Source organism: Gluconobacter sp. P1D12_c (assembly GCF_018812105.1).
GTDB classification, from domain to species: Bacteria; Pseudomonadota; Alphaproteobacteria; order Acetobacterales; family Acetobacteraceae; genus Gluconobacter; species Gluconobacter oxydans_A.
The window spans coordinates 1-113,324 of record NZ_JACSIQ010000007.1; the positions used below are offsets into that span (position 1 = coordinate 1).

Annotated in this window: 110 protein-coding genes, 3 tRNA genes and 1 pseudogene (1 of these 114 running past the window's edge); 70 read left to right on the forward strand and 44 right to left on the reverse strand. The window is 57.1% G+C overall.

The annotated features are described in order from the left end of the window. The 8 genes and pseudogenes from KP705_RS21125 to KP705_RS09300 all read left to right on the forward strand — a co-directional run. Window positions 1-82, forward strand: a pseudogene (locus KP705_RS21125) (glycerol dehydrogenase); the annotation flags it as partial. After that, window positions 82-2,301: a pyrroloquinoline quinone-dependent dehydrogenase gene (locus KP705_RS09270; RefSeq protein ID WP_046900586.1), complete on the forward strand. Its 2,220-nt coding sequence runs from the start codon at window positions 82-84 to the stop codon at window positions 2,299-2,301. The pseudogene KP705_RS21125 and the gene KP705_RS09270, both read left to right, overlap by 1 nt. Window positions 2,302-2,496: 195 nt before the next feature. Beyond that, complete coding sequence (locus tag KP705_RS09275) at window positions 2,497-3,681, forward strand: glycosyltransferase family 4 protein (RefSeq protein WP_215764360.1); 1,185 nt, start codon at window positions 2,497-2,499, stop codon at window positions 3,679-3,681. Continuing rightward, the gene (locus tag KP705_RS09280; RefSeq protein WP_198150547.1) at window positions 3,671-3,847 is read left to right on the forward strand and encodes a hypothetical protein; all 177 of its coding nucleotides are present in this window, start codon (window positions 3,671-3,673) and stop codon (window positions 3,845-3,847) included. The genes KP705_RS09275 and KP705_RS09280 overlap by 11 nt, the downstream gene beginning before the upstream one ends. A gap of 6 nt (window positions 3,848-3,853) precedes the next feature. Beyond that, window positions 3,854-4,756 carry a DMT family transporter gene (locus KP705_RS09285; protein WP_046900587.1) on the forward strand — a complete coding sequence of 301 codons (903 nt, stop codon included), beginning with the start codon at window positions 3,854-3,856 and terminating at the stop codon, window positions 4,754-4,756. A gap of 72 nt (window positions 4,757-4,828) precedes the next feature. Then, the gene (gene dcd, locus KP705_RS09290) at window positions 4,829-5,380 is read left to right on the forward strand and encodes a dCTP deaminase (protein ID WP_046900588.1); all 552 of its coding nucleotides are present in this window, start codon (window positions 4,829-4,831) and stop codon (window positions 5,378-5,380) included. A 14-nt stretch (window positions 5,381-5,394) separates the two neighbouring features. Beyond that, on the forward strand, window positions 5,395-6,651 hold the full coding sequence (gene murA, locus KP705_RS09295; RefSeq protein WP_215764361.1) for a UDP-N-acetylglucosamine 1-carboxyvinyltransferase: 1,257 nt from the start codon (window positions 5,395-5,397) through the stop codon (window positions 6,649-6,651). A gap of 197 nt (window positions 6,652-6,848) precedes the next feature. Beyond that, entirely contained in the window at window positions 6,849-7,685 is an 837-nt protein-coding gene (locus KP705_RS09300; RefSeq protein WP_046900590.1) for an aldo/keto reductase, read from the forward strand. 39 nt (window positions 7,686-7,724) lie between these two features. On the opposite strand, the gene KP705_RS09305 is transcribed toward KP705_RS09300, so the two are convergent. The 3 genes from KP705_RS09305 to KP705_RS09315 form a co-directional block, all read right to left on the reverse strand. After that, on the reverse strand, window positions 7,725-8,471 hold the full coding sequence (locus KP705_RS09305; protein WP_046900591.1) for a dienelactone hydrolase family protein: 747 nt from the start codon (window positions 8,469-8,471) through the stop codon (window positions 7,725-7,727). 137 nt (window positions 8,472-8,608) lie between these two features. Then, entirely contained in the window at window positions 8,609-10,087 is a 1,479-nt protein-coding gene (locus tag KP705_RS09310) for a mannitol dehydrogenase family protein (protein ID WP_203547951.1), read from the reverse strand. A 132-nt stretch (window positions 10,088-10,219) separates the two neighbouring features. Beyond that, window positions 10,220-10,822 carry a glutathione S-transferase family protein gene (locus KP705_RS09315; protein WP_080951436.1) on the reverse strand — a complete coding sequence of 201 codons (603 nt, stop codon included), beginning with the start codon at window positions 10,820-10,822 and terminating at the stop codon, window positions 10,220-10,222. A 105-nt stretch (window positions 10,823-10,927) separates the two neighbouring features. Here KP705_RS09315 and KP705_RS09320 point away from each other — a divergent pair, with 105 nt between their 5' ends. Next, on the forward strand, window positions 10,928-11,398 hold the full coding sequence (locus KP705_RS09320) for a GAF domain-containing protein (protein ID WP_046900594.1): 471 nt from the start codon (window positions 10,928-10,930) through the stop codon (window positions 11,396-11,398). Window positions 11,399-11,401: 3 nt separating this feature from the next. Here KP705_RS09320 and KP705_RS09325 read toward each other — a convergent pair whose 3' ends face one another. The 4 genes from KP705_RS09325 to dinB all read right to left on the reverse strand — a co-directional run bounded on the left by KP705_RS09325 (window position 11,402) and on the right by dinB (window position 15,033). Next, the gene (locus KP705_RS09325; RefSeq protein WP_046900595.1) at window positions 11,402-11,956 is read right to left on the reverse strand and encodes a TIGR00730 family Rossman fold protein; all 555 of its coding nucleotides are present in this window, start codon (window positions 11,954-11,956) and stop codon (window positions 11,402-11,404) included. 35 nt (window positions 11,957-11,991) lie between these two features. Beyond that, a complete protein-coding gene (locus KP705_RS09330; RefSeq protein ID WP_046900596.1) occupies window positions 11,992-13,188 on the reverse strand; it encodes an MFS transporter in 1,197 nt (398 codons plus the stop codon). A gap of 155 nt (window positions 13,189-13,343) precedes the next feature. Beyond that, window positions 13,344-13,829, reverse strand: a complete 486-nt coding sequence (locus KP705_RS09335; protein ID WP_046900597.1) for a DUF2501 domain-containing protein — start codon at window positions 13,827-13,829, stop codon at window positions 13,344-13,346. Between the two features lie 64 nt (window positions 13,830-13,893). After that, the gene (dinB, locus tag KP705_RS09340) at window positions 13,894-15,033 is read right to left on the reverse strand and encodes a DNA polymerase IV (protein WP_046900598.1); all 1,140 of its coding nucleotides are present in this window, start codon (window positions 15,031-15,033) and stop codon (window positions 13,894-13,896) included. Window positions 15,034-15,082: 49 nt separating this feature from the next. Between dinB and KP705_RS09345 the strand changes: the two genes are divergently transcribed. Then, entirely contained in the window at window positions 15,083-15,649 is a 567-nt protein-coding gene (locus KP705_RS09345) for an NUDIX hydrolase (RefSeq protein WP_046900599.1), read from the forward strand. Between the two features lie 7 nt (window positions 15,650-15,656). Here the strand turns inward: KP705_RS09345 and KP705_RS09350 are convergent, their stop codons facing one another. The 3 genes from KP705_RS09350 to KP705_RS09360 form a co-directional block, all read right to left on the reverse strand. Further along, entirely contained in the window at window positions 15,657-15,950 is a 294-nt protein-coding gene (locus KP705_RS09350; RefSeq protein WP_046900600.1) for a putative quinol monooxygenase, read from the reverse strand. Window positions 15,951-16,039: 89 nt separating this feature from the next. After that, window positions 16,040-16,417 (reverse strand): hypothetical protein, encoded by a 378-nt coding sequence (locus KP705_RS09355; protein WP_046900601.1) that lies wholly within the window; start codon window positions 16,415-16,417, stop codon window positions 16,040-16,042. 47 nt (window positions 16,418-16,464) lie between these two features. Then, window positions 16,465-17,289 carry a PadR family transcriptional regulator gene (locus KP705_RS09360; protein WP_046900602.1) on the reverse strand — a complete coding sequence of 275 codons (825 nt, stop codon included), beginning with the start codon at window positions 17,287-17,289 and terminating at the stop codon, window positions 16,465-16,467. A 122-nt stretch (window positions 17,290-17,411) separates the two neighbouring features. Between KP705_RS09360 and KP705_RS09365 the strand changes: the two genes are divergently transcribed. The 6 genes from KP705_RS09365 (at window position 17,412) to hrpB (ending at window position 23,881) form a co-directional block, all read left to right on the forward strand. After that, window positions 17,412-18,104, forward strand: a complete 693-nt coding sequence (locus KP705_RS09365) for a TVP38/TMEM64 family protein (RefSeq protein WP_064275637.1) — start codon at window positions 17,412-17,414, stop codon at window positions 18,102-18,104. A gap of 103 nt (window positions 18,105-18,207) precedes the next feature. After that, window positions 18,208-19,461, forward strand: a complete 1,254-nt coding sequence (locus tag KP705_RS09370) for a multidrug effflux MFS transporter (RefSeq protein WP_046900604.1) — start codon at window positions 18,208-18,210, stop codon at window positions 19,459-19,461. Between the two features lie 14 nt (window positions 19,462-19,475). After that, window positions 19,476-19,826 (forward strand): response regulator, encoded by a 351-nt coding sequence (locus KP705_RS09375; RefSeq protein ID WP_046900605.1) that lies wholly within the window; start codon window positions 19,476-19,478, stop codon window positions 19,824-19,826. Between the two features lie 65 nt (window positions 19,827-19,891). Continuing rightward, window positions 19,892-20,431, forward strand: a complete 540-nt coding sequence (locus tag KP705_RS09380) for an adenine phosphoribosyltransferase (protein WP_046900606.1) — start codon at window positions 19,892-19,894, stop codon at window positions 20,429-20,431. 9 nt (window positions 20,432-20,440) lie between these two features. Beyond that, a complete protein-coding gene (locus tag KP705_RS09385; protein WP_203547946.1) occupies window positions 20,441-21,256 on the forward strand; it encodes an NADPH-dependent oxidoreductase in 816 nt (271 codons plus the stop codon). A 138-nt stretch (window positions 21,257-21,394) separates the two neighbouring features. Further along, window positions 21,395-23,881: an ATP-dependent helicase HrpB gene (hrpB, locus tag KP705_RS09390; protein ID WP_215764407.1), complete on the forward strand. Its 2,487-nt coding sequence runs from the start codon at window positions 21,395-21,397 to the stop codon at window positions 23,879-23,881. A gap of 6 nt (window positions 23,882-23,887) precedes the next feature. Here hrpB and KP705_RS09395 read toward each other — a convergent pair whose 3' ends face one another. Beyond that, the gene (locus KP705_RS09395; RefSeq protein WP_215764362.1) at window positions 23,888-24,931 is read right to left on the reverse strand and encodes a nucleoside hydrolase; all 1,044 of its coding nucleotides are present in this window, start codon (window positions 24,929-24,931) and stop codon (window positions 23,888-23,890) included. A 68-nt stretch (window positions 24,932-24,999) separates the two neighbouring features. Next, window positions 25,000-25,407: a DoxX family protein gene (locus KP705_RS09400; protein WP_215764363.1), complete on the reverse strand. Its 408-nt coding sequence runs from the start codon at window positions 25,405-25,407 to the stop codon at window positions 25,000-25,002. A gap of 221 nt (window positions 25,408-25,628) precedes the next feature. Between KP705_RS09400 and KP705_RS09405 the strand changes: the two genes are divergently transcribed. From KP705_RS09405 to KP705_RS09430, 6 genes are all read left to right on the forward strand, one after another. Continuing rightward, window positions 25,629-26,873: a S1C family serine protease gene (locus KP705_RS09405; RefSeq protein ID WP_203547943.1), complete on the forward strand. Its 1,245-nt coding sequence runs from the start codon at window positions 25,629-25,631 to the stop codon at window positions 26,871-26,873. Between the two features lie 90 nt (window positions 26,874-26,963). Continuing rightward, window positions 26,964-27,644, forward strand: a complete 681-nt coding sequence (locus tag KP705_RS09410) for a response regulator transcription factor (protein ID WP_046900612.1) — start codon at window positions 26,964-26,966, stop codon at window positions 27,642-27,644. 3 nt (window positions 27,645-27,647) lie between these two features. Then, a complete protein-coding gene (locus KP705_RS09415; protein ID WP_046900613.1) occupies window positions 27,648-29,060 on the forward strand; it encodes a HAMP domain-containing sensor histidine kinase in 1,413 nt (470 codons plus the stop codon). A gap of 58 nt (window positions 29,061-29,118) precedes the next feature. Next, window positions 29,119-29,469 (forward strand): hypothetical protein, encoded by a 351-nt coding sequence (locus tag KP705_RS09420; protein ID WP_046900614.1) that lies wholly within the window; start codon window positions 29,119-29,121, stop codon window positions 29,467-29,469. Next, window positions 29,466-30,167 carry an SIMPL domain-containing protein gene (locus tag KP705_RS09425; RefSeq protein ID WP_046900615.1) on the forward strand — a complete coding sequence of 234 codons (702 nt, stop codon included), beginning with the start codon at window positions 29,466-29,468 and terminating at the stop codon, window positions 30,165-30,167. Before KP705_RS09420 ends, KP705_RS09425 begins: the two co-directional genes overlap by 4 nt. Before the next feature lies 1 nt (window position 30,168). Beyond that, window positions 30,169-30,525 (forward strand): thiol-disulfide oxidoreductase DCC family protein, encoded by a 357-nt coding sequence (locus KP705_RS09430; protein WP_046900616.1) that lies wholly within the window; start codon window positions 30,169-30,171, stop codon window positions 30,523-30,525. 969 nt (window positions 30,526-31,494) lie between these two features. Here the strand turns inward: KP705_RS09430 and putA are convergent. Continuing rightward, window positions 31,495-35,151 (reverse strand): bifunctional proline dehydrogenase/L-glutamate gamma-semialdehyde dehydrogenase PutA, encoded by a 3,657-nt coding sequence (gene putA / locus KP705_RS09440; protein WP_215764364.1) that lies wholly within the window; start codon window positions 35,149-35,151, stop codon window positions 31,495-31,497. A gap of 349 nt (window positions 35,152-35,500) precedes the next feature. On the opposite strand from putA, the gene KP705_RS09445 reads away from it, so the two are divergent. Next, window positions 35,501-37,048 (forward strand): tetratricopeptide repeat protein, encoded by a 1,548-nt coding sequence (locus KP705_RS09445; protein WP_046900619.1) that lies wholly within the window; start codon window positions 35,501-35,503, stop codon window positions 37,046-37,048. A gap of 83 nt (window positions 37,049-37,131) precedes the next feature. Here KP705_RS09445 and infC read toward each other — a convergent pair whose 3' ends face one another. The 5 genes from infC to KP705_RS09470 all read right to left on the reverse strand — a co-directional run bounded on the left by infC (window position 37,132) and on the right by KP705_RS09470 (window position 42,566). After that, window positions 37,132-37,653, reverse strand: a complete 522-nt coding sequence (infC, locus tag KP705_RS09450) for a translation initiation factor IF-3 (RefSeq protein WP_046900620.1) — start codon at window positions 37,651-37,653, stop codon at window positions 37,132-37,134. A 161-nt stretch (window positions 37,654-37,814) separates the two neighbouring features. Further along, on the reverse strand, window positions 37,815-39,752 hold the full coding sequence (thrS, locus tag KP705_RS09455; RefSeq protein ID WP_046900621.1) for a threonine--tRNA ligase: 1,938 nt from the start codon (window positions 39,750-39,752) through the stop codon (window positions 37,815-37,817). A gap of 111 nt (window positions 39,753-39,863) precedes the next feature. Beyond that, window positions 39,864-40,949 carry a glycosyltransferase family 2 protein gene (locus tag KP705_RS09460; RefSeq protein ID WP_215764365.1) on the reverse strand — a complete coding sequence of 362 codons (1,086 nt, stop codon included), beginning with the start codon at window positions 40,947-40,949 and terminating at the stop codon, window positions 39,864-39,866. Beyond that, window positions 40,946-41,854, reverse strand: a complete 909-nt coding sequence (locus tag KP705_RS09465; protein ID WP_215764366.1) for a glycosyltransferase family 9 protein — start codon at window positions 41,852-41,854, stop codon at window positions 40,946-40,948. Before KP705_RS09465 ends, KP705_RS09460 begins: the two co-directional genes overlap by 4 nt. A gap of 82 nt (window positions 41,855-41,936) precedes the next feature. After that, window positions 41,937-42,566: a nucleotide exchange factor GrpE gene (locus KP705_RS09470; RefSeq protein WP_046900624.1), complete on the reverse strand. Its 630-nt coding sequence runs from the start codon at window positions 42,564-42,566 to the stop codon at window positions 41,937-41,939. Window positions 42,567-42,750: 184 nt separating this feature from the next. Here KP705_RS09470 and KP705_RS09475 point away from each other — a divergent pair, with 184 nt between their 5' ends. Together KP705_RS09475 and KP705_RS09480 are read left to right on the forward strand one after the other, a co-directional pair. Further along, window positions 42,751-43,521 (forward strand): response regulator transcription factor, encoded by a 771-nt coding sequence (locus tag KP705_RS09475; RefSeq protein WP_046900625.1) that lies wholly within the window; start codon window positions 42,751-42,753, stop codon window positions 43,519-43,521. Window positions 43,522-43,561: 40 nt separating this feature from the next. Beyond that, the gene (locus tag KP705_RS09480) at window positions 43,562-45,385 is read left to right on the forward strand and encodes a stimulus-sensing domain-containing protein (protein ID WP_046900626.1); all 1,824 of its coding nucleotides are present in this window, start codon (window positions 43,562-43,564) and stop codon (window positions 45,383-45,385) included. Window positions 45,386-45,539: 154 nt separating this feature from the next. Here the strand turns inward: KP705_RS09480 and KP705_RS09485 are convergent, their stop codons facing one another. Continuing rightward, window positions 45,540-45,923 carry a UrcA family protein gene (locus KP705_RS09485; protein WP_046900627.1) on the reverse strand — a complete coding sequence of 128 codons (384 nt, stop codon included), beginning with the start codon at window positions 45,921-45,923 and terminating at the stop codon, window positions 45,540-45,542. A 172-nt stretch (window positions 45,924-46,095) separates the two neighbouring features. Further along, complete coding sequence (locus KP705_RS20075; protein ID WP_046900628.1) at window positions 46,096-46,446, reverse strand: endoribonuclease L-PSP; 351 nt, start codon at window positions 46,444-46,446, stop codon at window positions 46,096-46,098. A gap of 126 nt (window positions 46,447-46,572) precedes the next feature. On the opposite strand from KP705_RS20075, the gene KP705_RS20080 reads away from it, so the two are divergent. The 12 genes from KP705_RS20080 (at window position 46,573) to KP705_RS09545 (ending at window position 56,064) form a co-directional block, all read left to right on the forward strand. Continuing rightward, window positions 46,573-47,037 (forward strand): HPr kinase/phosphorylase, encoded by a 465-nt coding sequence (locus KP705_RS20080; RefSeq protein WP_046900629.1) that lies wholly within the window; start codon window positions 46,573-46,575, stop codon window positions 47,035-47,037. 49 nt (window positions 47,038-47,086) lie between these two features. Beyond that, window positions 47,087-48,055 (forward strand): RNase adapter RapZ, encoded by a 969-nt coding sequence (gene rapZ, locus KP705_RS09495; protein WP_046900630.1) that lies wholly within the window; start codon window positions 47,087-47,089, stop codon window positions 48,053-48,055. Next, window positions 48,052-48,492, forward strand: coding sequence for a PTS sugar transporter subunit IIA (locus KP705_RS09500; RefSeq protein ID WP_215764367.1), 441 nt, complete (start codon window positions 48,052-48,054; stop codon window positions 48,490-48,492). The genes rapZ and KP705_RS09500 overlap by 4 nt, the downstream gene beginning before the upstream one ends. Window position 48,493: 1 nt before the next feature. Beyond that, a complete protein-coding gene (locus tag KP705_RS09505; RefSeq protein ID WP_046900632.1) occupies window positions 48,494-48,778 on the forward strand; it encodes an HPr family phosphocarrier protein in 285 nt (94 codons plus the stop codon). Continuing rightward, a complete protein-coding gene (ptsP, locus tag KP705_RS09510; RefSeq protein ID WP_374195561.1) occupies window positions 48,765-50,642 on the forward strand; it encodes a phosphoenolpyruvate--protein phosphotransferase in 1,878 nt (625 codons plus the stop codon). Before KP705_RS09505 ends, ptsP begins: the two co-directional genes overlap by 14 nt. A gap of 63 nt (window positions 50,643-50,705) precedes the next feature. After that, entirely contained in the window at window positions 50,706-51,245 is a 540-nt protein-coding gene (locus KP705_RS09515) for a Fur family transcriptional regulator (RefSeq protein ID WP_215764369.1), read from the forward strand. A 6-nt stretch (window positions 51,246-51,251) separates the two neighbouring features. Then, window positions 51,252-51,713: a hypothetical protein gene (locus KP705_RS09520; protein WP_211508204.1), complete on the forward strand. Its 462-nt coding sequence runs from the start codon at window positions 51,252-51,254 to the stop codon at window positions 51,711-51,713. A gap of 18 nt (window positions 51,714-51,731) precedes the next feature. Beyond that, the gene (locus tag KP705_RS09525) at window positions 51,732-52,757 is read left to right on the forward strand and encodes an asparaginase (RefSeq protein WP_215764370.1); all 1,026 of its coding nucleotides are present in this window, start codon (window positions 51,732-51,734) and stop codon (window positions 52,755-52,757) included. Between the two features lie 84 nt (window positions 52,758-52,841). Further along, a complete protein-coding gene (locus tag KP705_RS09530; protein WP_252348321.1) occupies window positions 52,842-54,266 on the forward strand; it encodes a sugar porter family MFS transporter in 1,425 nt (474 codons plus the stop codon). Between the two features lie 88 nt (window positions 54,267-54,354). Further along, window positions 54,355-54,765: a hypothetical protein gene (locus tag KP705_RS09535; RefSeq protein ID WP_064274596.1), complete on the forward strand. Its 411-nt coding sequence runs from the start codon at window positions 54,355-54,357 to the stop codon at window positions 54,763-54,765. Window positions 54,766-54,895: 130 nt separating this feature from the next. Next, window positions 54,896-55,306 (forward strand): hypothetical protein, encoded by a 411-nt coding sequence (locus KP705_RS09540; protein WP_046900638.1) that lies wholly within the window; start codon window positions 54,896-54,898, stop codon window positions 55,304-55,306. 20 nt (window positions 55,307-55,326) lie between these two features. Then, window positions 55,327-56,064 (forward strand): DUF4097 family beta strand repeat-containing protein, encoded by a 738-nt coding sequence (locus KP705_RS09545; protein WP_046900639.1) that lies wholly within the window; start codon window positions 55,327-55,329, stop codon window positions 56,062-56,064. On the opposite strand, the gene KP705_RS09550 is transcribed toward KP705_RS09545, so the two are convergent. The 5 genes from KP705_RS09550 to KP705_RS09570 form a co-directional block, all read right to left on the reverse strand. Next, entirely contained in the window at window positions 56,055-56,777 is a 723-nt protein-coding gene (locus KP705_RS09550; RefSeq protein ID WP_046900640.1) for an RluA family pseudouridine synthase, read from the reverse strand. The two genes, KP705_RS09545 and KP705_RS09550, sit on opposite strands and share 10 nt — an antisense overlap. Further along, window positions 56,767-59,475: a DNA translocase FtsK gene (locus KP705_RS09555; protein WP_080951440.1), complete on the reverse strand. Its 2,709-nt coding sequence runs from the start codon at window positions 59,473-59,475 to the stop codon at window positions 56,767-56,769. Before KP705_RS09555 ends, KP705_RS09550 begins: the two co-directional genes overlap by 11 nt. A gap of 117 nt (window positions 59,476-59,592) precedes the next feature. After that, window positions 59,593-60,192, reverse strand: a complete 600-nt coding sequence (gene rsmD, locus KP705_RS09560) for a 16S rRNA (guanine(966)-N(2))-methyltransferase RsmD (protein WP_215764371.1) — start codon at window positions 60,190-60,192, stop codon at window positions 59,593-59,595. 3 nt (window positions 60,193-60,195) lie between these two features. After that, window positions 60,196-60,981 (reverse strand): pseudouridine synthase, encoded by a 786-nt coding sequence (locus tag KP705_RS09565; protein ID WP_215764372.1) that lies wholly within the window; start codon window positions 60,979-60,981, stop codon window positions 60,196-60,198. Then, on the reverse strand, window positions 60,978-61,718 hold the full coding sequence (locus KP705_RS09570) for a gamma-glutamyl-gamma-aminobutyrate hydrolase family protein (protein ID WP_215764373.1): 741 nt from the start codon (window positions 61,716-61,718) through the stop codon (window positions 60,978-60,980). Before KP705_RS09570 ends, KP705_RS09565 begins: the two co-directional genes overlap by 4 nt. A 6-nt stretch (window positions 61,719-61,724) precedes the next feature. Here KP705_RS09570 and KP705_RS09575 point away from each other — a divergent pair, with 6 nt between their 5' ends. The 3 genes from KP705_RS09575 (at window position 61,725) to pgm (ending at window position 65,667) form a co-directional block, all read left to right on the forward strand. After that, a complete protein-coding gene (locus KP705_RS09575; protein WP_215764374.1) occupies window positions 61,725-62,189 on the forward strand; it encodes a nucleoside deaminase in 465 nt (154 codons plus the stop codon). 113 nt (window positions 62,190-62,302) lie between these two features. Beyond that, entirely contained in the window at window positions 62,303-63,829 is a 1,527-nt protein-coding gene (locus KP705_RS09580) for a Do family serine endopeptidase (RefSeq protein ID WP_046900645.1), read from the forward strand. 191 nt (window positions 63,830-64,020) lie between these two features. After that, window positions 64,021-65,667: a phosphoglucomutase (alpha-D-glucose-1,6-bisphosphate-dependent) gene (gene pgm / locus KP705_RS09585; RefSeq protein WP_203547921.1), complete on the forward strand. Its 1,647-nt coding sequence runs from the start codon at window positions 64,021-64,023 to the stop codon at window positions 65,665-65,667. 111 nt (window positions 65,668-65,778) lie between these two features. On the opposite strand, the gene hflX is transcribed toward pgm, so the two are convergent. Continuing rightward, window positions 65,779-67,131, reverse strand: a complete 1,353-nt coding sequence (gene hflX, locus KP705_RS09590) for a GTPase HflX (RefSeq protein ID WP_215764375.1) — start codon at window positions 67,129-67,131, stop codon at window positions 65,779-65,781. A 191-nt stretch (window positions 67,132-67,322) separates the two neighbouring features. Here hflX and KP705_RS09595 point away from each other — a divergent pair, with 191 nt between their 5' ends. Beyond that, the gene (locus KP705_RS09595) at window positions 67,323-68,351 is read left to right on the forward strand and encodes an MYG1 family protein (protein ID WP_203547919.1); all 1,029 of its coding nucleotides are present in this window, start codon (window positions 67,323-67,325) and stop codon (window positions 68,349-68,351) included. Between the two features lie 70 nt (window positions 68,352-68,421). Here KP705_RS09595 and KP705_RS09600 read toward each other — a convergent pair whose 3' ends face one another. Continuing rightward, the gene (locus KP705_RS09600) at window positions 68,422-69,486 is read right to left on the reverse strand and encodes a low specificity L-threonine aldolase (RefSeq protein ID WP_215764376.1); all 1,065 of its coding nucleotides are present in this window, start codon (window positions 69,484-69,486) and stop codon (window positions 68,422-68,424) included. Window positions 69,487-69,569: 83 nt separating this feature from the next. Here KP705_RS09600 and folD point away from each other — a divergent pair, with 83 nt between their 5' ends. Genes folD through KP705_RS09615 form a run of 3 tightly spaced genes read left to right on the forward strand, consistent with a single transcriptional unit; the run spans window position 69,570 to window position 73,220 of the window. After that, window positions 69,570-70,478, forward strand: a complete 909-nt coding sequence (gene folD / locus KP705_RS09605) for a bifunctional methylenetetrahydrofolate dehydrogenase/methenyltetrahydrofolate cyclohydrolase FolD (RefSeq protein ID WP_046900649.1) — start codon at window positions 69,570-69,572, stop codon at window positions 70,476-70,478. Beyond that, window positions 70,478-71,227: a methylenetetrahydrofolate reductase gene (locus KP705_RS09610; protein WP_046900650.1), complete on the forward strand. Its 750-nt coding sequence runs from the start codon at window positions 70,478-70,480 to the stop codon at window positions 71,225-71,227. Before folD ends, KP705_RS09610 begins: the two co-directional genes overlap by 1 nt. Before the next feature lie 28 nt (window positions 71,228-71,255). Next, the gene (locus KP705_RS09615) at window positions 71,256-73,220 is read left to right on the forward strand and encodes a M1 family metallopeptidase (RefSeq protein ID WP_215764377.1); all 1,965 of its coding nucleotides are present in this window, start codon (window positions 71,256-71,258) and stop codon (window positions 73,218-73,220) included. Between the two features lie 83 nt (window positions 73,221-73,303). On the opposite strand, the gene KP705_RS09620 is transcribed toward KP705_RS09615, so the two are convergent. Further along, entirely contained in the window at window positions 73,304-73,720 is a 417-nt protein-coding gene (locus tag KP705_RS09620) for a flagellar biosynthesis regulator FlaF (protein ID WP_235271756.1), read from the reverse strand. Between the two features lie 104 nt (window positions 73,721-73,824). Next, window positions 73,825-75,297 carry a flagellin gene (locus KP705_RS09625; RefSeq protein ID WP_252348322.1) on the reverse strand — a complete coding sequence of 491 codons (1,473 nt, stop codon included), beginning with the start codon at window positions 75,295-75,297 and terminating at the stop codon, window positions 73,825-73,827. 183 nt (window positions 75,298-75,480) lie between these two features. Between KP705_RS09625 and KP705_RS09630 the strand changes: the two genes are divergently transcribed. From KP705_RS09630 to KP705_RS09645, 4 genes are all read left to right on the forward strand, one after another. Further along, complete coding sequence (locus tag KP705_RS09630) at window positions 75,481-76,713, forward strand: putative DNA modification/repair radical SAM protein (RefSeq protein ID WP_099211636.1); 1,233 nt, start codon at window positions 75,481-75,483, stop codon at window positions 76,711-76,713. Next, on the forward strand, window positions 76,714-78,156 hold the full coding sequence (locus tag KP705_RS09635; RefSeq protein WP_215764379.1) for a UdgX family uracil-DNA binding protein: 1,443 nt from the start codon (window positions 76,714-76,716) through the stop codon (window positions 78,154-78,156). Between the two features lie 246 nt (window positions 78,157-78,402). After that, window positions 78,403-79,500, forward strand: a complete 1,098-nt coding sequence (locus KP705_RS09640; protein ID WP_215764380.1) for an HlyD family secretion protein — start codon at window positions 78,403-78,405, stop codon at window positions 79,498-79,500. Then, window positions 79,497-81,071: a DHA2 family efflux MFS transporter permease subunit gene (locus tag KP705_RS09645; RefSeq protein ID WP_099211640.1), complete on the forward strand. Its 1,575-nt coding sequence runs from the start codon at window positions 79,497-79,499 to the stop codon at window positions 81,069-81,071. Before KP705_RS09640 ends, KP705_RS09645 begins: the two co-directional genes overlap by 4 nt. Here the strand turns inward: KP705_RS09645 and KP705_RS09650 are convergent. Next, complete coding sequence (locus KP705_RS09650) at window positions 81,065-81,733, reverse strand: TetR/AcrR family transcriptional regulator (protein WP_099211990.1); 669 nt, start codon at window positions 81,731-81,733, stop codon at window positions 81,065-81,067. The two genes, KP705_RS09645 and KP705_RS09650, sit on opposite strands and share 7 nt — an antisense overlap. 98 nt (window positions 81,734-81,831) lie before the next feature. On the opposite strand from KP705_RS09650, the gene KP705_RS09655 reads away from it, so the two are divergent. Further along, window positions 81,832-83,409 carry an efflux transporter outer membrane subunit gene (locus KP705_RS09655; protein WP_215764381.1) on the forward strand — a complete coding sequence of 526 codons (1,578 nt, stop codon included), beginning with the start codon at window positions 81,832-81,834 and terminating at the stop codon, window positions 83,407-83,409. A gap of 27 nt (window positions 83,410-83,436) precedes the next feature. On the opposite strand, the gene fbaA is transcribed toward KP705_RS09655, so the two are convergent. Beyond that, the gene (gene fbaA / locus KP705_RS09660; protein ID WP_099211644.1) at window positions 83,437-84,510 is read right to left on the reverse strand and encodes a class II fructose-bisphosphate aldolase; all 1,074 of its coding nucleotides are present in this window, start codon (window positions 84,508-84,510) and stop codon (window positions 83,437-83,439) included. A gap of 161 nt (window positions 84,511-84,671) precedes the next feature. Here fbaA and KP705_RS09665 point away from each other — a divergent pair, with 161 nt between their 5' ends. The 6 genes from KP705_RS09665 to KP705_RS09690 all read left to right on the forward strand — a co-directional run bounded on the left by KP705_RS09665 (window position 84,672) and on the right by KP705_RS09690 (window position 89,171). Further along, window positions 84,672-85,436: a response regulator gene (locus tag KP705_RS09665; protein ID WP_064274614.1), complete on the forward strand. Its 765-nt coding sequence runs from the start codon at window positions 84,672-84,674 to the stop codon at window positions 85,434-85,436. Between the two features lie 20 nt (window positions 85,437-85,456). After that, window positions 85,457-86,809, forward strand: a complete 1,353-nt coding sequence (locus KP705_RS09670) for an ATP-binding protein (protein ID WP_046900660.1) — start codon at window positions 85,457-85,459, stop codon at window positions 86,807-86,809. A 96-nt stretch (window positions 86,810-86,905) separates the two neighbouring features. Beyond that, window positions 86,906-87,469: a NifU family protein gene (locus KP705_RS09675; protein ID WP_046900986.1), complete on the forward strand. Its 564-nt coding sequence runs from the start codon at window positions 86,906-86,908 to the stop codon at window positions 87,467-87,469. A gap of 3 nt (window positions 87,470-87,472) precedes the next feature. Then, window positions 87,473-88,111 (forward strand): malonic semialdehyde reductase, encoded by a 639-nt coding sequence (locus KP705_RS09680; RefSeq protein WP_046900661.1) that lies wholly within the window; start codon window positions 87,473-87,475, stop codon window positions 88,109-88,111. Then, window positions 88,102-88,728 carry a tRNA (adenosine(37)-N6)-threonylcarbamoyltransferase complex dimerization subunit type 1 TsaB gene (gene tsaB / locus KP705_RS09685; protein ID WP_052750046.1) on the forward strand — a complete coding sequence of 209 codons (627 nt, stop codon included), beginning with the start codon at window positions 88,102-88,104 and terminating at the stop codon, window positions 88,726-88,728. Before KP705_RS09680 ends, tsaB begins: the two co-directional genes overlap by 10 nt. Further along, window positions 88,725-89,171 (forward strand): GNAT family N-acetyltransferase, encoded by a 447-nt coding sequence (locus KP705_RS09690; protein WP_046900662.1) that lies wholly within the window; start codon window positions 88,725-88,727, stop codon window positions 89,169-89,171. Before tsaB ends, KP705_RS09690 begins: the two co-directional genes overlap by 4 nt. Here the strand turns inward: KP705_RS09690 and KP705_RS09695 are convergent. After that, a complete protein-coding gene (locus tag KP705_RS09695; protein WP_046900663.1) occupies window positions 89,155-89,397 on the reverse strand; it encodes a sulfurtransferase TusA family protein in 243 nt (80 codons plus the stop codon). The genes KP705_RS09690 and KP705_RS09695 overlap by 17 nt on opposite strands. A gap of 87 nt (window positions 89,398-89,484) precedes the next feature. Here KP705_RS09695 and KP705_RS09700 point away from each other — a divergent pair, with 87 nt between their 5' ends. From KP705_RS09700 to KP705_RS09720, 5 genes are all read left to right on the forward strand, one after another. After that, window positions 89,485-89,892: a MucR family transcriptional regulator gene (locus tag KP705_RS09700; RefSeq protein ID WP_046900664.1), complete on the forward strand. Its 408-nt coding sequence runs from the start codon at window positions 89,485-89,487 to the stop codon at window positions 89,890-89,892. A gap of 100 nt (window positions 89,893-89,992) precedes the next feature. After that, a complete protein-coding gene (locus KP705_RS09705; RefSeq protein ID WP_215764382.1) occupies window positions 89,993-90,526 on the forward strand; it encodes a Fur family transcriptional regulator in 534 nt (177 codons plus the stop codon). Between the two features lie 74 nt (window positions 90,527-90,600). Next, a complete protein-coding gene (locus KP705_RS09710) occupies window positions 90,601-91,431 on the forward strand; it encodes a GNAT family N-acetyltransferase (RefSeq protein WP_174694812.1) in 831 nt (276 codons plus the stop codon). Window positions 91,432-91,486: 55 nt separating this feature from the next. Next, window positions 91,487-93,013, forward strand: coding sequence for an apolipoprotein N-acyltransferase (lnt, locus tag KP705_RS09715; protein ID WP_046900665.1), 1,527 nt, complete (start codon window positions 91,487-91,489; stop codon window positions 93,011-93,013). 57 nt (window positions 93,014-93,070) lie between these two features. Then, window positions 93,071-93,589 carry a helix-turn-helix domain-containing protein gene (locus tag KP705_RS09720; protein WP_215764383.1) on the forward strand — a complete coding sequence of 173 codons (519 nt, stop codon included), beginning with the start codon at window positions 93,071-93,073 and terminating at the stop codon, window positions 93,587-93,589. Window positions 93,590-93,597: 8 nt separating this feature from the next. Here the strand turns inward: KP705_RS09720 and KP705_RS09725 are convergent, their stop codons facing one another. Further along, complete coding sequence (locus tag KP705_RS09725; RefSeq protein WP_046900667.1) at window positions 93,598-94,260, reverse strand: tyrosine-protein phosphatase; 663 nt, start codon at window positions 94,258-94,260, stop codon at window positions 93,598-93,600. 103 nt (window positions 94,261-94,363) lie between these two features. Here KP705_RS09725 and KP705_RS09730 point away from each other — a divergent pair, with 103 nt between their 5' ends. Then, the gene (locus KP705_RS09730; protein WP_046900668.1) at window positions 94,364-94,726 is read left to right on the forward strand and encodes a hypothetical protein; all 363 of its coding nucleotides are present in this window, start codon (window positions 94,364-94,366) and stop codon (window positions 94,724-94,726) included. Between the two features lie 109 nt (window positions 94,727-94,835). After that, complete coding sequence (locus KP705_RS09735; protein WP_046900669.1) at window positions 94,836-96,347, forward strand: globin-coupled sensor protein; 1,512 nt, start codon at window positions 94,836-94,838, stop codon at window positions 96,345-96,347. A 13-nt stretch (window positions 96,348-96,360) separates the two neighbouring features. On the opposite strand, the gene KP705_RS09740 is transcribed toward KP705_RS09735, so the two are convergent. The 3 genes from KP705_RS09740 to KP705_RS09750 are packed head-to-tail and all read right to left on the reverse strand — an operon-like array spanning window position 96,361 to window position 98,166. Continuing rightward, window positions 96,361-96,540: a Trm112 family protein gene (locus tag KP705_RS09740; RefSeq protein ID WP_046900670.1), complete on the reverse strand. Its 180-nt coding sequence runs from the start codon at window positions 96,538-96,540 to the stop codon at window positions 96,361-96,363. Next, window positions 96,537-97,217, reverse strand: a complete 681-nt coding sequence (locus KP705_RS09745; RefSeq protein WP_046900671.1) for an LON peptidase substrate-binding domain-containing protein — start codon at window positions 97,215-97,217, stop codon at window positions 96,537-96,539. Before KP705_RS09745 ends, KP705_RS09740 begins: the two co-directional genes overlap by 4 nt. A 4-nt stretch (window positions 97,218-97,221) precedes the next feature. Further along, window positions 97,222-98,166, reverse strand: coding sequence for a co-chaperone YbbN (locus KP705_RS09750; RefSeq protein ID WP_215764384.1), 945 nt, complete (start codon window positions 98,164-98,166; stop codon window positions 97,222-97,224). 217 nt (window positions 98,167-98,383) lie between these two features. On the opposite strand from KP705_RS09750, the gene KP705_RS09755 reads away from it, so the two are divergent. The 3 genes from KP705_RS09755 (at window position 98,384) to KP705_RS09765 (ending at window position 100,186) form a co-directional block, all read left to right on the forward strand. Further along, window positions 98,384-98,458 (forward strand) — tRNA-Gly (locus KP705_RS09755). A gap of 134 nt (window positions 98,459-98,592) precedes the next feature. Further along, a tRNA-Gly gene (locus KP705_RS09760) sits at window positions 98,593-98,667 on the forward strand. 151 nt (window positions 98,668-98,818) lie between these two features. Then, window positions 98,819-100,186 (forward strand): FAD/NAD(P)-binding protein, encoded by a 1,368-nt coding sequence (locus KP705_RS09765; protein WP_215764385.1) that lies wholly within the window; start codon window positions 98,819-98,821, stop codon window positions 100,184-100,186. A gap of 47 nt (window positions 100,187-100,233) precedes the next feature. Here KP705_RS09765 and KP705_RS09770 read toward each other — a convergent pair whose 3' ends face one another. The 4 genes from KP705_RS09770 to KP705_RS09785 form a co-directional block, all read right to left on the reverse strand. Next, the gene (locus KP705_RS09770; protein ID WP_086633471.1) at window positions 100,234-101,766 is read right to left on the reverse strand and encodes a carbohydrate porin; all 1,533 of its coding nucleotides are present in this window, start codon (window positions 101,764-101,766) and stop codon (window positions 100,234-100,236) included. A 189-nt stretch (window positions 101,767-101,955) separates the two neighbouring features. After that, entirely contained in the window at window positions 101,956-102,477 is a 522-nt protein-coding gene (gene ppa, locus KP705_RS09775) for an inorganic diphosphatase (RefSeq protein ID WP_046900674.1), read from the reverse strand. Window positions 102,478-102,682: 205 nt separating this feature from the next. Beyond that, window positions 102,683-103,084 (reverse strand): hypothetical protein, encoded by a 402-nt coding sequence (locus KP705_RS09780; protein WP_046900991.1) that lies wholly within the window; start codon window positions 103,082-103,084, stop codon window positions 102,683-102,685. A 115-nt stretch (window positions 103,085-103,199) separates the two neighbouring features. Further along, the gene (locus KP705_RS09785) at window positions 103,200-105,338 is read right to left on the reverse strand and encodes an FUSC family protein (protein WP_215764408.1); all 2,139 of its coding nucleotides are present in this window, start codon (window positions 105,336-105,338) and stop codon (window positions 103,200-103,202) included. A 219-nt stretch (window positions 105,339-105,557) separates the two neighbouring features. Here KP705_RS09785 and KP705_RS09790 point away from each other — a divergent pair. The 4 genes from KP705_RS09790 (at window position 105,558) to KP705_RS09805 (ending at window position 108,402) form a co-directional block, all read left to right on the forward strand. Continuing rightward, window positions 105,558-105,631: transfer RNA gene (locus KP705_RS09790), tRNA-Ile, on the forward strand. Window positions 105,632-105,708: 77 nt separating this feature from the next. Further along, on the forward strand, window positions 105,709-107,388 hold the full coding sequence (ettA, locus tag KP705_RS09795) for an energy-dependent translational throttle protein EttA (protein ID WP_046900675.1): 1,680 nt from the start codon (window positions 105,709-105,711) through the stop codon (window positions 107,386-107,388). Between the two features lie 74 nt (window positions 107,389-107,462). Then, window positions 107,463-107,960 (forward strand): GNAT family N-acetyltransferase, encoded by a 498-nt coding sequence (locus tag KP705_RS09800; protein ID WP_046900676.1) that lies wholly within the window; start codon window positions 107,463-107,465, stop codon window positions 107,958-107,960. Window positions 107,961-108,045: 85 nt separating this feature from the next. After that, window positions 108,046-108,402 (forward strand): pilus assembly protein N-terminal domain-containing protein, encoded by a 357-nt coding sequence (locus KP705_RS09805; RefSeq protein WP_215764386.1) that lies wholly within the window; start codon window positions 108,046-108,048, stop codon window positions 108,400-108,402. Between the two features lie 80 nt (window positions 108,403-108,482). Here KP705_RS09805 and KP705_RS09810 read toward each other — a convergent pair whose 3' ends face one another. Both KP705_RS09810 and KP705_RS09815 read right to left on the reverse strand, forming a co-directional pair. Beyond that, window positions 108,483-109,079, reverse strand: coding sequence for a phospholipid-binding protein MlaC (locus KP705_RS09810; RefSeq protein ID WP_046900678.1), 597 nt, complete (start codon window positions 109,077-109,079; stop codon window positions 108,483-108,485). A 10-nt stretch (window positions 109,080-109,089) separates the two neighbouring features. Then, on the reverse strand, window positions 109,090-109,896 hold the full coding sequence (locus tag KP705_RS09815; protein WP_046900679.1) for a VacJ family lipoprotein: 807 nt from the start codon (window positions 109,894-109,896) through the stop codon (window positions 109,090-109,092). A 317-nt stretch (window positions 109,897-110,213) separates the two neighbouring features. Between KP705_RS09815 and KP705_RS09820 the strand changes: the two genes are divergently transcribed. Next, complete coding sequence (locus KP705_RS09820) at window positions 110,214-111,374, forward strand: aldose epimerase family protein (RefSeq protein ID WP_099211670.1); 1,161 nt, start codon at window positions 110,214-110,216, stop codon at window positions 111,372-111,374. Window positions 111,375-111,449: 75 nt separating this feature from the next. Here KP705_RS09820 and cysE read toward each other — a convergent pair whose 3' ends face one another. Further along, window positions 111,450-112,226, reverse strand: a complete 777-nt coding sequence (cysE, locus tag KP705_RS09825; protein WP_211498635.1) for a serine O-acetyltransferase — start codon at window positions 112,224-112,226, stop codon at window positions 111,450-111,452. Next, window positions 112,223-113,324: the 3' portion of a UbiH/UbiF/VisC/COQ6 family ubiquinone biosynthesis hydroxylase gene (locus tag KP705_RS09830; protein WP_046900682.1), read on the reverse strand. 116 nt of this gene lie beyond the right edge of the window; only the last 1,102 of its 1,218 coding nucleotides appear in the window; the start codon falls outside the window, past its right edge; the stop codon is at window positions 112,223-112,225. The genes cysE and KP705_RS09830 overlap by 4 nt, the downstream gene beginning before the upstream one ends.

Sequence of the window (113,324 nt, forward strand, 5' to 3'; positions counted from 1 at the left end):
CCTTCTCGGCATTCTGGTGGTTCTGACCATTCCGGTCCTTCGCCGCCTGGAATCCCGCCGTACACTCAGAGGAGCCGTCTGATGCGTCGGTCTCACCTTCTCGCAACAGCCGCAGGCCTCGCGCTCGCCTGTTCACCTCTCGCCGCCCACGCTCAGTTCGCTCCCGCAGGTTCCGGGGGAGCCCCGACCGCTGCAGTTCCTGGGCCCGGTAATGCAAACGAACCTACGGAAAGTTCCCCGAAAGAGCAGAGCTATTTTTCTGGTCCGTCTCCGTATGCCCCGCAGGCCCCTGGCGTAAATGCTGCAAACCTGCCGGATATTGATTCGATCGATCCGTCCGAAATTCCAGCAATGGCACCCCAGCAGAGCGCAAACCCTGCTCCTGGAGACTGGGTTGCTTATGGTCGTGATGATCATCAGACGCGTTATTCGCCGCTGTCTGAAATCACGCCTGAGAACGCTGGCAACCTGAAGGTCGCGTTCACCTATCATACGGGCAGCTACCCACGTCCGGGCCAGACCAACAAATGGGCAGCTGAAACCACACCCATCAAGGTGGGTGACGGCCTCTATATGTGTTCGGCCATGAACGACATCATGAAGCTGGACCCGGTCACGGGGAAGCAGATCTGGCGTCGGAATGTGGATGTGAAGTACCACTCCATTCCTTACACGGCAGCCTGCAAGGGTGTGACGTATTTCACGTCGTCCGTCGTGCCAGAAGGCCAGCCCTGCCACAATCGGCTTATCGAAGGTACGCTCGATATGCGCCTGATTGCTGTTGATGCGGCAACGGGTGAGTTCTGTCCGAACTTCGGTCACGGTGGTCAGGTCAACCTGATGCAAGGCCTTGGTGAGTCCGTTCCGGGCTTCGTTTCTATGACCGTACCGCCGCCGGTTGTTGATGGCGTTGTCGTTGTCAATCATGAGGTTCTTGACGGTCAGCGTCGCTGGGCCCCGTCTGGTGTAATCCGTGGCTACGATGCTGAAAGCGGCAAGTTTGTCTGGGCTTGGGACGTCAACAATCCGACCGATCACAGCCAGCCGACAGGCAATCGCCACTATAGCCGCGGTACGCCGAACTCATGGGCCGCGCTGACGGGCGATAATGCTCTTGGCTTGGTGTACGTTCCAACCGGGAACTCCGCTGCTGACTATTACAGCGCCCTGCGTAGCGATGCCGAAAACAAGGTTTCTTCTGCAGTCGTGGCGATTGACGTCAAGACGGGTGAAGAAAAGTGGGTTTTCCAGACCGCCCATAAGGACGTCTGGGATTATGATATTGGCTCTCAGGCAACCCTGATGGATATGCCTGGCCCTGACGGCCAGCCCGTTCCAGCTCTTATCATGCCGACGAAGCGCGGTCAGACGTTCGTTCTGGATCGCCGGACAGGCAAGCCAGTCCTTCCTGTCGTAGAGCGTCCGGCTCCGTCACCAGGCGTCATTCCTGGAGACCCACGGACCCCGACGCAGCCCTGGTCTGTCGGGATGCCTGCTCTGCGCGTGCCTGATCTGAAAGAGACGGATATGTGGGGCATGTCTCCCATTGATCAGCTCTTCTGCCGGATCAAGTTCCGTCGTGCGAACTACGTTGGTGAATTCACGCCGCCGAGCGTTGATAAGCCATGGATTGAATACCCAGGCTACAATGGTGGCAGTGACTGGGGTTCCATGTCCTATGACGAGAAGAGCGGAATCCTGATCGCGAACTGGAACATCACGCCGATGTACGACCAGCTCGTCACCCGCAAGAAGGCCGACAAGCTTGGTCTGATGCCGATCGATGATCCTAACTTCAAGCCAGGTGGCGGTGGCGCCGAAGGTAATGGTGCCATGGACGGAACGCCTTATGGCATCGTCGTGACGCCGTTCTGGGATCAGTACACGGGCATGATGTGCAACCGTCCGCCTTACGGCATGATCACGGCCATCGACATGAAGCACGGTCAGAAGGTGCTCTGGCAGCATCCGCTGGGAACGGCTCGTGCTAATGGTCCATGGGGTCTGCCGACAGGTCTTCCCTGGGAGATTGGAACACCGAACAACGGCGGTTCCGTCGTGACAGGTGGCGGTCTGGTGTTCATCGCCGCGGCTACGGATAACCAGATCCGTGCCATTGACGAACACACCGGCAAGGTCGTGTGGAGCGCAGTGCTCCCGGGTGGTGGTCAGGCCAACCCAATGACCTACGAAGCCAACGGACATCAGTACGTTGCTATCATGGCTGGGGGACATCACTTCATGATGACGCCAGTCAGTGATCAGCTTGTGGTTTACGCTTTGCCTGACGCCGTTAAGTAAAGCCGACGACTGTGGCGGATGTGCTGTGCACATTCGCTACACTCCATCGTCAAAGGGGGACTTCTGTGCTAGCAGGGCGTGGAAGTCTCCCTTTTTCGTTGCTACCTGTTTTTCATTCTGGAAGCCTCAGGCGCAGAACGATCAGGAACGCTTCTCGTTCGGATCAAATTTTCAGAATGGCCCGCCGAAACGCTCATGACTGACCGTTCTCCCGTAATCCTCCAGGTCCTTCCTGCACTCAGTACTGGGGGGCTTGAACGCGGTGCCATCGAAATCGCCGCTGCCATTACTCAGGCAGGCGGGAAAGCCATTGTTGCGTCAAAATCGGGGCCGCTGCTGATCCAGCTGAGGCATGCCGGTGCACTTCATTTGCCGCTCAACCTCAAATCCAAGTCACCCGTTGCTGTACTGCGCCGGGCCCGTGATCTTCAGAAACTGATCCGGCAGCAAGGGGTGGATCTGGTGCACGCCCGCTCTCGTATTCCGGCATGGGCGGCCTGGCTGGCCTGTCGTCGTGAAGGGATCCCGCTGGTCACGACATGGCACGGTGTTCATGGTGCGGGCTGGTGGGGCAAGAAGCTTTATAATTCTGTTCTGGCCCGTGGCACGCGCGTGATTGCCATTTCGAATTTCATCGCTGGCCGTTTATCCGGGCAATATGGTGTTCAGTCAGACCGTCTGCGGACTATTCCCCGTGGCGCCGACCCCTTTCTTTTTGACCCGCAAAAGGTCTCCGGCGAGCGGATCCAGCGGCTTGCCGAAGCTTGGTCGGTGCCTCATGGCGCCCGCGTGATCCTGATGCCTGCACGGCTAACAGCGTGGAAAGGGCAGAGGGTCCTGATCGAAGCGCTGAAGTTTCTCAAACAGGTCTCTGTTGCACCCTGGATCTGTGTTCTGGTTGGCCCGGAAACGGATCATAAATTTGCGCTCTCTCTTGGGCGGAGAATTCAGGAGCTGGGTTTGGAAGACAGGGTTCGCTTCGCAGGGACATGCCAGGACATGCCAGCGGCCTGCGCGTTGTCGGCCGTTGTCGTCGCACCGTCTCTGCGGCCTGAACCATTCGGGCGGACGCTTGTAGAGGCGCAGATGATGGGCAAACCCGTTATCGGAACGGCACAGGGCGCCATGATGGAGACGGTTCTGCCCGGACAGACCGGTCTCGTTATCCCTCCCGATAATCCTCAGGCATTGGCAGAAGCACTTGTCGGCATTCTGTCGGCTGATGATGAAACGCTTGCCTATCTGGCAGAAAATGCCCGTGAGCATGTCTTGCGAAATTATACGATCCGGCAGATGCAGTCGGAGACACTCGGTGTATATGACGAGCTGCTTGGAACGCATCTTCGAGCATCTTTCGACGGACAGACTGATGACAACTGACAAGACGGAAAACGGCAAAGCTACGGCCCACCTGACTGATAAGGCGCAGGCTGCCAAAGAGGCACGCGCAGCTCGCGAAGCCAAGGCGCTCCGGGCCAATCTTCTGCGTCGCAAACAGCAGCAGCGAATCAGGCCCACAGCGCCCACACCGTCTTCCGAAAGCTAAGGCGTCATGAAAATTCGTCTGCCAACGCCATCGCCACAGGAACTGGCGTTGGCGGGCGTTACGGCGCTCTGGGGAGGCACTTTTCTGATCCTGCATCTGGCCATGCAGCATTGCGGACCGATGTTCTTTGTCGGTGTACGATTTCTGATGGCCGCAGCCATGGTGGCATGTCTGGCAGGTCGTCACATGACGGGTCTGACACGGAAAGAAGTGCGATCCGGTATTCTGATCGGAATTGCCCTTTCAATCGGGTATGTTCTGCAAAGTGCAGGGTTGCGTGAGGTGACCAGTAGCCGTTCTGCATTCATCACGGCTCTCTATGTGCCGTTGGTGCCACTGTTCCAGTGGGCCATTCTGCGTAAATCGCCGCACATCATGAGCTGGGTCGGAATCGGTCTTGCGTTTGCCGGATTGATTGCGCTGGCAGGGCCGGCAGCCCTGACCCTGACCTTTAGCCATGGTGATTTGCTGACGGTGCTCTCAGCATGTGCCATTGCTGCCGAAATTGTTTTGATCAGCCTGTTTGCCCAAGGCGTGGACAGTCGTAGAATCACAGTCTGTCAGCTTGTTGGAGGCGGCCTTTTTGCACTTTTGCTTATGCCGGTCGCCGGGGAGCATGCGCCGACATTTTCATGGATCTGGGTTGTTTGTGCGGCGGCTCTCGGAAGTCTGAGTGCTCTGGTACAACTCGTGATGAACTGGGCTCAGAAGTCCGTCCCACCTTCAAAAGCTGCTGTGATTTATGCAGGAGAGCCTGTCTGGGGTGGGCTGGTCGGCTGGCTGGCTGGCGATCAGCTGCAGGCCACCACGCTTCTTGGGGCTGCTTTGATTGTCTGTGGTGTTCTTGCCAGTGAGATGAGACCGCGCTGGCTTGTCAAAAGGCAACAGCACCTCACGGAAAATGGCTAAACCGACACATTGCGTGATCGGGCGGCTATCGCTAGAGCAGATCGATCCCCCCGTGTAGGAGTTAATGCGTCCATGCCAATCATGCCTGATACCTGGATCCGCCAGATGGCCAAAGAACACGGCATGATTGAACCGTTTGTGGAAAACCAGAAGCGGGAAGGCGTTATTTCCTATGGTCTGTCATCATACGGTTATGACGCGCGTGTCGCGGAAGACTTCAAGATCTTTACCGATGTGGACAGTGCCATTGTCGATCCAAAGAACTTCGCCGCGAACAGCTTCGTGACACGGACGGGTGACATCACGATTCCCCCGAACAGCTTCGCACTGGCGCACACGATCGAATATTTCCGTATTCCGCGGGACACATTGGTCGTCTGCCTTGGCAAGTCCACTTATGCGCGCTGCGGCATCATTGTGAATGTGACGCCGCTTGAGCCAGAGTGGGAAGGGCAGGTCACCATCGAAATCAGTAACACGACGCCGCTGCCTGCGCGCATCTATGCGAACGAAGGCATCTGCCAGTTCCTGTTCTTCCAGGGGGCCAGCCCTTGCGAAGTCAGCTACGCGGATCGTGCCGGTAAATACATGCGCCAGTCCGGCGTAACCACGCCTCGGCTGTAAGGAGCGCATCACTCATGGACCGTTTCATTATTCGTGGTGGCCATCGTCTGACGGGCGAAATCGAGATCGGGGGCGCAAAGAACTCCGGTCTCAAGCTCATGGTCGCAGGCCTGCTGACCTCTGACCGTCTGGTGCTGTCCAACGTTCCGCAGATTGCTGACATCAAGACGATGCGCGATCTTCTCAAGGGATTGGGCATCGCCGTCGAGGCTGTGGGGGAGCGTACCCTTTCGATTGGAGGCGAAATCGGATCGGTGGAAGCCTCGTACGACATCGTTTCCAAGATGCGCGCTTCCATTCTCGTTCTTGGCCCGCTTCTGGCGCGTGCCCGTGAAGCCAAGGTTTCGCTGCCGGGTGGCTGCGCTATTGGCACGCGCCCTGTGGACATGCATCTCAAAGGGCTTGAAGCTCTGGGTGCTGAAATCCGCCTTGAGAACGGATACATCAATGCCCGTGCGCCCGAAGGCCTGAAGGGCGACCGGATTATCCTGCCGTTCGCCAGCGTCGGTGCGACTGAAAATCTGCTGATGGCGTCTACGCTCGCCAAAGGCCGTACCGAAATCGTCAACGCAGCGCGTGAGCCCGAAATCAGCGATCTGGTGCACTGTCTCAACGCGATGGGCGCACAGATTACGGGCGAAGGTTCCGGTACACTGATCATTGAAGGCGTAGAGCGCCTGCATGGCGCCAACTATGCGGTCATGCCAGATCGTATCGAGTGCGGCACCTATGCTTGCGCTGCGGGCATCACGGGCGGTGACCTTCTGCTCGTCGGTGGTCGTGCCGATGATCTGGGGGCTGTAATCCGAACCCTGCAGGAAACGGGTGTTGAAGTTGAGGAAGATCCGCGTGGTCTGCGTGTCCGTCGCACGGGCAAGCTGACAGGCGTGGACATCATGACGGAGCCATATCCGGGTTTCCCGACGGACATGCAGGCCCAGTTCATGGCGATGCTCTCTGTTGCGGATGGTGCGTCCATGATTACCGAGACGATTTTTGAAAATCGTTTCATGCACGTTCCCGAGTTGAACCGGATGGGTGCGCGCATCAATCCGCATGGTCGTTCGGCAATTATCCGTGGCGTTCCGAAGCTGTCCGGTGCTCCGGTCATGGCAACCGATCTTCGGGCGTCTTTCTCGCTCATCCTGGCTGGACTTGCTGCTGAAGGCGAGACGCAGCTTAGCCGGATTTACCATCTGGATCGTGGGTATGAGGGCGTAGATCGCAAGCTCGCAGCATGTGGTGCTGATATCGAACGCGTTTCAGACTGAAGACTGTTCAGGCTTCTTTTGATGCAAGCGGTGAGCCCTCTCGGCTCACCGCTTTTTTTATGTCTCGTGCATCTGAAGCCATCCGTTATGAAACGCTTCCTCTCTGTCGGGCGTAATACGTCAAACCCGAAAGTCTTCCTTAGGCATTTGATAAATCCCCAAGGGATTGAATGCGGCAGAGTCAGGAGAAGCAGAGAATGACGATTCCGACAGTCACGCTGAATGACGGCACGACCATTCCGGCGATCACGTTCGGAACCTATAAGCTCAATGGCGCTGCGGGCGTTGAAGCCATGAACAGTGCCCTCAACGTGGGCTATGACGCGCTGGACAGTGCGTTCAATTATGAAAATGAAGGGGCAGTTGGTCGTGCCGTGCGTGAAAGCGGCCGCCCCCGGGAAGAACTGCGCGTCGCCTCGAAGCTACCAGGCCGCCATCATGACTATGATGCTGCGCTGACAACGATCGAGGAGTCCCTCTATCGCACACAGCTTGACTACTTTGACCTGTATTACATTCACTGGCCTAACCCGAAGCAGGGCAAGTACGTTGAAGCTTGGAAAGCCCTGATTGAGGCAAAGAAGCGCGGCTATATCCGATCAATTGCCGTATGCAATTTTCTGCCAGAACATCTTGAGCGGCTGAAAGCCGAAACAGGCGTTCTTCCGTCGATCAACCAGATTGAACTGCATCCCTATTTCCCGCAGGACGAGATGCGGAAGTGGAATCATGATCACGGGATCATTACGCAGGCCTGGAGCCCCTTAGGGCGCGCAAGTGACCTTCTGACAAATCCGCTGTTGAAAACAATCGCTGAGCGATTGGGCAAGGAAGTCGGGCAGGTTATTCTCCGCTGGCATCATCAGCTTGGTTCTGTGCCCATTCCCAAGTCTGCCACGCCTGAGCGCCAGATTAAGAACAGATCCATTTCCGACTTTACCCTGACGGAAGACGATATGACGAAAATCGCTTCTTTGGCGCGTGCAGATGGGCGTCTCGCCGATCAGGACCCTGCCACTTACGAGGAATTTTGACCTTTGAAGGGCTTCCTGCAGCGGAAGCTCCCCTTTTTGTTAACCTCGCGTCAAAGCGCGCTGAAATAAAGCATTCGTCCAGTTCATGGCCTGCAGGAAGAGAGCAGCATCGAAGCGTGGTGCTCCATCACGCAGGAATGCGTGTTGAGCGTTAACTTCATGCCACTCCAGCGTGACGCCCGTGTCCTCAAGTCTGTCCCGGATTATACGCCGTCCCGCATAGGGAACGTGGGGGTCTGACTGGCCCCAGACCATCATCAGTTCACCAGTGATGTCTATAGCCCGCACGAGAGAGTCATCGGACTTGCCTTCACCAAGCGTCGCTGAATGCAGGTCGGTGGCATAGAAACACGCTGTAGCTTTGACTGCAGGGTGAAGAGCCGCCCGATAGGCGAGATGCCCCCCTAGGCACACACCAAAAGCGCCAATTGCTCCCGTGCAGAAACTGCTGTCTTGCAGCCATTCGACAAGGGCTGCCGTGTCAGAGTCAAAGGCTGAGACAGGCTTGGCGTATTTCAGATCATTCCCGCGATCCGTTCCATCCTTGTCATAGGCAAGGACAGTCCCGGCAGGTTCGTACTCATGATACACTTCGGGGATTGCGACGAGATATCCCTGTCCCGCAATCATGGCGCCCAATCGTTCGATAGGTGCCGTGACCTGATAGATTTCCGAAAACAGCATAACAGCCGGGAAACGGCCATCCTGAACCGGCCGAAAGATATGCACACGCATTGAACCAGTTGGCGTTTGGAGATCGATTTTTTCGTCAGTTCTGATGATCATGAGACGATCTATCCTGCGAGAGTTTGCAAGTAACGCATCTGGCTCTGTTTGTAGGCGGCCCACTGGCGTGCCGCAACGTCGTCTGAAAAAAGGGCTTTGTGCCGGTTGTTAATCTCAACCGGCACAGGACACCTTGATCAGCCCTTTGGCGTGATGACGTCCGCAAGTGTCGCAGCGGTTCCACGATCCTGCAGGCTCTGCCGCATGTCAGTGAAAAGCTGGACGAAAACAGGGTTGTCAGTGAGGCCCCAGCCCGCAAAGACGCCCATATCCAGAGCGCGCGCCGGATCGGTGTCCGTCGCCAGTGCACGATCTTCCTTGCTGAGACGTGGCTCTGTGACAGGGAAGTCCGCGTCCGTGTCGTCCCGGCCATTCATGTAGGCGCAGTAGCAGGCCAGCAGGAATGCGATCCGGCGCATGTCACCGTTGTCTTTCACCACGATCTCGGCTGTCGGGCGAATAAAGACCGGCAGTTTGGATGTGCTGTCCGACGCAATGCGCAGAAGCTGATCACTGACAGCCTTGTTGCGGAAACGCTGGAGCAGGAGGGCCCCATATTCCGGAAGGCTGATGCCCGGAGGAGCGGTCAGATGCGGTTCTGAGTCAAAACCCAAAAACTGCTGAAGGAGGCGGAAAAGGTTCTCGTCTTCCATGGCTTCACTGACGAAGCGGTACCCCATCAGGACGGCGGGGAGGGCCAGCATGGAATGAGAGGCATTGAGCATGCGCAGCTTGACCTGTTCGTATGGCTCAACATTGTTCGTGAACAGCACGCCGGCCTGCTCCCAGGCCGGGCGCCCTTCTGGGAAATTGTCTTCCACAACCCACTGGATGAAGTCTTCGCAGAACAGCGGGGCGCGGTCTTCAACGCCGCTCTCACTATTGAGGCGAGCAATGTCTGCCGGTCCAACCGCTGGGGTAATACGATCAACCATGCAGGCCGGGAACGAGACGTTCCGGGCAATCCAGTCTGCCAGTTCGTCATCTCGCAGGCGTGCGAAGGACAGGACAGCGTGGCGCGCAACCTCTCCGTTCGACGGAACATTGTCGCAGGAGAGAATTGTAAAGGCATTCACACCGGCTTCCCGGCGCAGACGAAGGGCCTCGGTGAGGATACCAAATGCTGTTTCCGGCACTTCACGCTTGAGGTCCGCAACGATGGTTGGATGGTCAGCCATGAAGTGGCCTGCCTCATCCATGTAATATCCACCTTCCGTAATCGTCATGGTGACGATGCGGATTGCTGGATCGGTCAGACGCTTCAGGGCTGCCAGACGGTCTGCGGGAGCATGGATGTATTCCACCAGGGATTTTACAACCCGTACCACGTCTGGACGGCCCGATGGGCATTCCCGCAAAGTGTAAAGACCGCCCTGAGACTGAAGGGCTTCAGCCTTCTGCACTTCAGACGGCACATCCATCAGCCCAAGGCCAACAATGCCCCAGCTTTCCTGGCCCAGCAGAGCCAGTGTGCGGTCTGTGTACACGGCCTGATGGGCGCGGTGAAAGTTTCCGACACTGAGATGGGCAATCCCCGCAGTCACCTTCTGGCGATCATAAGGGGAGGTGAGGATGGTCTCTGGAAGGTGGGCCAGAGTTTCCGGGGTCAGTTTCATGATGGTTCTTCCGAACGAAAGGCCCGACCCTTTTAAGAAGAAGACGTGATGAGGAAACTGTTTTTATTAAATATAAATTTTTTCTAATATTTCTCGCACCAATGAGAGGATTCATTAGGGAAACGAAAATATTCATAACCCGAAAGCAGATGCTTCCGGCATGGGAATAAAGTCAGGCAGCGCTTCTATACGCTCCAGCCATTGTTGAACTGCAGAATAAGGCGCTAGAGACACCCCGCCCTCAGGTGCGCGTTTGATGTAAGCGTAACAGGACAGATCGGCGAGCGTGGGCATGTCACCTGCGAGAAATGGCCGCTGTTTCAGTTCATCATTCATGAAGGGAAGCAGCTTCGCAGCCTTTGCCTGAGCCGGGGCAATATCATCCGGGCGCTTCCAGAGCGTCGCCGCACGCGCCATAGCCGGTCCATACCGCAATTCGCCAGCGGCAATGGAAAACCATTTCTGAACTCGCGCCGCGCCGAGTGCATCCTCTGGCAGCCATGAACTGTCGGATGCATAGGTTTTCGCGAGATAGACCAGAATGGCATTGCTGTCTGTCAGGATAATATCGCCGTCTTCCAGAATCGGAATTTGGCCCAGCGGATTAAGCTTCAGCACTTCAGGCGACTGCATCGAGGCTTCCACGAAGCTGTAATCCAGCTTCAGGATCGATAGGAACAGCCGGACGCGATGCACATGGCCGGACAGAGGAATTCCATAAAGACGTCTAGCCATGATCTGGTCCGGTAATGGTGAAAAGGACAGAGTGGCCATCGTGACGGAGACACGCAACGGCTTTATGGTCCTGTTTCATCTCATTTTAACTCAGGATCATCCGACATGAGTGCGCCTATCCATCGTCTGACCGTGGAAGATCTGGTGGAAACCGTTGAATCGGTTGTCGCGTCTGAAACGGATCAGATTGCGAACATGGCCAATATCGCGGCCCTGCTGTTCGAGGCCTTGCCAGACATTAACTGGGCCGGGTTCTATCTCTTCAAGGATGATCAGCTGGTTCTTGGGCCGTTTCAGGGGCGTCTGGCCTGTACGCGCATTCCACTTGGGAAAGGCGTCTGTGGAACTGTTGCCCAGCAGAAAACCACGCTTGTTGTCCCGGATGTGCATGCGTTTCCAGGGCATATTGCCTGTGATGCTGCCTCGGCTTCCGAAATCGTGGTTCCCATCCTTCATGATGGAAACCTGATCGGAGTTCTGGATATTGATAGCCCTGTGAAGAACCGCTTCGATGCGGAAGATCAGGCCATGATCGAGAAGATTGTCAGCGCCTTTGAAAAGACGCTGACAGCCTGATTTTCAGGCAGGAACGTTTTCGCGCAGATGGTTCATCAGCGCGGGAACGTCTTCCACAACGGTGAACAGCTTAAGCGTGTTGGAGGAGGCAAAGCCCTGTTCAACGGCATCGGTCAGGGTGCGGACAAGGGATTTTGCCCAGCCACCAATATTGACGATGTAAATCGGGTCCTGGTGTAAACCGAGCTGCTTCCAGGTCAGAATTTCCATCAGCTCATCAAAGGTGCCGAATCCGCCTGGGATGATGGCATACGCATCTGAAAGCTCGAACATGCGGGCTTTGCGGCTATGCATGTTGGGTGTCACTTCAAGCTCTGTCACGCCTTTATGCATGACTTCGCGATCATGCAGGAACCCGGGAATAACGCCTATGACCTGCCCCCCTGCAGTCAGGGCGGCATCCGCGACGGTTCCCATCAGACCCACATGACCACCACCGTAAACAAGCGTAATTCCGTTCTGGGCCAGAGCCGTTCCAAGTTCGGATGCACCTTCTGCATACACAGGGGAGTTGCCGAAGCGGGAGCCGCAGAAAACAGCGCAGGAACGAATGGTCATGGGAAGCAGGTCCTGTAAGGAAGCGGGCAGAACGCTCAGACGGCAGGCTTCCGCCCAAGCGAACGGCTGATGAGCACACCGACCAGACAGCACACCGCAGTCGTGCCGAACATGGTCTTGTAGCCAGCAAACTCGATGACCTGCCCGAGCACAAGACCCGAACATGCAATCGCCAGATCAATGAAGATCGAATAGGCGCCCAAAGCGGCCCCACGGTTCTGTGGGCCAGCACTGTTGACGGCCAGAACACCAAGGGCAGGGAACAGCAGGGAGAAACCTGCGCCAGTCAGCGCCGCACCGATGAGAGCGGCCCCTTGTGAGGGGAATATTGCCAGACACGCCAGCCCGACAGCTTCGATCAGCAGAGAAACAATCGCCACGAAGACGCCGCCACGCCGTGCAATCTGTGAGGCGAAAAAGAACCGGATGACAACGAATACGATACCGAAGACGGACAGCGCTGTTGCAGCGCCTTCCCAGTGCAGAACGGCATAATACAAAGCAAGAAAGGACGAGATGGCACCGAATCCGATGGAGCCAGCCGCCAGCGCCATGCCATGCGGCAGAACCAGACGAAGCGCGCGCGTGAATGGAACAGGCTTTTCCGTGGAGGGAAGAGGCTTGATGCCCTTGTAAAAGCCGATCAGGGCAAGACCGAAGAGTGGAAGAATAACGGACAGGATACCGACCGAGACAATGCCGCCATAAGGATGAGGAAGCTGTGAGAGCTTGGCGCCAATCGGTGCACCAAGAGCAATGCCTCCATAAGAACAGATACCGTTCCACGAAATGGCAATAGCTGTGTTTTCAGCACCGGCCCGGCGAATATTCCAGACAATGACGCCCGTGGCGGCCCAGCTTTCTGCCCAGCCTAGAAACAGACGACTTAAGAGCAAAATTCCAAGGGAAACGGCGGGTGTCTCGCCTGACCACCCCGCACCGATCATCAGCAGGCCTGAGATGAGGCATGTCACCAATCCCCCTAAAACAACCGGTTTGGGGCCTATGCTATCTACCAGCCGACCGGCAGAAGGGCGCGCTGCGAATGTCGCAAGATATTGCAGGGAGAAAGCCAGACCGGCGATCGTCGTGCTATAGCCCAGCGTATGGTGCACGAAGATCGTCAGGACGGCATTCGGAAGCCCGATAACGATGTAAACCAGAAGATTGAACAGAACGACGGTAAGAACCCGCTTCGTCGGTGAACTCACCGGCGTTTCTTCCGCAGTCATGACTTCAGTCTCCCGTCTCTTTTAAGTAACTAACTGGTTACGTTCTGTCTGGCATAGGACAGTTTGAATGATCCGTCACGGTCAATGGACCTCTCAGGTCCAAAAAACAACAGTATGTGATCTCTCGGGAATGAACATCCCGAGAGGAGATGGCCTTAAAGCATGTTCTGCAGGCGGCTTGAAACCGCTGAGCACACTTTCTGGCGCAACGGCTCTGCCAGTGAGGACAAGGAATATTGCTGGGACGTGTTTGTCTGGTTGCTGACGGCCTGAAGAATGCCCTGCTGGCCAGCACTGTATGCCGGGCTGTTGGTCACGCCTGCTGCCTGTGTGGCAGTGGAGAGAAGACCTGTAGCATTTGTCCCCGTAGCCAGGTTGTTCGTCACGCAATAGTTCAGCACGCCGGCCAGATTGCTGGTGGAGGTGGAGGAGAGATTTGGCAGCCCAAGGGCGCCCGTGAGGCCTCCGGTCAACTGTGAAGCCGTGCTCTGGGCTGCGGCAGTTGCAGCGGATGTTGCCGCTGCCTGCGTTTCCGGATTCTGGGCAGCCGACATCCCGGATGTGCAGCCTCCAAGAGAGAGGGCTGCAATGGCAGCAATTGCGCCAGTTGAGAGCAGGGCTGGCAGGCGGAACGGGACCATAAAATTTCAACTCCTGTAAGAACAACCATGAGGCGTGATCTGCCTCTATGCGTCCTAACAACGCTCAAAAGAGAGAAAGTGAGCGAAAAACCTGTCGATTTTCGGGGAGCGTCGTTTCTGGCTGATCGAAAGCAAGCTGCATCTGTGAACTCTCGTCCGGTATCTCCAGCGTTGGCCCCGCGAGAGCCGATAGCGTGAGGCCGAGAAGACGCACGCCGGGCACTAAGGGGAAAAGCGGCGTCAGGAGAGACTGGCCAACTTCCGCCAGAAGTGCCTCGGACCCAACAGAGACAGGCAGACTGCGGGCACGGGTAATTTGGCGAAAATCTGAGTATTTGACCTTGAGAGTTATGGTTCGGCCTGTGATCTGTTTGCGCTGGGCCTGTAGCCAGAGTTTGGTGGCAATCATTCCAAGAGCACTGCGTGCAGCGGCTTCATCTCGCAGGTCTGTCAGATAGGTCTGTTCCGTTCCCAAAGACTTGCGCTCGCGATTAACAACGACGGGGCGCTCATCAATCCCTCGGGAAATGCCATGATAAAAGGCAGCTGCTTTTCCAAAGTGGCGTGTGAGCGTGAGCAGATCCATTTTCCGGAGGTCCACGCCGGTTTTAATGCCTAGAGCATTCATTTTTCGAGCAGTCGCCGGGCCAATTCCATGGAACTGGTCTACGGACAAATTCAGCACAAAATCCGGCCCCATTCGCGGCGTGATGACAAAAAGTCCATCAGGTTTGCGGTAATCGGACGCCAGTTTGGCCAGAAACCGGTTGTAAGAGACTCCAGCGGAAGCTGTAAGGCCAGTTTCTTTGCGGATGTCTGCACGAATGCGTTCCGCAACCAACGTGGCCGAACCATAGGCGCCCAGATAATCCGTGAGATCCAGATAGGCCTCATCAAGGGAAAGAGGCTGGATGAGGGGCGTATATCGGGCAAAGATCTCGTGGATCTGCATGGAAACAGCGCGATAGACGTCAAACCTGGCCGGTACGAATACAAGATCCGGACAAAGGCGCTTGGCTTTCAGGGACGGCATCGCAGAGCGCACACCAAAAGGACGCGCTTCATAACTGGCAGCGGCAACAACGCCACGGGCCTCGCCCCGTCCAACCGCGAGGGGGCGGCCACGTAAGGACGGGTTATCTCGCTGTTCGACAGACGCATAAAAAGCGTCCATGTCGATATGCACGATCCGGCGGGACTCCATCTGTACAGTGTCGCCGATCAACAGGAACGAAACAAGATCGGATCAGTCCATGAGCATCGAAGACGCCCGTCGCGCCGCTGGTTTCCAGACAGTCTCAAGCCGTCTGGCTTACAGCAATCCGTGGACGGCCTTGCGAGAGGACATCATCATTCACCCCAACGGCAAGAAAGGCCTGTATGGCATTGTCGAGCGTGGAGAGTTTGTGGTGATCCTGCCCATGCATGCTGATGGCCGCGTGACCCTGATCCAGCAGTTTCGGTACCCGGTTGGGGAGCGCCTGCTCGAACTGCCAATGGGGATGTGGGAGACGAAGGAGAACGTCGATCCTGTCGAATTGGCTCTTGGTGAACTCCGCGAGGAAACGGGCCTGCGCGCTGGCGAGATGATTCATGTGGGAACGATGTATCAGGGGGCCGGATACTCGAACCAGAAAGGCCACGTCTTTCTGGCGCGCAACCTCACGCGTGGTGAAACCGAGCTGGAAGACACCGAACAGGACATCACGACGCAGGACATGACGCTGGGCGAATTTGAAGATCTGATCGCCCGTGGCGAACTTAAATGCATGGTGTCTCTGGCTGCCTTTGCGCTGATTCGCGCAAAGGGCCTGATCTGACGTCCGTTCAGATTACCGTATCAAGAAACACAACTTTCGAGCCACCGTCTTCAACCAGTGTTTCGATGGCCTGGTTGAAGACGCGGCCGTGGTCTGTGCCCATGTGAGCCTTGAAGGCGTCTTCGTCGCGGTAAGTTTCTTCGACATGAAAGAAGTCAGGATCAGTTGCCAGCGTGTGAACGACAAACCGTTCACAGCCGGGCTCGGCCCGAACGTCGGCTGCCAGGCCTATGAGAAGGTCGCGAACTTTTTCACGGCAGCCGGGAAGGGCTTTCATCGTGGCATAAAGGGATTTCGGCATAGGTCTTGATCCGCTTGAAAAGACTGAGATGCGTCTGAGCGCCGATCATCAATGGGCCGCTTGGGGGCTTCCTTCAAGAGGAGAACCGTTCAACCTTTCCCGATGAGTTCCTGACATCGCATGAATGACAGTTTTTCGCGAAAGATGAACAGAACATAGTAGTCCAGCTCACGGCTGCGGGTCTTTGTCGTGCGGGTATAGAATGGATAAATATCCAGCGGTCCCTGCAACCCTGCAGGGCGCGGCTCTGACTTTAAAATACAGTCCACCCGGAACAGCGGCATATAAACCGCATCTTCCCCAGGATTGCGCCGGACGTGCCATAGATTCCGACGGAATTTCTTGAGCCGGTCAGGAAGCGCAAAGATCATTGATTTTTCAATGAAGCCGGCTGGAAAGACTTCAGGCCGATAGTACTGCATGTCTTCGGGCATATTGCAGAAGTAAGGGTGGTCCTGAACAATCATGACCACCCTTTACTCCATACATTCGCTCAGACGAAGAGGCGTGATCTTCAGTCGGCGGATGGCTTGTCTTCTGGTGTTTCACCACTGATGTCGGTTGCAGCCTGCCGCAGGATCTGCACCACCCGGCGCAGTTCCTCTGCATTTGCTCCGCGACGGGATTTCAGTGCCAGCTTCAGAGCAAGACGTGCTTCATGCAGGTCCTGACCCAGGCTTGGATCAAGATCATTCACTCCACTGAAGGCATCCCGAACTTCCGACATCCGGGCACCAATCCGGGCGAGGACCTCGAGAATACGATTCGCCGTCTCCCGGTTCGCTTCGTAATGGGTGCGCCCTGCATCCGTGAGGCTGTATAGCTTACGGTTGCCTTCCTGCGTGACGGCGGTGAGGCCAGCCTCTTCAAGATAGGTGAGGGAAGGGTAAATGACGCCAGGACTTGGCTTGTAGAAGCCACCGGAGTGCTCTTCGAGGCGGCGGATCAGCTCGTAGCCATGCGCAGGCTGATCATGGAGAAGCGCTTCAATGACAATCTGAAGTTCCTCAGCTGTCAGTTTACGACCACGTCCGAAAGCGTCGTCACCAAAGCCGCCGCCACCGAACCGGCCGCCCCCGCGTGATCCCCGGCCACCAAAGCCGCGTCCGCCACGACCTTCGCCACCCCGGCCACCAAATCGGCGCCCTGCGTGTTCGCCACGCTCTGGAGGAAATCCGCCTTCACGGAAGTCCGGACGATCCTGCATTTTTTCTCCTTCGCTGGTTGATGCGTCGCTGCGGCGTCGACCACCCTTGCGATGCTTGTGTCCGCCGTAGCCAAAACCCCGGGAGAACCTTGAGAAACCGCGCTCAGCGCGATGGGTATCATGTTTGAACATTCTGTTTTCCTTCATTCGATATGTCGTACGATATAGTATCTTAAGATATATCTGCAAGAGTTTCTTTTTCAAAATCTGCTCGTGCCATAGCCGCGTGCCGTTTCCGCTGGTATCCGGCGGAGATGGGTAGCCCGATCTCTTCCCCTCCTGATCCCGAACTGCGGCGCACATTTCGTCAGCTTGTGCCCTGGCGTGCTGCTTTGACGATTGGGGCGATGCTGTTGTGTGTGGCGCTGTTGCAGCGGTTGCCCTTCATTCATCGTCTGCTGGAAAACGCGCCGCATTGGCACGAGACTCCCTATGCATCAGTCTGGTTCCTGCTACTGGCCATTCCGTATTGTGCCTGCGGTCTGCCTCGTCAGGCGTTGTGCATTGCCGCGGGGCTGGCGTTCGGAGTCTGGGGTGGGCTAGGCCTGTGTTCTCTGGCGTATATGCTGGGGGCGATGGCGGCTTATGGCTGGGCCAGAGTGCTAGCACCGGTAAAATTTCGACAAAGGTTGCATGACCGCCTGCAAAGGAATTATGCAGCGCTGGCAAGAATCCTTCATCGCAAACCCTTCCGTGCTGTTCTGACCTTGCGGCTCATGCCTGTTGGGTCTGCTCTGCTGGTCTCCATGGCAGCCGGATTATTTGAACTTCCGCTTCCAGCCTTTGCGTTGGCAACCTGCCTTGGCGGTTTGCCTCAGAACCTGGTGTTTGTTCTGGTAGGGGCTGGCACACGTATTGGTCATATGATCCAGCTTGGTCTCGCGGGTGGCCTGTTTGTGGTTTCTGGCGTTCTGGGAGCATTGCTCCTGCGTCAGGCAGATGAATAACCGTTCGAACATCTCGTTCTGAACGATTCACTGGTTTGATCCGTTCGTGAGGGACGGGTCCTTTCTCATCTTCTGAACATTGCTTTTTCACAGGCAGAAACGAATGACAGAACAGAGCATGGCGTTCCGGCGTGGAGATACCATTCCGGGATGGTTGCCGCTTATGCTGGGTATCTTCACGGCAGTCGGACCTGTCTCCACAGATATCTATCTCCCGGCCCTCCCTGAAATGGAACGCCAGCTTCATTCTGCTCCCGGTTCAGGCAGTATCACCATGGCTGCCTGGGTTATCGGACTGGCCATTGGTCAGATCACGATTGGCCCGGTGTCAGACAGGTTCGGCCGCCGGCTGCCGCTTCTGATTGGCATGATCGGATACACAATCGGCGAGATCGGCTGCGCACTGGCCCCGACCATGACCATCATGTGCATCTGTCGGGTTTTTTCAGCTCTGATGGCCTCGGCCGGACTGGTGATTCCCAATGCATGTCTTCGGGATCTCACGGAGGGTGATGAAGCGTCCCGACTCATGTCGCGCCTGATCGTTGTACAAGGTGTTGTCCCGATTCTCGCGCCCATGCTGGGTGGCTTTGCGCTGAAGTTTGTGGACTGGCGGGTTATTTTCTGGGCCACAGCCGTGTATGGGGGGCTTTGTACCCTGATGCTCCTGACCGTATTCCCCGAGACGCTCCCCATGCAGGAGCGCCGGGACATGCGGCCTCTCTCCATCATCGAACGCTATATCTATATTCTGCGGACCCGCAGCTTCATCACGAATGGCCTCGTCTGGAGCTTTCTGGGCTTCGTGACCTTCACCTATCTGACAGGCGCTCCCACGCTGTTCGAAGAGCGTTTCGGCATGTCTCCGTTCCATTACGGAATGCTGTTTGGTCTGTTCGCTGTCTGTATGATCGGGGCTTCCGCCATCAATGGGCTTGTGGTGGGGAAGGTCAGTACGACGCACATGCTTTTCGGTGCGCTGGGGATCAGCCTGACAGGCAGTATCCTTTTCCTGGCGCTGGCCGTCATTTCCGCTGTTGATCTGACATCGGGCGGACAGCTTCGATCCTTCTTCCTCTGGCCGCTGATCATCTCGCTTGTCATCACAATGGCGCCAACAGGCATCATTGGACCCAATTCAATGGTTGGCATTCTGTCCGAACAGTCCGAACGTGCAGGCTCGGCTTCTGCTCTGGCAGGAACAATGCAGTACCTGTTCGGAGCGGTAGCAAGTGCGCTGTTCGGTCTGATGTCCCCCGGGACGGCCATTCCATTTGCGGGCTTTCTGGTGTTCGCCTTCTGCGCGGCAACCGTGTTTGCTCTGCTGAGGCCCAGACTGCCATCATCAGCGCCCTGAAGGAGTTGAGAGTGATGCAGGTACTTCTTGTTGAAGACGATGTGGCCGTGGCCCTCGTGGTAAAGACGGTTCTGACGCGGGAAGGATGGGACGTTCATCTGGTTGAGGATGCTGAAAGTGCCTTGGCATGGGACGGGTCCGCAGACCTGCTGGTGACCGACTACAATCTTCCTGGTGTGCTCAACGGTCTGCTGCTGGCCCGGAAACTGCGGGAACAGAATGCCAGCCTTGCTGTGGTTCTCATGTCAGGAGACTTCGAGGAGGGGCAACTGATGGAGGAAAGCGTGGCTGTTCTGCCCAAGCCATTCCGCAGGAATGCGCTGCTTGAAGCCATCGATCAGGCTCGGAACGCAATCCGGGCTTGAGTTGTAGGGGAAGAGTCCCCTACATGGCCCGCTGTTTGCCACGCCCAGAAGAAAGCAGTGCCGCCATGTCGTTTCAGGAACCCCAGCCGCTCAACCTCAAGGACTACATCCGTGAGGTTCCCGATTTTCCGAAGCCGGGCATCCTGTTTTACGACATTTCCACGTTGATCCGCTCTGCCGAAGCCTGGCAGGTTGCGACGGGCCGTCTGGCACGTATCATTTCTGCTTGGCAGCCGGACCTGCTGGCTGGCATCGAAAGCCGCGGCTTCCTGACAGCAGCGCCTCTGGCACAGCGCCTCGGCTGCGGCTTCACCATGTTGCGCAAGCCGGGCAAGTTGCCGGGTGAGACAATCTCCCTGAAGTATGGTCTCGAATATGGCGAGGACGAACTCCATATTCAGGCTGATGCCATCAAGCCGGGTCAACGCGTTGTCGTTCTTGATGATCTGTTGGCCACCGGTGGCACGCTCGCTGCCTCCATCGACCTCCTGCGCAAGGTTGGTGCAGAAGTTGTGGGTGCCAGTGTGTTGATTGAGCTTGCAGGTCTTAAGGGACGTGACAAACTGGATGTCCCGCTGAATTCGCTCATCACTTACGAAGACTGAGGAACTACCATGTCCGGCATTTCTTCCCTGTGGCAGACCCGCTATCGCACTGACGCCCCGAAAGACCTGCCGGACAATCCGGTTCTTCAAACTCTCCTGAAACACCATTCCGTCCGGGCATATCTGCCGGACGCGTTGCCCGCCGGGACGCTGGAAGCTGGAATCGCAGCATCCTCTTCTGCAGCAACGTCCAGTAATCTGCAGGTCTGGTCCGTTGTTGCGGTTGAAAATCCGGAGACACGGGCAAAGCTTGCCGAGCTTTGCGGTAATCAGAAGCACATCGAAGTTGCACCGTTGTTTCTGGCCTGGATCGTCGATCTGGCGCGTCTGGAACGGATTGCGGAACGGGCAGGCAAGGGGAGTGAAGCGCTGGATTATGAGGAGATCTTCCTCATGAGCACGCTGGATGTCGGTATCGCTGCCCAGAATGCTGTGACAGCGTTCGAGTCCATGGGGCTTGGGACCGTTTATATCGGTGGTTTGCGGAATCATCCGGAAGACGTTGCCAGGCTGCTAAACCTGCCGCCCAAAACCGTTGCAGTTGTTGGCCTCTGTGTGGGACGTCCTGATCCGTCGGCTCAGAACGGTTACAAGCCGCGTCTGGGGCAGGATGTCGTTGTGCACCGTGAACGCTATACTTCCGCAAATGAAGCCGAAGGTGTTGCCGCCTATGACCGCGTTGCCGACGCCTATCAGCAGGAGCAGGGCCTTGCACCGCGAGCATGGTCTGAAACCGTGGCAAATCGTGTGGATAGCTACCACGGGTTGAGCGGCCGCCATGTCATGAAAGCCGTGCTCAACCGGCTGGGGTTTGCGCTGAAATAAGATGGTGGTGACGGAAGCTGGACGCGGATGCTTGAACCTCTGAGCACGCATTGAAGAGAGCCGGGTTTTGAGACATCTGTCTCCAACCACGCTCAGTGCTGCTATTCCACGTCGAGCCCCTAATTCCGGAGTTTTGTCCTGAGCGATTTTCTTTCTCCGGATCTTCCGGTTACAGCTGTTCTTCCTGATCTTCTGAAAACGTTAGAGCAGCAGCCGAACGCTGTTCTCGTTGCTCCTCCCGGTGCCGGTAAGACAACTCTGACGCCACTGGCACTGCTTAAGGCACCATGGCTTGCGGGACAGAAAATCATTCTGGTCGAACCTCGTCGTGTTGCTGTGCGAGGGGCCGCGGCACGGATGGCCTCCACGCTGGGAGAGCGACCGGGTGAAACTGTAGGCTTTCGTACGCGCACCGACAGTGCAGTCTCAGGCCGAACGCGTATTGAAGTTGTGACGGAAGGGTTACTTGTACGGCGCCTTTTGGCAGACCCAACATTGGATGGGGTCGGTGCTGTCCTGTTTGATGAGGTGCATGAGCGCTCGCTGGATCTGGATGCAGCTTTGGGGTTCTGCCTGGACCTTCAGCGTGAACTCAGGCCGGATCTCCGCATTCTGGCCATGTCCGCAACGCCTGATGGGCGTGCGTTTACAAATCTTATGAATGCCGCCCTGATCGAGAGTGAAGGCCGACAATATCCCATCGATATACGCCACACCCGGGATGTAATGCACCCGCGTGACCTGCCAGAGGCCTGCGCGCGCGCTATTCGGCAGGCTTTTACAGAGGAAGAGGGCGATATTCTTGCGTTCCTTCCCGGTGTTGGGGAAATTCGCCGAACACAGGCTCTGCTTGGAGATGCTGTGCCTGTTTTTCTTCTTCATGGAGAACAGACGACAGAAGATCAGGACCGCGCGATTGCGCCATCCGACAGACGGCGTGTTGTGCTGGCAACCTCCATTGCCGAGACTTCCGTGACGGTTTCTGGCGTTCGGATTGTTGTCGATGGTGGTCTGCGCCGGGCACCGCGTCTGGATTCCAGCACAGGGTTATCCCGGCTGGAAACACTGAAGATTTCGCGTGCGACGGCCACTCAGCGCGCGGGGCGTGCCGGGCGTCAGTCTCCTGGTGTCGCGATCCGTCTGTGGTCCGAGGCGACGCAACGCTCTCTGCGGCCACAGGATGCGCCCGAAATCCTTGTTGCGGATTTAACGGACTTCGCTCTCGTGACGGCAGCCTGGCAGGACGTCATGGGAACAGCGCCCGACATGTTGCCACTCCTTGATGCGCCTCCTGCCGGAGTGCTTGCGGGTGGGCGTGAGTTGTTGCGTGAGTTGGGTGCCCTGAATGAAGCCGGTCAGATTACGGCTCTTGGAAGACGCATGGTGGGGCTTGGAACACACCCACGTCTTGCGGCCATGCTCTGTGCGGCGAAAACTATCCCCGAGCGTGTGACGGCTGCCTGCCTCGCCGCTCTTCTGGAAGAGCGTGATCCTTTGCGCCCCAGACCGCATATGCCTTCCGGGGCATCTGCGGGAGCGGACATCCGCACACGTCTGGCTTTGTTTGAGCGGGATGATCCACGAGCGGACAGGGCCAGCCTGTTCCATATGCGTCAGGCGGCGAAGCGCTTTCTGCGTCGCATGGGTGGCAAAGACCTTCCACTAAGTCCGATGCCGTCTCATGCAGGGCCGCTTCTGGCCGCCGGTTTTCCTGATCGTGTGGCGCAGGCTGCGGGAGAGATTGGACGATTTCGGCTTGCGGGCGGCGGGAGCGCCCGTGTGCAGGCCAATTGCGGTCTTGCACGTGAAAAGCTTTTGGCTGCGGCAGCGTTTCACACGCGAACGTCGACGGAAATCACGCTTGCGGCGCCTCTGGATGCTGAACATTTGCCCCAGACGCTTCTGGATCGGACAACCGAGCAGGTTGAAACCAGTCTGGATGGGGCCTCAGGTCGGATCATCGCGCGACGCAGGCTGCGTCTGGGCGCGTTGATCCTGCGTGATCGCAATACAGAAGTAACGCCTGAGGAGGCGCAGGTACTTCTTCTACAGCAAATTGCGGCTGATCTTGCCCGCGCTCTGAACTGGTCTGACGCAGCGTTTCAGTTCCAGGCCCGTGTGGCGCATGCACGCGCGACCTACGCACCTCATCTGCCGGACCTGTCGATGGCCGCTCTTGCTGATGATCTGGCATGGCTGGAGCCATATCTCGCAGGCTGCGACCGTCTGACTCAGGTGAAAGCTCTCGATCTTCTGTCCATTCTTCGCGCCCGTATGGATTACAGCGACCTTTCCGCGCTGGATCGAAAGCTGCCGCCTCGTCTGACGCTCAAAGCCAGCACCCACGACATTGATTATACGGGGGCCGTGCCAACAGTGTCTGCACGAGCACAGGCATTCTACGGCACGGCCGGAACGCCGTTGCTCGCTGATGGCGCCGTGCCGCTTCAGTGTGCGTTGCTGTCGCCGGCGGGCCGCCCACAGGCCATTACTGCTGATCTTGCCGGTTTCTGGAAAGGGAGCTGGTCAGATATGCGAAAGGATATGCGAGGGCGCTACCCAAGGCATGACTGGCCCGAAGATCCGGCAACGGCTGAACCGCCAAAGCCACGTCCCAAACGCTAGGTTCCATCAGGCCATCTGGAAAACTGCCTTACGGAACAGGGAACGCACGCCCTCGGCGTCCACCTCCGTGCAGATCTGAACAGATGGGCGATTGTCCCAGTCTCCGGGTGGATAAACCCGACCGTCTGCTTTCTGAACAGATTCACCAAGGGTAACGCCTTCCGTTGAGACGCGAACGGCACCTTTCTGGGTTTCGAACAATTCCGGCGCAATCACGTATGCTGCGGCAGAGGCATCATTGACATAAATGCCGTCCAGACCCAGCCCCCGATGAAACGTCATGTAGACCCGCGTGATATCCCACAGGAAACGACCTGACTGGCCCCCATGCTGGCGCAGGTTTTCGAAGTAGGCGTCTGTCATCAGGGTTTGTGTCGTGACATCGAGCCCTACGATTGTCACCGGCCAAGGAGCGGCACAGATCTCATCGGCAGCTCGTGGATCGCCATGGAAATTGGCTTCTGCCGCGGGTGTCACATTTCCCCGTGCCTCGTGATGCCCGAATGCGCCGCCCATCAGCACGACATCCTTCACCAGACTGGCAATGTCTGGCGCCTTGCGCAGAGCAAACGCGAGGTTTGTCATGTGTCCTGTCGCGACGAGAGTGATCTCGTGTGGGGTGGCGCGCACCAGATCAATGATGAGATCATGCGCGGGGCGAGGATCGAGTTTTTTGTGGACGGCCGAGAGAGGAATATCTCCCAGAGCGTTTCGTCCATGAATGGTCACAGGAGGGGACGATGTCACACCATCCAGAGACGCGCCCTGGCCTTTTGAAACCGGGACATCGATCCGGAAGCGTTCGGCCAGATAGAGCGCATTGCGTGTTGTGGTGTCGATCAATCCATTACCGGCCGCAGTCGTAATGCCCATCAGCTCGATGTTTGGCGTGCCATGCAGCAAAAGAAGCGCCATTGCGTCATCGATGCCAGGATCTGTATCGAAAATGACTTTTCGTTGCGCAGGTGCAGCGCGGGTCATATTCGGGAGCAGAGACAAGGATGCAAACCCGGCGGACTGAGCGAGCAGGGAGCGACGGGACATGCGCATGACAGGTTATTCCTTGAGAAAACGAAGTTACCGTTACCATCAAGGAATGACCTGTCTGCGGCAAGCTTTTAGCGGAGCCTGATTGCGAAGCGTCCTGCGCCAGCGGCGGCAAGAGCGAGTAGGCCCCCTGCAATGCTGATGTTCTTATAGAAATGGATCATCATGTCGTAGCGGAGCATTCCGGACATCGTCCAGAAATGATGGCCGATCAGCCCTGTCACGATGGTGTAGAGGGCAAGAACAATCGCAATGGGTTCCACTAAAATGCCGCCAAGAAAAGCCAGTCCTGCCCCGAGTTCCACGACGATAGCGAGGATGGCTGACAGGGTTGGAACAGGCGCGCCGGTCTGAATCATATAAGACACTGCTGCGGGGAAGTCCGCGAGTTTGCCCCATCCCATGACGAGGAAAAGACCGGCGAGCAATACGCGACCTGTGAGGAGAAGGGCATCGCGAGGCAGAAGATTGGTGAGCATCGGGAAAATCTTTCGAAGCAGAAGAACTGCCTTGAAAGTATGAAAAATAGATATTTTAAAAAATAGAAATGATAGAATGATATGATTTCTAAAATAAACATTATTGGGTTTTTACATCTCTCTCCGGCCTGGCAGGAAACCCCTGTCTGCGGCTTCTTTTAGGAGCTTTGACGGTTTTGTGTTAGCAGCTGAAACATGACGATGTTCGTGACCTGTTTCCCATGAATCGCTCTTTTCAGGCCGCTGCAATCGGGGCCGGAACAGCGACTGTCGTGACAGTAGGCCTGATGCTGGCATTGCGTCTGCACAGCCACGGAGAGCAGCACGCTCCTATATCTCAGCCTGCTACAACAACCATTCAACAGCAGGCCGTCAAACCGCTTTCGTCCGTTAGTCCGGACAGCCCTCTGGCAGGAGAAAGCACGGACGCACACGGGATTCCGACGCAGCCGCCGGTTCCGGCCGCGGCACCGGCACTGCCTCCCCTGTTGGTGAAATACGGTCCTCTGAGTTTTGCGCCGCTTGTGCGTCAGGTCATTCCGGCCGTTGTGAATATTGCCATTACCCAGAGCAGCCCGGACGGGCATGATCACGTCCCACCGCAAATCAAGGGAACCCCGCTGGAAAAGCGCTATCATGACCGCATGAAGCGCCAGCAGGACGAAATGGTTGGGGCGGGCTCGGGCTTCATCGTGGATGCGACCGGAATCATTGTGACCAACCGGCACGTTGTCGGCGGAGCGGACAAGGTAGTCGTCTCCCTTTCCAACGGTCATGAAATGCCGGCCCGTCTTCTGGGAGCTGATCCGCTGACGGATATTGCCGTTATCAAGGTCGATAGTCCTGAGCCGCTGCCGCACGTCACCTGGGGGGACAGCCGCCAGACGGATATCGGAGACTGGATTCTGGTCGCAGGGAATCCCTTCGGGTTTGGCTCGTCCGTGACGGCGGGCATTGTCTCTGCCGTAGGGCGTGATCTGGGTATCGGCTCGCTGGACGATTTCATTCAACTCGATGCCCCCATTAATCCGGGAAATTCTGGTGGTCCTGCCTTCAATATGCGGGGACAGGTCGTGGCGGTGAATGCTGCCATCGTGACGCCTGCTGGGGGCTCCGTAGGCATTGGTTTTGGTATTCCGTCCGAAATCGTCGCCCCGATCGTGGCTGAAATCGAAGCAACCGGGCATGTCGAGCACGGCTGGCTCGGTATTACCCTTGATGACGGGGACACGGACGTCGGTATTGCGGGTGTCGATAACGGTGGACCGGCCCAGAAAAGCGGTCTGCGCCGTGGCGACATCGTACGGCAGGTAGATGGAGCGCCCGTCATCAGCGCCCGTATGCTGTTGCGAAGCATCGCTGCAGCCCGGCCGGGCATGGTTCTAAACTTTGGCGTCAGGCGTGGCGGCACGGACCTGACGCTTCCCGTTCATATCGGACCACGCCCCAAGAACGCGGATAACTGATCGAGCCTCCACTTTGACCCGTGGACACAAGCCGGTATTCTGAGGCCCTGATACGGCGCTCAGTCGCCCGGAAGGAAGAGAGTAAAATCAATGCGTATCCTGCTCGTTGAGGACGATTCCACAGTCCGCGCCTTTGTGCTCAAGGGATTGCGTGAAGCCGGGCACGTCGTGGATGAGGCGGATAACGGCAAGGATGGTCTGTTTCTGGCTGTCAGTGAAAATTATGACGTTGTGATTTTGGACCGCATGCTGCCCGGCGGGATTGACGGCCTGCGCATTCTGGAAACGCTGCGTGGACAGCAGAATGCGACGCCGGTTCTGTTGCTGTCCGCTCTGGCAGATGTTGATGAACGCGTGGCTGGCCTGAAGGCCGGTGGCGATGACTATATGACGAAGCCATTTGCCTTCTCAGAGCTTCTGGCCCGGATTGAGGCGCTCGGACGGCGTGGTCGGCCTGAGTCTGCTCCTCAAACACGTCTGACTGTGGGCGATCTGGAGATGGATCTGCTTTCCCGGACGGTGAAGCGTGGGAACGAGAAGATTGATCTTCAGCCTCGCGAATTTCGTCTGCTGGAATTTCTGATTCGTCATGCGGGGCAGGTTGTCACGCGGACCATGCTGCTGGAGCGCGTGTGGGACTATCATTTTGACCCACAGACCAACGTGATTGACGTGCACGTTTCACGCTTGCGCCAGAAAGTGGACAAGCCGTTTGCAACGCCCCTCATCCATACGATCCGCAACGCCGGATACATCCTGCGCGCGGACTGACCCGTGAAAATCTGGCGCGGGTTTCGCCGTCTCGGGAAGCGTTTGCGCTGGCCGATCCGGTCTGCAGGGCTGAATTTCGCGCTGGCTTACGGGTTAGTGTTCATCATTTCTGCGGGCGTGTTCCTGTCGTTCATCTGGTGGAACACCACTGGCCAGCTTGACCGTCAGGTCGAAGCTGCCGTGCAGGTGGATGCCCACGATCTGGCACAACGCTGGGTTCATGGTGGCCCGGCGGCTCTGGCGCTCGCCATTCAGGACCGACTGGATCAGAATGTCGAAGATGACGAGCTGTATTTGCTCGTCGGGCCTGATGGTCGCAAATATGCTGGAAATCTACCGGGCTGGCCTGTGGTCATCACCCAGATGGATGAGTTTTATGAACTCTCCATCCGCCGGGATGGTTTTCGCACCCAAGCCAAGATGCACGCCTTTCCGCTGTCGGAAGGCTTTCGCCTGATTGTTGGGCGGGATGTTCGCGGCCGTCAGGTCGTCCGGCATGTTCTGACCGATACGCTTATCTGGGCCTGGGTCATGGTGTCGCTGCTGGCGGCGGGTGGAACTCTCGCCATTCGGCGGATTTTTCGCCAGGTCGTGCGCTCCATTGCCCGCACGACGTCTGCTGTGGCGCAGGGAGACCTCGGTCGCCGCATACCCCTGACCGGCAATGAAACCGATCTTGTCGCTCAGACAGTCAACACCATGCTCGAACGTATCAACCGTTTGATGGATGGCGTGCGGCAGGTCTCGAATGCCATTGCCCATGACCTGAGGACGCCCATTGCACGAGCGCGCGCGCGTCTGGAGGATGCGAGCCTGACTGCTACGTCTGAAGACGAGCTCCGCGCGGCTATTGATCGTGCCGTTCTGGATCTGGACCATGTGACGTCCATTTTCGAAGCTCTTCTCCGTATCGCCCAGCTTGAAGCAGGCGCGCAGCGGGCGGCGTTTACAGTGCTGGACATTCCGCCTTTGCTGGAAGGTCTGAGCGAGCTTTATGAAGCATCCATGGAAGATGCCGGTCTGAAACTCGATGTGCGGATCGGGGCATTGGCACCGGTTAATGGTGACCCGCATCTTCTCCAGCAGGCTGTTGCCAATCTTCTCGATAATGCCATCAAGTTCGCGCCGGAAAATACGACGATTACCCTCTCTGCCGTCATGCAGAAAGGGCGTGTTGCCGTCAGTGTTTCAGATCAGGGCCCTGGCATGAGTGAACAGGATATGGCCCGTGCGTCAGAGCGATTTTTCCGTGCAGAAACAGCGCGGAATACCCCCGGTGCAGGGCTTGGTCTTTCTCTGGTTCAGGCCGTTGTTCAACTGCACGGTGGAACCATGGAGCTCTCGGACGGAAAGCCAGGGCTGCGAGTAACACTGCTTTTGCCAGCTCTCCAGAATGCAAAGACCCTCCCTGCATGACGGAAGTTTCATTCCTCCCTCACCCGTGGCTTAGGTGAGACTGTGTAAAGAGGGCGGAATGCGCCTTCTCCCTCCAATGTCTGTCTGTCTTCTGGGTCTGGTGGGAAGCCTTGCGGCTGCCCCGGCTGGACATGCGCCACCGCAGAATGCGCCTGCTCGACCTGTCTCCGGGAAAGAAGAAGGCGTAATTTCCGTGACGTCTGACAGCGCGGAATACTGCACCCAGCTGACACAGAACGTGGATCATCTTCTGGCGACACCCCATGGAATCCCTGTTGGGGCTATGGATGATGCGCACCGCCTCCGGATTGAAGGCGATACACTCTGCAAGCATCATCACCTGCGGGCAGGGATCGCGAGGCTGCGTCGTGCGTTGGTCCTTTTGGAACATAGTCAGGAGCACTCATGAAGCGTCTTTTCCGTCTGGCCACCCCACTCGCTGTTCTGTCTCTGGCGATTTGCTGTCAGGCACGGGCAACAGAACCCCAGACGGCCGGGACAGAGCTGGATTTCACAGTCACGGGTGAAGCCCATGCCGCGCCAACGCTTCTGACGGTGCGCCTCTTCGGGCGAGCGGAGAGTGCCTCTGCCATTGAAGCGCAGAAAACTCTAAACGCCCATATGGCCGAAGCCATGAAAATGGCATCCGGGGTGTCAGGAATTGAGGCGCAAGCTGGCAGCTATTCCCTGTCGGACCAGACGCCAGAGCATGGTCCGACGCGCTGGACTGCCCGTCAGGATTTGAGTCTGAGCGGGAAGGACGCCGTGTCTCTTCTGGATTTGTCAGGCAAGCTGCAAAGTCACGGTTTGATGATGGATGGCCTGGATTGGTCTCTGGATTCCGAAACACGGGAGACGTTACTGCGCCAGGCCCGTACCCAGGCACTCCAGAAAGTCCGGCAGGAAGCCGATGAAAGTGCCAGAACGCTGGGACTACATGTTGTGCGACTGAAGCAGGTTCGGGTGTCTTCAATGGAACCGGGACCGCGTCCGGTCATGTTGATGGCAGCTCGTGCGGCTAGCGATTCGTTCACACCGCCGCAAGGTACTCCGCAGGAACAAACCCTTCGCGTTACAGTGAGTGTTGAAGCCGAACTGGCTCCCTGACATGTCACGTTTGACGGTCTGGCATGATGGAAACTGTCCTTTATGCCAACGTGAAATCGCCTTGATGCGTCGGCTGGACCGGCGTGGAAACATCGATTTCATTGATGCGTCCGGAGAAATTGCGGATTGCCCGTTAGACCGGAAAGCCTTGCTCGCCCGGTTTCACGCACGCGAGGGCGAGCAGCTCTACGACGGCGCGGCTGCTTTTGCGGCCATGTGGCGTGCCATTCCGGTTCTCCGGCCTTTGGGCGAAGTCGCCCGTTATCCACTGGTGCTTAAAGGCCTTGAGGCCTTGTATGGGCAGTTTTTAAAAGTACGGCCCATCCTTCAACGGCTGGTTCGCAAGGCCGGCCGATAAGGCATCCTTCATTTTTTATTCGGAATAGTTGTACAAGCTGTAAAATTCAGACATGGTTTGACATGAAATGTCGTAAAGGGCTGTGTCATGAAAGTCTGGATGCCTCTTGTTGCCGCATTGCTTGCCTTAGCGCCTTCTCTCCACGCTCAGGAAAAACTGGTCGTGCAGGGTTACTCTGCAGATCAGACCCGACATGCCGTGGAAGAAATCGTCCAGCCCGCCAGTGGTCGTCAGATTGCTCGTTGGGACCAAACGGTCTGTTCGCAGTTCATCGGTTTTCCAGCCGGGGTAGAAGAGAATTTTCAGAGCCATTTGGCGGAGCGTTTTGCGAAATATGGTGTTCACCTGCGGGCAAATTGCAGGATACCCCGGCTTTTCATTCTCGCTACCGTTCATGAAGACGATCTCATCTCCCACATCCTGGATCGTGATCCCTATCTCATGCAGGGTCTCGACACATCGCCCGTCTTTAATGACAACATTCGTCTTCCGTCTCCACGCGTGAAGAAAGCCCTGCAGGAAAGTTATCCTGTTCGCTGGTTTGCGGATGTCGGGATTGAGGACGCTTACCACATGCCCATGCATGTTGGTCCCACACTTATGGGCCCAGCCTATGTGCATGAGCCGTTAGTGACGTCTTTCCTCGGATCGCAGACGGTCGAAACGATCAAGTATATGGCTGTGACGGTAGATCTTTCGAAGATGGATGGCGTCTCATGGCCGTCTCTTTACGAGTATGTCTCCATGATCGCCCTCACAAATCCGGCGCTTAAGGATTACGACACTACAGAGAGCATTCTGGGCAGCTTCGTACAGAAGAAGCTGCCACAGCAGGGTAGTTTTTTCATGACTAACCTGGATGACGCCATTGTTCATCAGGTCTATTCCCTGGACCCTGCTGAAGATGGCCGCTCAGAGACGCAGAAAATTACGTGGGACGTTACGCCAGTCTTCATCACTGAAGTGCTTTCAGGACAGAGCCATCGTGGTCAGATCACCGCAAAGGGCAGCGGTATTAACGGTCACGACGTGCTCTTCCAGAAGCCATTCGGGGCGCAGACAATCCAACACATGAATAGGAACAATGCGCCCTTCGCGTGCTGTCAGGGTCGAGGCAGCCTGCAGCGCGCGGGGGGAGTGTCTTTCCATGATCATGACGGCACATTCCGGCAAGGCCCCTGGATCCACGCGCTGGATACGGTCGGCCAAACCGGGTGAAAGACGCTGCATCCAGTCCAGTGCGTGATCTGGGCCAAGAACCAGAGCAGGGTTGCCGGTTCCCAGAGCCATACCGACAGCCCTGAGAATGGCAGGCCAGCTTTCACCTGCGCAGAGTACCGGGCCACAGGGCTTGAGTGTCAGTGTGTTGGTCTCTCCAGCAGGGCCGGGCAGTGTCATTGAGAAGCCCGTCATGGCATGCGCAATATCCTGTCGGATCTGGCGGGCTGAGACGGCATCCCGGCTTTCAAGAAACGTCACCAAACTCTGCGCATGGCGCGGGATACTACCCGGATTTGCATCTTTAGGCGCAAACCATGGGGATGTGCGGGCACTCATGCGGCGGAGGGCAAAAGGACCGCCTGCCTTGGGGCCACAACCGGAAAGTCCGGACCCACCAAAAGGTTGTGAGCCAATAACTGCCCCTGTTATGGCCCGATTGACGTAGATGTTCCCCGCCTGAATGCGGTTAGTCGTGCGAGCCACTGTCATGGCGACACGCGAATGAACGCCAAAAGTCAGGCCGTACCCCATGGAATTTACAGCGTCGATCACGCCGTCCATTTCGTTGCGATTGAAGCGACGCACATGCAGGACCGGCCCGAACACTTCATGCGGAATATCGGCAACGCGGCCGATTTCAATCAGCGTCGGGGGAAGGAAATGGCCGTATCGACAGTTTTCACCCAGTTCGGGGGACCAGACCGTCCGGCCAGCCCGACGCATCATTTCAATATGATCCATCGCTTCTGTCCGGGCTTCCGGCGAGATAATTGGCCCGATATCCGTTGAAAGGCGTGCCGGATTCCCAATAGCCAGATCCTGAATTGCGCCCTTCAAAAGCTCAAGAACATGGTCTGCACAGTCGTCTTGAATCAACAGGATACGAAGAGACGAACAGCGTTGCCCCGCACTGTCAAAAGCAGAGCTCAGAATATCCTGCACGACCTGTTCTGCATGCGCGGAGCTATCGACCAGCATTGCATTCTGTCCGCCCGTGCGCGTCACGAGAGGAACAGGTGTGCCCGTGCGCCCCTGCCGATCAAAGATCTGGCGTGAAACGGCTTTGCCAACGGGCGTTGAGCCGGTGAACATCACGGCATCGACCCGGTGATCAGCTACCAGACGTTCTCCCACCGATCCGTCGCCGGGTAAAAGGTGCAGAACTTCAGGTGGAATCCCAGCATTGTGCAGAAGCTGAACGGTGCGGCTTGCAATAAAGGGGGTTTGCTCGGCTGGCTTGGCCAGAACAACATTTCCAGCGGCAAGAGAGACGGAAATCTGTTGCACGAACGCCGCCAGCGGGCTGCTCCAGGGGCTGATACACGCCACAAGGCCGAGCGGTGAGGCCTGCAAATGATAATCCCGCCCTTGCAGGCGTTCCGCATCATGGCGAAGAATACTGACGGCCTCACGGACTTCATCCTGAGCAGCTGGAAGAGTCTTTCCAGCTTCCCGTACCAGAAGCGCCATTAGCTCAATCCGTTGGGCTTCAATCAGATCAGCAGCTCTCACCAGACAGGCAATCCGCACCTCAGGGCTGCTGCCTGCCCAACTGGCAAGCGCATGCTCCGCTGTCTCCAGTGCAGACAGCAGTGTCTTTCCATCAGTCTCGACAACGTCTCCAATAGGGTCATGCCGGTCTGCGGGGTTGTAGAGCAGACGGGAGCGGTCGTGCTGACTGGTGACACCCGGCGTCAGAGCGCGGGCGTGGAGGAAAGGCGCATCTCCATCAAGGGTTTCATGGAGGGCCCGAAGTGTCAGCTCATTGAAAAGATCGAGACCTGCCGCGTTGCGTCGCCCAGGCTGGAAAATGTCTGACGGCGCACGAACTGCACGATTAGGGCGCTCGGTTCTCAGAATGGCGCGTGTTGCCTCGACGGGGTCAGCCGTTAACGCTTCGATCGTAATGGCCGGATCTTCGTCGCGGCTGACAACAAGCGAGGCAGCCCCATTTTCCAGTAGCTGTCTCACGAAACTGGGCATGAGTGCCGCGACTTCCCCGATGGGAGCATGCACCCGGCAGGGCAGGTTCATGCCCTGTTGGTTTCGCAGATGCTGCGCGAGAGCCAGCCCCAGCCCATGCAGGCATGCGAACTCGAAATCTCCCGGCCGAACCTGCCCTGCGAGCGCCAGAATATGACCAATAGTCCGCGGGTTATGGGTGGCAAACTGCGGGTAGGTGGCATCTAGCGCTTCAAGCAGCTGTCGGGCGCAGGCAAGATAACTGACATCCGTGTGGCAACGGCGCGTGAAAACAGGGAAGTCAGCCAGTCCGGTTTTCTGGGCTTGCCGAATTTCCGAATTCCAGCAGGAGCCTTTGACCAGTCTGACAAGAACGCGGCGCCCGGAGCGTCGTCCCAGATCAATAAGAAAATCTACGACAGCTGAAGCACGACGATCATAGGTCTGGACGGTCATGCCAAGCCCGTTCCAGTTCCCGAGTTCAGGCAACACACAGAGAGCCTCAAGCAGATCCAGCGTCAGCTCAAGATGTGTGCTGTCTTCGCTGGAGAGCAGGATGCCGACATCCAGTTGCCGGGCCCGGATGGTAAGCCTTTGCAGGATCGGCAGCAGCTCCGTCATGATCCGCTCACGCCTGAAACGGCTGAATCGCGCGCTCAATGCCGGCAGACGTACATACAGCATCGGGCGATCATGAAAGTCGCCGGTGATGCCAGCGTGTTGGCTGATATCTTCCAGTGCGTCTTCATAGACGGTAAGGGCATCGAGGGCTTGATGAGCCGTCAGAGCGGTGTTGACCTGCGGATCATATGCATATGTCAGCCCGTATTTTTCTGCAGGGGCGGACAGTCTCAGAGCCTGAGCCAGCGTAGAGCCCAGAATAAATCCGCTTCCTACCGCACGGATAGCTTTTTCCAGACTACGACGAACCATGGGAGTAGATGTCTGAAGGGTTAGCCGACGAAGGCTGAACCCCCTGCTCTGGTTGAAGCGCCCTGCAAGGGACAGGTTCAACGCAATCGAGTTCACAACCGATGCACGGCGTTTACTGATATGCCGTCCCCAGTCAGTAGCTCCCACGAGAGAACGGATCAGTGCATCCTGAGTCGCAGAATCCGGAATGCGCAGAAGCGCCTCTTCCAGAGCCAGAACAGATTGCCCTTCAGGTGAAGACAGAGGGAATGCCTGCAAAAGGCTCCCCACAATATCGGGCGAGGAGTCTCGTGCGGCCTCAGCAAGGCCATGGGCTATTCTGGTAGCCTGACGATCCTGCTCAGGTGTCAGGTCAGCACGCGGCAGCAGCGCATCCACACATTCCGCCTCGGGCCGGTAGTGAGCAGCGGAAACAGCGTTGCGGAGCGATGAGCGTGGTGCGCGCGAGAGTAGAAATTCCGCAAATGGCGCGGCGGGGCGTGAAGCCGGGTTCGTCGTCGGATGGGTCATGGAGTCCATTCCAGGCGGGTTAAAGCCCGGGGAGGCCTTTAAAACAGAATAGAAAGCGCTCTTAGCGCAACATCGTAGCCAAGACACCCAATGATTGATCTGAAATCGGATTTATTTCCGATTACAGCCTCTTTTTCAAACGGCCACGAGATGCACAGAGAGGCTCATTTTATAAATATTGAAAATATTTTCGGACTTGTAATGTCCAATTTGGAAAGAGAATTTCTTTTAAATTATTAATTTATTTCAATCGTATCAAAGATCTGGTCTCAGAAACGATGTGATGAACGAATGGAATTTGAGGAATTATTAAGAATTTCCTCTTACAGACACAGGACGAGGAGTCGGAATGACCACACTTTCCCCCAGCCCCTGTCTGCTTACACGTCGTACCTTCACAGAATATTTGCGAGTAGCAGTCGGCCTGGAAGAAGTGGGGCAGCGTGAGAGTGCTATCGACGTTCTGCGAGAGGCAGAAACGCTTTTGCCAGAAAGGCCTGAAAGTCTCTTTCTTCTTGGAGGCGTTTATGAGCGTCTTCAGTGCTGGGAAAGGGCATCCCTGTTCTATGGCAAGGCCCTCGAAGCGAGGCCTCATGCGGCAAGGGTCTGGCATCGACTGGGCATTGCCCTGTTGCATCAGGATGATCTGACAGGGTCTATCAAAGCTCTGGAAACTGCCGTGCAGCAGGACCCGGCTATTCCTGAGTACGCTACCGATCTGAGTATGGTTCTGTCACGTGACGGACAGTTTGAAGCGGCCCTGGGTTTCGCGCAGTCTGCTTTGAAAATGCAGCCCGATGATGCAAATGCTCTCAATAACGCCGGTCACATTCTCCAATGTTTGAACCGCTCTGCAGAAGCCTTGCAGTTCTACGATGCTGCGCTTCAACGGTCTCCTGATCATCCCGTTATCCGTTTTGGACGTGCGACGGCTTTGCTGAAATCGGGTGATTTTCTTCTAGGATGGCAGGAATACGAAAGCCGTTGGCTCTCTTCGAGAACAGTCAGGGCCGATATCGACGCGCCAGTCTGGGAAGGGGAATCCCTGAAGGGATGCACCATTCTTGTTCATCACGAACAGGGATATGGAGACACTCTGCATTTCATCCGCCTGATGCCGATACTGGCCCAGCGGGGTGCCGAAGTTGTAGTGCAGGTTCCAGTTCCATTGGTACGACTGATGCAGCGTGTAGCGGGCGTATCCCGGGTAGTCTCAGTTCTCGATCCTGCCGACTGCTTCGACTATCATTGCCCGATGATGAGCCTTCCCGTGAGGCTCGGATTGACGGCAGAGTTTGTTGGACAGTTTCCCTATCTGTCTGTGTCAGAAGAAGACATGACAACTCAGGGAGGCAAGCTCAGCGCTCAGGTTCAAGGTTCCTGCCAGCCTCCGGATTTCATCGTCGGGCTTGTCTGGAGCGGAGATCCCAGACCTCATGATTTGCGTGCGACGCAGACGGATCGCCGCCGCAGCATGTCGCTGGAGACATTGAGGCCTTTGTTTTCAGTAAAAGGCGTGCGCTTCGTAAGTTTCCAAATGGGGGCGGCCCGCCATCAAGTTGCTGAAACCGGACTACCACTGGTTGATGGGACGGAGAATATTCTCGATTTTGCTGATACCGCTGCCAGACTCTCAGGCGTGGATCTTCTGATTACGGTGGATACGTCCATGGCTCATCTGGCGGGTGGGCTGTGTAAACCCGTCTGGATGCTGTCACGCTCTGACGCTTGTTGGCGTTGGGGAGATGCAGGAACTCAGACCACCTGGTATCCGGATATGCGAATTTTCCGTCAGCCTGTGGCAGGAGATTGGGGAAGTGTGGTTGACGATGTCCGGCTCACTCTTGTCCGACTCATGGATTTGTATCGCAGCTATCAGCATGAGTCCGGCGAATAGGCGAGCTCCAAGACTAAAGGCATAAAAAAAGCAGCCTTCCGAAGAAAGCTGCTTTTCCTGTGGATCTCGTAAGAACCTAGGTTTTAGCGCGGAGCTATAACCATGAGCATCTGACGGTTTTCCATACGGGGCATCTGCTCAACCTTGGCCTTCTCTTCGACCTCGATGCGGATGCGCTCCATCATCTTTGCACCCAGCTCCTGGTGAGCCATTTCACGGCCCTTGAAGCGAAGGGATACCTTTACCTTGTCGCCGTCATCCAGGAACGAGTTGATGGCCTTGAGCTTCGTCTGGAAGTCATGCTCGCCCGTGCCGGGACGAACCTTCACTTCCTTGATCTCAACGACCTTCTGCTTCTTGCGGGCTTCGTTCTTCTTCTTTTGCTGCTCGTACTTGAACTTGCCGTAGTCCAAGATCTTCACAACAGGGGGAACAGCGGTCGGGCTGATTTCCAGGAGGTCAAGGCCAACCGAGAAAGCACGCATCAGAGCATCCCGGGTCGTCATGACGCCTTGCATTTCGCCTTCTTCGTCAATCAGACGAACTTGCGGAACACGGATTTCCTCATTGACGCGCGGCCCCTCACGTGTGGGCGCGGCCTGCATCGGCGGTCTAGCTATGGTCAGCTCCTGTCGTAATTTTCATACAAGGACCAGCACTGACCCGAACGCCCGCGCCTCGTCAAAGAGGGGCGGGTTTCGATCTTTGCCGATCCCATTCCTTTTGCACATAGTCCTGCGCCCTTCCGGGCGCAAGGGTATTACGCTCAATCCTTCGAAAACCGGGCAATATCAGGTGGGGTGGCCTCGGCTGTGAGAGTTTTTACAGCCTCTTCGAGTCCCAGAATTTCCTGATTGGCGCCCCCAAGGCGACGCATCGCCACTTTGCGCTCTTCTGCTTCACGGCGTCCAACCACCAGAATAACCGGAACGCGCGCAAGGCTGTGTTCGCGGATCTTGGCGTTAATCTTGTCGTTGCGAACGTCGGTTACAACCTGAAGCCCGGCTGCCTTCAGTTCGGCAGCAACCTCATTGGCGTAATCAGCAGCATCGGAAACGATGGACGCCACTACAACCTGCGTCGGCGCCAGCCAGAGCGGGAACTTGCCAGCATACTGCTCGATCAGGATGCCGATAAAGCGCTCGAAGCTGCCAAGGATGGCACGGTGCAGCATGACGGGGCGATGACGCTGGCTATCTTCACCAATATAGGACGCATCCAGACGCTCTGGCAGAACGTAGTCCACCTGAAGCGTACCGCACTGCCAGTCACGACCGATGGCGTCCGTCAGAACGAACTCCAGCTTCGGGCCATAGAAGGCGCCTTCGCCGGGATTATATTCATATTCGACGCCAGCGATTTTACAGGCCGTCTTGAGCGAGCCTTCGGCCCGGTCCCAGACTTCGTCAGAGCCGGCACGCGTCTCCGGACGGTCCGAGAACTTCACGCGGAAGCTCTCGAAGCCCAGATCCGTGTAAACCTCAGCCAGCATCTTCACGAACTTTGCGGTTTCATCCGCAATCTGATCGTCCGTGCAGAAGATATGAGCATCATCCTGCGTGAAACCACGAACGCGCATAATGCCATGCAGCGAGCCGGACGGCTCATAACGATGGCACGCACCGAATTCTGCCATACGCAACGGCAGTTCGCGGTAAGACCGCAGGCCATGGCGGAAGATCTGCACATGGCACGGGCAGTTCATCGGCTTCAGGGCGAGGGTTTTGTCCTCATCCTCAACCTGCGCGATGAACATGTTCTCACGGTACTTGTCCCAGTGACCGGAGGCTTCCCAGAGGGCACGGTCCACGAGCTGTGGCGTGCGAACTTCTTCGTAACCATTCCGGGACTGAGCGCGGCGCATGTAGTCCTGAAGGACCGTGTACAGACGCCAGCCCTTGTGGTGCCAGAAGATCTGCCCAACGGCTTCTTCCTGAATATGGAAGAGGTCCATCTCGCGGCCAATGCGGCGATGATCGCGTTTTTCGGCTTCTTCCAGGCGCATCAGATGAGCGTCCAGCTCCTTCTTGTCGCGCCAGGCCGTGCCGTAAATGCGGGTCAGCATGGGGTTGCGATGGTCACCACGCCAGTAAGCACCGGCCACGCGCATGAGCTTGAAGGCCGTGCCAACGTCCGCCGTGCCACGCAGATGCGGTCCACGGCAGAGATCGAGCCATTCGCCCTGACGGTAGATCGAAATCTGCTCGCTTTCTGGCAGATCGCGGATCAGTTCGGCCTTGAAGTCCTCACCCTTCTCTTCAAAGAAGCGGATGGCTTCGTCACGGTCCCACACTTCACGGGTGAAAGGGGCGTTGGCAGCGACGATTTCGCGCATCTTGGCTTCGATGGCTTCGAAGTCATCCGGCGTGAACGGCTTCTCACGGGAGAAGTCGTAATAGAAGCCGTCTTTGATGCTTGGACCGATCGTAACCTGCGTTTCCGGCCAGAGCGATTGCACGGCTTCTGCCAGAACATGCGCCGCATCATGGCGGATCATCTCAAGTGAGGCATCGTCTTTCTTGGTGACGAACTTGACGGCCGCATCGTTCGCAATCTCGGTTGAAAGATCGACGAGCTTGCCGTTCACCTCCATGGCCAGGGCGGCTTTTGCCAGCCCCGGGCCGATGGAGGCCGCGATAGTCGTGCCCGTCACGGTCCCGTCGAACGTGCGGACGCTTCCGTCGGGGAGTGTGATGGCGGGCATGGGATCGCTCCTCTGCGATTGCTCCCGGCAGCCCTCTGCCGGGAAAAAGACACGCGTAAATGGCCTCAATCGGGGATTGGCCGCAAGCCCTGCACCGGCCTGAAAGCGGATTTATACGGTAGGAACTGCCGCCTGAAGCAGAAATGGCGCCATTCCGTTGGCATTCGGGCGCCGTCCTTCGCGCCATCCGGCGTCCATGTAATGGATCAGCGGCCAGATGCCATAAAAGGCGTCTTTCACCACATCTTCATTCTCGTAGGCGTAGGCGAGGGGATCAAACAGGCCGTATTCGTGCTGTGATCCATCTTCCAGGCGACGATGAGCCAGAAAATTCTGTGGAACATGCACCGGGAACTGCGGCGCGGCCATATCTCCGAGGATTGGCGCAGGATCTATGCCTAACGCCCGGAAATGGTCTGCGATGACGGGCGCATAAATATCGGGCGTGTGCAGGTAGCTGCGGAGGAAATCTTCCTGACTGGCCTGAAAATAGTACCGAAGATGATATCCCTCTTTGGGGTTCTCGGGTGTGATCTGTCCCGCTCTGGGTTTTTCCCCTGGAATTGCGCCGGCGATATGAGAGAGCTTCTGACGGGCAAATCGGCGTATGTCTTCGTAGTCAGGTCGATTGTGCAGATGAAGATGCACAAAAGGCGTCCGCACGCAGCGCTCTGGGTAGATGGTCTGTGGGGCATGCAGGCCCCGATCCAGTCCCACAATCGTATGAGCCTTGAACAGCGCCCTCGGAACCGACTGGGGTCGATAGTAATTGGGAGCATTCGGCACGTTCAAGAGAAGGCGATCGGTAATCAGGGTCGCCTGTTCGTCTTTCAGAAGCTCGAACTGCGCGCGGATTTCCGCCGGGTCCACCGACAGGCGGTCGAGGAAGAACGCAAGAAATTCATCGCAATCCATGGGAAGTGCGAAATCACAGGCATTTTCCGCATCCCAGCCTCGGATAATGTCCGTGAAGATTTCACCTTTCCGCAAAAAGTCCTTTTGGGACCGATATTTGCGAATGATCTGCACACCCTGCGCTTCATAACGCTTCTGCACGTCCTTGACGTGTGGGTCTGTAGAGCCGTTGTCGACAACGGTCAGATTGGAGAGACCGAAAATGGCCCCGTGCCAGAGGATCCACGGCTCAAGAAGCGTGGCCTCGTTCTTCTGCATCGTGACGCAACGGATAACTGTCATGCGGGGAGTAGAGCCTCTATGCGCGATGCAGGTAACAGAGCCAGATCTGGAACATCCAGAATGGTTGTGCGTCCCGGTGTGAGTGAAAGTGGAGCGGTCAGGCGCGGATCACTGTCTTGGGAAAACAGGGCGATGATAGGACGATCCATAGCTGCGGCGAGATGGATCGGACCGGTATCGTTGCCAATGACAAGGTCAGCTCTGTGGAGAACACCCGCCAGCTCAACCAGACTGGTCTGTCCTGTGAGGTCCAGGGCGCTCGGGCAGTCCTGCAAAATCTGTTCAGCAAGAGGCTTTTCGGCCGCACAGCCTACAATGACCGGAACCAGTCCGCGGGCAGTGACAGCTTGAGCAACCTCTGAAAACCGCGTGACGGGCCAGCGTTTCTGAGGCCGGTGCGGGGCTGCTCCGGGAATAAGCACGACGGATCGACCGGAAATCTTTGGCCCATGTCCTTTCAGCCATTCCGGAACCTTTCTCGGAACGGGCTGAAGACCCGCAGCACGGAGCTGGTCTTCAAGGCGGGTTAGGGTGTGCATTTCATTGCGGGAAGGATTGACATGCGGATGGCAGCAGCCATCAGAGATGCCGGACCAGTTGCGTGGTCTGCCTGCAAGCCGGAAATAGGTGCGAGACCGCCCGGAGGTCTGCAGATCAAAAATACGATCAAATCCGCGCAGAGCACGCGACAGGCGAAGCAAAGCGACTGGATGGGCCAGAGACGGGCGACGATCCGTCGTGACGTCATCGAACCAGGGGGCAGCTTTTGCCAGCTCCACGAAGGGAGGGGTCGTCAGCAGGGTGATGCTGTCGTGTGGGAACGCGGCTCGAATTGAAGCGAAAGCCCCAAACGCCTGAACGAAATCGCCCAGAGCACCGAGCTTGATGACAAGAATGCGACTCATGACCCTATTTTCTAACAGGGTCTGACGGAACGCCAACCATTAGAGCTGACGTTCCGCAAAAAGAAATCCTGCGTGTGCGGGATCAGGCGGTCGTGTCGAGACCTGGAGACGCCTTTGCTGCGTCAGCTTCTGGCGTTCCCTTGGCGACAACAACCATGGCCGGCTTCAGCAAACGGCCCTTCAGAAGCCATGCTGGCGTCCAGGACTGCATGACGTGGCCAGGCGTATGCTGATCAGAGGGCTGTTCCGCCATGGCCTGATGCAGGTTGGCATCAAACGGCTTGCCGGTCGGGTCTTCACAGGTGATGCCGTGACGTTCCAGAATGTTGATGAAGGATCGTTCCGTGCCTTCAATTCCTTCACGCAGCTTTGTGATGAGGCTGTCTTCGCCCTCGGTCTTCGTCGGAAGGGAGGCAAGGCCGCGCTGGAGATTTTCAGCTGCCTCAACAACGTCACGCGCAAATTTCTGGATGGCGTACTGACGAGCGTCTTCCACATCCCGCTTCGCGCGGGCGCGGATGTTCTGGTTCTCTGCTTCAGAACGGACCCAGCGATCCTTGAGTTCGGCAACTTCGGCTTCGAGGGCCTCAATGCGCGCTTCCGGCGTGGTTTCTTCCAGCGTTTCGCCGCTGGTTTCGTTCATACCGGGAGTTTCGACGCCCTGCTCAGGCACGTCGTTTACAGTTTCCGGCGTAGTCTTCTGGTCTGTCATGTCACGACCTTATCTTGTGGGACGGGCCAACTCATGGCCCCGTTCTTCTTCAGGAGATAACGCGGATTGTCTCAAAGACAAGGGTTGCAACGTGGTAGGATGTCATTGAAATGCCTATTTCCCGCCACAGTGCGCCATGCGTTATAGATAATCTACGCATCAGATTTTAGCAGACGGACCCCATATGGAGACGCCACACACTTCCTTTCCGCCTCAATCGGCCAACAGTCAGACGCCTTCTGGCATCGCTGCAGCACCGATTATTGCGCTTGTGGATGACGACCGGAACATTCTTGCTTCCGTCCAGATGACCCTCGAATCCGAAGGGTTCACCGTTCACACCTATACGGATGGTGAAAGTGCACTTCAGGGGATCACCAGCCGCCCGGTCAGTCTGGCGGTGCTCGACGTCAAGATGCCACGCATGGATGGCATGGAGCTGCTTCAGCGCCTTCGTGCCCGATCCAACCTTCCTGTCATTTTCCTGACGTCGAAAGACGAGGAGCTTGATCAGCTCATGGGGTTACGCCTCGGAGCTGATGATTACATCACCAAGCCGTTTTCCCAGCGTCTGCTGATTGAACGCATTCGTGCACTGCTGCGCCGTCAGGATGCCAGCCGCGCCGAAGCGGCAGGTGTCACAACCGTGGGCTCAGCCATCGTCCGTGGCCAGCTTTCTCTGGATGAAACACGACATCAGTGCCTGTGGGGTGGCCAGGATATCGCCCTGACGGTCACTGAGTTTCTGCTGGTGAAGGCGTTGGCCATGCGACCGGGAATGGTGAAGTCCCGCGATCAACTGATTGATGCGGCATACGGTGACAACATTTACGTTGATGACCGGACGATCGACAGTCACATCAAGCGCGTTCGCAAGAAATTCCGGCAGGTGGATGACAGCTTCAATCAGATCGAAACGCTCTACGGCATTGGATACCGTTACAAGGATGAGTGAGGCGCTGTGACGGGTTTGCGTGTCAGGCAGAAGGTACGTCATGGGTCGTAGAGAAGCGGCCCATGCACTCCCCTACGATCTGGATTCGGATCGGCTCGAACAGGGGCGTGACCGCCGTCGCGCGGCGGCCGTCAGGGCTGGTGTCTGGCAGTCCATCCGTCGTGTGCTCAATGCGGGCACAGGGGGAGACGGCGATCGCAGTCAACGGCGCAGGCTCGCCTCACCTCTACTGGGGCGTATCCTTCTTCTGAACATACTGCCCTTGGCTCTTTTGGCTGTAACATTGCTGTTTCTGGACCAGTTTCAGAACGGCTTGCTCGAAACAGACGTCAATGCTCTGCGCGAGCAGGCTCACATTTATGCCGCGGCTATCGGGCAGTCAGCCGTCAGCGCTGCGCCCAAAACAGGCGGGAAGCCTGCGCCAGGCGGTGATTATGTTCTGGATTCCCGTGCAAGGCCGCTCCTTGCGCGCCTGACAGAGCCAAGCCCTAATGCTCATGCCCTGTTATTTGATCCGGATGGCAAGCTGGTTGCGGATAGCCGGACGGAGCCCAAACTGCCGCCTAAAGCCGTAGCGCCCGATGCAGTTCCCGAGGGGGAAACATGGCATCCGCCGCGAAACAACGCGCTGGAAACCTTTTATGACTGGCTCCTGTCGCTGCTGCCGCTCACATCCAGTGAAGGCATTGTCACACTCGACACGCCAGATGCCGCAACTGACGGTCCCCATGATGCACAGCCGCTCAGAGCGCAGTCCGAACTGCCGCCCTTCATCCGTCGGACCAAGGATCATCAGTTGGTCGTGACGGTTGTGGAGCCTGTGGTGCATGATGGGCTGACAGTTGGGGAAATCCAGCTGACGCGGCATGCCCCGGAAGTAGATCGATCCTTGTTTGCGGTTCGCTCTTCCATCCTGTCGCTTGTGCTGGCGGCGCTGATCGTAACGGTCCTGCTGTCCTGGTATCTGTCCCTGACAATTGCTCGCCCGCTGCTGACACTGGCGCGTGCCTCACATGAAATGAGGGAATCTGACGGGCGCAAGGACCTCGTCCCGGAGCGCCTCTTGGCCAGACGTGACGAAATCGGTGTTCTGGCGCGGTCCCTGCGTGGAAGTGCTTTGGCTCTGTGGGCGCGTATGGATGACATCGAACGCTTTGCTGCGGACGTCAGTCATGAAATCAAGAATCCGCTCTCGTCTATCCGGTCAGCCATTGAAACACTTCCCAGAATTGCGATTCCAGAACGGCGGGATCGTCTGCTGGGGATCATCAATAGTGACGTCAAACGGCTGGATCGTTTGATTACGGATATTTCGGATGCAAGCCGGATCGACGCCGAGCTTTCGCGCGTGCGGCCTGAACCCGTAACGGTCGTGGCGCTCCTCGCCATTCTGGCCGAAATGCACCAGACCACGCGTAACGAAGATGCTCCCATTCTGCGTCTGGATGTGCGGGATCAGGAGCCACCGCTGCGGGCGTTTGCTGTCGAAGATCGTCTTGTTCAGGTGTTGCGGAACCTGATTGGCAATGCAGTCTCGTTTTCCCCTCCCAATGGGATCATCGCGCTTCATGCCAGTGCGCGGGAAGTCGCTGGCAACGGACCTGGGACTGGTAGCGTGGTAGAAATTACCATCAGCGATCAAGGGCCCGGAATTCCACCAGGAAAGCTCGAAAGTGTCTTTGACCGCTTTTATTCAGAGCGGCCGCAGACTGAGAATTTCGGGCAGCATTCCGGCCTTGGCCTGGCGATCAGCCGTCAGATTATCCACGCTCTGCGGGGAAGCCTGTTTGCCGAAAACATCGTGGATGCTTCTGGCGCAATCTCCGGTGCATGTTTCGTGGTTAGATTGCCTCGGGCTCCCTGATCTGAGCAGTGAGGCATGCTGATATGCTGCAAGCCCAAACTGATTTCCGGTGACGATAATACTCTTCTGTTGTTCCGTGCCGCCTTCCTGCAACAGGAGTGTCGCGGCGAACGGAATTGCTAGTGTGAGGATGCACAGGGGCGAAATAATATCCTTAGCCATGAGGATATGCGTCAGGCTTGGCAGCAAACAGAACGTGCCCAACCCGATGGCTGTCTTTCTGTTCTGACCGGATGTCCCGTAGGGTCTGTAAAGCGCCTTCACGGGCTCTTTCGGCGCAGGAAGACACATCGTCCGGCGTCGCCATATCCATCGGATTCGAGATGCTGCATACCGCCCGCGATGCATCATCGATTCGATTTTCAGCGGTTTGCCAGCCCTGTTTAGACGTCAGGTCCAATCCGGAAACGCTGATTGTCTGGCTGGACGTCGTAGGCACGACAGCTGGGAGGAGGGGGGCGGCTCTGCTGTGTGACACAGGAGCGAGGGAGAGTGCAGCGACAAGAGCGGTGCAGACGGAGATGGAAATACGAGACATGACGAGGGCCTTTCTGCCTAAAAAATGAGGCGATCATGTCGCCTGATTTTCACTATGCAGAAGGCGTGCCAAACTCGATTTTCAGCGATAAAAATTACTCAGAATCTGAAAAATTAGAGATCAAACTCAGATAATTGGCTCGAAAAGACATTTTGTGGCGCAATTCACCATATTATGGAGAAGGGCTGGCAATCAGGCTGAGAGCGATCCGCTGATTGGTATCGGGAAAGCCCTGAACAATTCGTAGCGTCAGGGCCGGTCTGGCTGAGGCGAGGGCTTCTCCAAGTGCGCTTTGACACTGACTGAAGCCATCTCCTTCACGCAGCATCGCGGCAACGTGGCGCGTCTGGTCAAGGGTCAGTCCATGTTCTGCCAGGGCGCCGGAGATCGCATTGAGTGCGGCCTGGCATTCTTCGGCAAGGCGCTGAGGGCGTTCTCCCTGTGGTCCAAGGCCGTCAAAGTCGGTGCAGGTCACTTCGTCACCGTGAACGGTAACAATATCATTCCTGGAAAAATCGCCCATAAGATCCGTATTTCCGATTCATCATCGGAGGCTGCGGTTGCCTCCCCAGACTCTTGATGAGCTGATGGCGATACAGCTCAATCTATCGCAAACGCTTCTAGCTCCGTCTTGAAAAGGCCGCAATCAGTGTCATCTCAGAAACGGTTTCCTGAAAGCGAAACATTTTATGCGTCCTGCGTGGCACACGACGGAGATGCGATTCTTCTGTGCGGCCCGTCGGGCTCCGGGAAATCGATGCTCGCCCTGCAACTGATGGAACGCGGTTTCTCGCTTGTGTCTGATGATCGTGTTCTGTTGGATGGACCGCTGGTTAGTCCCCCATCTGCGCTGGAGGGACTACTTGAGGTGCGCGGAGTGGGGATTCTTAGGACACCTTTTGTCACAAATGCGAGAGTGATTCTCAAAGTGCTGCTCGGGATGCAGGGGGACCGTCTGCCGACCCCGGAAAAAGACCCACAAACCGGAGCTGTTGTTCTGCACATAAACGGCTGTTTGCCGGGAGATTCATCCCGTGTGGTGGCCGCGTTTCAGGCCTGTCGGGGAACGTATGACTGGGTGACGGGGGCAGGGGGTGATAGTGCGGGAATCTGAAGCTGCGAAATAGTTCCTTCTCTTTTGAAAAAGGGCTAGAGTAGGGCACATGACACCGGCGAATATTCCCGAGTCCGAACCTTCGGCAGGATATGGTCCTGGTTCCAGACAGATCCTGATTGTCACAGGGCTTTCCGGTGCCGGAAAATCATCCATTTTACGTGTGCTTGAAGATCTGGGCCACGAAGTTGTGGACAATCCGCCATTGCATCTGCTCGAGGCTTTGGCTTCGCGAAGTGGCGAACGTCTGGCCATTGGCATTGACGTTCGAAGCCGCGGTTTTGAAGCCGCTGGTGTTCTCGATGAAATCGACAAGCTGAAAGCGTTGCCGGGAAGTCAGGTCCAGCTCCTTTACGCAACAGCAGAGCCCGAAATCCTGCTGCGGCGTTTTACAGCCACCCGTCGTCGTCATCCGCTGGTCAGTAGCGGAACTGTTCTTCCCGGTATTGAACAGGAAACGCGTTTGCTGGCACCTCTGCGTGCGCATGCGGATTTCGTGATCGATACCTCTGATCTGCCCGCTCCGGAATTGCGTCAGCTCATCGAAACACGCTTTGGAAGCGACGCAAAAGATGGCCTGACCGTGGCTCTCATGTCTTTTGCATATCCATCTGGTTTGCCGCGCGAAGCCGATATGGTGTTCGACGCCCGCTTTCTTCGAAACCCTCACTATGATGCCACGCTTCAGCCCATGACGGGGCTGGATCAGGCTGTTGTGCAGCACGTGAAGGCCGATCCCGCCTACGCTGCCTTCTTTAGCCACGTGCACGGCCTGCTCGATCTGGTGCTCCCGCGCTTTGTTGAGGAGGGCAAGAAATATGCCACTATCGCTGTCGGATGCAGCGGTGGTCGCCATCGTTCAGTAACCATCGTTGAAGAGCTGGCTCGGCTTTTGCCCAGAACCGCCCCTGTGGGCCCGATGATGGTTCTGCACAGGGAACTCGCCCGGAAAGGACTGTCCTCATGGCGATGGGCTGTTCCCCCCCATGATGCGTCGATCCAGGACAAGTCTGTATGATTGGTCTGATGCTGGTGACGCACGGCAGGCTGGGCGAAGTTCTGCTTGAAACGATGGTGCACGTGGTCGGGCCTCAGGCTCAGATTGGCATTGTCGGTGTCGGCGATGACGATGATCCGGCACTTCTGAGGCCGGAGGCGGACAAGCTCCTGCATCAGCTTAATACAGGCGAGGGTGTTCTTGTCCTGACGGATATTTTTGGCAGTTCGCCGTCGAATCTGGCCCTGTCACTTCGGGAACCGGGGCATGTTGAAGTTGTGTCTGGTGTGAATATTCCCATGCTGGTCAAGCTGGCCAAGACCCGTGTTGGTCTGGATCTTGAAGGCTGTATCGAAAAAGCAACCATGGCTGGGCGTAAGTATATCGCGGTGGCTTCCCAGCTCCCTGACCCCTGTCTGCACGGGGGGCCGCGCCCCTGTGTCATGCCGGTCCCGTAAAATGAGCGAAACAACTCTCTCGCCCCGCACTCTGACCATCGTCAATCGGCTGGGGCTTCATGCCCGTGCTGCCGCCAAGCTCGTAACCACGGCCGAGCGATTTGATGCGGAAACCACAGTGGAGCGCGGCGGCAACGTCGTCTCGGCTCTGTCCATCATGGGGCTCATGATGCTGGGGGCCGGAGAAGGCGAGACTGTTACTCTCAGGTCACACGGCCGACAGGCTGCTGAAGCACTGGATGCTGTTGAAGTGCTGATTTCTGACGGATTTGGTGAGCGTGACTGAAACGCCACTTCGGGCGTCACGTCCAAGAGGAAGCCGTTCCCGCAAGGCGTCCAACACATCCCTGACCCTTCAGGGCAAAGCCATTACCCAGGCGATTGGTCTTGGCCCGGCAGGGCGTGTGGAAGAACTGCCCCTTCCGGAAATCGTCGAGCGATACAGCCAGATTGGTTCTGAGGCAGAACTGACAAGGCTTCAGGGCGCCATCACTCGCGCCCTGCGCCAGATCGAGAAAATGCGCGACAGGCTTGTCGGGCTCCCTGAAGAAGGACGCGAAGAGATCGCGACCCTTCTGACGGTTTATGAGCGCATGCTTGGCCCCTCCCGCCTGACGCGGCAAGTCACGATGCGGATCGAGGAAGAGGGGCTTTGTGCTGAGGCTGCGGTCGCGGATGTTAGTGAAGCGTTGGCACTTCAGGTTCTGAGAACTGCCGAAGCCATGGCTGGAGAGAATGGCGGCCAGGAACAGGATGCCAATCTGAGGTTGGCAGGCGAATTTGAGGAAATTGGCCGCAGGTTGATCCGCAATCTGACGGGCGTCTCTTACCGTGCGTTCTCCAGCCTCCCTCCGGGCTCAGTGCTGGTGGCAGAGCAGCTTCGTCCGGCGGATGTCGCGATGATTGATCCCGCCCGGATTGCTGCTGTCGTAACAGAAGGTGGTGGTGGCGCTGACCATACGGCCATCTTGCTGCGTGCGCTCGATATTCCAGCCATTCTGGCCGTGCCAAACCTTATGGCGCAGGTCACGGAAGGCGATATGCTTGTCGTGGATGGGCATCTTGGCACCATCACTTTGTCCCCCAATGAAACAGAGCTGCGTCTGGCACGGGAAGCTGCCCAGAAAGAGGCCAAGGAAAAGCGGACTTTCGGTCGCCTGAAAAAGCTTCCTGCCCAGCTTCAGGGTGGCGAACCCATCGAGCTTCTGGCCAATCTGGAACTCCCGGCCGAATTGCCCATGCTGTTGCGCAATGGCGCCAAGGGAATTGGCCTTCTGCGTAGTGAATTTCTGTTCGGCGAGCGGGACGATCTGCCTGATGAAGACGGGCAGACAGCAACGTATCGCTCCATTATCGAAGGCATGGACGGCCGACCGGTCACAATCCGCGTTCTGGACTGGGGCGGTGAAAAAGGGCGGGCCTGCATGCGTCGCCTGGGTCTCGCGGAACAGGTGGCGGATGGAGACAACCCCGCGCTCGGTTTGCGGGGTATCCGCCTTCTTCTGCGCGTTCCGGATGTGCTGGAGACGCAGTTTGCCGCCATTCTGCGGGCAGCCTCGCCTGCAGACGGCAATACGGCCATTGGCCCGGTCCGCATTCTGCTGCCGATGGTAACATCGGCGGATGAGGTGATTGAGGCGCGGGAAATTTATGACAAGGTCACTCGCCGCCTCAAGCGCCGTCAGATCGTTCTGCCGGACCCATTGCCGCCTTTGGGTATTATGGTTGAAACGCCTGCGGCAGCTCTGACGGCCAATACCATGGCTCAGCATGCGGACTTTATGGCCCTCGGGACCAACGACCTGACGATGTACACGCTGGCTGTGGATCGGGCCGATTCCATGGTGGCAGACCGCTACAGCCCACTGCACCCTGCCGTACTTCAGCTGATTGCCCTGACAGCAGAGTCTGCTTTGCGGGCTCATCGTCCTATCTCGGTATGTGGAGAAATGGCATCAGACCCGCGGGTAGTCGCGTTGCTGATTGGGCTTGGCCTGCGGTCATTTTCGATGAATTCTGCCTCTCTTCCACGCGTGAAACGCCTGATCAGAACGTTGAAGATGGAGGACTGTGATCACCTCAGACGCCATGTGATGATGGAGACAGATCCGGCTTCCATTCAGTCGCTGATCCGTGATTTCGCACTCTGATTCTGGTCCGCTTAAAGGCTCTCTATCGAAAAACAGTCGGCATGATGCCATATAGGAGAGACCATGCCGGATTCGTCTTTTGAGACCTCCTCTGCGGAGGACCTGTCCTTTGCCCCATCCATCACCTCCCGTCTTGAGCGGGCTGGGGACTGGTGTCGTCACCGTGGGCAACGCCTGACAGAGACGCGACGTCAGGTTCTGGGGCTGATCCTGTCTTCCGATAAGCCGTCCGGTGCTTATGATTTGCTGGCGCGTTTGCGGCCAGCGCACCCCAATGCTGCTCCTCCGACGGTCTATCGTGCACTGGATTTCCTTCTGGAACAGGGGCTGATCCATCGGCTTGAAAGACTGAGTGCTTTCGTTGCCTGCACCCATGCGACAGACTGCCACCATGGGTGCGATCATGGAGAATGGGGCGTTCATCGTGCTCAGTTTCTGATCTGCAAATCCTGTGGGCGGGCGTGGGAGCTTGAACAGGAAACGATTGTGCCGGCCCTTATGCTGGCGGCCAAGGATGTTGGATTTCGGGCTGAGGCCGCGACTGTAGAAATTGAGGGTGTTTGCGCAGCCTGCCAGAAAACCGGCGCTCGAAGCGGGAACTGACCCATCATGGGCGTGAGACGTTCTCCACCGCCCGCCCTGCCGTTTGACACTCTTCCAGAGTGCTCATCACCTTCGCCCCAAGTTCGCCCGGCAAGAAAGACGCAGGCTGTCTCTCAGCCGGATCTTTTGGACTGGCAGCCTCCAGTGACACACCTGACTGCTGAAGAGGTGGGTGCCATCATGCTTGATGCTGAGGCGTTCCGTCCCCCGGCTGGTGAGACCTTTCTGTACGCCCTGATGGGCCGCGCAGAGGGACAAGCTGTTATCGAAGGCGGATTACCCCTCGCAGACCGGTTGATTTTTCTTGAAGGATCTCTGGCCGCACTGGCTCTAGCCGATATCCCGCCCGAGCAGGACATCGGAATTCTGCGTGTGCGACGCCGGTTGATCCAGTCCTGGCTGGAGGTGGCTCACGAGGGTCACGGGCCGTGCTATGTGCTGGTCGCAAAAGATCCATCAGGTCGCTGACAACAGGGGTTAAAAGACATGACAGCACACACGGGCTCCGGATTGCTCGCGGAAGTCACGCGCGGAAAACAGGTTGAGTCACGGCATCTGGGCCGGGCTGTGGTTGTGGATGCCGATGGCTCTGTTGTCTGGTCCTGTGGGGATGTGGAGGCAGCAGTTTTTCCGCGCTCGACCGTCAAGTCCCTGCTGGCAATTGAACTCGTCGAAAGTGGAGCGGCTGATCGGCTGGGCCTTTCCGACGAAGCTCTTGCGCTCGCCTGTGCCTCTCATAATGGCGAAGAGGCACACGCCAAGGTTGCTGCTTCCATGCTCGCCGCTGTGGGGCGGGATGTCGCTGCCCTGGAGTGTGGAACTCATTGGCCAACGTATGAGCCTGCGGCCCGTGCCCTGGCCGCCGCTCATCAGTCCGCATGCCCGCTTCACAACAACTGTTCCGGCAAGCACTCCGGTCTCATCTGTCTGGCTTGTGACCAAGGGGTGGATCCTGTGGGCTACATTGATCCCGCGCATGAGATCCAGCGCCGTGTGACAGATGTTCTGGCCTCCATGACCCAGACGCCTCATACGGACGCCAACCGCGGAACGGATGGCTGCTCGATGCCAACATATGCGGTGCCTCTGAAGGCTCTTGCCCATGGTTTTGCCCGGTTCGGGAGTGGTGTTGGCCTTTCTTCTGAAAGGGCCAAAGCGACACAGCGGCTTCGGGAGGCTGTGGCAGCTCATCCGTTCATGGTGGCCGGAACCGGACGATACGACACAACGGTCATGAACAATTTCGAAACTCGTGCGTTCATCAAAATGGGCGCTGAAGGTGTCATGATCGCAGCATTGCCGGAACAGGGACTGGGTTTCGCCATCAAGACGGATGACGGTGCCAATAGGGCTGCAGAAGTAGCCATGTCGGCCCTGCTGCATCATTTCGGTGGTGAATCGCTGTGCCGGACGGCAAAAGATCATGCGATTTTCGCTGACACCAAGACGCAGACACTGCGTAACTGGCAGGGCGTTACGGTCGGTGAAATCAGGGCCGCCCTCACGATCTAAGCGAGATCGTGCTATAAAGATGACAATTCAGGCATCCATCAGAACTGGTGGGTGTCATTTTTTTGCGAAGGATACCCGCCAAGCATGACGGATCAGGTCAGGACCCAAGAGACCATCCAGCCAGATAACAATGAAACATCTGTTTTTGATCCAACGCGGTTCAAAATCATTGCCATTGGAGTGATTGCTGCCCTCGCGGGGCTAATGTCCGGTCTGGATATCGGGGTTGTTGCGGGTGCTCTGGATCTTATCGGTCAGGAATTCCATGCGTCTACGCTGGCGCTGGAATGGGTCGTCAGTTCCATGATGGCAGGTGCTGCCGCCGGTGCTCTGGGTGCGGGCTGGCTCTCCCATCATCTGGGCCGCAAGCGATCCCTTATTCTTGGCGCAGCAGTGTTCGTGGTTGGAACGCTGGGCTGTGCGATGGGATGGTCCCTTCCATCCATCATTGTCTTCCGCGTCATCATGGGGATTGCGGTGGGTATTTCAGCCTTTACGGCGCCGTTATACCTGTCGGAAATCGCCAGCGAAGAGTCTCGTGGCGCCATGGTCTCGACCTACCAGCTGATGGTGACGGTCGGTATTTTCGTCGCGTTCCTGTCAGACACCTATTTTTCCTACAGTGAAAACTGGCGCTGGATGTTTGGTGTCGCAGGTATTCCTGCGGTCCTGTTTCTGATTGGCGTTCTGTTTCTACCATACAGCCCGCGCTGGCTGATTATGCAGGGACGTCACAAGGAAGCCCGTGAGATCCTCGTGGACCTGCGGAATGACCCGCTGGAGGCTGCCAAGGAAATTCGCGCCATTCGTGAACAGCTTGAAACCAAGCAGGAAGGCTTCAAGCTTTTCCGCACGAATAGCAATTTCCGTCGTTCTGTCGCTCTTGGCATCATGTTGCAGGCGATGCAGCAGCTCGCGGGCATCAATATCGTGATGTATTACGCCCCGAATATCCTGGCGGCGGCTCATTTCGATGCGCATTCCCAGATGTGGTGCACGGCCATTATCGGGCTGGTCAACATGCTAGCAACGTTTGTGGCGGTTGGTCTTGTGGATCGCTGGGGCCGTAAGCCAATCCTGTATGCTGGCTTCACGGTCATGGCGATTGGAATGGGCGTGCTTGCCATGCTGCTTCAGGGCGGCATGACAACGCAGTCTTCCCAGATTGCAGCTGTGTTCCTGCTGATGATCTTCTGTGCCGGATTTGCGATGTCTGCTGGCCCGCTGATGTGGGTTCTCTGTGCGGAAATTCAGCCCCTTGGCGGTCGCGATTTCGGTATTGCGATGTCAACATTCACAAACTGGATGACCAATCTTCTGGTCGGTGTGAGCTTCCTGTCGCTTATGAAAGCCATTGGAACAGGCGGAACATTCTGGCTCTTCGCAGGCCTGAATGCGCTGTTTTTGCTGCTGACAATCCTGTTCGTGCCAGAAACAAAGGGCATGTCTCTGGCCGTTATCGAGAAGCGACTGATGCAGGGCACAAAGCTGCGCAAGCTCGGCCGCTAATCTCCCAAAACATATTCTGCCCGATAGAAACGTTCGGCCTTTGGTCGGACGTTTCTGCTATAAAGGGGGCCAGCTGAAGGAGGCTGTCATGACCAATTTCTCTCTCTCGTCCGAAGGTCCGGGTCGTGGAGGCGTTCTCCTTGTTTATGGGCTGTATATCGCCCGGTTTTTCACAGGCATTTCCCTTCTGGCGGGAGTAATTCTTGCTTACGTCCTGAAGGGTTCCAGCCACGGTGTGGTCCGAACGCATCTGAGCTGGCTCATTCGCCTGTTCTGGTATGACGTTGCCTTCATTATCGGGTGTGCTGCTCTTTTCGGTGCCTGTTTCATTACCGAACCTCCTGGAAGTTCCGGGCCAGGACAGCTCCTCTTCCTGATTCCGATTGGTATTTTTGCTCTGTGGAACATCGCTCTGCTCGTGTCGCTGTTTTATGGCGTGCGGTCCCTGACGCAGAACCAGGGGCCACTGCCTGATCGCTTCCGGGCGCTTGGCGAATAAACTGGCGAATTACGCCATTCTCAGTCTGTCTTGCATTGAGTGGCAAGGCAGGCTGATAGGAAAATCAGGAACTGGCACGGTTTCTGCATGAGCTCTTCTGTTGAGGATCATCCCCCAGAGGAGTTCATTCATGTACACCACGACGATGTCCGGTTATGGAGCCGCCCGACAGGATACGGGCCGTGACTACGTCCTGCTGATTTATGCGCTGTATCTCGCCGGTTTCTTTACAGGAATTACGGCATTCGTAGGCGTAACACTCGCCCATGTAGCGCGCCGCTCCGCAACTGGCCTGAAACGTACCCAGCTGGACTGGCAGATCAGACTGTTCTGGTACGGTGCATTTGCGCTGACAGTGATTGGCCTGATTCACCTGATGGTCGCAGGGCTTGGCGCCATCACGGGTGGCCTTGGTCTGGTCTTCATGGTCGTGCCGTGGGGGCTCACCCTGACATGGGGTATTCTCACCGCCTGGGCCGTCGTGCGTGGAATGTATGCAGCATTGATGAACCGCCCGGTTGCATCATCCAACTCCTTCTGATGCCAAAGAAAGCGAATACAATGCCTGTTTTCCGTGCCGTTTTCCCTGTGTTGCTTGCCGCAACCTGCCTGACTTCCAGCGCGCTCGCTGCTCCGCTCAGTCAGAGCACATCCAGCGAAGATCTATCCTACGCAACCCTGCCGGAAGGGGGGATCATTTCCACCATTAGTGGGGATGTAGAAGTCAAAACCTCTTCCGGGCCGCTGTCCATCCGGAGTGTCAGTGGTGATACGGACGTTTCATCATCCAATGGCCCTGTCTCCGTCACAACGGTTAGTGGCGATACGCAGATTGGTCAGATCCAGAGTGCACTTCAGATCAAGTCCGTTAGCGGCGATATCACTGTTGCCGGGGCAGCTGGGGCTGCGATGCTGATGACCGTGAGCGGTGACGCACATCTTGAGAAAGCAGCCGGGGACGTCACGGCCAAAAGCTCCAGCGGCGATCAGGACATCACCCTGATTTCAGCACCCAATGCACGCACTGTGCTTTTGGAATCTGCGTCCGGCGATATCACGCTTCACTTGCCGAAGGGTTTTGGTGGCACCTTCGACATCCAGCTCCGTCAGGGACGTTCGCAGAAAGACCTTCCCCTTGAGCAGTCACTGGGTCTGGCTGTGAATGTTGGTCCGTGGGAGAAACCGAGCCTTGTCTCAAGTGAATCCCGGAAGATTACAGCAAGTGGAAAGGTCGGTGACGGCAAAGACCATGTGACGCTCCGGGATGTCTCCGGAACCATCCGTATCGTTCAGGACTGACCGTCCCATCCTAAATGGCGTAGTGCCTCGGCCATAGCTGGGGCGGGCGGCGCAACAGCGTCGAGGGTTTCTTCAGCCAGCAGTACGTGAAGACTGCGAGCCAGAAGATGCAGGCCCCCTGCATTCTCTGAGCCGTAAACCCGGTCACCCACAATCGGCGTCCCGAGATGCGCACAATGGATGCGGGCCTGATGGGTGCGTCCTGTCAGAAGTTCCAGTTCCAGCCAGCTCCTGCTGCCTGCCTGGCCCAAAACGCGCCACCGTGTGATGGCAGCATCGCCTTTCGGGTCTACAATCATACGCCAGCCTGAGGGCATTGAATGTCTGAGTAGGGGGGCGGAAATTTCGCCTTCCTGCTGAGCTGGGACGCCTTCAACGACGGTCCAGTATAGTTTGCGGACCTGGCGCGCCTGAAAAGCATTCTGGGCTTCGATCAGAGCCGTCTTGCGGCGTGCAATCAGCAGGCAGCCAGATGTATCCGCATCAAGGCGGTGAGCCAGCCAAGGCCCTCCGCGTGGATGGGTCACAAGGCGCGTCTCTACGGAATCCTGAGTGGATGGACCGGGGTGAACAGCCAGCCCAGTGGGTTTGTTCAGGATCAGGAAGCGCGAGGTTTCCAGCAGAACAGGAAGATCCTGCCCCAGATAGAAAAGACCACGCGGGGCAGGGGAGGGGGGAGCTTCGCCGCGGCCTCTGCGTCTGTCAGTCCTCATGGGATGCCGGACGACGGGCTAGAATTTCACGTTTGCCCACATGGTTGGCTGGCCCGATGATGCCTTCCTTTTCCATCTGGTCAATCAGCTTCGCTGCGCGGTTATACCCGATCGAGAGATGGCGCTGGATAAAGCTGGTCGAGGCGCGACCTTCCGTCATCACAATGTCAACGGCCTGTTCGAACAGGCTGCCTTCACCATCTCCACCGCTTCCGCCGCTGCTCATGCCGCCACCGGAGGAGCCACCTTCTTCATCTTCCCCGGAGACAACGTCATCGTTGTAGATCGGATCGCCCTTGGAGCGCAGATCTGCCACGACTTCTTCAACTTCATCATCCGCCACAAACGGGCCATGGACACGTGTAATGCGGCCACCGCCTTGCATGAACAGCATGTCACCCTGACCAAGAAGCTGCTCGGCACCCTGTTCCTGCAGAATGGTACGACTGTCGAACTTGCTGATGACCTGGAAGGAAATACGGGTTGGGAAGTTGGCCTTGATGGTGCCGGTAATCACGTCAACGGACGGGCGCTGCGTTGCCATGATGACGTGAATACCAGCCGCACGTGCCTTCTGCGCAAGACGTTGCACCGCCGTCTCGATTTCCTTGCCAGCGACCATCATTAGGTCAGCCATTTCGTCAATCACCACCACGATATACGGCAGGTTTTCCAGCGGAACCTGCTGTTCGTCAAAGACGGGCTTGCCTGTTTCAGGGTCAAAGCCGGTCTGAACGCGGCGGGTGACCATCTCCCCGGATGCCCGAAGCTGGCTGACGCGTTCGTTATAGCCGTTGATATTACGGACCTGAAGCTGCGCCATCAGACGATAGCGACGGTCCATCTCCTGCACGGTCCACTTGAGAGCACTGACAGCCTTTGCCGGTTCCGTCACCACGGGGGTCAGAAGATGCGGGATTCCGTCGTAAATCGACAGTTCCAAGATCTTTGGATCAATCATGATCAAACGGCACTCTTCCGGGCTAAGCCGATAGAGCAGTGACAGGATCATGGAGTTGATACCGACAGACTTACCCGATCCAGTCGTACCAGCGACCAGAAGGTGCGGCATTTTTGCCAGATCCGTATAGACCGGAACGCCAGCAATATCCTTGCCCAGCGCAATCTGGAGGCGGCCCACGCCATTGGTCCATTCCGGCGTCATAAGCAGTTCTGAGAAGAACACCATCTCGCGCTTGGCATTCGGAACCTCGATACCAATGACATTCCGGCCCGGCACCGTCGCGATACGCACACTGAGAACGGAGAGGGACCGTGCCACGTCATCTGCCAGACCGATCACACGTGACGATCGGATACCCGGAGCAGGTTCAAGCTCATAAAGCGTGACAACCGGGCCTGCGTGAATGTCGCCAATCGTGCCCTGCACGCCGTAATCCGCCAGAACGCTTTCCAGCAGTCGGGCATTGGACTGAAGCGTTTCCTGCGAGGGACCTGTGGAGGCGTGTGCTGGCGGTGGGTTCAGCAGAGACAGCGGGGGAAGTTCCCAGCCTGTTGCTGCGGGGGTGCGCGGTGGCATCGGGCGGGCGGCAGGTTGTGGCTGAGCCGGCCGCTCAGGACGACGCATTCCGAAGAGGCTGCGGCGCTGTTCCGGCTCTGGTGCAGGCGGCTCGATGCTGCTCTGCGGTCCATCTTCATCCGCATCGTCTTCAACATGCGAACGCTGGATCGTTTGAACATTCCTCTGGCGGGCAATTTGCGCCAGTCGTTCCGCATAAGGGTTGGACGGCGCTTCTTCCTCTTCCGGCACCTGCGGATCTGGGACCGCGGCGTTGGCAGCTTCTTTCCGCATGACTGCCGGATGCTCGTAAGGATCCTCCGCCGTTTCCATGGGAGGCTGCATCCAGCCCGTATTCTGCGGCACGAAGGGAGACGGGCGCGTGCTTGGGTCGCTCTTGCCGAAGTTGCGACGCAGAAAAGACAGGGGCGCTGCATTTGGTGCAGGGCTGCTTCCCATATTGCCACGCTGGAATTCGTACTGACGGGGGTCCGGAGCAGGACGATCGGACGTCTGCGGGCCGTTCATTCGTCGGGCGAGGGCCACGGGCTGGCGGGCCAGCAATGCGGCGCCCTGTCCCATGGCGCGCCATTCGCGCCACTGAAGCCCCATGGCAAGTGGCATCAGAATGCCCATCAGGAGCAGAACAAGAAACACTGCTAGTGCGCTGCCTGCTGAACCCGCTTCAGCATGTGCGGCATCAAGCAGACGATGAGCACAGGACACGCCCATTTCGCCGCCCAGACCGGCCGCTGTCGGCCAGGCTACTTCAAGCCCCGGAATAAGCAGCTGGAGAGTGCCAATGAACGTGGCGCCAGCCGGAAGAAGCAGGAGTGCAGCAATAATCCGGACGATGGGGGCACTCATGCCGTGATGGCGGACCATACGCCAGGCCCAGGCCAGCAGCACGACAATCGGCAGACCGCTTCCTAGGCCCAGCCACTGCACCAGACCGTCCGAAATAGTGGCGCCGGTCCGGCCCAGAAGGTTCGTCGGCTCTGTGCCCGTGGACGTATTGAACGACGGATCGTGCGGGTTGAAGCTCCACAGCGCGATGCCGATGGCAACAGCCGCAATCAGGAAGCCCAGTCCCAGAAGCTCCATGAGGCGGGCATTCAGCGCACTCCGGAGCTTTGGTGTCATGTGACGGTCGTGTGCTTCACGAACGATGTTGCGCACTGTGCTGGTCGAACGGCTGAACACGGCCAAGTCTCGTCACCCCGTCGGTTTTTTGGATTACGGCTTTCAGATCAAGACTGAATTATACCTGACAGGCCACTGAATACAGTAGGAAAATTAAGGAACAGTGGATGAATGTCGCCAGATGGTCACCTTTGCCGCGCCGAATTTCCGGATCACGAGTGGCTCGGCAGGAAGTGTGGGGGAAAAGTGTTCGGAAGGTGGCACAAACGGGGCAAAATCTTCAGTCGCTCCCGTCTCTGCAACGATCAGTGCACCGTCAGCAATCCAGCCCCCTCGTGCCAGAGCGCGCAGACCCGATTCGACCAGTGTTTTCCCGTAAGGTGGATCTAGGAAAATCAGCGTATGCGGCTCTGTCGCGCGGGGCGGATGTGTCACGCTGCAACTCAGCACGCGGGAGATGTCCCGAGCGCGGCAGATATCGAGATTGGCGCGCAGGGCGTTCAGGGCATTGCGGTCCCGCTCGATGAAAGACGCGCGCAGAGCCCCGCGGGACAGGGCTTCCAGGCCCATCGCCCCTGTCCCGGCATAACCGTCCAGGACAATGGCCTCTTCAAGCTCATCATGCCCGTACCACGGGGCATGAGCCAGCATGTCAAAGATGGCCTGCCGCGTCCGATCAGATGTCGGGCGCGTTCCTTCTCCCCGTGGGGCCATAAGTGCACGGCCCTTGTTCTCTCCGCCAACAATCCGCATGAATCAGCGGGTCCGCTTGCGGGTCGGAGCAGGTAGATCGGGGATCTGCTCGCGCAGCGTCTTACCGTTGACTTCCTCAAGCTCACGCGCTTTCAGAGAGCCGAGCTGAAACGGACCATACGACAGACGGATCAGTCGGCTCACATGCAGGTTCAGGCCGCGCATGACCTGACGGATTTCACGGTTTTTGCCTTCACGCAAAGAGACGGTCAGCCAGGAGTTGTCACCTTTGACGGAATCCAGTTCGGCTTCGATCGAGCCATAACGGATGCCTTCAAATTCAAAACCATCGACCAGAGAAGCCAGACGTCTCTCGTCCACCATGCCAAAGACACGCACACGGTAGCGGCGGACCCAGGCATTGCCGGGCAGTTCCAGGCGACGTGCCAGCTCGCCATCGTTTGTCAGCAGCAGCAGACCTTCGGAATTGATATCCAGCCGACCGACGCTGATAACCCGCGGCATTCCTTCGGGCAGGGAGTCAAAAACTGTCCGGCGTTCCTGCGGGTCACGATGCGTGGTCAGAAGGCCGTCAGGCTTGTGATAACGCCACAGACGGGTACGCTCGGGATTATCCACGGGCTTACCGTCAACCAGCACGATGTCACCCGGCTGAACGAATGTTGCGGGATGCGTGACGGGCTGGCCGTCCATCTTGATCCGGCCGTCTTCGATCATGCGTTCCACGTCACGACGGCTGGCAACGCCAGCGCGCGCAAGGAACTTCGCGATGCGTTCGCCTCTTGGGCCGTCGGATGTTTCAGGGGTCAGGTTAAGTTCTTCGGTCATCGTGCTGCTGCCTCCACCAGCGCCGCATACAGGCGACGGTCGCCGGGGTCGAGGGTGAATTCAGGATGCCACTGTACACCAATGGCGAATTTTGCGTCGTCCAGTTCGATTGCTTCGATCACACCGTCCGCCGCAACAGCCGAGATTTTTGCTCTTCCTGCCGTTCGCACAGCCTGATGGTGAGACGAATTGACGTGCATGATCTCGGTGTCAACAATGCGGGCTAGGCGGGTGCCAGCTACAACGGAAGCCGTATGTCCGGGTTCATGGCGCGGGTTAGGCTGCTCGTGTTCCAGTTCGGGTGGAAGATGCTGGATCAGTGTCCCGCCCGCATTCACGGCCATAAGTTGCATGCCGCCACAGATTCCCAGAACAGGAATGTCCCGTTTGAGTGCAGCACGCAGAAGGGCAAGCTCGGCGGACGTTCTCGCGGGGCGGGGGCTGGTGAGCGCATGAGGCTCTTCCCCATACAGCGCAGGATCAACATCAAACGCACCGCCAGTGATAACGAGGGCGTCCAGGCGCTCTACCATCGCGTCCGCATTCCCCACATACCCCAGGCAGACTGGTAAGCCGCCAGCGTCACTGAGGGCCGTGAGATAATTTTCTCGCAAGGCATGATAAGGATAGCGAGAAAATTGCCCCGGACCGCCAGGTTCATGATCGAGCGTAAGACCAATGAGCGGAGCTGTGTTCCGGGAAGGGGATGGACGGGCGGTGGTCATACGCCCCATCATCGCATCATGATTCAGGCCGATACAAGCCGCGCCATGCAGATGGCTCTTGATGCCGCAGACGAAGCGGCTCGACAGGGTGAAGTTCCCGTGGGGGCGGTTGTGCTGGATGCGGCGGGAGATGTCGTGTCCGTGGCGCGCAACCGCGTAGAGGAACTGTATGACGCCTCGGCCCATGCTGAACTCTTAGCCATGCGTGCCGCAGCAGTGAAGCTTGGCTCTCCGCGCCTGACAGGATGTACGCTCGTTGTCACTCTGGAACCCTGCCCGATGTGCGCGGGCGCCATTGTGCATTTTCGGTGCGAGCGTGTCGTGTTCGGTGCTTATGATCCCAAAGGTGGCGGGGTGGAACATGGTCCACGTGTGTTTGAACGGCCGACCTGCCTGCACAGGCCGGAAGTGATCGGCGGACTACGCGAACGGGAAGCTGCTCTTCAGCTCAGGACATTCTTCCAGCGGCTGCGGAAAAGGTGACAAACAAAGACTTACGGATGTTTCACCTCCCGGTCAGCTTGGTGAATGGGAACGCAGTGCATAGTGCGGGCTTATAACGACCGAACCGTTCTTCTGTAACAATCGGGACTGACATGACCACACGCTTCCGCGCTTCCCTTGCTGCCCTCGCTGCCACGACCTTTCTGGTCGCCGCTCCCGCTGCCATGGCGGATAACGGAGCCATCAAGCCGCAGACCAATGTTCAGGCGCTGCCCAACTTCGTCACTCTTGTGAAGCAGGTGAAGCCTGCCGTTGTTTCCATCACGGCACACATCAAGGCCGATGTTGCCGAGCAGGAAGAGAATGGCCCAGGCGGTGATGGCGGCGGCGGAATGCAGGGTTCGCCTTTCCCGTTTCCCTTCCCGTTCCAGATGATGCCGCAGCAACAGCAGCAGAACCGCACGGTGGAAGCTCGCGGATCAGGCTTCATCATCTCGGCTGATGGTTATGTTGTGACCAACAACCACGTTGTGAATGGCGCCACGAAGGTGACGGTCACGCTGGATGACGGGACCACATTGCAGGCCAAGATCATTGGCCGTGATCCGAAGACGGACGTGGCTCTTCTGCGTGTGAAGCCGACAGGTAAACTGCCGTTCATTGACCTCGGTGATTCTGATGATGTCCAGCCGGGCGAATGGGTGGTTGCCGTCGGCAATCCCTACGGTCTTGGTGGAACCGTGACGGCAGGTATCGTCTCGGCTCTGGGCCGTGATCTGCATTCCGGCGCGTATAACGACTTCATCCAGGTTGATGCGCCGATCAACCACGGCAACTCCGGTGGCCCGCTGTTCACGCAGGATGGCAAGGTCGTGGGCATCAACTCCATGATCATTTCGCCGAACGGTGGTGGCTCAATCGGTATCGGCTTTGCCATTCCGTCCAACACGGTGCGATCTGTCGTCGATCAGCTTGAAAAGACGGGTCATGTGACGCGAGGCTATTTCGGCATCGAGGGGCAGGATATTTCTCCGACGATGGCTCAGGCGCTCAACCTGAAGTCCCCGGAGCCCGGTGCTCCGCCGCATGGTACGCTGGTGGCGTCCGTCTCCAAGGGTAGCCCGGCTGAAAAGGCTGGTATCAAGAGCGGTGACGTCATCCTGACGCTAAATGGCCATCCGGTGAAGAACGGCCATGATCTGGCTGTGAAGGTTGTCTCCATTGCACCAGGAACAGACGCTACGGTGAACCTGCTGCGTGACGGCAAGCCGATGGATGTGAAGTTCACGGTGGGCAACCTCGCCAATCAGGATCATGGCAGCGGTGGTGCAGATAGTAGCCAGTCCGCCGGTGCTGGCAAGCTTGGTGTGTCTTTGGCATCCCTGACGCCGCGCGCCCGACAGGAACTGGGCCTGGATGACAGCGTGCAGGGTGCCGTCGTTGCTGACGTTGTTCAGGGTTCCCCAGCTGATCAGTCTGGCATTCGTCCGGGCGACATTATTGTGGCCGTGGGAAATCACGTCACGCCGTCTCCGAAGGCTGTGGTAGCGCAGGTGCGTGACGCTTTGTCTCGCAAGCAGCCTCCTCTGCTACGCATCCTGCGTGACGGGCAGCAGCTCTTTGTCGCTGTCTCGCCTGATGGTTCGGATGATGGCAGCTCCGGCGACGATCTCCAGTAATTCTCGTATCCGGTTTTACGAAACAGAGCGGGGGGACAGATGTCTCCCCGCTTTTTTTTATGGGCGTCACATGGGAAGGCGTCAGAGTTCTGTAACTGGACAGAAGGCCCCAGATAAGTTTTTCTGAGCCGCAATTGGCGTTCGTGCGTTACGGTCGCTTAAAACGCGGATCTGTTAAGGATTTTGGATTAATGGCCAATATCAGCCCCCTCGCCGGAAAAACGCTCGATCAGTCGCAGTTGACGGATATATCGGCTCTGGTTGCCGCTTATTATGATCGCAAGCCGGACGTCTCTATCCCGACCCAGCGTGTTTCGTTCGGGACTTCTGGACACCGTGGTTCGTCTTTCCATACCAGCTTCAACGAAGGCCATATCCTCGCCATCTGTGAAGCAATCTGTCGGTATCGTAAGGCGGAGGGGATTGATGGTCCGCTCTTCATTGGCATTGACTCGCACGCCCTGTCGGCCCCGGCACAGCGCTCGGCCATTGAGGTTTTCGCGGCCCACGGCATTGACGTCCGCATTGACCAGAACGATGGCTACACGCCGACGCCTGTCATTTCCCACGCCATTCTGACCTACAACAAGGGCCGCACAGCGGGGCTGGCCGATGGTGTTGTCGTCACGCCGTCCCATAACCCGCCGACGGATGGTGGCTTCAAGTACAATCCGACGAATGGTGGTCCGGCAGATACGGCCGTGACGAAAGCCATTCAGGACATGGCGAATGACCTGCTGGCGGACGGCCTGAAAGACGTAAAGCGCCTGCCTTACGACGAAGCCAAGAACGCACCGTCCATCAAGCGCTATGATTACGTTACGCCGTATGTGGCCGATCTGGAAAACGTCATCGACATGGCGGCCATCCGTGATGCCGGCGTGAAGATTGGTATTGATCCGCTAGGCGGTGCTGCCGTTGGCTACTGGAAGCCGATTGTTGAAAAGTACGGTCTGAACGCTACGATCGTCAGCGATGTCGTGGACCCGCAGTTTGCGTTCATGACGGCAGACTGGGACGGGCAGATCCGCATGGACTGTTCTTCGCCCTATGCCATGGCGCGTCTTATCAAGATGGGCCAGGACTTTGACGTCGCGTTCGCCAATGACACGGATGCAGACCGTCACGGCATCGTGGCTATGCCGGATGGCCTCATGAACCCAAACCACTATCTGGCTGTGGCGGTTTCGTACCTGTTCCAGAACCGTCCGGACTGGAAGCCTGATCTTGGCGTCGGCAAGACGCTGGTGAGCAGTGGTCTGATTGATCGCGTTGTCGCGGATATGGGCCGTAAACTGGTCGAGGTGCCGGTCGGCCTGAAATGGTTCGTGCCGGGTCTGATGGATGGCTCGCTGGGCTTTGGCGGCGAGGAGAGTGCAGGCGCAACCTTCCTGCGCCGTGATGGTTCTGTCTGGACGACCGACAAGGACGGTCTCATTCTCGGCCTTCTTGCTGCGGAAATCACAGCCAAGACGGGCAAGAACCCGAGCCAGCACTACCATGAGATCATCGCTCGCCTCGGCACGCCGTACTATGCGCGGATCGACGCAGCGGCGAACCCGGAACAGAAAGCCAAGCTCAGCAAGCTGGCGCCTGAGCAGTTCCCGCTTGAAGAACTGGCTGGTGACAAGATCATTGCCAAGCTGACGAAAGCACCGGGCAATGGCGCGGCGATCGGCGGCCTGAAGGTTGTAACGGAAAACGGTTGGTTCGCAGCCCGTCCATCCGGCACGGAAGATGTCTATAAAATCTATGCCGAGAGCTTCAAAAGCCCAGAGCACCTGAAGGCCATTCAGGACGAGGCTCAGGCTGCAATTTCCAAAGTCTTTGCGTCTTGAAGGTGTCGCCTTCAAAAGCGCAGTAACAACATTGGGCCACCATCTTTAACGAGATGGTGGCCTTTTTTGTGGAACGTCTTTCCCGCCCGGTCAGAAAGGCAGTACGGGCCTTTATTTTCCCGAGAGGCTTCGGTGCAACCGTGCAATGGCACCCGGCAGGGCGCGGATTTTCAGAATACGACCTGTCTCGTCATGATCTTCGGACAGGACACGGGCGCTCTCGTAAATCTCGCCAATCAGCCCCTGTTTCGAGTAGGGCAGTACCAGAACATCATCGACCATTTTCGTCTCGAAGAAGGCGATCAGGCTTTCCCGTAAAGCGCTGACATCGTCTGGCCGATGGGCAGACAAGGGAATGGCGTCGGGATGCTTTTCCAGCAGTTCAGCGCGCCGGGCGTCATCCACCTTATCCATTTTGTTCAGAACAAGCCGGGACGGCACAACATCTGCCCCGATTTCATGCAGAACGCTGCGGCTAACCTCAAGCTGCGCTTCGTAGGTTGGGTCCGAGGCATCTACGACAAACAGCAGTAGGGACGCTTCCAGCGCTTCAGACAGCGTGGAGCGGAACGAGGCGACCAGATCATGGGGGAGCTGTTTGATGAAGCCCACCGTGTCGGACACGAGAATACGCGGACGTGTCTCGGGCTGCAGCGTCCGGACTGTCGTATCAAGGGTGGCGAAGAGCTTGTCCTGCACCAGAATTTCGCTACCGGTGAGCGCGCGCATCAGGGAGGACTTGCCAGCATTGGTGTAACCCACCAGAGCGACGCGGAGCTGATCCCGCCGTGCAGAACGCCGGTTATCGCTATCGCGTTGCACTGCTTCAAGCTGGGTTTTCAGCTCGGCAAGGCGGTCCCGGATCTTGCGGCGATCAAGCGATAGATTGGTTTCACCAGCCCCAGGTCCTTGCTGTCTGCCGCCGCCATTCGAAGATTCCCGCAGGCGTGGTGCAACGTATTTCAGCCGCGCCATCTCCACCTGAAGCTTTGCTTCGCGGGTATTGGCGTGACGATGGAAAATTTCGACAATGACACCCGTACGATCCAGCACCTGCGCGCCGGTAGCGCGTTCGAGATTGCGGATCTGACTAGGTGTCAGTTCGTGGTCAACAATGACGAATTCTGGCTTGCGGGGGCCATCTGAGTCTTCTTCATCGGGCTCTGATGCTTCAACGGTGCCCTCAAAGCGTTTGCGAGCTTTTGTCATCGGGGTCTTGACCATCGGTGTGATGATCCCGCGGCCGCCGGTAATGTCTGCGAGCTCTTCCAGCTTGCCGGCACCAAGGAGCGACGCAGCACCCGTACCTTCGCGCTTTTGGGAGACGGACCCGATGACGTCATAGCCAAGGGTTTTGACCAGTCTCCCCAGTTCTTCCAGGCTGGCTTCGTGTGCGACGTCATCAACGTCAGGGGTCTGGATGCCGACGAGAACGGCGAGCGGAATGGGGAGCTTTGTTTCCATTCGGCCTTACATAGCACGGATTATGACAACGCTATCGAAATGCATGGACGGCGTGATTCACTGTTTCGATGGAGCGGAACACGACGCATTTTCTGCACGTTTCTGACGAAGTTTGTTGTCTGGGGCTGGGGGGTGCGGCATGAGAAGGCACAATCAGAAACCACCCCTTTGCCGTCAGCAGGTCCGTACAGATGTCAGAACACACCCCAATTGGTCTTGGAAAAGAAGCCAGAACCGTCAAGGCATTGACCCACTCGGGCAATTTCCATGCCGACGAGACGCTGGGTTACGCCATTCTTCACTACGCTCTTTCGCCGGAAGGCAGCCTGCGTGGCCGTGTGCTCGGTGAGGACGCAGACGACCGCCTGCAGTTTGTGCGCACCCGGTCACCGGAGCGTATTGCAGAAGCCGATATCGTTTTTGATGTCGGCGGTGTCTTTGATCCGTCCATTGGGCGCTATGACCATCACATGAAGGACAAGCCCCTGCGTGATGACGGGACGCCGTATAGCGCTGCGGGTCTGTTGTGGAAGGACTACGGCCACGCTGCCATCCGCAATATCGTCACCACACCGGTGACTGAGGACATGGTTGCCGCCATCTGGCAGTCGCTCGACAAGTCCCTGATCATTCCTGTTGATCAGGATGACAATGGCGTGGCCAAGATGGGCAAGCTGTCTCTTGCGGACATTGTTTCTGCGTGCAGCCCTGCATGGGATACTGCGGAGCTGTACGGAGCGCAGGAAGCCAAAAAGCGTGAAGCTTTAGGGTTTGCGAATGCGGCAACGGCCGTCGCATCCCATCTGGTCAATATGGTTGATCGTGTACGAGCCAGCCTTAAGGCCGCTAACCGCGTTGTGGAAGCTTACGAGGCTGCGGAAGACAAGCGCATCCTTGTCATGGAAACAGGAATGCCCACGGAAAAGGTCATTTTCGAGCGGGATCTTCCGGTGGTGTATGTTGTCTCTCCAGCAGGCCCGGAGCAATGGAACGTGAAGGCCATTCCCCCTGTGCGCGGCGATTTCGGGCAGCGTGTGTCACTGCCGGAAGCCTGGGGTGGGCTGGAAAAAACTGCGTTAGCGGCCGTTTCGGGCGTTCCGGATGCAGTTTTTGCTCATCCGGCCCGTTTCATCTGTGGCGCGGGAAGCCGGGATGGGGCCATCACTATGGCGCGCCTGGCGTTGGAAATCGATGCGGCTCTGAAATCCAAAGCTGGTTGATCATCGTCAGTAGAAAACCGTTGATCCGGACAACAACGGCCGGATCAACGTCTTATTTGTAAATGCCGGTTCAGGCTGCAATTTCGGCAAGCAGCGCGTCCACGTCTTCTGGCCGGGTGTAGTAACTCGTGACCAGACGGATCAGTGTGCCAGAGACGTCTTCCGGTGTAGGCCAGCGGTAGAATGTGTAGCCCACGGCTTCCAGATCTTTCAGAACCAGATCCGGCAGAATGACGAAAACCTCGTTGCTCTGCCGCTCATAAGGCATCTGGGCCGCCGGATGGCGACGAAGCCCATCGACGAGGCGCTGGGCCATCTGGTTTGCATGCGCAGCGTTCCGGAGCCACACATCATTTTCCAGCAATGCGTGAAGCTGCGCACTCAGGAAGCGATGCTTGGACCACAGATTGCCACTGCGTTTGATGCGACGCAGAAACTCTTTAACCAGTGGGCGTGTCCGCTCATTGAGGAAAAAGACCACGGCTTCCGCCGCCATTGCGCCAGCCTTGGTGCCTCCGAAGCTCAGAACATCCACACCTGCTTTCCACGTCACGTCTGCTGGAGAGCAGCCAAGATGGGCCACGGCATTCCCCAGGCGCGCGCCATCAAGATGCACACTCAGGCCATGGTCGTGCGCGATGCGCGTCAGTGCGGCCAACTCCTCCAGACTATAGACAAGTCCCCATTCGTTCGCCTGTGTGAGTGACAGGGCCTGAATGACAGGGCTGAGAATACCGCTTTCCTCATTATTCCTGAGAACGGTAGGCATTGTCGCGGGGTCCAGCTTTCCTTCTGCGGATGGAATGCAGACCAGCTTGGCGCCGTGCATGTAGAATTCCGGGGCGCCACCTTCATCCGTGTTGATATGGGCGCTCTGGTCGCACAGCACGGCTCCGTAAGGTGAGACCAGCGCGGAAAGCGCGATACTGTTGGCGGCAGTTCCAGTCGCGATCGGGAAAACAGCCACTTCCGTCTCGAAGATGTCCCCAAACCGTTTGTTCAGGGATTGGGTAAGATCATCCGCCCCATAAGATCCAACACTGCCCTCATTGGCGGCCAGCAAGGCTGCCATGACTTCAGGGCAGATGGGGGTAACATTGTCACTGGCGAAGTTCTTGCGTATTTCCTCGGACATAAAACCATCCTTTTCCTGCGCACGACGCGGGCTGTAGCCTGAATCGTAACTGAAACTGCAGCCTGTTGCCATCCGGAGAGCCCATGAGCACGTTTCCCCCTGAACTGGCCGGCAAACTCATAGATGGCAAAGGTATTGCCCGGTCTCTGACAGACCGTATCGGCCGTGAAGTTTCCAGCTTTATCGAGCAGGGCAATGCCGTGCCGGGGCTGGCAGTCGTTCTGGTCGGCAACGATCCTGCATCTGAAGTTTATGTGAAGAACAAAGCCATTCAGACGCACCGTGCAGGCATGCGCTCCTTCATGCATATGTTGCCGCAAAGCACAAAGCAGGAAGAGCTTCTGGAGCTCCTCGCACAGCTGAACGCGAACCCGCAGATTCACGGTATTCTCGTCCAGCTTCCGTTGCCGCCCCAGATTGATCCGGTCGTCGTGACGAATGCGATCGCGCCGCATAAGGATGTCGACGGACTGGGTGAAGTGAATGCCGGGCGCCTGTCTCTGGGCATTGATGGGCTCGTCCCTTGCACGCCCTTGGGATGTCTTATGCTGCTACAGTCTGTTCATAAGGACATGACGGGCAAGCATGCTGTGGTGATTGGGGCGTCCAGTCTGGTTGGAAAGCCCATGGCGCAGCTTCTACTGAAGCAGAACTGCACGGTCTCGGTCGCGCATATCCATACGCGGGACACACGAGCACTGGCGCGTGAGGCAGACATTCTGGTTGTGGCAACTGGCAAGCACGGCCTTGTTCGCGGAGACTGGATCAAACCGGGCGCTACCGTCATTGATGTTGGTATTACGCGCGTCTCGACGCCTGAAGGGCGGACACGGCTTGTGGGAGATGTTGCTTTTGAGGAAGCGCTCCCGATTGCAGGCCATATTACGCCTGTTCCGGGTGGCGTTGGCCCAATGACCATTGCCTGCCTCCTGCACAATACGCTTCAGGCTGCGCGCGTTACACAGGGGCACAGCAAGGGTGAAGCCTTCTGATGCGTGTCTCTGTTGAACTGGTTCCCCGCTCGGAAGACGCTCTGTTTGATGATGTTGCGGTGGTACAGAAAGTGCTTCCGCAGGTTGGTCTTCTGAATATTCCAGACCTGATCCGTTTCGACCTGCGCAGTGACGATGCTGCTGCACAGGTTAGTCGTCGGTCAGGCATGGATGTGATTCCGCATATTCGGGCAATCGATATTGCTCCTGGAGCACCTCTTCCGGGTGCAGATCGTCCAGAATTGAAATCCGTGCTTGTGGTGGCAGGCGATCCACTGCCTGCGGGAAGTGATCGAGTTTCCTATCCTAATACTTCTGCGGAAATCATTGCGCGGTATCGCAAGGAAGCGCCGCATCTGGACGTTTACGCGGTGTTTGACCCTTACCGCCGGGCTCCCTGGCTGGAGCTGGAAGATATCGCCCGGAAGAAAGACGCCGGGGCTTGCGGTTTCTTTACTCAACCACTGTTTGATCTGCACATGCTTCAGCTCTCCATGGACTGGTTGCGGGACGACACGGTGTTCTGGGGCGTTTCACCCGTTTTGGGCGAACGATCCCGCCGATACTGGGAGCGCGTTAACCATGTGGTGTTCCCCAAAGACTATGACGATACCCTTGAAGGGAACGTGCATCTTGCGCGCCAGATGCTGACACTGGTGCGCGAAAAGAACGACAATGCCTATCTTATGCCTCTGAAAGTTGATCTTGCATCTTATCTGGGCGGCCTAGGTGATATTATAACGGGGTAGGAACTAACGAGCGGAGATCATAGCCCGGATGCGCGTATGCCTTTTTTTCTTACCCCTTCTGGGAGGCGCGCTGGTTCCGGCCGCTCTTTCGGCCAAAACCCTCTCTGACCCGGCTCCGGTTTTTGCTCCGCTGACACTGCCTGATGCCCCGAACGTCTATCGTTCGGGCTCCGGTCTGCCCGGCCCGCAATACTGGCAGAACCGAACGGATTATGTCATTCGATCCCGTATCGACACGCAGGCGCATGTCCTGCATGGGGCCGAAACCGTCACATACAGCAACAACAGCCCGGAAACGCTGGATGTTCTGTGGGTTCAGTTGGAGCAAAACCTCTATCGCACAGACTCACGGGCCTCGTTCTGGGGTAAATTCCCATCGGGTGGTCATCATACTTCCGGCATGGAAATCGAGCGTGTTTCCATTGTACAGGGCGGCCATGAAGTCGATGTCACGCCGCTGATTACTGACACCCGGATGCAGCTTCGACTGCCCCGAGCCCTTGATGCTCATGGCGTCGCAGTCATTAAAATCGAGTGGCACTATACAATCCCCGGAGAGTGGGGAGGTCGTACAGCTGTCACCCCGTCTCGCGAGGGCGAAATTTACGAGATTGCTCAATGGTACCCGCGCCTGAGCGTGTATGATGACCGCGCGGGATGGAACACTCTGCCCTATCTTGGGCAGGAGTTTTATCTGGAATATGGCAATTTCGATTACACAGTCACTGTTCCGTGGAACTTCACGGTCGTCGGGTCCGGCGCACTCCTGAATCCGGAGCAGACCCTGACGACGACCGAGCGTGCGCGACTGGCTCAGGCGGCCCAGAGCGACAATCGCGTCATGATCCGGACCATTGATGACGTGACAGACCCGAAAAGCCATCTCAGGCAGTCTGGGGAAGTGTCCTGGCATTACGTTATGCGCAATAGCCGCGATGTGGCCTTTACAGCATCGCCAGCTTTCCTGTGGGATGCTGCTCGTATCAACCTGCCGCCTGTTGCGCCCTGGGCCAATTATCGTCTGGTTCCGCGGCTGGCGATGTCCGTCTATCCCCGCGAAGGCATTGGCCCGCATGGATGGGACCGCTCAACGGAATACGTCAAACACGCCATCGAGTATTTTTCGTCTCAGTGGTACGAATATCCATGGCCAAATGCCGTCAATCTGGGCGGGCACGGGGCCGGAATGGAATATCCGGGTATCGTGTTTGACGGCATGAGCGACCGGGACCCGGAGCTTTTCTGGATCACGACACATGAGTTGGGCCATGACTGGTTCCCGATGATTGTGGGTTCTGATGAGCGGCGTAATCCGTTCATGGATGAAGGGTTCAACACCTTTATTGATGCGTATGCGTCAGATCATTTCCACAACGGGGAATTCGCGCCAAAGCGGGACCCGGAATTTGCTCCGAAAACTGGTAATCCTGCGCAGGATATCGTTCCTGTCCTGACGGATTCAAAAGCGCCAAACCTGATGGCCGGGGCAGACGAGGTCTCTGAGACCTACCGCCATAGCGTTGTCTATTTCAAAGGGGCTTACGGGCTGAAGCTTCTGCGAGAGCAGATTCTCGGGCCTGTGCGTTTTGACGCTGCCTTCCGTCGCTATATTGCCGTCTGGGCTTTTCATCACCCATCGCCCTCGGATTTTTTCCGCTTGATGAGCAGCGAAGCCGGTGAGGATCTCTCATGGTTCTGGCGCGGATGGTATTTCTCTAACGCCGCGCCCGATTACGCTGTTGGAACCGTAGAGCAGAAAGGAACAGACCCTGTGTCTGTACAGGTTCTGAACTACGGCACCCTGCCTCTTCCTGTTGTTCTGCGCGTCGAATATCAGGACGGAACAACGCTGGACCGCCGTATCCCGACGGAAGCTTGGCGGCAGACCAGCGATTTGAAGGTCACGTTTGAAGCCCATGGTCCGGTGAAGGCCGTAACGCTTGATCCGGACCATGTCATTCCGGACGTTGACCGCAGCGATAACCGTAAATGACGCGTCACCATTCCTGACATGCAATGTGTGTCAGGAATGGCAAAACCTCCCATGTCCTGCCAGAGGCGTGGGAGGAATAGTTTTCACCCAACCATTTGAATAGCTGCGCGAGTTTCGTTGGATGCCGCGGGTCCCGCATATGAGGAAGGGCCAGCAGACGCTGACAGACCTTCAATCATGTCCCTGTTGATATCAATGAGAGCCTGAAGGGATGTATCGGAGTTCAGCGCAACATTGGCGTATCGCATGGACCAGGTTCCAACCGTCATCAGGTCTTTGCGCAGAATTTCATCCAACGGACAGTCCGTCCGCTGGACCCCTTGCATCAGAATGCCCCAGAGCTTGAGATTGGCAGACAATGCGGCCTGCCGATCTGAGCGTGTTTTTGCTGCCGAAAGCAGCCCATTAACGTGTCTGAACGCCATGGCTTCCACTTCTCGCGGTGGAAGATAGGTGCCGGACTGGTTCTGGTATTGTGACATGCCATAAGTCACGGACATGATGCTCCTTTACAAAAGGACTGTTTCAAAAGGCTCCCGGGAAACGGAAAACTTTTGGAACAGTCCAGGAAGGGGCGCTGGCTTTCACCAGCGCCCCGCCGACATCAACCGCGGAAGAGCGACATGATGTTGGAAGACTGCGAATTCGCAATCGAGAGCGACTGAATGGCCAGCTGCTGCTTCGTTTGCAGGGACGTCAGCTTGGCGCTTTCCGCTGCAAGATCAGCATCAGTCAGAGCGCCCACGCCCGTCGTCAGAGCGTCAGACAGCGTGCTGTTGGACGTCTGAAGCTGTGTAACGGTATTGGAAGCCACACCAATGCTGGAAGAAATGCGGCTCATCTTGTTGATGGCGCCAGAAACAGCAAGTTGGACAACGTCCGTGCCGGAGGTGGTCGCTACTGTCGCGGCGCCTGTCGTCCCTGTGAGGTTGACCGACGCGCCTGTTGTGGCTGTTGCGTCGGCTGCGTCGAGATTGCCGCCGGCAATCGTCAGCTTGCCGTCGTTTGCCATCTGGGCGCCAAAACCGGCGTTTCCTAGGGCCGTCACCAGCGTTGAAAGCTGATCGCTTGTGGTTTTGGTTGTGGAGGCGTTCGAGACGTTGACGTCCACAACCTGCGTCAGAACCTTTGCGTTGCCGTTGGTATCCAAATCACCAACCTTGGCAGCACTATAGGTCATATTACCACTGGCATCAGCCTTGGCAGTGATGGTGTCGCCATTGGTCAGGGAGTACGTCGTCGTACCATCAGATGCCTTTTTGGATGTGGCATCGGCGATCGTCAGCGTGCCATCTTTGTTGACTGCCACCGAGGTGGAGGTCTCTGTCAAACCGGAAGCAATGGCTGCTCCGACAGATGTTGCAGCACCATCAGTGGTATCACCCGGTTTTGAGTCCAGAACGAAGGACGTGGTGATGGCCGGGTTTGACGCAGTCGCATTGGTGCTGTCAGCAGAAGATAGATTCTTCAGAGTGAGTGTCGTGGCGGTCGCGCCAGAACTTGCCAGAGCCGTCACTGCGCTCGTGTCGATCGTGACACCCTTCATATCCGTGCTCAGCCCTTGCAGGCCCAGACCGGTCGAAGTGGCATCAGCGCCGTTCAGTGTGAACAGGTTACCATTGATGTCCTGAGCCGCAGAAATCTGCGTATATTTCACGCTGCTGCTTGTTGAGCCTGACAGCAGGTTCACACCCTGGAAGGTCGAGTTCGACGTGGCTACGTCGATCTGAGACAGGTAGTTGCTCAGCTGGGTGTTTAGGGTGTCCTGATCTTCACCGTTATTGGCAGCATTTGTGACCGTTTCGGACATGCTGCTTAGGACGGTCGAGATAGACCCAGCCTGTGAAGAGGCTGTGCTGAGAACCTGCCCTGCGAACTGAAGGCCTGTCGAGACACCGGACAGGGCCGAAATCTGGGAATTCATTGTCTGGGAAATGGCGTAAATGGCCGGGCTGTCAGAGGCGGAGCTGACGCTCTTGCCCGTGGACACGGCGTTCTGCGTCTTGCTCAGCTGGTCCGTCGTCTGGTTCAGAACCTGAAGAGCCGACATGGCGGCTGTATTTGTATTGATTGACATGGACATCGAGACATTCTCCGTCGGTGCAGTTTTGCTCCTTCACGATAGGCATTGAATGGTTAAGGGAACCTGAATCTTCATCTTTAAAAAACGGTGACAGGGTTTGACAGGAAAGAGGCAAACAACCGGTAAATTTTAAGCAGTTCTTGCATTTTATAGACAGGAACGAAATAAGAACAATGCATGAAGAAATCTCTGTCTGAACGTCTTGCGATTCTGTCCGATGCGGCAAAGTATGATGCATCCTGCGCGTCCAGTGGATCGACGCGCCGGGACTCTGCCAAAACAGGAGGTCTGGGCTCCACGACCGGGAATGGCATCTGTCATGCCTATACGCCGGATGGGCGTTGTATTTCGCTGCTCAAGATCCTGCTGACCAATTTCTGCGTTTATGACTGCGCCTATTGCATCAACCGCTCGTCCTCAAATGTTGAGCGGGCGAAGTTCACGCCTGATGAAGTGATCTGGCTGACGCTGGAGTTCTACCGTCGGAACTGCATTGAGGGGCTTTTCCTGTCGTCGGGGATTATCCGGTCCTCCGATCATACGATGGAGCAGCTTGTACAGGTCGCGCGGGACCTGCGGCTCAAGCATGGTTTCCGCGGATATATCCATCTCAAGACGATCCCGGATGCGTCTCCCAAATTGCTGGAGGAAGCGGGCCTGTATGCGGATCGCTTATCGATCAACGTCGAGATGCCGACAGAAACGGGCCTGAAGGATTACGCGCCGGAGAAGGATGCCGGAAATATCCGCCGCGCGATGGGGGATATGCGTCTCAAGATTGATGCAGCCAAAGAGAAGACACATACAGGCAGGCGGGCAGGGCGCTTTTCACCGGGCGGCCAGAGCACACAAATGATCATTGGGGCAGACGCTGCGACGGATCAGGATGTTCTGGCCAGTAGCTCAGGCCTTTACGGGTCCTACGGCCTGCGCCGCGTTTACTATTCAGCCTTCAGCCCCATCCCCGATGCTTCAGCGATCCTGCCTGTGCGTAGCCCCCCATTACAGCGGGAGCACCGGCTGTATCAGGCGGACTGGCTGTTCCGGTTCTATGGCTTTGATTTTGGCGAACTGACAGCATCACGGCCCAATGGAATGCTGGATCTGGAGATTGATCCCAAGCTGGCCTGGGCTCTGGATAACCGCGCGCAGTTTCCTGTGGACCTGAATCTGGCCTCCAAAGAAATGCTGCTACGCGTTCCCGGGCTCGGGGTTCGGACCGTTGCCGCGCTGCTGTCTGCGCGAAAGCACACGACAATCCGTCTGGAAGATCTGGCGCGGCTGAACGTGTCCATTAAAAAGGTGCGTCCGTTCGTCAAGGCATCCGGATGGAGCCCCGCACGTCTGACGGATCGTCAGGATTTGCGCACTCTTTTCCTGCCGGCTCCACAGCAGATGCGGCTTCTGTAAATGCCGGTGACCGTCAGGCTCGCGGATACCAGCGCGTTTGAAGGCTGGCGCGAAAAGGCCAGAATGGCGCTTCAGCGTGACATTCCTCCGGACCAGATCCTTTGGCGCTATCCTGAGGCCGATCTGGATCTGTTTCACGCCGCTGAAAATCAGACGTTTGAGGGCGAAGTCGTGCGGGATGTTCGCCTCAAAGCGTCGAGCCTGCCCCTTTTGAAAGATGTTCTCTGCCACTCCAGTGCTGAGCGGTTCGCATTAGCTTACCGGCTGCTCTGGCGTCTTCAGAGTGATCCGAACCTGTTGTCGGTGGTTACAGATCAGGATGTGGCGCAGGCACGTCGCATGGTGCATCAGGTTCGCCGGGCGGCTCATAAAATGACGGCTTTTGTGCGCTTCCGGGAGCAGGGAACGTCTGAGACGGGTCGGCGGCGTTTTCTTTCCTGGTTTGAGCCGGACCATCATGTGCTGGAAAAAGTCTCTTCTTTTTTCGCGGGCCGTTTCGCAGATATGGACTGGATGATCCTGACACCGCGCGGCTCTCTGCGATGGGATGGCGAGACGGTACATTGCTCTTTCGAGCCCTGTGAAAAACAGGTGCTTGATGATGACGTGGATCAGCTCTGGCAGACCTATTACGCCTCGACTTTCAATCCTGCCCGTGTCCGGACGAAAGCGATGCGCAATGAAATGCCGCGACGTTACTGGCATAACCTGCCAGAGGCTAACCTGATTCCCCATCTGGTGGCTCAGGCGGAAAAACGCGTGGCTGAAATGGCAGCGCAGGAGGCTCTTCCCGCCCCTAAATTTTATCAGGCTCTGCAGAATCGTCAGAAAGCCGTCCCGGCTGCGGTGCCAATAGCAGGCAGTTGGGCAGATCTGAAACAGCAAATTCGCACCTGTCAGGCCTGCTCGCTTCACTGCCATGCTACGCAGGCGGTCTTGGGGGAGGGGCCTGAGACGGCAAAAATCATGCTGGTCGGTGAACAGCCGGGCGATCAGGAAGATCTGGCTGGGCGTCCCTTTGTCGGTCCCGCAGGCTCTCTTTTAAAAGAGTGTATGGCGGAGGCGGGCGTTGAACCCCAGGCCCTCTACATGACGAATGCTGTAAAGCATTTCCGGTTCACCACGCGTGGCAGACGGCGCATTCACCAGACGCCTGGCGCTGAGCATGTTCAGGCGTGTCAGCCCTGGCTGCGGCAGGAAATAGCCTTGGTTCGGCCGCAGCTTGTCGTGACGCTTGGGGCGACAGCATTGCGCGCAGTTGCGGGGCCTACGGCTCAATTGAAAGACTTTCGGGGGCTGATGCGTGAGGACGCGCAAGGCGGACACCGTCATCTGAGCCTCGCTCATCCATCATGGATTCTGCGTCTGGGACCAACCGAGCAGGCCGAGCAGGAACGTCAGCGCCTGATTGAAGGTCTGAGAAAGATGCAGACCGCCCTTTAAGGGCAACATTCTGTTCAGGCGTTGCGTGGAGACCCTTTCAGGATAAGAAAATTTCGTCTCACGGATGAGCGCGCGCAAGGAAAAATCTTCCCGGCCTGAAAGGAAACGCATCAGTTTTTTCCGGCTTGAAGACGGCCATACAATATGTCATGGATGACCGAACCGATCGGTCAATCGGCCTTTTCACGAGGCCATTTCATTCAGCCGGTCACTTCGGACAGACCCGTTTAAAGCGAGAGAGACGATATGGCGCAGGGCGACCAAGCGCAGGCCGAACAGCAGTCCGGAGCGTCCGGAAAACCGCAGAAAAAGCGCAATCCCCTTGTACGGGTGCTCTTGATCTGTCTGGTTGTTCTGGTGCTGGTAGGGATTGGTTCATACCTCTTCCTGACCCGCAATAACATCGAGACGGACGACGCCTATACGGCCGGTCGCAAGATCGCCATTGCGCCGCACGTGAACGGGTACGTGACGCAGCTGCTGGTGAACGATAACCAGTATGTGCATCGCGGTGATCTTCTGCTGACCATTGATGACCGCGACTACGCGGCATCTCTGCACAAGGCACAGGCTTCAATCCAGCAGGCACAGGCCAACATGCAGGCCTATCAGCTGATGGTTGAAGTGGCGCACAAGAACTTCCCCGGTCAGCTCGTAACGGCTCAGGGCAGTCTTTCTGCCGCTCAGGCCCAGCTGACGAAGGCTGAAGCAGATTACAAGCGCCAGCGCAGTGTTTCACGTGCCGCAACGTCCCAGCAGGACATTGACTACGCTCGTGCAGCTCTTGAAGAAGCCAGAGCCCGCGTCATGCAGGCACAGGGTCAGCTGACGCAGGCTGAGCCAGTGAAGGCCAATGTTGCGAATGCGGATGCCCGCGTTTCGCAGGAACAGGCCAATCTCAAGTCTGCCCAGGCATCTCTGGAACAGGCTGAGCTCAACATGGAATGGACGCAGGTTCGCGCCCCTCATGATGGTTGGGTGTCCCAGCGTAGCGTCGAGCGCGGCAACTTCGTCCAGACCGGCCAGCAGATGTTCACGATCGTACAGCCAGAAGTCTGGGTTGTGGCCAATTACAAGGAAACACAGCTGACCCACATGCGTCCGGGTCAGAAAGTGGACATCGAAGTTGACGCGTACCCACAGCTTAAGCTGCAGGGCCACGTGGATTCCATTCAGCTGGGTTCGGGTGAATCCTTCAGCACCTTCCCGCCGGAAAATGCGACAGGCAATTTCGTAAAAACGGTGCAGCGTATTCCGGTGAAGATCCTGATCGACAGTGGTCTTGATCCGCAGCTGCCACTCGCTCTTGGTCTTTCCGTTGTTCCTACGGTCTATGTGAAATGAGCGATACTGCCGGGCATCAGGACTGGAAACCCAGTCATAATCCGTGGGTTGTGGCCATTACGGTCACGCTGGCGGCCTTCATGGAGGTGCTGGACACCACCATCGTCAACGTGGCGCTACCGCATATCGCGGGATCGCTCGGCAGTTCCTATGATGATGCCACCTGGGCGCTGACGTCCTATCTGGTGGCAAACGGTATCGTTCTGACGATTTCCGGCTGGCTCTCACGCCTGTTCGGGCGCAAGCGCTACTTCCTCATCTGTATTGCGATGTTCACCGTCTCGTCCTTCCTGTGCGGTCTGGCGACATCGCTGCCCATGCTGGTGGTCTTCCGACTGATGCAGGGCTTCTTCGGTGGTGGCCTGCAACCCAGTCAGCAGTCCATCATTCTTGATACCTTCCCGCCCGAAAAACGTGGTGCAGCCTTTGGCATGACCGCGATTGCGACCATCGTTGGCCCGGTTCTCGGTCCGATGCTGGGTGGCTATCTGACGGACAACTTCTCCTGGCGCTGGATTTTCTTCGTCAACGTTCCCTTCGGGATCCTGACAGTCATGGCCGTAACGGCTTTCGTTGAGGATCCGCCATGGGAGCGGAAGAAGCGTGAGAAGGTGGATGTGATCGGCATCAGTCTCATTACGCTGGGGCTGGGCTGTCTTGAGGTCATGGTCGACCGTGGTGAAGACGATGACTGGTTCGGCTCGAACTTCATCATCACCATGGCTGTTCTGGGCGTGATCGGTGTGCTCGGTGCCATCGTCTGGCTCTGCTATGCCAAGGACCCGCTGGTGAAGCTGACGGTTTTGAAAGACCGCAACTTCGCAACCGGCATGTTCCTGATCTCCATGGTAGGGGCGACCCTCTACTCATCCGCCATCATCGTTCCGCAGTTTGCGCAGCAGGTTCTGGGTTATACGGCAACGACGTCCGGCCTTCTTCTGGCGCCAGGTGGTGTTGCCATCATCATTCTCATCCCGTTCGTCGGGCGTCTGATGAAGGTCATCCAGTTGCGGTATCTGATCGCATTTGGCTTTTTCTTCATGGGCATGGCGATGTTCCAGGCTGCCAACCTGTATGCCGGAATCGATTTCAAGCATCTGGTCTTCTACCGAATCACCCAGACCGCTTCGCTCGCATTCCTCTTTGTGCCGATTTCCACGATTGCGTATTCGACGCTGCCACGTGAGCTGAATTCCGACGCATCAGCCCTGTTCAGTATGGCGCGAAACTATGTGGGCTCGATGGCCATTTCCCTGGCCACGGCAGCCATCATTGAAACGCGCCAACGGCACCAGAACTACGTGACCGATAACATGACGCCGGGGCGGCAGGAGTTCACGAACTATATCAATCATGCGCAGACCGTTGGTGAAGCGCATGGCCTGACGCCTGCGGCCGCGCATACGTTTGCGATCCATCGTCTGTTCATGGACTTCACGTCCCAGATCTCGATGCTGGCCTACAACGAGGTGTTTCGCTGGATTGGCGTCATCGCGATGTTCGTCGTCCCGCTCTGCTTCCTGCTGTCACCGAACAGCACGAAGAAGACGAAGCCGGCGGGAGGTCACTGATGATGCGGGCCGTAGATCTTCATGAAGGAATCTGCCGTAATGTTGGCCAGTCGGCTGATGGCTTCCGGGCTGTCATCGACGGGCAGCATGAGCCGACGGCGATGCACGATACGGGCCTGGCACAGGATCATAAGCTGTTCGGCAGCGAAATCCGGGTCTTCAATCTGGAGCTCGCCCGCATCCCTGCGGCGACGCAGCCAGTCGGAGAGGTTGTTCAGGGTGCGCCCAAAACCGTAGCGCCAGAAGGCGTCAGCAAGGTTCGGGAATTTTCCCGCTTCGCCAACGATGATGCGATACAGGTCCATGGACGTCGAGTGGAGCATCATTTTGATGGCAGTTTCCGTCAGGCGGCGCAGACTCGTATGAACGTCCGGCCCATCCTCTCGGGAAATGGCCTCAATAGCCGCCAGTTTGGTTTTGCTGCGTTCTTCGAAGAACGCGGAGAAGAGCGACGCCTTACCATCGAAGTGATTGTAGAGCGTGCCCTTCGAAACACCGGCCTCCCGCGCAATCTGCGACATGGACGCACCTTCATAACCGCTTGCGAGAAAGACTTTTTCCGCTCCCTGCAGAATCTGCTCGCGCTTGGCGCGCATCTGGCACAGAGATGCGCTGGCCTCGTCAGGCATACTCTCGGGGCGGTCAGTCGGCGTGCTGGTCATGAGTGGGCAAGGTCCTTTTCCGGAAAAAATACCATCTCCAACATGCTGACCGAACTGGTCGGTCACCGCAAGATCATTTCCGTTTCAGGAGTTTCTTTGTGAGCGCAGCCTTTCTATCCCGCGCGCTGCTGTCTGGCTGCGCCCTTGTTGCTCTTTCCGGCTGCCTGCGGGTCGGACCGGAATATCATGAGCCTCATCCCTGGTCTCCGGCACACTATGCCGATCACATGGCAGGTGCCCCTGACAGTGTGACGAGCGAAGCTGAAGCTGCCAGCAAATGGTGGACAGTTTTCAATGATCCGGAGCTGGTTTCCCTGGAAGACCGCTTGGTTCAGCAGAACCTGTCCTTCCGTCTGGCAACGGCCAATCTGGCACAGAGCCGCGCGCAGCTCATGATGGCGGGGGCCGAGCGCTTTCCCGGATTGAGTGCTTCTGGCTCCTACACGCGGAGTCAGTTCAGCACGAAACAGATGCAGGAAATCATCAATCGTGTGGGCGGCAATATTGCCAAGTCCGACAACGGGCTTTTGGGAGATCAGGGCAGTAGCATTCTCAGTGGTGCAGCCAGCGGGGCCACGATCCCTCTGCTGAACCAGTGGAAGACATCCATTGATGCCAGCTACGAAATCGATCTCTGGGGACGCGTGGCCCACCAGTACGATGCTGCCAAAGCGGATCTTCAGGCCACGGATGAAGAGCGCCGCTCGGTCCTGATAGCCCAGCAGGCCGATATGGCGCGTGGATACATGACGCTCCGCGGGGACCAGAAGCGCCTGAAGGTCCTTCAGGACAATCTCGGAACGCTGAAGCAGATCGTGGATATTTCCCAGAGCCGCTATCGCAGTGGTCTGGTCACGGAAGTGGATGTCGATTCCGCGCAGGCCCGGCAACATGACACCGAAGCGCAGGCTGCTCAGCTTCAGCAGGGGGTGGCGCAGGAAGAAAATGTACTCGCGCTGTTGCTGGGTGCGCCTCCGGGTAGTCTGAATGCCGAACTGAGCAAAGATGCAGGCATCCCTGTGGTGCCACCGGTCGTTCCTGTCGGGTTGCCGTCTGAACTGGCGCATCGCCGTCCGGATATCCGGGAAGCTGAAGCCAAGCTGCGTGCCTCTGTGGCAGAAGTGGGTGAAGCCACGGCCGATTTCTATCCGAAGATTACCATCAATGCAGACTTCGGATTCCAGACCCTGTCATTCCGTGATCTCGGATTCTGGAATGCGCGTGCGTGGAACGTTGGCCCATCCATTTCCTTGCCGATTTTTCAGGGGGGACGTTTGCGCGGCCAGCTTGAGCTGAAGAAATATGCCCAGAAAGCTGCGGCAATTTCCTATCAGCAGACGGTCATTCAGGCGTGGCATGATGTTGATAACGCGCTGATCGCTTACCGGGATGAGCAGCTCCGTCATCAGGGGCTGGAGCGGGCTGTGAACGACAACCGCAAGGCGCTCCAGTTGGCCCAGAGCCAGTATCGCAGTGGCCTGACGAACTATCTGAACGTACTGAACGCGCAGGGTCAGCTACAATCCGCTGAAATGAGTCTTGCTGACAGTGATGCGACTGTCGCGACCAATCTGGCGCGTCTCTACAATGCGCTTGGCGGAGGCTGGGAAGAGGTTGTCCCCGCAGCGCAGGACGTGACCAAGACGAAGCTTGCCTCGGCAACGCCGGGTCCCTGAGACCCGGCGCTATCGCTAGGGGCTATTTCAGCTCCGAGCGATGGACTGACCTTTGGAGCCGAGGATTTCAAAAGCCTCGCTCATCCGCTCCACGATAGACTTCTCACCCGCACGCAGCCATTTGCGGGGGTCGTAGAAGGACTTCATGGGTTTGTCCGTGGCGGGATCAATCTGGTGCTGGAAAGCGACCGGATGCGTGCTCACATAAGAGCCCACGCCATGAGCAAATGCGAACTGGATGTCCGTATCCAGGTTCATCTTGAAGGTCCCGTAGGACACGGCATCCCGGATTTCTTCCAGGCTTGACCCAGATCCACCATGGAAGACCAGCGGGAGGGGCTTCGGCCCGCTTCCTGTGGCTTTCTGTACGGCGTCCTGAGAATTTTTCAGGATTTCTGGTCGAAGTTTGACGTTACCTGGCTTGTAGACGCCATGAACGTTGCCGAAAGACGCGGCGATGGAGACCATGCCAATAGGCGAGAGCAGTTCCCAGGCTCTCAGCACGTCTTCCGGCTGGGTATAGAGATGCGCATTGTCCGCACCTTCTTCCAGATCATGGCCGACGCCATCTTCTTCACCGCCCGTAACGCCAAGCTCAATTTCCAGGCCCATGCCCAGCGGGGCGAGGCGTGTCAGAAGCTTCTCGGAAAGGGCCAGGTTGTCATCCAGTGTTTCGGCCGAAAGGTCGAGCATGTGGGATGAAAAAAGCGGACGACCTGTGTTTTTGAATTCTGCTTCACTTAGGGAAATCAGGTCTTCCAGCCAGGGAATCAGCTTTCGATCAGCATGATCCGTATGAAGGATGACGGCGATTCCATACTCCTTGGCCAGCAGATGGACGTGATGGGCCATCGATGCTGCGCCAAGAACACGGGCGCGATGGGCATCCGGAAGACCCTCGCCAGCGAAGAAACGTGCCCCACCGTTTGAAACCTGGATGATCACGTCTGAGCCGTTGGCTGCGGCCGCTTCCAGAACGGCGTTGACGCTATTGGTGCCAACCACATTGATGGCTGGAAGGGCGTATCCGCCGTCCCTGCACGCCTGAAGAAGTGTTTGGTAGTCGGCGCCCGTTACGACGCCGGGAGAAACGCTTGTCATGGGAGACTCCGGTCGAGTGCAGGAACCGAGATAGGCTGTTCCTGCGTTTCGTGTATTGTAAGCCAGAAAATGTTTTCCGTCATGAGCGCTAAAGATAAGGGAACAGTTTCAGCCCAGATTTGTTGCTTGTGGTATCTGCCCTGCTGCGATTATGGAAAAGTATGGTGCCAAATCTTTCCGATCCCGATCTTCCCGCCCGTATCCTTGTTGTCGAAGATGACGCAGGAATGCGGACCCTCATTCTGCGCGCATTACAGGGCGGCGGTTTCCGCGCCCGTGGTGTGGCAAGTGGAGATGAGATGTGGGCCGCTCTTGAAGTGGCTCCGGTTGATCTCATCATCCTTGACATCATGTTGCCAGGTACGAACGGCATTGAGCTGTGCCGTGCCCTGCGCAATGGCCAGGGGGCCAGTCATGTTGACGAAACGCCCCCCTCGCAGGTTCCCATCATCATGGTGTCTGCCCGTGGTGAAGAACGCGACCGTGTGACCGGCCTCGAATCCGGTGCGGACGACTATGTGCCGAAGCCGTTCGGACAGCGCGAGCTTCTGGCCCGCGTTCGAGCAGTGCTCCGTCGTGGCAGCCCAAGTGCAGCACCGGAGAAGGTGCGGCGTGAAAGGCTGCAATTCGCAGGCTGGATGCTGGACCTGCGTCGTCGTGAACTGACAGACCCGAGTGGGGCGACTGTCGATATTTCAGGCGCAGAACACGACCTTCTGACCAGCTTCCTTGATAACCCGCAGCGCGTTATCGCACGTGATCGTCTGCTGGAACTGTCACGGACCCGCCTGGGCGATGTGTCTGACCGCAGCATCGATGTTCTGGTCAGCCGCCTTCGTCGCAAGCTCGGTTCTGATGCGGACCAGTTGATTCGTACAGTCCGTGGGCTGGGATATATTTTCGTGGCCGAGGTTGAACGGGTCTGAATATTCAGAATCGGATCCTGCTGTGGCCGCTGGGGCTGGTCGGTCGCGTTTGCGTCGTCCTGACCGTAGCGGTCACGCTGGTCTTTCTGGCCAACGCCGTTTTTTATGGTGAGGCTGAAACCTACATCGTGGATGATGTGCGCATTGCGCAGCTTGGAGAGGCCCTCAGTACAGATCTGAGGGTTCTCGCTGCTGCCCCTGTGACACAGCGCTCCTTTCTGGCAGTCATGCTGTCAGGAAGTGAACTGAGTGTTGCCTGGCAGCCCTCAACGGCCCTGCCGCATCTGCCGGGATATCGCCCTACTGTTCTGAGGGATCTCACGGCACGCTTGATCAAGGATGATCCCATCCTCGCGCAGGCTCAGCTTGATCTTTACACACTGGGAACAGGCACACCCGATGTGCTCGGGTCCGAGCGCCTTCCTGACGGAACATACATTCATTTTCGTGTTCCCGGTCTTCTGGGGCACCACCATTTTACGCGCGGACTCGCCTCCGCAGCGATCGCGGCAGGTGCTGTTGCGATCGCTGCAACCATGCTGATTCGCGGACTGAGCATGCCCCTGCGGGCTCTGGCTTCGGTGGCGGACAAGATTGGCTCGAACGAAACGTGGGTTCCGTTGGCAGAACGTGGGCCGCGTGAAGTTCGCGGGGTTGCGCGGGCCATTAATGCCATGCAGCGCCGTATCCAGAGCTTGATCAACGACCGAACGCAGGCTCTGGCTGCCGTTTCACATGATCTTCGCACGCCTCTAACGCGTTTGAGACTCCGGTGCGGATTTCTCAATGATGGAGAAGCTCAGGCCGCCATCGAGTCGGATCTCGATGAGATGGAGGGGATGGTCAACGGTATTCTTGCCTATCTCGCAGGCGCCGATGATCCGGAAAAACCTCGCACCATCAATATTGTCGCCACCCTTGCGACTCTGGTTGATGACCATGCGGATCACGGCAAGGACGCCCGTTATGAGGGACCGGACCGTGCTCTGGTTCATGTCCGCCCTCTGGCCATCAAACGCGTTCTGTCCAACCTGATTGAAAACGCCCTGAACTACGGGGGAAATGCCCTCGCGACGCTGAGGGTTCAGGAAGACGGCGCCATAGAAATTTCCATTCAGGACAACGGCCCTGGCATTCCGGAGAGCGAATACGAGCGGGTTCTGGCGCCATTCTATCGGCTCGAAGGATCTCGCTCTCGGCAGACAGGTGGGATTGGGCTCGGCCTGGCCATCGTAACCCGCGAGATTGCCCGAGAAGGGGGCTATCTCAAGCTTGGGCGGGGAGACGCTGAAAAGGGCTATGGAGGTCTGTGTGCGACGATTGTGTTGCCGCCAGCGCGTAAGCCTTCGATCGGTGCCCGTCCTCAGAGCTGACGGGCAAGAAGTGGGACTACGTTGGTCCAGACCCTTGCGCCAGCGGCTGAAGTGGCACATGTCAGGTGCGGACTGGCCATTGAGGACATGATGACGATGTTCATTGAAACCGAAGATACTCCGAATCCCGCCACGCTGAAGTTCCTTCCGGGCCGACCGGTCACGAATGACACGCGCACGGTTGATTTTGGCGAAGCTTCTGCTGCCGAAGGCCGCTCCGAGCTTGCTGAAGCCCTCTTTGCCCTGCCAGACGTCAAGCGCGTCTTCCTGGGAAGTGACTTCGTATCCATCACCAAGGCGCAGGACGTCAGCTGGGGCGATCTCAAGCCTGTTGTTCTCAGCGCTCTGACGACGTTTTTCGAAAGCGGAAAGCCTGTTCTGGCCGGTGATGACGAAGCGCTGAAATATGATGTTGCGCCGGAAGATGCGGATGTCGTGACGCGTATCCGCGATCTGCTGGACACACGTGTTCGTCCCGCTGTTGCCGGAGACGGTGGTGACATCGCGTTCCGTGGTTATCGGGACGGGATTGTTTACCTCACGATGCAGGGCGCCTGTTCCGGTTGCCCGTCTTCCCGCGCGACGCTGAAGCATGGTGTTGAAAACATGCTCCGTCATTATGTGCCGGAAGTGCAGTCCGTCGAGCAGGTCGAGGACTGATCCATGGATGGCCAGACGTCTCTTCCCGTGACTGACGATCTGGCTTCCGGTCCCGTGCCGGGAGCCGAAGTGCTTTTCACGCAGGCCCGAACACCGCGTGCGTTTTCACCGCGTCCGGTCGGGGAAGATGTTTTGCGTCACCTTTACGATCTGGTGAAGCTTGGCCCCACGTCGGGCAACTGCTCTCCGGGACGCTTTGTGTTTCTGACGACGCAGGACGCTAAAGAACGCCTGCGCCCGGCCCTTTCACCGGGAAATGTCGCTCGGGCCATGGCGGCACCGGTTCTGGCTGTCGTCTGCCATGATCCCCTGTTTTTCGAGGCTTTGCCGCGTCTGGGCGCAGATGAAGGCCTTCGGGACTGGTTTGCGGCGGATGTCGGGCTTTCGGAAGAGACGGCTTTCCGAAACGGCACGCTGGAAGGCGGTTATCTTATTCTGGCGGCACGGATGCTCGGACTGGCAGCCATGCCGATGTCCGGGTTCGATGCGTTCATGGTGGAAGACGCGCTGCTGACAGCCTCGGGCTGGCGGGCAAATTTTCTGGTGGGACTTGGTTACCCTGCTGAAAATGGGCCTCATCCGGACCATGCAGAACCCCGTGCGCCACGTCTCGACTTCGGCGAGGCGTGTCTGTGCCTGTGAAGACCGTTGTTTTTAACGGCGCAGGTGCCGGAACGGGATCGACCAATCTTGTAGCGCTCGTCGAAGATAGTCGTATCGTTGCTGAACAGCATTTGGCGGGGAGGGGGGCTTCCGAGCACTTTGCTCCGGCACTACGGACTGTTCTCGAAGCTGGTGGTTGGTCTGGCTCGCCTGACAGGGTTGTGGCTGTAATCGGCCCAGGGTCTTTCACCGGCTTAAGAGCGTCACTCTCTCTTGCTGCAGGTCTGGCCGCAGGATGGGGGTGCCCGACGATTGGTGTTACTCTGGGCGCTGCCATTCGGGCTACGCTCAGTCAGCCTGATGTAACCTGCATCAGTGTTGCCAGACGCGGTCGGTATTTTGTGGATCCGCCGATGGGCGAAGTTTTCGCAGTTTCTGCTGATGATCTCGATGCGTCTGCATTGGAGGTTATTGCCGGCGACGCAGTGTCTGAGCGTGAGACATGGCCTTGTCGTGTTGTGGCCTGTGTCGCTCCGGATGCTCTCGGTATTGTCCGTGCCGCTGAGACCCTGCCTTCGGGGCCATTGATGCCTCTGTATGTTGACCCCCCCGAAGCCAAACCGCCCGCTGCCGGACTTCGCCCTCTCCCTCAATGACACTGTCTCTTCCGGATTTAATATTTCAAGTCACGGGCGTGGAAAGCGCTCCGTTACTGGCGGCGCTTCATGAAGAAGCGTTTGCAGGAGGAGAGGTGTGGGACGCGGACTCCTTTACATCCCTTCTGGGTCTTCCGGGCACAGAAGCTCTTGTTGTTCTTAAAGGAAATGAGCCTGCGGGCTTTATCCTGACCAGAACCGTCATGGACGAAACAGAAGTCCTGACATTGGCTGTTCGACCGTCATTCCGGCGTCTTGGTCTGGGAAAATCTCTGGTTGAGCAAATACTTCCAAAAGGAAAAATATTTCTGGAAGTATCAATAAGTAACAATTCAGCAAAAAAACTTTATGATCGGTGCGGTTTCATAAAGGCAGGCTATCGACGCTGCTATTACCGTGATGGAAGCGATGCTCTGGTTCTGGTCTCTACGCCTTCAGAATGAGTAGGCAGTAAAGATCAGTGTCTTCCTGATACGGTAAATTTTCTATTATTTTGTGTCCAAGTGCTAGTACCGATGCGGTTACATTTTTTCTGGGTTCATCACCTTTAACGATCACTTTTATTTTTTGACCAGAAGTCATGGTGTCGAGGCGGGCGCGGACATATACAGTCGTCATCGGACAAATCTTGCTGCTTACATCAAGAAGAAATGTTTCATATTTTGTCATATTCTGGTTTTTCCTTGTTTTTGCTTGATGGTAATGGGTTTCTACTGATAGAGAATTCGTCGTTTCCGGATGAAGGACTATTACACTATGCCGCATGAGACTGCAGACCTCGATCTGCGCCATCTGACCGCCCAGATCGTTACCGCCTACGTATCCAGCCATGACATCGGAGCCGACGCGCTGCCGGGTCTTATTCGTGCGGTACATGATTCGCTTGCAACGGTTGATGTGCAGGAAGAGGTTCCCGCTGAGAAGCCGGTGCCAGCAGTTCCGCCCCGCAAATCAGTATTCCCTGACTACATCATCTGTCTCGAAGACGGGAAGAAGCTGAAGCTGCTTCGTCGTCACCTCAAGACAGCCTACAACATGACGCCGCAGGAATACCGCGAGCGTTGGGGTCTGCCGCCGGAATACCCGATGGTTGCTCCGAACTACGCAAGCCATCGTTCCTCCCTGGCACGCAAGATCGGCCTTGGCCGTCGTCGCGAAGACTGAGGATGTTTCCCGGCTTCCTGATCTTCATCCGCAGGAAGCCGGTTCTTTTATTTGCATCTCTGATTGGACAAATGGTCCGGTTTTCGGCTAGGCCGCTGATATGGTCGTAGATATGAAAATCGCGGACAGACGCGCTCGCACGCAAGGTCGGAAGCCAGAAGGTTCCGTCGTTGTCGATGATTCTCCCATTGCACGCCTCTGCGTGGAAAATGGTTTGAAGATGACAGGACAGCGTCGGGTCATTGCCCATGTTCTGTCTGAAGCCAGCGACCATCCGGACGTAGAAGAGCTTTATCGGCGCGCATCCGCCATAGACAGCCGTATTTCCGTTGCCACGGTTTATCGGACCGTGCGTCTTCTGGAAGAAAAAGGGATTCTCGAACGCCGTGATTTTGGCGGTGGGCGTGCCCGGTATGAGGCCAGCGACAGTGGCCATCACTATCATCTGATTGATGTGGGCAGCGGCCGTGTCATCGAATTTGAAGATGACGAACCTGTCCGTCTGCTTACGCAGATTGCAAAACGTCTCGGATTCGATCTCGTCTCACACCGCATAGAACTCTTCGGTCATCGTCTTGAAAAAGAAACGCCGAAGCAGACTGTTGCCAAGAACAGGAACAAGAGCGGATCATGAGCACCAATCCGGCCGAGGAAAAAGCCTCACCGACAGCCCATTCGCTCATCAGTAGTGAAGAAACACTCAAACAGATGGAGACCCTCTCCACGCTGGCTCTGAACCGTGACGGCGGTTTCCAGGAGCTTCGGGGCGGTTCTCTGGGTGTTCGCATCGCTGTTACCGAGGCTGAGCGGGATGCTGCTCAGGCCCTACGGTATCGTGTGTTTTTTGAAGAACTTGGCGCACACCCGGACGAACGCGCATTCCGCACAAAGCGGGATGTGGACGAGTTTGACGAGGTTGCCGACCATCTTCTCGTCATCGACCACAGTATTTCTTCTGGTGCAGAAGGCGTTGTCGGAACCTATCGCCTTCTACGTTCCGATGCTGCCGAGAAGATTGGCCGTTTTTACACGGCTTCCGAATACGATATTTCGACCCTGACGGAATTTCCAGGACGTTTGCTTGAGGTTGGCCGGTCCTGTGTGGCTCGCGAACATCGTGGACGTTCTGCAATGCAGCTCCTCTGGCGTGGCATTGCATCCTATATCTTTCTCCACCGGATCGACGTGCTGTTCGGTTGCGGAAGCCTTCCGGGCACAGATCCTGATGCGCTCTCCGATCAACTGACCTATCTGCATCATAATCATCTGGCTCCTCCGGCTCTCAGAATTCGGGCGCTGCCAGATCGTTATGTGGAAATGCTGCGCACGGACCCGCACACGCTTGATTACCGGGCCTGCCTGAACAAGCTGCCGCCTCTCATCAAAGGATATCTCCGCCTTGGGGGATATGTCGGAGACGGGGCTGTCGTGGACGAACAGTTTAACACGACGGACGTAGCCGTTCTGGTAAAGAGTGAACTTCTGGCGGATAAGTATTACCGCCATTACGAGCGCCGCCTTCGGGACGCTCTGGACTGATTTCCGGCTCGGGCCTCTGTGGCCCGACCGTTTTTTCTAACGGATAATCATCTTCATGATTTCGACGCTCCCTGTGCGTGGCTGGCGACTTGCCGGCCTGATGGTGCTGGCAGGGGCGTTTTCTGCCCTGTCTCTTCCGCCTGTCTGTGCGCTTTTTGTGCTCCCTCTTGGGCTGCTGGTCCTCTACCGCGCCTCTGAGGATGCGGCATCCTGGAAGCAGGCTGCTCTTTGCGGTTTCCTGTTCGGAATGGGATTTCACACGGCAGGCCTGTATTGGCTGACCAATGCCATTCTGACGCGTATCCATCAGTTCTGGTGGGTCATCCCGTTCGCGGCTCCGGGTGTTGCGCTCATTATTGCCCCGCTGATGGCTGTTCCGGCGGTTCTCTGTCGTCTTGCGCCAGCGGGATGGCGCCGTATTCTGATGTTCGCCGGCAGCTGGACTGTCGTTGATATGGCGCGCGTCCTGATTTTTTCAGGCTTCCCCTGGAACCCGCTTGGCAGCGATCTGGAATTGCCTGGTTCGATCGGCAATGCGCTGATCCAGCCCGCGTCCATTCTGGGTGTCGACGGCCTGACTCTTGCACTGGTCCTGGCATCTCTGGCACTTTTTCGTGGGCGTGTTGCTGTTTTAAGCGTGCTCGTGTGCAGCGTGCTGTGGCTCGGTGGTGGTTACTGGCGGCTTGCCACAGTAACCCCGATGCCGATCAGTAATCCGCGCGCGGTTCTGGTTCAGGGGAATGTCTCGGAAAATGAAATTATCAACCGTCAGCAGAGCGTCGAAAATTTTCGGCGCTACCTCCGCCTGACGGCTCAGGGCACGCAGAAGGCCAGATTGATGGGCGATGACCGGCCTGTGGTTGTCATCTGGCCAGAATCCGGCTTTCCGGGGCTACTCGATGAAGATGAACTGGCCCGACAGGTGATTGCCCATGCAGCCGGTGGCGCTTCAGCAATGATCGGGTCAGATCGTGAAGAAAATGGCCACTGGTACAACAGCCTTGAACTGGTGGATCAGGATGGCAAGATCACATCCATCTATGACAAGAGCCGCCTGGTGCCATTCGGGGAGTACCAGCCCTGGATTATTCCCTTCAACGTGCTTCCAGGAGTTTTGACTCCAGGCCCAGGGCTCAAGACATGGGATCTGCCTGATATTGGCCGTGTTGGCCCAATGGTTTGCTACGAGATCATTTTCTCGGGCTCTGTCGTTGCGCGGCATGATCGGCCTGACTGGCTGGTCACCATTTCCAATGATGCCTGGTTCGGCAACAGTGCTGGCCCACGCCAGCATCTTGCCACAGGCCGTCTGCGGGCAGTGGAAGAAGGTCTTCCGGTTGTCTTCGCGAACAATACGGGCATTTCGGCGATTTATGATGCTGTTGGCCGTGAGACGGTTCGTCTGGGGTGGGGACGGGCAGATGTCATTGTGAGTGATATTCCGTCACCCCTCTCACCAACGATATTCTCCCGGTATGGACGCGCCATTCCCCTATCTTTGTCGATACTGTGCATCTTGCTCTCGTTCTGGCCAACGGTTCGCCGCAAAAGAGAACGGGTTGTAATGCGTCAAAAAGGTTAATATTGACAATCTAGGGTTGTTTTATTTACCTTCTCTTGGTCTTGGGGGAGGTTCATCATGTCTACGGGTCACGTTAAGGCCGAGCCAAAGAGTGCTGCGGCTGCTGGCCCGGTCGATGTGCATGTCGGAAACCGCATTCGGCTGCGGCGCACGCTGATGGGGCTTTCGCAGGAAAAGCTTGGAGAGGCGCTGGGGCTGACGTTCCAGCAGATCCAGAAATATGAACGTGGTGCCAACCGCGTAGGGGCAAGCCGTCTTTACGACCTGGCGCGTGTCCTGGATGTGCCGATCGGTTTTTTCTTCGATGATATGCAGGATGCGGTCCCCAAGACGGCACCTGCCCCCATTCAGCCTTCGGTCACGACCGGCTTCGCAGAAACGCAGGCCACTTTCGGCGGTCCGCCCCGTAAAGCGGTTCAACCGCCTCGGCTGTTTGATCTGCCTGCCGATGAGGCCGCGCTGTTCAGCCGTCGTGAAACGGTTGATCTCGTGCGATCTTATTATCGCATTCCAGATCCCTCTGTGCGTAAGCGAATGCTGGACCTTATCCGAAGCCTCGGCCCGGCAGAAGAATAAGGCAGGGCCTATTCGCGGCGCAGGACGCTATCGTTCAGGAAGGACGAAATCTTGCCCGCTTTGAAATCGGCCCGCAAACGGTCTTCATCGTATTCGGTCTGAAGCCAGTCCATGAAGGAAAGACGCCCTTCGGCTTCAGCGCGGTAACGCAGGAAAAATGCATCCAGGATGCCCGTGCGGGACCGGTTGAAATGGCCGAAGCGCCAGTGCAACTGCCTGAGAGCATCTGTTGCCGTTCCCCCTTCGAACATCACGACTAGCCCCGAAGCCAGTCCTGCGCGGTCAGCGCCTGACTTGCAGTGCATCAGCATTGGAAACTGAAGAGTCTGATACATGGCATAAAAGCGTAGGATGCGATCCTTGTGAGGCGCGCCCCGGCTCTCAAATGCCATATCCAGATGCGTCAGACCCAGCTTTTCACTCGTGCTGCGAGACAGGGCATCCGACCCACATTTGCGATGTCCGCGCAGGTTTACAAGCGTCTTGAGGTGAAGCTGCTTGGTCAGTCTGCGCAGACGTGAAGGTGTTGGGTGGTTGCAACGCCATACCTTGCCAGGAACGACTTCCGAAAGATTTGTCCAGCCGAGGCGGAAGATGGAGTGGTCTACAAAGAGACTGTCCCACCAGGCCCGTCGCAGCGTGGCGGCAGAAGTAATCCGGCCTTCAAACATCAAAAAACGTCCTCGACTGTGGGGCATGAAGCAGCTTCAGGCAGCGCTGTGTCCCATTTGAGATGGGGATGCGTCAACCGCAAGGAAATGGTAATGTCAGCTTATGCGGTGGCTTTCTCTTTCCCTGATGGTGTCCTGCCTGTCCCTGACGGGATGTGGTGTTGGTTCAATGTTTGACGGACCGGCTGCGGATATGACCGCGCTGCCCCCGCCGGGAGCTGCGCCGGATAGAGCTACTCATCGCCGGCCTCATGCCAGTGGCATGTCTTATGCGGACGATGCGCCCGTCATGCCGATGCCGCCTGGGGGAATGAGTGAGGAAAACCGTCCTCGGGAAAGCAGCGCTCCGTCCTCTGAAGGAATGACCTTTGGGACGAGTGGTGTAGGTGGCAATACAGCCGACATCACCCCGCGCCCTGCCGTGCCGGATACGGAAGTGTCATACGGGAAGAATAGCGGAAATTAAGGACAGCGAGGCCGCCTGACGGTCCGGTCTTCATGATTGCGTAACTATTGGCGTGGTAAGGCGAAAGCGTCCTTATCAGTGGGCCGAGTTGACGTCTTGGAGACCAGAAATGACCGAGCAGGTCGCGGCAGATATGAAAGAGCGCCTTACCTTTTTGGGGATTGGAGCCAGTGAGAAGGCCCTGATAGCGCGAATTGGCCAACAAGTCCGCCGGATTTTGCCTCCCGCGCTTGACCGGTTTTATCGTCGTGTGGACGAGACCCCAGCGCTTGCACGTTTTTTCTTAAGCTCTTCCCATCAGAACTCAGCCCGCACACAGCAGGAAATGCACTGGAGCCGTATTCTCGAGGGCGATTTTGGCCCCGATTATGTCCAGAGTACGCGGGCGATCGGGAATACTCACGCCCGGATTGGCCTGGACCCCCAGTGGTATATCGGCAGTTATGGGCTACTGGTCGAAGGTATTGTCGCCGGCGTTATTCAAGATGCTTGGCCAAGGCAGAAACAAGGCTTTCTTGGCAGGCTGCTCGGTAAGCGCCCATCAGGTCTAACCAGTCACGACGTTGCTGCGCGGGTAGGCGTTTTGGTGAAAGCCGCGTTTCTGGATATGGAGCTTGGCCTTCAGACATACACATTGAATCTGGATGGGCAGGAGCGTTCGCGCGCCGAGAAGGAGCGCACTGAAAGTCTGTCAGCACTTTCAGAAGCTCTTGCAGATTCGCTGGACCGCATGGCCGAGGGAGATCTTGTACAGGACATCGATCCCGAACTCGCCAGTCAGGCGGCACGGATGAGCGGAGCCTTCCAGCGTGCCTGTAATGGGCTAGGGCGAATTGTGCAGGGTGTACGCTCTACGTCGGGCGTGGTGGAGCATCGCGCCCGAACACTCAGCAGCTCGTCCGAAGACATCGCGTGTCGTATCGCGGAGCAGGTCGACGCACTGGGCACAGTATCGCGCAACATCACCCAGCTGACGACGTCCGTAAAGGAAGTGGCTGAAGAGGCACGGCAGGCGGATGAGACGGTCGAAGCCTGCTGTCAGGAGACAGGGCAAAGTACGGAAGTTGTTGCTCGGACAGTTGAAGCAATGGCCAAAATTTCGGAGTCATCCACGCGGATTGTTCAGATTATTGGCGTTATCGATGAAATCGCCTTCCAGACAAATCTTCTGGCTTTAAACGCAGGCGTAGAGGCTGCGCATGCTGGAGATGCCGGGCGAGGTTTTGCCGTTGTCGCTCAGGAAATACGCGCACTTTCTCAGAGATCCAAGACTGCCGCTTGCGAGATCAAGGAACTGATCAGCAGCAGTATGGAAGACGTGGAGCGTGGCGTGAAGATGGTCGATGAGACAGGGGCTGCACTCGGCAACATCAGTGCATCTGTGAATCGCCTGGGAGAAGCAGTGGGGCAGATTGCTTCAGGTGCGGAAGCTCAGGCTCAGCGGATTATGGATATCAACACCAGCACCACACAGCTTGAAGCTGTGACCAAAACCAACGCCGCGATCGTAAGGCAGATGAGCAACTCCAGTCAGGAGTTGGTTGGGGATGCTGCTCAGCTGATGAAGATCGTCATGAACTTCAAGGTTCAGAACGATCTTCCAGCACAGCATCAGCTCTGAAGAAAATCTTCAGTCAGAGCGAACGTGCTTCTTCCGGCAACATGATGGGAATGCCGTCCCGGATCGGGAATGCCAGCTTTGCGCGCGGGCTGATGAGTTCCTGCGTGTCACGGTCATAGGTGAGCGGCCCTTTGGTGAGGGGGCAGACCAGAAGAGACAGGAGGCGAGGGTCAAGTTCAGTATTCATGGTCATTCCATGCCTTTTGCCAGAAGATCCAGCAAGACCCCGGCGCGGTCATCCAGCGTGCTTGCTTCAAGAAGGGCCTGTTTCTGCTCAGAACTGAACGGAACAAGCATCGGCAGGATGACGAGCAGCATGTCATCATCCAGTTCATCAAGCAAAGACCAGTCAGTCTGGAGCTGATGTGCTGTCAGGTAGCTTTTCAGGCGGCTTAACAAGCGTGCCCGGTTAATCGGGGAGGGGTCGCTTTCCAGCAGATCCGAGAAGAAAGGGGAGGCATCTATGGTGCCTTCCCTCCAGCCACGCTGCGTCAAGCCTTCCATCAGCAATCTGAAGCGCGTGATGCCCAGAAGAGTGATAGAGAACGTGCCGTCAGAATATTCCGTAAAGCTGGTAATTCTGCCCAGTGTCCCGATGTTATGCAGCACCGGCAGAGGATCGGATTCGTCCTCTTCCTGAGGCTGAATCATCCCGATGAGGCGACGCCCCGCAAGTGCGTCTTCCAGCAGGGCGACATAGCGGGGTTCAAAGACCGTGAGAGGAAGATGCCCGCCAGGCAGGATCATGGCCCCGGAAAGTGGGAAAAGCCCGACCCGCGGTGGAATATCCGCAAGAGTGAGGTCCGCAAGAGCTGGAACCCTGCGCGGGATATCATTCAGATCCAGGAAGGTGTCGGGCGTTTTCGTCATGGGATTACGAGAACAGGAGAGAAGAGAGCTTGCGACGCGCAGCAAGCGTTACAGGGTCCGTGTGGCCCCATGCTTCGAAGAAACGAAGCAACTCGGTTTTGGCAGCGCCTTCGTTCCATTCACGGTCCTGACGGATAATTCCCAACAGAACATCCGCAGCATCAGCGCGATTTCCCGCAGCATTGAGTGCCCCAGCCAGTTTGAGCTGGATATCAAAGTCAGTTGGTGAGGCGGCGGCCTGCTGTTTGAGAGTATCCAGTTCGGAGACTGCCGCTGCACCTTCTATTTTGAGAGCGAGGGCTGCACGTGCTCCCGTAATCTCAGGATGGTTATTAAGCTTGGCAGGGATCTGGCTGGACGCTTCTTCTGCGCCCTCTAGTTCATCGAGAGCTAGAAGCGCGCGGAGCATCCCCCCCCATGCTTCAGGGTTTTCAGGTTCTGCATCGAGAACCTGCGCGTAGAGGCCGACAGCTTCCGCGGCTTGATTGTCTGCCAGAGCTGTCTTGGCTGCTGCCAGAATATCTGCTGCGGGCATCGTGCCGCCAGAAGCTTTCAAAAGCGATTCGACAAAATGACGAATTTCACTTTCTGGCTGTGCATCCTGGAAGAGATCCAGAACCTGGCCCTTCCAGAACGCGACCACAACAGGAATAGACTGAAGCGGAAGCCCCATCTGAGCCAGTTGAGCCGCGAGGGACTTGTTGGCCTCTACATCGACCTTGACCAGACGAACCCGTCCGTTGGCAGCATGGACGATCTTTTCCAGAACGGGCGTCAGCTGTTTGCAGGGGCCGCACCACGGGGCCCAGAAATCCACCAGAACCGGGATCTGCTGGCTGGCCTCAACAACGTCCGCCATAAACGTCGTCTGATCTGCTTCGACGATGTATGCGGCCTTGCCTGAAGACGAGGACTGGCCAATCAGATGTTCGTCAAAAGTGCTGCTCATGGAATGGAAGCCATCCTGCTGGGAAAATCTAGTTCCGTTGAAGATCGGGCCTGATGGCTCTGTGTGCAAGGGCGCTTTCACGGGAATGCTTTTCATTTCCCCAGAAGATCATGGCGCTTTCTTCATAAGAAACGGTGCAGATTGAAAAATTGACTGGGAGGTCCATTTTCTCTCTTGCATGTCCCTGAAAGTTCAGTAATAACACCGCCCACGGAACGCGGGTGTAGCTCAGGGGTAGAGCACAACCTTGCCAAGGTTGGGGTCGTGGGTTCGAATCCCATCACCCGCTCCAGTTTGAAAAAGACGCCTTAGGGCGTCTTTTTTCGTTTCTGGCTCATAAATATTTCCTGATCAGGAAAATGCTTTTCCACTCGTCTTTCCTCTTGCGGATATTGCAAGTTTCCGCCATAAGCCGCCTCACGGAATGCGGGTGTAGCTCAGGGGTAGAGCACAACCTTGCCAAGGTTGGGGTCGTGGGTTCGAATCCCATCACCCGCTCCAGTTTGAAAAAGGCGCCTTAAGGCGCCTTTTTTCGTTTCTGGAACCTGAAGTGCCCCAAGGTGGCGTTCTGTTACGATAAAAGTCGCATGGTTGCAGAAAAGGCAGCGATGATCAGGGCATTGTCCAGCCCCGAACAGAGTGATGCGCCTCCGTGGAAAATCCTGATCCATCCTGTCCGGTCATTGCCATTATCGGAAGTGGCGCCAGCGGAACGCTTCTGGCCTGGTATCTGCGCAAAGCCCGCTGTGCTGCGAAACTGATTGTTGTTGGAGATGCGCCAGAGCCGGGACGAGGGCTGGCATATGGCACTCCCTGTCTCTCACACTATCTGAATGTCTGCGCGTCCGGGATGAGCGCAGTTACGGATGACCCATCGCACTTTCTGGCGTGGGTACGAGAGCATCATGATCCACATATCAGCGCTTCAGATTTTGTTCCCAGAGCGATTTATGGGCGCTATCTCCAAAGTCTGTGGACAGAGGCTGCGCCAGAATACCATCAGGGCCATGTTCTTGCCTGCGACAAGGCGTATCAAGGGTGGAATCTTACATTCGCTGACGGTGCCTGTATTGCAGCGTCCTATGTCGTTCTCGCGACTGGCAATTTTTCGCCCGTCGTGTTGTCAGACCCGCGGCGTTTGGTGCCCGGATACTCTCCTTCAGCATGGCAGAATGATCTTTATACCCGCATTGGCCTTGATGATGACGTTGCTCTGATTGGAACCGGGCTGACAGCTGTTGATGTTCTGGTTCGTTTGAGACAGCAGGGGCACAGAGGCCAGATTACCGCTATTTCCCGGCATGGATGGTATCCGACCTCACATGCAGAGGCGCCGGCGGCCGGGGTGGATGATGTGTGGTTCGCCACGCCCCCGAGTGCGAGAGCTTATCTTGCTTTATTCCGGGCGTGTCTGCGCAAAGGTATTTCCTGGAGGAGCATGGTCAATGCTCTGCGTGCCCATACGAACGCGCTCTGGGGCCGACTGCCAGTAGAAGAAAAACGCCGCTTTGCGCGCCACCTTCAGCGGCGGTGGGACATCGTGCGGCATCGAATGGCGCCAGCACTTCGATCAGTGCTCGATCAGGAAACCGAAGCCGGGACTTTGAAAACCCTGAAAGGGCGCGTGGAGCAGGTCTCCGCGGTTTCAGGCGGGGTGCGTCTTAGCATTCAGGGAGCAGAACGGCTTCGTTGTCTCGACGTAGATCACGCGGTGAACTGTACGGGGCCAAGTCGTGATTATCGGACAGTCGGCTCAGCTTTGTTAACAGGATTGCTCGAGGCAGGGTGGGCAACACAAACCCCATTGGGTGGCCTGGTTTGTGATGACAGGGGCGCTTTACAGGATGCCTCGGGCAGATGGTGTACGAGCCTGTATGCCATTGGCCCGATGCGCTGGGGGACGGCCTTCGAAACGACGGCCATACCCGAAATCCGTAAGCAGGCTGCTGAACTGGCGCATCACCTGGCTGCTCAGGTGCAGTCCTCGTCTCTCCAAAACAGTCTGGCCGACGAGGGCTGAGTACCAAAAGCGGCCAGTCACGATATCTGACTGGCCGCTGGGAAAGGTTAGAAGAACTGGATGTGGCTCTTGAAGCCGAGCATTGCTGCATTATGCAGTGCAGCCTGGCCACCGGGACGGAAGTAGTACTGGAAGTCCGGTGCAAAGGTGACGCCACGCATCACGTGGATACGGTAGTTCGCTTCAAGCACTTCGCCGTAGTTCTGGATCCCGTAAGACCCGTTCATGAGTGACATCCCACGAGCAAGCTGAAGGCGCTGTGTATCGGACACGCTGCCTGCAACACGAACGTAGGTGAAGTTCACACCAATGCCGTCCAGCGGGCGAGCCTTCCAGAAGCCACTGTCCACAAACCCGATTTCATACTGCTGGGCGCGTGTCTGGGTGCGGGGGCTGTTGGCGTAGAAGCCACCCAGCACGACAAGGCCTGCGTCCGGATTTCCAGGCGTATGATGGCGCCAGACCATCTGATCCGCCAGGAACCAGGCTGCCCAAGAGTAATTGACCGTGCGCTGCGCCAGACCTGAGATGACATACGGGTTCCCGTTGACATCGTAGTAGTTGTCTTTGTGCGGTGCATTGTCGATGGCGTAGCCGACCTTGTAGTGACCCGGCAGGTGGTCCTTGCCCACCAACGGCTCCCAGCCAGCTTCCACTGGCACAGCTTCGCCATTGATGTCTGCGCCGTTGAGCTTGAAGCCCGTCCGGTACTGAACGTTGTTGTAGATGCCTGCCTGCGCGAAATAGACGCCGGTCTGGATATATGTGCTTTTTGTCGGGCGAACGCGGATACGGGCCGCCCACACGGCATCTGGGTAGGACGAATGGGTTGTGTTGTCAGAGGATGCCTTCGGGTTACCGCAGAAGGCATTGTTCTGGAAGTTGCAGTACAACGGGTTGGCGGAGAAGTCGTTCAGGAACGGAATACGTCCGGCAGCAACGTCAAAATGACCGTTCCCAAGTGTTTCTTCACCGTAAGCATAGACAAGGTGAACGACCACGTTGCCGCCTGCACCATAGATTTCGGAGCTGGGGTTCAGGTTGTCACCAAACATGCGGCTGGCGGGAATGCCGTAACGGCCGACAACGACGGCATGGGTTGAGAAGCCACGAATACCAGCGAGCTTTTCCCAGTCGATATCGTTCTCAAGGCTGTATTGGCCTGCGTTGCTGCTACCCTGACGAAGCCCATAGCCCGGTGTCGGCTTGGTGATGGCGCCCGTGTATTCGTTGGTATTGTCCATCATGATCGCGATGCCGCGGTCACGGAGCCACTTGTTCCAGCCAAACGGGTTGGTCAGCAAGGCCTCAGGCTTGGGGAGTGGGGGTACCTGCTCCTTGTCGAACGACATGATTGTAAGCGGGGTGTTAACGCGAACACTCGGGTTTTCCGAGTTCTGGTCTGGCCAGTCCATAACCGTGATGGGCGCGAGAACGCGCACGGTCGTAACCTTGTCGCCAGCCTTTGACTGAACGACGGTCGTGACAGGTGCGGGAGCCTTGGTCGCGCCTTCAGCGGCAGCGATGGCGGGCGTAAAACAAACCGCACAGGCTGCGGCATAGAGATGCAGGCGAGACAAGTCTCTTATCCTCGGGTATCAGGTTGCGAGATCTTCGTAACACTTTTTCCGGGATAAAGAACAGAGATTATGAGATAAATTTCTAAAAAATCACGTTCATATGATATAGGCTCCGTTTTTCAGGAAAAAACAAAGCCTATACCAAACGATGTAAACTATAATCCGTATAAAACGGACCACAGCATCGTATTATTTGGCTGCTGCGAGTGCTGCCTCAATGACTTTACCAGCCTCTTCCTTGCCAGCCCAGCCTGTTACCTTAACCCATTTGTTGGGCTCAAGATCCTTGTAGCGCTCAAAAAAGTGCTCAATCGCCTTGCGTGTGATCTCTGGCAAGTCGTCGATGGACTTCACGTCCGTGAACTGCGGATGAATCTTGTCGTGCGGAACGCAGATGATTTTCTCATCCTGGCCGCTCTCATCTTCCATCTTCAGCATGCCGATCGGACGTGCACGGATCACGGCGCCAGGAACGACGGCTGCCGGAGCGAGAACGAGGGCATCAGCCGGGTCACCGTCAGCGGCGAGAGTACCAGGAATGAAGCCGTAAGCTGCCGGATAGGCCATCGGCGTGAACAGGAAACGGTCCACGAAGATCGCGCCGCTATCCTTGTCCACTTCGTACTTGACCTGAGAGCCCTGCGGGATCTCGATAACTACATTAATGTCGTTCGGCACGTCTTTGCCGGGCGAGATCTTGGAAACGTCCATGATGTTCACGTCCTGAACTGGTTTTAAGACGGCGGAACCTTAGCTGTCCTGCGCCTTTCTGCCCAGAGCGGAAGCAAAAACATGATGGGGAGCTAATGCGTTAGGTGCGGGGTTGAGGGCGCTCGGCCAGATCGCCAGAAACGCAAAACGCCCCAGCACAGGGCTGGAGCGTTCGTAGAAGCCGATAAACTCGGAAAGTCAGGGGTCAGAGAAGCGGCTGTGCGGCCTTCAGGGCATTGTGGCAGGCTGCGCGACGGTCATCTTCGTTGGTGTAGGCCACCAGATAATAGCGCTTGCCGTTGCTGTTGAAGAAGCCAGCGGTGCCAAGAGCATAGTCTTCATTGCCAACCGTCTGTTCGGTGGCCTTGTACTTTTCGCTCAGGCCATAGAGAGCCGGGTTGCCTTCATCATAAGAGAGATACTGCAGTTCGACGCAGTAATTCATGATTCCTGCAAGATTGGCAGGAGAGACGCCCGTGAAATCTTTGCCAGGCGTGCCCTGAACGGCAGCAGGAGGCGGTGGCGACTGTTCCTGGGCCATAGCAGCCGTGGACATCACGCCGAGGCCAAGAGCTAGGCCGAGAGCGGGCACGATACGACGAAACATGACGGTATCCTTTCTGAAGACCCTGTCTTCCCGCGGCACTCCGCGGTTGAAACGGAACATTTCCCCCCTTTTCGTGAAAAGAAAAGTCTATTTCAGAACATTTCTTCGTGAGCACTCACACTGGAGGGTCGAGATAGGGAGTCTTTGTGTCAAAGAATATCTTGTTGGTGTTCAGTTCAGTTGCAATGACGTCCAGAGCCGTCAGGGCAGCGATCAGCACGAAGCGCTGACGAGGGCGCGATTCGGTTGTCTCACAGTCTCGCAGTCTTTGAATGGCAAGGAGCGTGGCGCGCAGCGTTCGCCCATAATGTCCGTGATAACGCCCACTGAAATGGCTCATCCGAGCCAGAACCAGTTCAAGAGCCTGATGCGCGCGGGGATTGAGAGACGCATCATGGTTGATGGCGCGAAGGCGGAGCAGATTCAGCATGACGCGCATCGCTGAAAGAATCCCCGCCAGATAGGCGTGAACCACAGGAGACGGTGTATTCCCCGAGTTGGTCATCAGTCGGACGAAGCGATCCACGTTGCGTGAGACCACTGTATCAAGTGTGGCGTTTGTTTTGCCTTCTGCAATGTGATGCAGGTCCTGAAGGATGTGTTCGCGCATGGTCCAGCGTTGATGCGCCGGGTCATAGGGCAGGAAAACGCGATACATCCATGACGTGTAGAGCAGCCCCAGAACCAGCGGCATGGCCGTATTGAAATAGACGATTTCATCCGTTCGGCCCTGATTGGACGGGCCTAGAAGGATGGGCAGGAACAGGTTGTAAGAGACGGCCGGAAGCGTCAGCGGCGGATAAGCAAAGGCCAGCCCGCCGAGCATCATGGCAGCGCCAGACCACATTCCGAGCATTTCGAATGTTGTGGGTTTTCCCAGCAAGAGCAGATCGAGCACGCCCCCAGCCAAAACGGCACAGCAGGCGCCATGCAAAAAGGCCTGTGTCGCGAGGGCCGGGCGCTCCAGCGTTGAGAACAGGCTGCATGCAATCGCGACAAACATGATGAATGTCAGGCCGCTGGGCCACGCTGTTGCAATCCAGATTACGCCCGCCCCGAAGACAGTTACCGATGAGCGGAGGCTGTTAACGATGGCCTGCCGCCAGTCCCGATAGGAGCGGATAGGCTCATGGAAATGATCGTGAGGCTGAGGATTGCGGCTGGCTTCGAACTGCCGCAGGGCCATTCTCAACGCATCAATCAGTTCGACCAGAGACTGCTGCAACATCCCATGGCGAAGCATGGCAGCGCGGTCTTCTGCTTTGGGAAGAACAGTATCGAAATCTTCCACGACCCGGCGTCGACAGTCCCGCCTGATGTCTCGCAGGTCGCTCAAAATTGCGTCCATGCTCTCGGTGCTTTCCAGCCTCGCGGGCAAGGCGAGAAACATGTGCTGGATGGTTTTAGCCTGTTCGAGAAACGCGTCATCCTGACTGAGGGGAAGACGCATCAGCGTGGCAAGGTCCATGGCTCGCGCCAGGAGAACAGCGATGTTCGCCAGCGCGGCGCGCGTATGATCGCCCGCATGGTCTTGTCGTCCCAGCTCGACCTCAGCGAATTCAACCTGATCCCCCAAAGTGGTGATCCGGGTGAAGACAGATTGCATGGTTTCCAGAGCATCCGTCTTGCCCGCAAGGATGTCTGCGATGGTTGAAAGCGCTGGCTTTAGAGTGTCTTCAAAAGTGCTGGTAAGTTGTTGGCGCGTTCGTTTCGTGAGGCCGAGCTGGAACAGCCCGGAAATCGATGCTTCCAGAACAATACCCAGCACAATGTATGTGGCGCGCGAACTGGCAATTTCGAAAATGTGGTGCGGGTCCGCGATCCCATCGAGGGAGACAATGGCGTAGGTGAAGCCCGTCGCCCGCATACCGTGAATACGGTAGTTGGTCATGGAAGCCGGCCCCGGCATGAACGTGCCAATCAGGCAGAACAGCCCGATGCCTGCGGCCAGAAGCAGAATGAACATCAAAGGCGCCTGAGGACACACCGCGACGAGGATCACGCCGCAGATCACGCCCAGCACCATGCCGAACAGATGCCACTTCGCCTTTGCCAGACTACGCCCACGCGTGCCCTGCGCGACCATCCAGACAGTCAGGGCTGCCCATTGCGGGCTGCCAAGCTCCATCTTCAGGGCAATCCCCAGCGCGAGCAGGGACGTCAGAGTAGTTCGGAGAGCGTAGCCGGCCATGACCGGGTCCGGGCTGTAGAGCCAGCGGAATTTTTGCAGAAAAGCTGTCGCGCTTGCCTGCATCACCGAATGTGCGGCGTTGTAATGTGTTTCAATGAGCGTCCAGCCACGTCTTCCCCCAGAATAATGAAAACCGGTAGGTGCCTTCTCGAAACGGCGGCAATGGCCTTCAGAGGCCAGTCGGGGACGGGAGGCGCTTTGACACATAATGCAAAAAAAGACATTTCGCCATGTCAGCCCTTGCAAAAATGTGTCAGGTGCGCGATTTCGTGCAGCTACCGCGCGCCTGTAGCTCAATTGGTTAGAGCCGGCCGCTCATAACGGCTTGGTTGGGGGTTCGAGTCCCTCCGGGCGCACGGTGCTCTATTTTTGTCTGGCGAGCCTGTTTGCCGCCGCTCATTCCACACTCCACCACCGAACAGGAGACCTCATCATGGCCGCCTACCAGTACGTCTACGTCATGAAGGATCTTACGAAGGCCTATCCGGGTGGACGTGAGGTCTTTAAGGGCATCACCCTTTCCTTCCTGCCCGGTGTGAAGATCGGTGTTCTCGGCGTCAACGGCGCGGGTAAGTCCACGCTGCTCAAGGTGATGGCCGGGATCGACAAGGAATTCGGCGGTGAAGCCTGGGCGGCTGATGGCGTCAAGATCGGCTATCTCGAGCAGGAGCCGCAGCTTGATGAAAAGCTGACGGTTGGTGAGAACGTCGCTCTCGGCTTTGGTGAACTCAAGCGCGCACTCGATCGCTTCAACGAAATTTCCATGCTGTTCGCTGAGCCCATGTCCGATGAGGAGATGACCAATCTCCTCTCGGAACAGGCTGAATTGCAGGAAATCATCGATGCCGGTGACGGCTGGGAGCTGGATCGGAAGCTGGAGATCGCTCTCGACGCGTTGCGCTGCCCGCCAGCAGACAGCCCGGTTGACAAGCTTTCCGGCGGTGAGCGTCGCCGCGTTGCGCTGTGCCGCCTGCTGCTCGAAAAGCCTGACATTCTGCTGCTCGATGAGCCAACCAACCATCTTGATGCCGAGAGCGTCAGCTGGCTCGAAAAGACGCTGCGTGACTATCAGGGCACCGTCATGGTTATCACCCATGACCGTTACTTCCTTGATAACGTCACGAACTGGATTCTCGAGCTTGAGCGTGGCCGTGGCTATCCGTTCGAAGGTAACTACTCGTCCTGGCTGGAACAGAAGCGCAAGCGTCTGGCTCAGGAAGAGAAGGAAGAAAGCTCCCGCCAGCGTGCTCTTGCTGCCGAGCAGGAGTGGATCAACAGCTCTCCGAAAGCGCGTCAGGCCAAGAGCCAGGCTCGTATCACCAAGTACGAAGAGATGCTGGCAGCCAACTCCGAGAAGGTTGGTGGCACGGCGGACATCGTTATCACGCCGGGCCCACGTCTTGGCGGTACGGTGATCGAGGCCGAAAACCTGACGAAGGGCTTTGGTGATCGTCTGCTGATCGATGGCCTGAACTTCAAGCTCCCGCCGGGTGGCATCGTGGGTGTGATCGGTCCGAACGGTGCGGGTAAGTCCACGCTGTTCAAGATGATCACAGGCCAGGATACGCCGGATGGTGGCTCTCTGAAGGTCGGCGAGACGGTGAAGCTCGGCTATGTTGACCAGTCCCGCGATACGCTGGATGGCAACAAGACCGTTTGGGAAGAGATTTCCGGCGGTACGGACGTCATTCAGCTTGGCAAGCGGACGGTTCCGTCCCGTGCCTATGTCGGAGCGTTCAACTTTAAGGGCTCTGACCAGCAGAAACGTGTTGGTATCCTGTCAGGTGGTGAGCGTAACCGCGTTCATCTTGCCAAGATGCTCAAGGAAGACAGCAACGTCCTGCTGCTCGATGAGCCAACCAACGATCTTGACGTTGATACGCTGCGTGCCCTCGAAGATGCTCTGGCAGACTTCGCTGGCTGTGCGGTGGTCATCTCCCATGATCGCTGGTTCCTTGACCGTCTGGCCACGCATATCCTGGCCTTCGAAGGCGATAGCCATGTCGAGTGGTTCGAAGGCAACTTCCAGGACTACGAAGAAGACAAGCGCCGCCGTCTGGGCCCGGATGCGACTGAGCCAAGCCGCATCAAATATCGCCCGCTGGCCCGCTAAGACGGACCGTTCCTTTTGCACGTCACCGGGGTAGGCTATTCTGCCCCGGTTTCTGACGGTTTGAGGAGGCCCGGTTGTTAGGGCGAGAACTCCGTACAGCACGTCTCGTCCTCACTCCGGTCAACTGGCCGGACCTTGAGGACATGATCGCCCTGAAGGCTGATGCTGGTGCCTTTGGCCGTATGCTTGGTGGTGTGCGCAGCCGGACCGAGGCAGAGCAGGATATGGCTGAAGACGTCGCCTTCTGGGCTCGTCGCCGTATCGGTATTTTTGCCATCCGTGAAAATGGTCGCTTCGTCGGGATGACGGGCGTGCATGAGCGCCCCGATGGACGCGGCCTTGGCCTCAGATTCTCTATTTTTCCGTGGGCTGCTGGCCGGGGACTTGCTCGTGAAGCTGCGGGTGCAGCGATCCGGTATGTCCTTGATGAGGGTGAGCCCCGGATCGTAGCCGTTGCCCGCGAAGATAATCTTGCGTCCCGTATGGTGCTGGGAAGTATCGGCATGCGTCATATCGATACTTTCAAGCGGGATGGCGATACGATGTTCCTCTACGAAATTGCTCCTGCCTGAAAAGGTGCAGAAAGCAGGGAATTTTTCCTGTCGCTTTCAGGTGTGAGCATTTGAATTAAGACGACGCGGTCGTCGAGGAATAAATATGGTCGATTTTCTGAAAAACATACGAACGGCAGGTCTTGTTGTGCTGGCTTTGGGTGTGGCCTCTCTATCGGCCGCTCGGGCCGCAGACCCCAAACCAGCTGAGTCGGCGGTTGGTGGTATGCGCATCATTGAGCATACGCTCGTTATGACGTTGGGAGGAACGGAGATCGTAGCTCTTCCTCCTAACCTGCAGACGGCGTCTATCAGTTTGCCTGCAATTGTTCATGTCAATCTCGTGTCCCAGAAAGTGGCGGAAATTCTGGCCCATCAGGAAGGCCGGACCGATGCACTGTTCACCGGAAAAGACACAATCTATCGGTTCCACATTACAGTGCAGCACGTGGCCCCGCGATAAAGGCTTGTAGGTTAGAATCAAAAAAAAAGGCCCCCCGTTCAGGAGGCCTTTTTCAGAGTGTTAGCTTCGATGTGCAGCACTTAGTGGTGATTGCTGAGCTGACGCTCCAGAGCGGAGTTCAGAGCACCAACATCGCCACCGTGGCGAGCCAGATAGGAGCTGTAATCGCCGCGCTGGTTCATGCGCAGGCTGGCACCTTCACCATACATGTCCACGACCTTCGGTGGATTTCCACCGATGATAAGCTGCATGTTGACCTCTGGCTGGCCCGGACGGTCAATCAGTGCATTGACCCGTTCGCCATCCGGGGTTGAGCTCGTACCGGTGACCCGGAAGCTCACACCCTGATAGTTACCGATCTGATCCGTGATCGTGTTGACCAGAACCTGATCGAAAAGCTGCAGGTACTTCTGCTGCTGTGCCGGGGTGGCGGTGCGCCAGTAGCGGCCGAGGCAGTAGCGGGCAATGCCCTGAATATCCACATTGGACTGAAGAAGCGGAAGGACTTCGCGCTTCTTTTCACCCAGTGGCTTGCCGGAATTAACAATGCTGACCAACTGGCCACCAAAGGAATTCACGAAATCTGTTGCCGGATTGGCATGAGCGACGCCAGCCCCGAAAGTGAGGGCTGCAGCAAAAGCACCAAGAAGGGTCCGGCGCGAAAAGGCTTTAAGCATGCGTTTGTCCTCAGTTGTACCAGTCTGGGGTGGTGGCGCGGTGATCGTTCGTCATAGCGTCAATCTGGCTCTGGCGGTTCTGCTGCCAGGCACTACGGACGTAGGAGTACGGATCAAGGCTGTCCTGCTCCAGATGGTCGATCTGATCCACACTGTTGGCAAAGCCATCAACCGTTCCAAGAATATTGTAGGCCCAGTTGAATGTCAGTAGACCATAACCTCTTGGCACATAATTGATCGGGGTCAGAGCCTGCCCGATCCCATAGCCGATACCATCGCGGAAGTTGCTGGGGCCGACAAACGGAATGAAGAGGTATGGGCCGCTCTTCACGCCCCATGTTCCCATCGTCATCCCCGGGTCAGTCTCATGCTGTTTGTAACCGACCAGACTGGCAACATCGAAGAAACCCGCCACTCCCGCACTCATGTTGATCGTGAAGCGCATGAACGAGTCACCCGCACGACGGGGCTTTCCAGCCCCAACATCAGAGAAGAACACCGCAGGCTCACGCCAGGTTTCATTGATGTTGGAAATACTGTGCCGAACCGGCTTCGGAACCGCCCAGATCCAGGCCTTGGCCACGGGACGCAGGGCCACGTGATAAGCCCACATCTGGACGTTATACATCTTCCGGTTCAGCGGCTCGTACGGATCGTTGGCAGCCTTGTAATCAGCAAGGTCGTCCGGATCTTTCGGCGGGGGATTATGCAGGGAGCCACAGGCCCCCAGCGTCAGCAGTGCCAAAACGCCTGCAATGGCTCTGCCACGACGCGAGCGCGTCGCCCTGATACCGATTCTGTCCTGCCGAGAGTCCATAACCATTCCTCAAAAACCCCACTCCGCGGGCGTGCTCACAAAGACTTCATCTGAAAACGGAAATTTTCGAAATCCGTTCCCATTCAATTGGTGTGCCGCCAGCGGAGCCATGAGCCGTCCGTCGCGGAAAACTGCGGAAGGCCGTAGTCATAGCCTATACTGTGCCAAGCTGCACCCCTCTATGTATCCAAATTATGACACAGGGAAGGGACGAGATCCTTTAACGATCCAGAAGTCAGAAGGACACTCCGGCGACTTTGACGGCTGAAATATTTTGAGAGCAGTGTGGCGGCAACTCAACACCAGGGAATTTTCCAGTGTCCAGATTTTCTGCCTGTAAAGCACCACTTTTTGCCACCGTGGCCCTAGTTGGCCTGTCTCTTGGGGCTGCTCAGGCGCGTCCAACGGCACTCTCTCAGCCATGGGGCAACACGCCCGATGGTAAGCCTGTCCGTATTGTTACCCTGAAGAATGACCATAACGTGACGGTACGCGTCATTACCTATGGTGGCATTATTCAATCTGTTGAAACGCCGGATCGTAATGGGCATCCGCAGGATATCGTCCTTGGGTTTGGCGATCTCAAGGGATACACCGTCGATAGCGCCAAGGGTGGACTGTTCTTCGGAGCGATTATCGGCCGTTACGCAAACCGTCTCGCAGGCGGCAGCTTCCCGGTAGATGGGAAAATCTACCACACTGACATTACGGCTGCCCCGAACGCTCTGCATGGTGGTAAAAAGGGGTTCGACAAGAACGTCTGGACGCTTGAAAAGACAGGCGTCTCTGCAAGCGGCTCCTATGTGACGCTGAAGCTGGTCAGTCCGAACGGAGACCAGGGCTTCCCCGGAACACTGACAACGCACGTGACCTATACGCTGGGGAACGACAATGCTCTGTCACTGCATTATGTGGCGACAACCGATGCGCCGACGGTTCTGAACCTGACAAATCACAGCTACTGGAATCTGAATGGCGAAGGCTCTGGTAGCATTGAGCCGGAAATCCTTCAGATCAACGCAGACAGCTATACCCCGACCGATAGCACCTCGATCCCGACGGGTCAGCTTGCACCAGTTGCAGGCACACCATTGGACTTCAGCAAGCCAACTGAAGTGGGCGCACGCCTCCGCAGCAATGACATCCAGATGATGTATGCGCGTGGTTACGACATGAACTGGGTCGTCAACGGAGCATATGGACAGGCGCCGCGTCTCGCTGGAAAAGTCTATGACCCACGCTCTGGCCGGAGCATGGAAGTTCTGACCAACCAGCCGGGGCTACAGGTTTACACGTCCAATTCATTGGACGGTGGGTACGCAGGTATTTCCGGCCACGCTTATCGTCAGACAGACGCTATCGCCTTTGAAGCCGAGCATTATCCAGACAGCCCGAACCATCCGTCCTTTCCCACGACGGAGCTGAAGCCGGGTCAGACATTCGATTACACGACGACGTTCAAGTTCTCGAATCAGTAAGCGCGTAACGCCAACGAGGCCTTACTTGAGGAAGAGGCTGTTCTCCGAAAGGAGGCGGCCTCTTTCTGTATTCGCTCAGGACGGAAGTTTGGCGTCTGTTGCAGCACTGACTTTGGAAGGCTCCAGAATCCTGGCCGGATTTCCGACTGCCGTCGCATTGGCAGGGATATCTTCCAGAACGACTGATGCCGCACCAATACGGGCATTTTCGCCGATGATGAGGCGCCCCAGCACCTTGGCACCCGATCCAATCATGGCCCCTCGGCGTACGATCGGATGTCGGTTCCCGGTCAGTTTCCCTGTGCCACCCAGTGTGACGTCCTGGAACAGGGAGACGTCATCTTCGATGATGCAGGTTTCCCCGATCACAATCCCCGTTCCATGGTCGATGCTCAGGCGTCGACCAAGGCGCGCGGCCGGATGAATGTCGATTGCGAACAGCTCATTGACCCGGCTTTGAAAATGATAAGCCAGATGCCGTCTGTTTTTCTGCCAGAGGTGATGCGCGATACGATGAACCTGTAACGCCTGCCAGCCTTTGAAGAACAGGAACGGTGTCACCAGATCCGGGCAGGCCGGATCACGGTCATGAATTGCCAGAATATCTTCGGCGGCTGACTCGGCTATGCCGGGGACTTCCAGAAGAATGGAAGTGACCAGCCGTGTGATGGCCGTAGCAGAAATGGACCGATCCGCCAGCTTTGTACCTAGAAGGGACGCAAGGCCCGAGCTGAAGCTGTGATGGTCTCCGATATTCGTAGCGAAAACATCCTGAATCAAAGGATCATGGCAGCTGCAGGCCTGTGCCTGCATATTTCGCCAGAGCTGATCAAGATTTACGGTTGAACTCATACGCCCATCGCCTTGCGAACAAAGGCGCGTCTCAGGCGGGGCAGACGATGAACGCCCGCAATACCGAGGTCACGTACGCGCCGCAGAACCGGATTATCGTTGCCAAAAAGACGTTCCAGAATGTCCGTGGCGGCCAGCATGGCCATATTGCCGGGCCGGGCGCGGCGCTGATAGCGGACAAGGAGTTCTCGGCTGCCCGGATCTGTACGTTTCGTATGGGCGTCAATCAGCAAGTCTGCCAGAGCGATGACATCCCGAAAACCGATATTCAGCCCCTGACCTGCAATCGGGTGAATACCATGGGCCGCATCTCCAACGAGAGCCAGACGCGGCGCAATATATGTCTGCGCATATTGCGCTGACAGCGGATAAATCCAGCGGCGGCCAATAGGTGTGATGGCGCCCAGATCCTCATCGCCCATGCGGGCACGGATTTCGCGGGCAAAGATTTCATCGGGAAGGTCATGGAAGCGCTGGGCGCGACCTTCGCCTTCTGCCCAGACAATAGCGGACCGATGCGGATGCTCAGCCGTTCCTGGCATTGGCAGTCGGGCGAAAGGCCCTTCGGGCAGGAACTGTTCCAGCGCCACGCCGTCATGGGGCTTTTCATGTGCGATTGTCGCAACGATACCGCATTGATGATAGGGGAGTTTGGTCAGGCCGATGCGGGCCTGGTCGCGCAATGGGGAACGACGTCCCTCAGCGGCGACAGCCAGTTTGGCCGTCACGGTTGAACCCGATGCCAAACGGATCGACACATGATCCGGGTGGAACGTGAAGGTTCCAGTGTCTGGCGCGCGGACGTCCAGCGTCTCGTATTGTTCAAGCGTCCGGTTAATGGCGAGACGCAGATCGCGTGCTTCTGCCATCCAGCCGAAATTCATGCCTTCAGGGGCATCGTCCACACCGAAATGCAGGAAAAGCGGCGAGGGAGCCTCGTGCGGGCGGCCATCCGAGACGCGGATTTCACGGATCGGCTGGGACACACCGGGAAGATTGTCCCAGATACCTGCGGCTTCCAGCATCTGGCGTGAGCCTTCCGCAATGGCGTATGCCCGGCCATCGAGAGAGGGATCTTCCATGCCTGGGAGAGCCGCA

Coding starts and splice junctions, on each gene's coding strand:
- KP705_RS09680 (WP_046900661.1), top strand. CDS start 87,473: ATGGATGGCCAGACGTCTCTTCCCGTGACTGACGATCTGGCTTCCGGT.
- KP705_RS09545 (WP_046900639.1), top strand. CDS start 55,327: ATGCCTGTTTTCCGTGCCGTTTTCCCTGTGTTGCTTGCCGCAACCTGC.
- KP705_RS09620 (WP_235271756.1), bottom strand. CDS start 73,720: ATGTCCGTGACTTATGGCATGTCACAATACCAGAACCAGTCCGGCACC.
- lnt (WP_046900665.1), top strand. CDS start 91,487: ATGATTTCGACGCTCCCTGTGCGTGGCTGGCGACTTGCCGGCCTGATG.
- KP705_RS09690 (WP_046900662.1), top strand. CDS start 88,725: ATGACACTGTCTCTTCCGGATTTAATATTTCAAGTCACGGGCGTGGAA.
- KP705_RS09725 (WP_046900667.1), bottom strand. CDS start 94,260: ATGTTTGAAGGCCGGATTACTTCTGCCGCCACGCTGCGACGGGCCTGG.
- cysE (WP_211498635.1), bottom strand. CDS start 112,226: ATGAGTTCAACCGTAAATCTTGATCAGCTCTGGCGAAATATGCAGGCA.
- KP705_RS09550 (WP_046900640.1), bottom strand. CDS start 56,777: ATGAGGACTGACAGACGCAGAGGCCGCGGCGAAGCTCCCCCCTCCCCT.
- KP705_RS09280 (WP_198150547.1), top strand. CDS start 3,671: ATGACAACTGACAAGACGGAAAACGGCAAAGCTACGGCCCACCTGACT.
- folD (WP_046900649.1), top strand. CDS start 69,570: ATGAGCACGTTTCCCCCTGAACTGGCCGGCAAACTCATAGATGGCAAA.
- KP705_RS09530 (WP_252348321.1), top strand. CDS start 52,842: ATGACGGATCAGGTCAGGACCCAAGAGACCATCCAGCCAGATAACAAT.
- fbaA (WP_099211644.1), bottom strand. CDS start 84,510: ATGACAAGCGTTTCTCCCGGCGTCGTAACGGGCGCCGACTACCAAACA.
- ettA (WP_046900675.1), top strand. CDS start 105,709: ATGGCCGCCTACCAGTACGTCTACGTCATGAAGGATCTTACGAAGGCC.
- KP705_RS09305 (WP_046900591.1), bottom strand. CDS start 8,471: ATGATCATCAGAACTGACGAAAAAATCGATCTCCAAACGCCAACTGGT.
- pgm (WP_203547921.1), top strand. CDS start 64,021: ATGGCCAATATCAGCCCCCTCGCCGGAAAAACGCTCGATCAGTCGCAG.
- KP705_RS20075 (WP_046900628.1), bottom strand. CDS start 46,446: ATGGGCGATTTTTCCAGGAATGATATTGTTACCGTTCACGGTGACGAA.
- KP705_RS09330 (WP_046900596.1), bottom strand. CDS start 13,188: ATGACTGCGGAAGAAACGCCGGTGAGTTCACCGACGAAGCGGGTTCTT.
- KP705_RS09410 (WP_046900612.1), top strand. CDS start 26,964: ATGCGTATCCTGCTCGTTGAGGACGATTCCACAGTCCGCGCCTTTGTG.
- KP705_RS09470 (WP_046900624.1), bottom strand. CDS start 42,566: ATGACAGACCAGAAGACTACGCCGGAAACTGTAAACGACGTGCCTGAG.
- KP705_RS09465 (WP_215764366.1), bottom strand. CDS start 41,854: ATGAGTCGCATTCTTGTCATCAAGCTCGGTGCTCTGGGCGATTTCGTT.
- rapZ (WP_046900630.1), top strand. CDS start 47,087: ATGACACCGGCGAATATTCCCGAGTCCGAACCTTCGGCAGGATATGGT.
- KP705_RS09405 (WP_203547943.1), top strand. CDS start 25,629: ATGAATCGCTCTTTTCAGGCCGCTGCAATCGGGGCCGGAACAGCGACT.
- KP705_RS09395 (WP_215764362.1), bottom strand. CDS start 24,931: ATGCGCATGTCCCGTCGCTCCCTGCTCGCTCAGTCCGCCGGGTTTGCA.
- KP705_RS09625 (WP_252348322.1), bottom strand. CDS start 75,297: ATGTCAATCAATACAAATACAGCCGCCATGTCGGCTCTTCAGGTTCTG.
- KP705_RS09485 (WP_046900627.1), bottom strand. CDS start 45,923: ATGTCTCGTATTTCCATCTCCGTCTGCACCGCTCTTGTCGCTGCACTC.
- KP705_RS09370 (WP_046900604.1), top strand. CDS start 18,208: ATGACAGAACAGAGCATGGCGTTCCGGCGTGGAGATACCATTCCGGGA.
- KP705_RS09270 (WP_046900586.1), top strand. CDS start 82: ATGCGTCGGTCTCACCTTCTCGCAACAGCCGCAGGCCTCGCGCTCGCC.
- KP705_RS09385 (WP_203547946.1), top strand. CDS start 20,441: ATGTCCGGCATTTCTTCCCTGTGGCAGACCCGCTATCGCACTGACGCC.
- KP705_RS09575 (WP_215764374.1), top strand. CDS start 61,725: ATGATTCAGGCCGATACAAGCCGCGCCATGCAGATGGCTCTTGATGCC.
- KP705_RS09515 (WP_215764369.1), top strand. CDS start 50,706: ATGCCGGATTCGTCTTTTGAGACCTCCTCTGCGGAGGACCTGTCCTTT.
- KP705_RS09445 (WP_046900619.1), top strand. CDS start 35,501: ATGACCACACTTTCCCCCAGCCCCTGTCTGCTTACACGTCGTACCTTC.
- KP705_RS09700 (WP_046900664.1), top strand. CDS start 89,485: ATGCCGCATGAGACTGCAGACCTCGATCTGCGCCATCTGACCGCCCAG.
- KP705_RS09350 (WP_046900600.1), bottom strand. CDS start 15,950: ATGCCGAAATCCCTTTATGCCACGATGAAAGCCCTTCCCGGCTGCCGT.
- KP705_RS09535 (WP_064274596.1), top strand. CDS start 54,355: ATGACCAATTTCTCTCTCTCGTCCGAAGGTCCGGGTCGTGGAGGCGTT.
- KP705_RS09805 (WP_215764386.1), top strand. CDS start 108,046: ATGGTCGATTTTCTGAAAAACATACGAACGGCAGGTCTTGTTGTGCTG.
- dinB (WP_046900598.1), bottom strand. CDS start 15,033: ATGGAGTCCCGCCGGATCGTGCATATCGACATGGACGCTTTTTATGCG.
- KP705_RS09665 (WP_064274614.1), top strand. CDS start 84,672: ATGGTGCCAAATCTTTCCGATCCCGATCTTCCCGCCCGTATCCTTGTT.
- infC (WP_046900620.1), bottom strand. CDS start 37,653: ATGCAGGCCGCGCCCACACGTGAGGGGCCGCGCGTCAATGAGGAAATC.
- hflX (WP_215764375.1), bottom strand. CDS start 67,131: ATGGAAACAAAGCTCCCCATTCCGCTCGCCGTTCTCGTCGGCATCCAG.
- KP705_RS09630 (WP_099211636.1), top strand. CDS start 75,481: ATGAAGAAATCTCTGTCTGAACGTCTTGCGATTCTGTCCGATGCGGCA.
- KP705_RS09565 (WP_215764372.1), bottom strand. CDS start 60,981: ATGACCGAAGAACTTAACCTGACCCCTGAAACATCCGACGGCCCAAGA.
- KP705_RS09315 (WP_080951436.1), bottom strand. CDS start 10,822: ATGGCTAGACGTCTTTATGGAATTCCTCTGTCCGGCCATGTGCATCGC.
- KP705_RS09635 (WP_215764379.1), top strand. CDS start 76,714: ATGCCGGTGACCGTCAGGCTCGCGGATACCAGCGCGTTTGAAGGCTGG.
- KP705_RS09420 (WP_046900614.1), top strand. CDS start 29,119: ATGCGCCTTCTCCCTCCAATGTCTGTCTGTCTTCTGGGTCTGGTGGGA.
- KP705_RS09730 (WP_046900668.1), top strand. CDS start 94,364: ATGCGGTGGCTTTCTCTTTCCCTGATGGTGTCCTGCCTGTCCCTGACG.
- KP705_RS09595 (WP_203547919.1), top strand. CDS start 67,323: ATGTCAGAACACACCCCAATTGGTCTTGGAAAAGAAGCCAGAACCGTC.
- KP705_RS09525 (WP_215764370.1), top strand. CDS start 51,732: ATGACAGCACACACGGGCTCCGGATTGCTCGCGGAAGTCACGCGCGGA.
- KP705_RS09325 (WP_046900595.1), bottom strand. CDS start 11,956: ATGACCATTCGTTCCTGCGCTGTTTTCTGCGGCTCCCGCTTCGGCAAC.
- KP705_RS09275 (WP_215764360.1), top strand. CDS start 2,497: ATGACTGACCGTTCTCCCGTAATCCTCCAGGTCCTTCCTGCACTCAGT.
- murA (WP_215764361.1), top strand. CDS start 5,395: ATGGACCGTTTCATTATTCGTGGTGGCCATCGTCTGACGGGCGAAATC.
- KP705_RS09460 (WP_215764365.1), bottom strand. CDS start 40,949: ATGACAGTTATCCGTTGCGTCACGATGCAGAAGAACGAGGCCACGCTT.
- KP705_RS09785 (WP_215764408.1), bottom strand. CDS start 105,338: ATGCAGGCAAGCGCGACAGCTTTTCTGCAAAAATTCCGCTGGCTCTAC.
- KP705_RS09810 (WP_046900678.1), bottom strand. CDS start 109,079: ATGCTTAAAGCCTTTTCGCGCCGGACCCTTCTTGGTGCTTTTGCTGCA.
- KP705_RS09740 (WP_046900670.1), bottom strand. CDS start 96,540: ATGACCATGAATACTGAACTTGACCCTCGCCTCCTGTCTCTTCTGGTC.
- KP705_RS09640 (WP_215764380.1), top strand. CDS start 78,403: ATGGCGCAGGGCGACCAAGCGCAGGCCGAACAGCAGTCCGGAGCGTCC.
- KP705_RS09745 (WP_046900671.1), bottom strand. CDS start 97,217: ATGACGAAAACGCCCGACACCTTCCTGGATCTGAATGATATCCCGCGC.
- KP705_RS09695 (WP_046900663.1), bottom strand. CDS start 89,397: ATGACAAAATATGAAACATTTCTTCTTGATGTAAGCAGCAAGATTTGT.
- KP705_RS09355 (WP_046900601.1), bottom strand. CDS start 16,417: ATGATTGTTCAGGACCACCCTTACTTCTGCAATATGCCCGAAGACATG.
- KP705_RS09710 (WP_174694812.1), top strand. CDS start 90,601: ATGGAGACCCTCTCCACGCTGGCTCTGAACCGTGACGGCGGTTTCCAG.
- KP705_RS09735 (WP_046900669.1), top strand. CDS start 94,836: ATGACCGAGCAGGTCGCGGCAGATATGAAAGAGCGCCTTACCTTTTTG.
- KP705_RS09815 (WP_046900679.1), bottom strand. CDS start 109,896: ATGGACTCTCGGCAGGACAGAATCGGTATCAGGGCGACGCGCTCGCGT.
- KP705_RS09615 (WP_215764377.1), top strand. CDS start 71,256: ATGCGCGTATGCCTTTTTTTCTTACCCCTTCTGGGAGGCGCGCTGGTT.
- KP705_RS09570 (WP_215764373.1), bottom strand. CDS start 61,718: ATGATGGGGCGTATGACCACCGCCCGTCCATCCCCTTCCCGGAACACA.
- KP705_RS09400 (WP_215764363.1), bottom strand. CDS start 25,407: ATGCTCACCAATCTTCTGCCTCGCGATGCCCTTCTCCTCACAGGTCGC.
- KP705_RS09645 (WP_099211640.1), top strand. CDS start 79,497: ATGAGCGATACTGCCGGGCATCAGGACTGGAAACCCAGTCATAATCCG.
- KP705_RS09610 (WP_046900650.1), top strand. CDS start 70,478: ATGCGTGTCTCTGTTGAACTGGTTCCCCGCTCGGAAGACGCTCTGTTT.
- KP705_RS09480 (WP_046900626.1), top strand. CDS start 43,562: ATGGGTCGTAGAGAAGCGGCCCATGCACTCCCCTACGATCTGGATTCG.
- KP705_RS09520 (WP_211508204.1), top strand. CDS start 51,252: ATGGGCGTGAGACGTTCTCCACCGCCCGCCCTGCCGTTTGACACTCTT.
- KP705_RS09365 (WP_064275637.1), top strand. CDS start 17,412: ATGGGTAGCCCGATCTCTTCCCCTCCTGATCCCGAACTGCGGCGCACA.
- KP705_RS09580 (WP_046900645.1), top strand. CDS start 62,303: ATGACCACACGCTTCCGCGCTTCCCTTGCTGCCCTCGCTGCCACGACC.
- KP705_RS09650 (WP_099211990.1), bottom strand. CDS start 81,733: ATGACCAGCACGCCGACTGACCGCCCCGAGAGTATGCCTGACGAGGCC.
- KP705_RS09425 (WP_046900615.1), top strand. CDS start 29,466: ATGAAGCGTCTTTTCCGTCTGGCCACCCCACTCGCTGTTCTGTCTCTG.
- KP705_RS09750 (WP_215764384.1), bottom strand. CDS start 98,166: ATGAGCAGCACTTTTGACGAACATCTGATTGGCCAGTCCTCGTCTTCA.
- thrS (WP_046900621.1), bottom strand. CDS start 39,752: ATGCCCGCCATCACACTCCCCGACGGAAGCGTCCGCACGTTCGACGGG.
- KP705_RS09475 (WP_046900625.1), top strand. CDS start 42,751: ATGGAGACGCCACACACTTCCTTTCCGCCTCAATCGGCCAACAGTCAG.
- KP705_RS09675 (WP_046900986.1), top strand. CDS start 86,906: ATGTTCATTGAAACCGAAGATACTCCGAATCCCGCCACGCTGAAGTTC.
- KP705_RS09300 (WP_046900590.1), top strand. CDS start 6,849: ATGACGATTCCGACAGTCACGCTGAATGACGGCACGACCATTCCGGCG.
- KP705_RS09500 (WP_215764367.1), top strand. CDS start 48,052: ATGATTGGTCTGATGCTGGTGACGCACGGCAGGCTGGGCGAAGTTCTG.
- putA (WP_215764364.1), bottom strand. CDS start 35,151: ATGACCCATCCGACGACGAACCCGGCTTCACGCCCCGCCGCGCCATTT.
- KP705_RS09375 (WP_046900605.1), top strand. CDS start 19,476: ATGCAGGTACTTCTTGTTGAAGACGATGTGGCCGTGGCCCTCGTGGTA.
- KP705_RS09505 (WP_046900632.1), top strand. CDS start 48,494: ATGAGCGAAACAACTCTCTCGCCCCGCACTCTGACCATCGTCAATCGG.
- ppa (WP_046900674.1), bottom strand. CDS start 102,477: ATGGACGTTTCCAAGATCTCGCCCGGCAAAGACGTGCCGAACGACATT.
- dcd (WP_046900588.1), top strand. CDS start 4,829: ATGCCAATCATGCCTGATACCTGGATCCGCCAGATGGCCAAAGAACAC.
- KP705_RS09360 (WP_046900602.1), bottom strand. CDS start 17,289: ATGTTCAAACATGATACCCATCGCGCTGAGCGCGGTTTCTCAAGGTTC.
- KP705_RS09720 (WP_215764383.1), top strand. CDS start 93,071: ATGTCTACGGGTCACGTTAAGGCCGAGCCAAAGAGTGCTGCGGCTGCT.
- KP705_RS09540 (WP_046900638.1), top strand. CDS start 54,896: ATGTACACCACGACGATGTCCGGTTATGGAGCCGCCCGACAGGATACG.
- KP705_RS09705 (WP_215764382.1), top strand. CDS start 89,993: ATGGTCGTAGATATGAAAATCGCGGACAGACGCGCTCGCACGCAAGGT.
- KP705_RS09335 (WP_046900597.1), bottom strand. CDS start 13,829: ATGGTCCCGTTCCGCCTGCCAGCCCTGCTCTCAACTGGCGCAATTGCT.
- KP705_RS09600 (WP_215764376.1), bottom strand. CDS start 69,486: ATGTCCGAGGAAATACGCAAGAACTTCGCCAGTGACAATGTTACCCCC.
- KP705_RS09780 (WP_046900991.1), bottom strand. CDS start 103,084: ATGTTTCGTCGTATCGTGCCCGCTCTCGGCCTAGCTCTTGGCCTCGGC.
- KP705_RS09380 (WP_046900606.1), top strand. CDS start 19,892: ATGTCGTTTCAGGAACCCCAGCCGCTCAACCTCAAGGACTACATCCGT.
- KP705_RS09310 (WP_203547951.1), bottom strand. CDS start 10,087: ATGAAACTGACCCCGGAAACTCTGGCCCACCTTCCAGAGACCATCCTC.
- KP705_RS09320 (WP_046900594.1), top strand. CDS start 10,928: ATGAGTGCGCCTATCCATCGTCTGACCGTGGAAGATCTGGTGGAAACC.
- KP705_RS09345 (WP_046900599.1), top strand. CDS start 15,083: ATGAGCATCGAAGACGCCCGTCGCGCCGCTGGTTTCCAGACAGTCTCA.
- KP705_RS09285 (WP_046900587.1), top strand. CDS start 3,854: ATGAAAATTCGTCTGCCAACGCCATCGCCACAGGAACTGGCGTTGGCG.
- rsmD (WP_215764371.1), bottom strand. CDS start 60,192: ATGCGGATTGTTGGCGGAGAGAACAAGGGCCGTGCACTTATGGCCCCA.
- KP705_RS09430 (WP_046900616.1), top strand. CDS start 30,169: ATGTCACGTTTGACGGTCTGGCATGATGGAAACTGTCCTTTATGCCAA.